Here is a 109,362-nt window from a genome sequence, read left to right on the forward strand (position 1 = left end):
CTGTCGGCCTCGATGCTTTATGCGCTGGTGTTCGCGCCGACGCTGGGCGCGCTCTTCGCCAAGGCGCCGGAGCATCACGAGGAACACAATCGCGACGGCTGGTACATGGCGCTGGTCAAGCAGGCGGTGCGCTTCCCCATCACCGTGCTGGTGCTTACCGCCGTGCTTTTGACCGGCGTTGGCTTCGCCTATTCCAAATACGGCGCCGGCGTCGAGTTCTTCCCCAGCGTCGAGCCCGACTACGGCCTGCTCTATGTGCATGCCCGCGGCAATCTCTCGCTGGCCGAAATGGATACGGCAACCAGGATCGCCGAAAACCGGCTGCTCGGCTGGCCCGGCGTGAAATCGGTCTACACCCGCGTCGGCAAGACGCAGGGCGGCGGACAGGACGTGCCGGAGGACGTCGTCGGCGTCATCCAGTATGAGTTCATCGACTGGCGCGAGCGCAAATCGGCGAACAATATCCTGGATGAGCTGCGCACCGTCATGGCCGGCATTCCCGGCGTCGATGTCGAAGTGCGCGTGCCGGAGGCCGGTCCTCCCACAGGCAAGGCGGTCCAGCTCCGGCTTTCAGCCATCGATCCAAAAGGGCTTGACGACCAGGCCCGTGCGGTCGCGGCGCGCATCGCCAAGGTGCCCGGCGTCATCGACGTTTCCGACGGCCTGCCGCCGCCCGGCGTCGACTGGGCGCTCGAGGTCGACCGCGCCAAGGCGGCGCAGTACGGCATCAGCCCGACCGCGGTCGGCACCGTGGTGCAGTTGGTGACCAATGGCTTGAAGCTCTCGGAATATAGGCCCGCCGGCGCCGACGACGCCGTCGACATCAGGCTGCGCCTGCCCGAAGACCGGCGCACGCTGTCGACGCTCGACGAGCTCAGGGTGCAGACCGCGCAAGGCTCGGTGCCGATCTCCAACTTCGTCGTGCGCAAGCCGGAGCCGACGGTCGGCATCCTCAACCGCATCGACGGCGCCCGCACCGTGGTCGTCCAGGCCAACGTCGCCGCCGGTAACCAGGTCGCGGCGGTGCAGGCGGAGGTGACCAAGGCGGTCACCGACATGAAGCTCGACAGCGGCATACGCTGGAAGCTGGCCGGTTCCAACGAGGACAGCGCTGAAGCCAGCGCCTTCCTCGGCAAGGCCTTCGGTGCGGCGATCTTCCTGATCTTCCTGGTGCTGCTGATGCAGTTCAACAAGTTCACCAGCGTGCTTCTGGTGCTGTCCTGCGTGGTCATGGCGACGATCGGCGTGTTCCTGGGGCTGCTGCTGACCGGCGAGGCCTTCGGCATCGTCATGTCGGGCATCGGCGTCATCGCGCTGGCCGGCGTGGTGGTGAACAACAACATCGTCTTGATCGACACCTATGACCGGCTGCGCGAAGAGGGCTGGGACAAGATGGAGGCGGTGCTGCAGACCTGCCGCGAACGCGCCCGCCCGGTCGTGCTGACGGCGGTCTCGGCCATCCTTGGCGTGCTGCCGATCGCCTTCGGTCTCGGCCTCGAAATCTTCCATCACGAGACGACGATCAACGCGCCGTCGACGCAATGGTGGATTTCGCTGTCCTCGGCGATCGTCTTCGGCCTGTCCTTCGCCACGCTGCTGACGCTGGTGGTGACGCCGTCCATGCTGATGATCTTCACGCGCAGCAAGAACAGCCGCTTCTATGCGTTCTTCCGCCGGCTGTTCGGCCGCGACAAGAAAAGGGATGCGTCCACGGGGCCGAAGCCGGGTCCGCTCGATGAGCCGGCAATCGCCTTCCCGAAAGCCGCGGAATAGCTGCATTCGACCAGTCAGACGAAAGGCCGTCCGGAACAACCGGGCGGCCTTTTGCATTGTCCCCCCGTATCCGACCAGCAAGGCGAGGGACTCTTAATGACCGTCAGCACCATCCTCATCATCGTTCTAGTCCTGATCCTGATCGGCGCCGTACCGGCCTGGCCACACTCGCGCTCCTGGGGTTATGGGCCGTCCGGAATAGTCGGCGCTGTGCTGGTGGTGCTGCTGATCCTGGTGCTGATGGGCAGGGTTTGATTGGGGCAAGAGACCTCTGCGATCAGCGTTTCCTCGCCCGATGAAGTGCTGGCAATAGGCATACGGCGGCGCCCGCCCCCACTCCGGCCGCTGGGCGGCCACCTCTCCCCCATGTCCATGGGGGAGAGGAAATGCCAAGCTTTTCAAGGCCACGACCTCGGCGGTTAGCATTTCCTCTCCCCCACGAATGTGGGGGTAGAGGTGGCTCGGCGAAGCCGAGACGGAGTGGGGGAACGCCTATGCGATTGGCCTGAAATTGAGATGACGAGCACACGCTGTTCCCCCTTGGCCACCCCGCTCCCTTGCGTATACGCTGCCCGCACGACAATCACCGAGGGAGCCATCAAGGTGAACATCGCCAGCCCGCCAAGGCCGCTCGCCGAGATCGCCAGCTATCACGCCCACATCTACTATGACGGGCAAGCCGAACGGCAGCACGCCGAATGGCTGCGCCTGCGCATCGGCGAACGCTTCCGCGTGCGACTGGGCAACTGGCGCGACGAGCCGGTCGGCCCGCACGAACAGGCCATGTACCAGGTCTCCTTCGCCACCGAGATCTTCGCGACGCTCGTTCCCTGGCTGATGCTGAACCATGGCGGCCTGAGCATCCTCATCCACCCCAACACCACCAACCCCAAGCGCGACCATCTGGTCGATCCGATCTGGATCGGGCGAGTGCTGGGGGTGCATGGGGATGTGCTGGGTGAGGATGACGAAGCGGAAGAGGCGCTGGAGGTGAATACGGAGCCGACGTTGGTGGCCTAGGCGTCGACGCGACGCTTGACCGTCTCGGCTACTTAACGACAAGCCCAAGGAAGAGGCGTTGAAATCTGGGTTATGTGCTCAAAAATCAAAGTCGTTGTCATCGTCGAGGGAAAGATCATCCCATAGCGGCCGCCAGCCGGAGTTGTCGTTGCCATAATCCTCGCCGAGCTTTTCATAACGACGCTTGTGGCGCGGTGTGCGAGATTCGGCGTAGATGTTGCCGGATAACACTGCTGAACGGCGCCCGGCTAAGCTCGTGTCGAGCAACTGGTTGATGGTTGGAAGCTCCAGAGCGACATTAGTTGCAACTGTATTGAAAAAGGAAACACGCTGATCACGCAGCACTCGAAAATGCGGATCGGCATCTACGGCAGCCTCTGCGCCGGGCAACTTCCATCCCTTTCGAATTCCGGCTTCATAGACGAGCATCCAATGCTCTCCCATTAGATCGTCAGCATCGACAGTGCCAATCCAGTCGGAGATCGCGCCTCGGCCAGTTAGTAGCGAGCGGCTTCGCAGCATAAAAACTAGGCAAGCGCACAAGCTGTTCTCGACCTTCGCGCTCAGTTGAGTTGCGCGTTCTCCTAAACGAATGGACAGCGAACGGCAAAGCCACAAGGTCCATACAACCTCGTAGTGATGATTGTAGGGTGCATGCTCCTCAATCATTCCTTCGGCGAAATCCTTGATGCGCTCTCCTATGGGATAGCCGGCAGCCGCGTAGGTACAGAGAATCTTGATAACCGAATCTAGGCAGTTGGAATTCTCGCGAGCAATTCGCAGTAGGAAAGGCTCATAAACATCCCAATTGGCGGAGTGAATGAGGCTGTGTGACGTCTTACGCACCGCGAAGGATGCGATGCTCTCATCAGGCCAGGATTTGGAGAGGCGAATAACCTCACTAAAGAAGCGGATGAGATCGCGACGCTGGTCGTTAGCTGAACGACTCAACTTCAGCTGAGCGATATCGCCTGGCCAACTTTCCTCGTTAAAGCCAAGTGCATCTATTATCTGGGTCTTCGAGGCGTTGAGCTGAAGATCGAAGCCAAGCACAGCTTCACGAAGTGCTGCAAGGAACGCTTCTGCATCGACATGCGAAGCAAAGCAAAGGAAGAAGTCGTCCATATAGCGATAGCCGGCTGTCAGCCGCGCAAAGTGATCCGTTCCGATCTGCTGTTCAATCGCACACAGAATGAGCTCGGATATGATCCGCGAACTGTCGGGACCCACCGGAATGCCGATAGTTTGCCCGTCCTGGCAGGCACGCAGCAGGGCGTCGATGCGATTTCCATAGACTGCGGGGTCCGTTGTACTGCGGTTGCGCTTAGTAACCCGCTTCCCGTGGAGCGCCCAAGGGATGGAATGGGTATAAATTGCATGGTAAAAGCTAAGAACGTCTGTTTGTAGTATGGCGCGCGCAGTTGCATAAGCTTTGATTCGTTCTTCACTCAGCAAGGACAGTTTAGGTAAGGTGACTGCCCGATTGCCGGTCTGGCTGATTTGTGTAGAAGTTAGGCTGATGGGTGACCTGGCTGAAATCGCTTCAAACTCGTCCTGATGATCAGCGATAGCACTTGTCAAATAATATTGGTTCACCGGATTTGGCACGCCGAGCATGCGGCGTGAGTGGCCTTTGCGGGCCATGTCGAACCGTGCATATCGACTGGTAGGCGGATAAAGGCGACGCTGCTGCCCAGTCAGACCTGCCTCATGTGTCGCCCAGTGCGGGACAATATTGGCAAGACTGCGGGCAAAGTCAAAGCTCGTGAATGGTGGCGGTAGCTCTTTTGGGAAGTAGCCACGAGCTAGAAGGGCCTCGATGCGTTCGTCGCGCGTCATCATGATATGCGTCTCTTTGGCTTAGTCAAAAGCAGCCCATATTTGCACGAGCGATTCAAAATATCTTCCGCCAAAGACAGTCAGAACAGTAATCAAAGACTCGCTTGTAAGATTTAAAGCATATCGACGAATTGTCAGCTTGTGGATGTCGAAGTCGCCTCCCCACTCACCCCCAGCCAACCTCGGCAGCAGAAAAATCTCCGCCCCTTTCGGCAATTCCTTCGACCACGTATCGCGATAGATCGTCCCGTCAATCGCCACAGCAATGCCCTTCTCGATCCAGGGCTCAATCCCGGGATACTGTTCAGCCAGTTTCCTGAACAGCTCCCTTATGTCCTTGGCCTCGACCTCGACCTTGCTCTGGCCTCCGGCGAGCTGGCCCAGCGCGCCCCAGAGCGTGACTTCGACCATTAGGGCAAGAACCTCATTTCGGCCTCAGCCTCCCCGTTCCGCCTCGATCGCGGCGAGGACCCTTGGCGGCGACATCGGGATGTGGGTCATGCGTACGCCGGCGGCGTTGGAGACCGCGTTGGCGATCGCCGCCAGCGGCGGCACGATCGAGGTCTCGCCGACGCCGCGCACGCCATAGGGGTGGTTGGGGTTGGGGATCTCGAGGATCTGCGTGTCGATCATCGGCAGGTCCGAGCAGACCGGGATGCGATAGTCGAGGAAGCCGGCATTCTGGAGGCGCCCGTCCTTGCCGTAGATATACTCCTCGTTGAGCGCCCAGCCGATGCCTTGCGCCGCGCCGCCCTGGTACTGGCCCTCGACATAGGTCGGGTGCACCGCCTTGCCGGCATCCTGGATCACCGTGTAGCGGATCACCCTGGTCGAGCCGGTATCGGGGTCGACCTCAATGTCGCATATATGGGTGGCGAAGGAGACGCCGGCGCCGTCGGCGACGAGTTCGCTGTGGCCGGCGATCGGCCCGCCGGTCTTGCCGGAAGCGGCGGCGATCTCCTTCAGCGACAGCGCTGCAAGATTGCCGTACTTCTCGCCCTTGGCGATGGCGTGGCCGTTTTCCCAGACCACGTCGTCGACGGGGATGTCCCACGTCTGGGCGGCGCGCTCACGCAGGATCTTGATGGCGTTGCGGGCGGCCGAGATGGTCGCCATCGAGGACGAGAAGGTGCCGCGGCTGCCGTCGGTCATGTCGTTGTAGCCGAGCGAGGATGTGTCGGCGACCACCGCCTTGAGCTGGGCATAGTCGATGCCGAGCTCCTCCGCCGCCACCAGCGACAGCGACGCGCGCGAACCGCCAACGTCCACCGTGCCGACAGCCAGCGACACCGAGCCGTCCATGCCGATGTTCAGGTCCACGCAGGTCTGGCCACCGAAGTTGAACCAGAAGCCGCAAGCCATGCCGCGGCCCTGGTTCTTGCCCAGCGGCGCCTTCATGTGCGGATGGTGCTTGGCCGCCTCCAGCGTCGGGCCGATGCCGATCGGGCCGTAGACGGGGCCATAGGAAGAGCGGGTGCCTTCCTGCGCGGCGTTCTTGATGCGGAACTCGACCGGGTCCATGCCGAGTTCCTTGGCCAGCTCATCCACAGCGCTTTCCACCGCGAAGGCCGCCATCGGTGCGGAGGGTGCGCGATAGGCCGCGGTCTTCGGCCGGTTGACCAGCACTTCGAAGCCGACCGTCTTGACGTTATCGAGCTTGTAGCAGGCGAAGGCCGTCATGGCGCCGATCTCGGCCCATGTGCCGGCATAGGGGCCGCTGGTGTAGCGCAGCGTCGCTTCGGCGGCGGTGATGGTGCCGTCCTTGCGGGCGCCGATCTTGACGTCGATCGAGGTGGCGCTGGTCGGGCCCGAGGCGCGGAACACCTCGTCGCGAGTCATCACCAGCTTCACCGGCCGTCCTGCCTTGCGCGACAGAGCGAGTGCCACCGGTTCGGCCCAGACATGGGTCTTGCCGCCGAAGCCGCCGCCGATCTCCGAGGAGGTGACGCGCAGCTTCGAGGCTTCCAGCCCGAGCAGTTGCGCACAATGCTGGCGGTAGACGAAATGGCCCTGCGTGCAGACCCAGAGGTCGGCGGTGCCGTCGGACGAGACGCTCGCAACGCAGGCGTGCGGCTCGATATAGCCCTGATGCGTCTGTTCGGTCTTGAAGGAGCGCTCGACGATGACATCGGCGTGCCCAAAGCCCTGATGGACATCGCCATGGCCGAACTGGCTGCGCTTGGTGACGTTGGACGGCTTTACCGGCTTTTCCTCGAGACCCTCGGTGAAGATCGTGTCGTTGATCAAAGGCGCGGTGTGCTTCATCGCCTCGTCGACATCGGTGACATGCGGCAACAGCTCGTACTCGACCTCGATGAGCTTCAGCGCCTGCCTGGCCGTGCGGGCATCGACGGCGGCGACCGCGGCCACGGCGTGGCCGTCATAGAGCGCCTTGCCGCGCGCCATGCAATTGTCGAGGACGTCGTACATGGCGGCATCGCCATCGGTGAGATCGGGCAGGTCGGCGGCGGTGATCACCGCTTTCACGCCGGCCAGCTTTTCCGCTTTCGAAGTGTCGATCTTGAGGATCCTGGCATGCGCATGCGGGCTGCGCAGGACACGCCCGACCAGCTGTCCCGCCATGTTGAAGTCGGCGCCGTAGCGCGCGCGGCCCGTCACCTTGTCGACGCCGTCGGGACGGATAGGCCGCGTGCCGACGGAGGAGAATTTGCGGCCCGAAAAGCGTGGATCGAAGTTCATGCGTGCGCTCCCTTCATCACATTGGCCGCATCCTGGACCGCGCGCACGATCTTGTCGTAGCCGGTGCAGCGGCAGAGGTTGCCGGCGAGGCCGAAGCGGATTTCTTCCTCGGTCGGATCGGGGTTCTTGGCCAAAAGGTCCTTCGCCGCGATCAGGAAGCCCGGCGTGCAGATGCCGCATTGCAGCGCTGCATGCTCAAGGAATTTCTGCTGCAGCGGATGTAACTGATCGCCATGCGCCATGCCCTCGACGGTCTCGATATGCCGGCCTTCGGCTTCAGCGCCGAGCACCAGGCACGAGCAGACCAGCCGGTTGTCGAGGATGATCGAGCAGGCGCCGCAGTCGCCCGTGCCGCAGCCTTCCTTGGCGCCGGTCAGCCCGAGGCGATCGCGCAGGACGTCGAGCAACGTCTCGTCGGGCTGGCAAAGGTATTCGACGTGATCGCCGTTGATTGTCGTTGAAACTGCTACACCGGCCATCATTTGCCTCCTGCGCGTGCGTAGGCGGTCGTCGCGGCCCGTCCGGCCAGCACGCCCGCAACTTTTCGTCTGAACTCGATCGTTCCGCGCTTGTCGTCGATGGGGCGGCAGGCCCCGGCGCAGACCTTGGCGAGCCGCTCAAGTGCCGCCTCATCCAGCTTCCTGCCGATGAGAGCCTCGGCTGCTTCTTCCACCAGAAGCACGGTCGGGGCCGCGGCGCCCAGCGCGACGCGCGCGGCCGTGATGACGCCATGCTCGTCGAGCGACAGCTTCACGCCGGCGCTGACCACGGCGATGTCCATCTCGGTGCGCGGAATGAACCTGAGATAGGCGTCGCCCGAACGCGGCTCCCGCTTGCCGAGCAGGATCGCCTCGACGATCTCACCCTTGGTGAGCGAGGTCTTGCCGGGCCCGATCGGCACGGCCTCGACAGGAATGGTGCGCTTGCCCGAGGGACCGGCAACCACGGCCTTTGCGGCGGCGGCCACCAAGGCCGGGACGCTGTCGGCGGCCGGCGAGGCGTTGCACAGATTGCCAACGATGGTGCAGCGGCCCTGGACCTGTTTCGAGCCGATCAGCTTCGACGCTTCGACGACACCGGGCCAGGCCTTCTTCAGAACCGAGCTCTCGCCCAGGACGGCGCAGGGGACGGTGGCGCCGATGCTGAAGCCGTCGGCCGTCTCCCTGATCTCGCTCAAGCCCTCGATCGCCTTGATGTCGACGATCAGGTCGGGATCGACAAACCCGCCCTTCATCCGAACGAGGAGGTCACTGCCTCCAGCGAGAATGGCTGATGTGCCGGAAGCGTCGGCCAGCAGGCCAACGGCGTCTTCGATTGAAAGCGGACGTATGTAACGCATCGTCTCCCCTTGGTGATGGTGATCTCGCCGACCGTTATAAACAGTCTCCTCATAATGACCATCCGGTTGCTGATTTCCAGCGATTGGGCCAGCACCGCGAGAGAGATTTTTGTCTAAAGTCTTTGTTTTGATGCATGTCGTTGTCCCAGAACCGCGCACACTTCTGGGCGACATGCATTTAAGCGGCGTCTTTTGCACGGTCGAGGCTGATGCCGATGTCCTTCAAGGCCTCGGCCACGGCCTCGTCCAGCGGGGTGTGCGGGACTTCGCCGATGATGCCTTCCAGCCGGTCGGACACGAGCCGGTGCGGTTCGAAGCGCAGATAGGACATCGAGACGATCTCGCGCCACATCGCCACGAACGGGCTGCCGGCGCGCAGCACCCACCAAGGCATGAAGGTCAGTTTCAGCGGACGTCCCAACGCTTTCTCGGCCGCGGCCTTTATGTCCATGTCGGTGACGGCGTGGCCGGGGAAGTTGAGCGCCTCAAAGAAGCCGAGCTTGCCCTGATTACGCGCCAGGCCGACGAAGCCGATGCCGAAGTCCGGCAAATAGGCCCATTCGTGCACGAGGTTGGCAGGGCCAGGCGCGGTGTAGACGCCCTTGCTCATCTTGGCGGCGACGACGAGGTCGAACCATGATCCGCTGCCGGTGCCGCCGAAGAAATCGCCGGCGCGCAGGATGATGGTGCGGACGCGGCCGGCATCGGCCTCGCGGCGAAACAGCGCTTCCATGGCGCAGCGGATGCGGCCCTTCTCGGTGGTCGGACGGAATGGCGTGTCTTCGGTGACCACCTCAGGCATCGGCGAGCCGTAATTGTAGACAGTGCCGGGGAAAAGATGCAGCGCGCCATTGGCATGGCAGGCGGCCATGACGTTCTCCGCCATCGGCAGACACTTGCCCCAGTCGGTGTAGATCGGGTTGAGGCCGTTGAAGATGATGTCGACGCCTTGCGTGGCGCGGATCAGCGCCTCGCGGTCGAGCGCATCGCCGGCGACGGCGGTGGCGCCCTTGAGTTCGGCTGGGACCTTGCCGCTGCGGGTGACGGCGCGGACGTCGAAACCGGCGTCGATGAAGGCCTTGCCAACCACGCGGCCGAGCCGGCCATTGGCGCCTAGAATTGCGATCTTGGTCATTTTCTTCTCCGTGTTTGTGTTTGCACGGCGAATATGATGCCTCCATATGCGAATGAAAATTGACTAGGGATGCAGCTTTGTTATTCATAATTGAATGGAAGATATCGACTGGAACCTGATCAAGAGTTTCGTCACCGTGGCGGAGACCGGCAGCCTGTCGGCCGCGGCGCGCAAACTGTCGGCCAGCCAACCGACGCTCGGGCGTCACATCGGTGAGCTCGAACAGGCGTTGGGCGTCACCTTGTTCCGGCGCGGGCGGCGCGGCTATGCGCTGACGGAAGCAGGCGCCACGCTGTTCGAACGCGGCAGAGCGGTGAGCGAGCAGGCGAGCGCGTTCTCACTATTGGCATTGGGCTCGGTCGAGGCGATCGAAGGCACGGTGCGCATTGCGGCCAGCGAGGTGGTGGCGGCCTATGTGCTGCCGAGGATGACGGCGCGGCTCGGCATCGAGGAGCCCGGCATCGAGGTCGAGATCGTCGCCTCGAACCAGGTCGAGAACCTGCTGCGAAGGGATGCCGACATCGCCATCCGCATGGTCAAGCCGGCGCAGAACGAGCTGACGGCGCGCAAGGTCTGCGATATCAAGCTCTGCTGCTGCGCGGCGAAATCCTATCTCGACAGGCACGGACGCCCGCTCAAGCCCGCCGACCTTCTCGACCATCCGCTGATCGGCTTCGACCGCAGCGACGAGATGATCCGGGGCTTTACCCAGGCCGGCATCCCCGTCACCCGAAGCAGTTTCCGCTTCAGGACCGATAACCAGATCGTTCTGTGGGAAGCGCTGCGGGCGGGAAACGGCGTCGGTCTTGGCCAGGAGCCGCTGACGGACAGCGACCCGTCGCTGGAGAAACTGCTGCCCGGCCTGCCACTGCCCAGCCTGCCGGTGTGGCTGGCCATGCATCGCGACGTGCGCACCAGCGTGCGCATCCGCCGCGTCGCGGATTTCCTCTATGAGGAGCTGAAGCGCTATTCGGCGGGGGCGGCCGCGAATTCGGCGCGGTGAGCGAGCCCGGCCATCAACAGCACGACGATCAGCAGCGCCGACATGGCGACGAAGATCGGGCCGAAGCTGGAATGCTCGGCAACGAAGCCGATCGCCGACGGCGCCACCAATATGCCGGAATAGCCCATGGTGGTGACGACGCTCATGCCGGTGCCCGACGACATGCCTTCCTGGTTGCCGCCGGCCGAGAAGATGATCGGCACCATATTGGCGATGCCGAAGCCGCAGAGAGCAAAAGCCGCGATGGCGATCCAGGGCGAAGGCGACAGGCCGGCGACCAGCATGCCGGCGGCGGCGACCACCGCCGAGCCGCGCAGCGTGGCCACCGCGCCGAAGCGGTTGCGCACGCCGTCACCGAAAAAGCGTATGACAGCCATGACGCCGGAGAAGGCGGCGTAGGCAAGGCCGGCGATGGCGAGGTCGGCGCCGAGCTCCTGCCTGAGATAAAGCGCTGCCCAGTCGAGCACGGCGCCCTCGGAAATCATCGTCAGCAGCGCCATCAGCCCGACAAGATAGACCAGCGGGTTGGCCGGCAGCGTTAATCTGTGATGCTCGGCGGCCTGCGGCTTGTCCTCGGCGATGAGGTAGCCGACCGCCACGGCAATGACGGCAAAAGCTATGACCGTGACCACAGCCGCATGGGCGAGGTGGCCGTAAGTCTGGATGGCGTAACCGCCCAGACCGCCACCGGCGAAACCGCCGAGGCTCCAGAAGCCGTGCGAGGACGACATGATGGCGCGGGACAGCCGGCGCTCGACCACCACCGCATTGGCGTTCATCGCGACATCCATGCCGCCGATCGAGCCGCCGAAGATGATCATGGCGATCGCCGCCAGCGGCACGTTGGGCGCCAGCGCCACGATCAGCAGGCCGAGGCTGCCGCAAAGGCCGAACCAGCGCAACACGGTGCGCGAGCCATGCCTGGAGATCAGATGGCCGCACCAGCTCATGGCCGCGACCGCGCCGACGCCGAACAGCAGGATCAGCAGACCGAGGGTGAATTTCGAGATGTCGAGCCGGGTCAGGAACACCGGAATCTGCGGCGCCCAGCTGCCGGTCAGGAAGCCGTTGGCGAGGAAGATCGCGGCTACGGCCCATCGCCCCTGAAGGGCGCTCTGCATGGTGTCTTGCGCGTTCATGGCCCGAATCCGGTCAAGGAATGGCTTTGCGCGGCAAATTAGATCGATTCAATTTCTCGTCAAGCGCTTGGCTGCGAAAAGCTTGTGGGCCACATCTAAGGGGAAACCGTTAGGCGCTGTCCCGCCGACGTCAATCCTGTGAACCGCGCGCTACTTCAGTGATCCCTCGGCCGTCTTGCCTCGAACTCCGCTTTCTTGGCGTCCGAAGCCTCGGTCTGGTTCAGCGCCTGCCATTGCGCATAGGGCATGCCGTAGACGATTTCGCGCGACTGATCCTTGCCGAGATCGACGCCCTCAGCCTCGGCCGCTTCGCGATACCAGTTCGACAGGCAGTTGCGGCAGAAGCCGGCGAGGTTCATCAGGTCGATGTTTTGCACATCGCTGCGCTCGCGCAGATGCTCGACCAGCCGGCGGAAGGCCGCGGCCTCGAAATCGCGTTTCTGGTCATCGCTGAGTTCGGTCATTGCCTTGGGTCCTCACAGCGGCCCGGTGCGCGAGCCGAACATCTTCACCTGATGTATATCGGGACGGCGGTCGATGGCGTCAACGATCGGCGCCAGCCGTTCCGCCCAGGCCAGCGCCCCCTTGCGGTCTGATATCAGGTCCTGGCGGATCTCGATCAGCGCATGGGCAAAGCCGTTGACGATGGCGTGCTTGAACATGGTGTCGCCGCGCAACGCGCCGTCATAGGGTTCATTGTCGCCGACGACGAGGTTTTATCCTGCGCCAGCATGTCGATCAGCGGCCGCGCCACGCGGTCGTCGAGGTCCCACAATATGCCGACATGCCAAGGGCGGATGAAGCCCTGCATGACAGGGGTGAAGGAGTGTACGGAGAAGATGAGCGGCGCTTTGCCTGAGGCGTGCGCCACCGACGCGATCATGGCGCCGACCGCGTCCTGATAAGGCCGGTAGAAGCCGTCGAGCCGCCTTTCGCGTTCGGCCGGTGCCATAGGGTAGTTTCCCGGCACGACAGTGCCGTCATAGAGCTGGCGGATCAGCGTCGGGTCGTCCTCGCCGCGATTGGGATCGATCAGCAGCCGCGAAAAATTGGCGATCACCGCCGGCACGTCGAGCGCTGCGGCCAGTTCGCGCGTCACCGTCTCGACACCGATGTCGTAGGCGATATGGCGATCGAGTTCCGCCGCCGGCAAGCCGAGACTGCCATACTCCTCCGGCAGGTCGCGGCGGGCATGGTCGGCGACAAGCACGATGCCTCGCTTGCGGTCGCCTTCGACGATATCGAAAGGCGCGAAAACTGTGGATCGGGTCATTGGCTGGAAAGGTCTGTTCGCTGGCTTCCGGGGAGGGTGGTATCGTCATTCCCACGAAGAGGACTGTTGCGCAATGCCGTTGTTTGGCCACGGTTTCTGCGAAAATCCTGTGACGCGCGGCAGATCGCGTGTCGGGGGCCTTTCTAAATCGATTGGAATTGGACAGAACGGCGCGTTGACATGCGCCCGGACTTTTCCGAAAAGGGGCGTTGAGAGATGCAGATGACGTTATTGAGGGGTTTCGGGATGGGTTCCGCCGGCAGGCCGCGTGCGCGCACCGCCTTTGCCGTGCCGCTCCTGACCCTGACGCTAGGGCTCACCGCGCTGGTCGCGGCTTCGCCTGCCCGCGCCGATTTCCGCGTCTGCAACGCCACGCAGAACCTGGTCGGCGTCGGCATCGGCTACCGCGCCAAGGCAGGCTGGATCACCGAGGGTGGTGGCACATCGAAGGATCGAGCTGCAAGACGCTGATCGAAGGTCCGCTGTCATCAAGGTTTTACTATCTTTATGCAGAAGACGCCGAGCGCGGCGGGCGCTGGGATGGCCCGATCAACATGTGCGTGGCTGAAAAAGAGTTCAAGATCGCAGGCGTTACCGATTGCGTCGCCCGGGGCTTCCAGCGCGCCGGATTCCAGGAATATGACACGGGCGAGCAGGCAAGCTGGATGGTCCAGCTGACCGATGAGTCCACAACGGGAGGCGCTCCAGCCGCCCCGGGAACAAACAGTCAATGAGACGTAGCCGCAAGGTCAAGATCCTCGCCACCATCGGTCCTGCCTCCTCGTCCGAGGAGATGCTGCAGAAGCTGTTCGAAGCCGGGGCCGATGTCTTCCGCATCAATATGAGCCACACCGATCACGAGTTGATGCGCACGCTGGTCGGCCGCATCCGTGCGGTCGAGGAAAAGGTCGGCCGTCCAATCGGCATCCTGGCCGATTTGCAGGGACCGAAGCTGCGCGTCGGCAAGTTCGCCAACGGCAAGGAGGTTCTGACGCCGGGCCAGACCTTCACCCTCGACAACAATCCCGAGCCCGGCACGTCGACCCGGGTCTACCTGCCGCATCCCGAAATCCTGAGCTCGGTCGAGGCCGGCCACCGTCTGTTGATCGACGATGGCAAGCTGGAGCTCAGGGCGGTGAAGAGCGACGGCAAGTCTATCACCTGCACCGTCGTCGCCGGCACCACCATTTCCGACAAGAAGGGCGTCAGCCTGCCCGACACCGACCTGCCGGTCGGTGCGCTGACCGAAAAGGACCGCAAGGACCTCGATGCGGTGCTGGCGGAAAGCGTCGACTGGGTGGCGCTGTCCTTCGTGCAGCGGCCGGAGGATTTGGCGGAAGCCCGCAAGATCGCGCGCGGCCGGGCACTGATCATGGCCAAGATCGAAAAGCCGCAGGCCGTCGCCCGGCTGGCCGAAATCATCGAACTCTCCGACGCGCTGATGGTTGCCCGCGGCGATCTCGGTGTGGAAATGCCGCTGGAAGCGGTGCCCGGCATCCAAAAGCAGATCACGCGCGCCGCGCGCCGGGCCGGCAAGCCGGTGGTGGTCGCCACGCAGATGCTGGAATCGATGATCACCGCGCCGGTGCCGACCCGCGCAGAGGTGTCCGACGTGTCGATCGCCGTGTTCGAGGGCGCCGACGCCATCATGCTTTCAGCCGAATCCGCTGCCGGCGCCTATCCGGTCGAGGCGGTGGCGATGATGAACCGCATCGCCACCAAGGTCGAAACCGACCCGACCTATGCCGGCATCATCAACGCGCAGCGCTCGGAACCGGAAGCAACCGGCGCCGACGCCATTTCGCTCGCCGCCCGCGAGATTGCCGAGACGCTGAAACTGTCGGCGATCATCACCTATACGGCTTCGGGCACCACCGGCCTGCGCGCCGCGCGCGAGCGGCCGCAAGTGCCGATCATCGCCCTGTCGCCGATCCTCAACACGGCGCGGCGGCTGTCGCTTTTGTGGGGCACGCATTGCGTCGTCTCGCCCGACGCCAGCGACCTCGACGACATGGTCGACCGCGCCTGCCGCATCGCTTTCGAAGAGGGGTTCGGCCAGCCGGGCGACCGTGTCATCATCACGGCGGGCGTGCCGCTGAGGACGCCGGGTTCGACCAACATGCTGCGCATCGCCTATGTCGGGTCGGACGTGCAGGCCACCCGCAACATAGGTTGACAGAGGCTTCAACTCATCACAGTTCGCAGCGCTCTTGCCGCACCTTCGGCGTGATCGATGCGCCGAAGGAAGCGGTGTGCGCGAGGGATTGGGTCATAGAGATACTGATCTGGGCCGCGCATCTTTCGCCGGTTGAGGTCGGCGGTGTCGAGCAGGTCGAAATCGACCCTTTCCAGCGTGCAGTGCCAGCCTGCGCTATGCGAAGCCCATCCCCTTCCATGCTGCTGCAGAAGCCGCGCTCGGCTGGAATAGCCGTGATAGTCGAAGGCGATCACGCCGTTCGTCATATAGATATGGTTGCCGTAGAAATCCTCGCCCGGAATGATCCGTTCGCCGTAGAATCCGTCCAGGGGAGGATGGCTGAGGAAGGTGCCCGCAAGGATGTGGCAGGCGCCGTAGCCGAAGAAGATGCGATCCGGTAGCGCCCAGAACGCTTCGGGGTTTTTCTTGATTCCGTGCTTCAGGACATACATGCGGCCGTCACGTCGGGGCGAGTTGCGCGTCGGGCACCGTAATGTCGGGGCACTGTGCATCGTTGTAGGCATCGCCGGCGATCCGCGCTTCCACGGTTTTCGCGATTGCCTGCAGGTCGACGTCCTTGCCGGCGACTTTCTCGATCGCGCCGACGACGAGGTCGGAGGCGATCCAATCCGGCTTGTGGCCCAGATTGTGGACCCAGATCAGTTCGGCGCCGGGGATGTCCCTGACCAGGCCGACCGAATGGATCGAGGCATAGACCACCTTGTCGCGATCGCCCGAGATGACGATCGTCGGCGCTGTGATGTCGCGGTAATGCGGCGCGGCCTTCAGCGTATAGTCGTAGAGGCCGGCGACATCGATGGCGTTGGCGCGGAAAGCGCCGGGACGCAGCACCAGCGGAATCGAGGCATTGCCGACATAGGCTTCCGGCACCTTGTTGGGAGAAAACACGCAGGCCGTGGCGCCGTCCATCTGCAGCGTGCCTGCCGGATAGGTCAATGTCTCCGAGAACAGCCAGCCGATGACGGGGGTGGCGGTCAGCTTGTAGTACCAGGCGGTCGCGCCGCCCGGCCAGGGGTGGCTGACCGGCGACAGAAAGACCAGCCCGAGCGTCTTCTCCGGGTGTTCGCGGCCAAAGGCGGCGGTGATCACGCCGCCAAACGAATGGCCGACGATGATCGCCTTGTGGATGCCGAGACGGTCCATCAGCCCGGCGATGGTGTCGGCCTGCCCCGACGGGCTCTCATTGCCGGGGCCGCGCGCCGACCAGCCGAAGCCCGGCCGGTCGAGGAAGACCATCTCGGCGCGGCCTTCGAGCAAAGGCCTGATCGGCAGCATCTGATCCCTGAGATTGGCGCTGGCGCCATGGATGAAGACGATCGCCGGCAGTTCGGCATTTTGTGGCGCCGGCACGTGGACATAGTGGATGCGGGTGGCGTCGATGTCGGCAAATTCGCCGGCCGGCGGGTTCCGCCACTCGATCAGCCACGCGCCGGCGCGGGTGACACCGGCCAGGGCAAAGACGAGCGCGAGGAGCAAAGCACAGGCGGCGTAAATGAGGTTCATGCGCGGAGATACGGGGGTGGAGGGGGATAAGTTCTAGGGAGTAGGGAGTAGGGAGTAGGGAGGTGGCGTCTCGACCAATCTCTCTACTGACTAATCCCTAATTCCTACTGCCTAATCAAATTCCTTCGCCGGCAAGCTCTTCCGAAATTGCCGCGACCTGGTCCTGGGCGCTACGCATCATCGGATAGATGGTAAGCACCTTCTGCCAGGCTTCGAGCGCCGATTGCTTGTGGCCGGTGGCGGACATGATCTGGGCCAGGCCGGAAAGCGCGCCGAAATGGCGTGGTTCCAGCTGCAGCGTCTGGTCGATGTCGGACATCGACTTCCCGAAATTCTTCATCATGTAATGGACGGTGGCGCGCCGGTTCCAGCCTTCGGCATATTTTGGCTGCAGGATGACAACCTGGTCGAGGAAGTCGAGGGCGACGTCGAACTTCTGGTCGTCCATCGCCTTTTGCGACCATTGCATCATCAGGTCGATCGAGGCGCTGCCGGACTGGAACCATTCGCCCCAGATGCGCCCGGCGATGCGCTCGGCCGCCTTTTCGTTGCGCTCGCGCTTCAGCTCGGCAAACAGTTGGTCGAGCCTGGCTTCCCTGGTCAGGGCAACCGGCGGCTTTGCCGGCGGATCGTCCGCCGACGCCGGAGCGACGCCGAAAAGAAACAGGGTCGCCAAAAATGCAAAAAGAATCCGCATCGCCGGAATCTAACCCCGGACGGCGGATCGTCAAACTGAAATTAGCGTGAAAGTGCCTGAAACCAGGCAATTACCATCGTATGGACGGAGGCAACGAGCCTCCGGCCGAACACTCAGCCCTGGCGCGCCTTGTAGCGTGGAGCGGTCTTGTTGATGATGTAGACGCGGCCCTTGCGGCGAACCAGCTGGTTGTCGCGGTGACGCGCCTTCAGCGCCTTGAGCGAATTCTTGATCTTCATGGTCTTGCCCGTCGGTCTGGGCCCTGTCCGGGCCGAATTATTAAGGCGCGCCTGAAAAGCGCGCCTTTGAACTTGCGGTGGCTCATAAACGAGGAGCCTTGCCCGTGTCAACCGCAAGCGTGCTGGATAGAGGCCGAGAATGGCTTTGGCCATCAAATATCCGCCATCTCGGCTCCACGCCATTGCGCGGCCGAAGGCGGGCTGGAATGGTGCGGCACCCGCAAGCCGATTTGGAGACCTCCATGCGCCTGTTGTTTGTGTCCGCGAGCCTTGCCGTTATGGCAGCCGCCTCCATCGCGCAGGCGCAGGAATGCGACCGCAACGACGACAGCCAGCAGATGATGAACATCTGCGCCGGCGAGGACTATCGGGCCGCCGATGCCAAGCTCAACCAGGCCTACAAGGATCTCGTCGGTCGCAACGACGACAAGGGCAGGAAGCTGCTGCAGGTCGCGCAACGCGCCTGGATCGCCTTCCGCGACGCCGAATGCGCCTATACGACGACAGACAGCGAGGGCGGCTCCATCCATCCGATGGAGGTTTCACAATGCCTGACCGAACTGACGGACCAGCGCATCAAACAGCTCACCGCGGGCGCCAATTGTAGGGAAGGCGATGCGAGTTGCGCCAGCCCCGACGAGGACGGAGATCTGAACGACGAGCTGCAATAGGGCTCGAGCCACGCCCTCGCGCAAAGTGCCGGAATGGCTTAGCTACGGCGGCTGATGCGCGTGAAATGGCCCATCTTGCGGCCTGGGCGCGCTTCCGCCTTGCCGTAGAGATGCAGCATCAGATCGGGCTCGGCGAGCAAAGCGGGTACGCGCAGCACATCGTCGCCGATCAGGTTTTCCATGACGCAGTTTGAATGCCGGCCAGGGTTGCCCAGCGGCAGGCCGGCAATGGCGCGGATATGCTGCTCGAATTGCGAAACGATGCAGGCGGCTTCCGTCCAGTGGCCGGAATTGTGCACGCGCGGCGCCATTTCGTTGGCCAGCAGCGTGCCATCGGCAAGAACGAAGAACTCGACGCCGATGACGCCGACATAGTCGAGGGCCGACAGGATTTTCGCTGCCGACCCCTGTGCCGTCGCCGCCGTCTCCAGCCTGATCTGGGCCGGCAGGGTCGAGGTATGCAGGATGCCGTCGCGGTGGACGTTCTCAGCCGGATCGTAGGCGGCGACCGCGCCGTCCAACCCGCGCGCGGCGATGACCGAGATTTCGCGCTCGAAAGCGACGAAGGATTCGAGGATCAGCGGCACATTGCCCATGGTCTCGCATGTGCCGGCAAAGCCGCCCGTCTCCATGTTGCGGAAGACGCGCTGGCCCTTGCCGTCATAGCCCATGCGGCGGGTTTTCAAGATGCCGCTGCCACCGAACTCTCTCAGCGCCGCCGTCAGCTCGTCGTCATTGTCGACGGAGCGGAAATCCGCTGTCCTGATGCCGATGCCGTTCAGGAATAGCTTCTCCGCCACCCGGTCCTGGGCGACTTCCAGCGCCCTGGGTGGCGGATAGACCGGGACCTTGGCGGCGAGCGCGCCGGCAGCCGCTACCGGCACATTCTCGAATTCGTAGGTGACGACGGCGCTGACTGCCGCCAGTTCGGCAAGGGCGTCCGCATCGTCATAGGCGGCGGTGATCTGGCGGCTGGCGACCCGAGCCGCCGGGCAATCGGCCTGCGGTTCGAGGATAATTGTGCGGTAGCCGAGGCGCGCTGCGGCAACAGCCAGCATGCGGCCGAGCTGGCCGCCGCCGATGATGCCGATGCTCGATCCCGCGGGCAGACTCACGGCGCGTCCGTCGGTTCGGTGGCGACCCTGGCGGTTTGGGCGGTGCGCCAGGCATCCAGGCGGGCGGCAAGTTCTTCGTCGTTCAGCGCCAGCACGGCGGCCGCCAGAAGGGCGGCGTTGGCCGCACCCGCCTTGCCGATGGCAAGCGTGCCGACCGGAATGCCGGCCGGCATCTGGACGATGGAGAGCAGCGAATCCTGGCCTGACAGCGCCTTCGATTCGACCGGCACGCCGAACACCGGCAGCGGCGTCAGAGCCGCCGTCATGCCGGGCAGGTGGGCGGCGCCGCCGGCCCCGGCGATGATCACCTTGTAGCCGGCCGCCTTGGCGCCCTTGGCGAAATCATAGAGGCGGTCCGGGGTGCGGTGGGCGGAGACGATCAGCCGCTTGTGCGGAATGCCCAGCGCCTCCAGCGTTTCGGCGGCGTGGCGCATCGTCGCCCAGTCGGACTGGCTGCCCATGATGATGGCGACGTCGGCGCGGTGGTCGGTCAAGCGCATGCTCCCGGCGGTAAAGGCGCGCCTTAGCGGAATTCGGGCTGGCCCGCAAGGATGGCGGCCGCCGCAGCCTAGTCCGGCCAGCGCAGGGCGCCGGATGAATCCTTTCGCGGCTGTCTCATCGCATCCGCCGGCCTGTCGGCCGCGGTGAGCACGGCGCGCAGCTGCTCGGCGACGATCTCGGCCTCGCCGGGGTGCAGATTGCACGGGTCGAGGAAGAAATGGCCGCGCTCGGCCTCGTGGTTGCGCACGATGATGGGCGGCGATCCGGCCGCCAATGCCGAGGCGAGGCCGGCGGCGGTGAAGCGGCTTTTGGGCAAGACAAAGATTTGCAGCCGGTCGAGCGGATTGGCGGTCGGGTCGGGAATGATGTTTGCGACGATGCCGGGTATTCCCTGTAGCGAATCCCTCCACAGATTGAGCGCCGCTTCCTCGCGCCGGCGGATGCCGGCATGGTCGCGCTTTTCCCAGGCTTCGAGCGCAGCCATGGTGCCGGCGATGCTTTCCTTGCCGATCTTCATGGCGCGGGCGACGCCGCGGTTTTGCAGATAGGCGGCGCGGACCAGATCCTTGCGGCCGGCGACGATGCCGCTGGTTGGCCCCGACAGGAATTTGTGGCCGCTGTAGACGACGATGTCGGCGCCGCGGACCAGGAAGCTGCGCAGATCATATTCGGAAGCCGCGTCGACGATCACCGGCACGCCCCTGGCGTGGCAGATATCGCAGAATTCCTCGAGGGAAAGCATGCCGTATTGCACGGTGTGGTGCGCCACGACGTAGAGCGCCGCCGCCGTGCGCTCGTTGATAGCCTCGCGCACATGATAATCCTGCGTGACGCTGACCGTGCCAGCCGGAATGACCTTGGCGCCGGCGACGCGGATCGACTGGTCGATCGGTGCGCCGTAATTGACGATATGGCCGAGCTGGATGACGACTTCGGACTTCAGCCCTTCGGTATCGTCGGGCAGCCGTTCGATCGCCAGCAAATTGGTGCCGGTCATCGCCCCGGCGATCGCCATTGTGATGCCTGAGGCGCAGCAGGCGGTGATGAAGCCGGCCTCGCTGCCGGTGAGGCGGGCGGTGATCACGCTTGCGGCGCGCTGCAGATCGTCCATCTCCACCCATTGCGAGGCGATCTCGGCCATGGCGCTGATCGCCTCGGGAACGATGATCGAGGCGCCGAGCGTCGTCATCGTGCCGGAGACGTTGATGATCGGCCTCAGTCCCAGTCGTTCACGGATCGTGGTGTTGGAGCCGGTGTCGGAATAGGTTTTCATGTTCAGCAATCCCTTGACGGTCAGGCGGCGATCTCGACGACCGCTTCGATTTCGACGGTGATGTTTCCAGGCAGCGAGCCGACCCCGATCGCCGAGCGGGCATGGCCCCCAATCTTGTCGAAGACGCTGGCGAACAGGTCCGAGCAGCCATTGACCACTTTCGGGTGGTCGCTGAAGGTCGGCGTCGCATTGACGAAGCCGAGCAATTTGACGACGCGCACGATGCGGCCGAGATCGCCGGCGGCGGCGTGCATGACGGCGAGCAGGTTGAGGCCGGTGAGGCGGGCATGCTCATAGGCCTGCTCGACGGTGACGTCCTCGCCGACCTTGCCGGTGCACAGCGTGCCGTCGGCGCGCAACGGCCCTTGACCCGAAAGAAAGATCAGCCGGCCGCTTTCCGCATGGGTGACGAAATTGGCGATCGGCGTCGGCGGCTCGGGCAGCGTCAGGCCGAGTTCGGCGAGCCGGATGTAAGGCGTCATGTAAGAATTCTCCTTGGGCCGGCCTGTTGTTTTACGCAATTCCCAAGGCAAAGCGCTTCGCGCTTTTCCCGGGAAAACCGCTTACACTTTTCCTGGAATTGCTTTGGGCCGCCCATGTCAGAAATGCGAGGCGCGGAAGCGCGCCAGGAAAGAGCGCAGGCGCTCATTGGTGGTCTCTTCGGCAAGGATCTCCTTCGGCGGGCCAACAGCGCTGACACCGCCATCGGCCATGAAGACAATGCGGCTCGAAGCGTCGCGGGCAAAGGCCATCTCGTGCGTGACCATCACCATGGTCATGCCGTCTTCGGCCAGGCTGCGCACAACGGCCAGCACCTCGCCGACCAGTTCGGGATCGAGCGCGGAGGTGATCTCGTCGAGCAGCAGGATCTTCGGCTCCATGGCGACTGCCCGCGCTATGCCGACGCGCTGCTGCTGGCCGCCGGAGAGTTCCGCCGGCAGGCTGTCGGCCTTGTGGGCGAGGCCGACGCGGCTCAGCCAATGCTCGGCGATCTGGCGCGCCTCGGCCTTGCTCTTGCCGCGCACCTTGGTGAGGCCGAGCATGATGTTGCCGGCGGCGGTGAGGTGCGGAAACAGGTTGAAGCTCTGGAACACCATGCCGGTTTCGGCGCGCATATTGGCAAGGTCGCGCTCGCTGCGCCGCTTGCGCGCGCCGACCTCACGAAAACCGACCTCCTTGCCGTCGATTCGGATCGAGCCTGAGTCGTAGCTTTCGAGAAAGTTGACGCAGCGCAGCAGGGTGGTTTTGCCGCTGCCGGAAGGGCCGATGACGGTGACCACCTCGCCCCTGTCCACCTTGAGGCTGACCGCGCGAAGCACCTCGACCGAACCAAAGGCTTTCGAGACCCCGGCAATGTCGAGAAGGGCAGCATTGTCGTTCGAGCTTGTGGCCATCGTGCTAGTCCCGGATGAAGGCAAAGCGCCGTTCCAGCCGCCGGCTGGCGTAGGAAAGCGCATAGTTGACGGCGAAATAGATCAAGGCGCCGAGGATGTAGAGCGGCATCGCCTCATAGGTGCGGCCGATGACCTGGTTGATCGCCTGCATCAGGTCGGTGATGCCGAGCAGCGAGACCAGGGCGCTGCCCTTGACCGCATCGGTGACGCCGTTGATCCAGGGCGGCAGGAAGCGCCGGAAGGCCTGCGGAAAGATGACGTAGGTGAGCCGCTGGCGAAAAGTCAGCCCAATCGCCATCGCCGCCTCGGACTGCCCTTTGGGAATGGAGCCGACGGCGCCGCGGAGATACTCAATGACCTGCGCGGTCTTGAACAAGGTGAGCGCCAACACCGCCGCCGAGAAGGATTGCAGATGCACGCCGATGGCCGGCAGGCCGTAATAGACGAAGAACATCAGCACCAGGATCGGGATGCCGCGGATGGTGTCGGAGAAGATGCGCACGGCCCAGCGCACCGGCGCCGGGCCGTAGACCAGGCCGACGCCGAGCGCGACGCCGGCAATCAGCGACAGCACCACGACCAGCAGCGACACCCACAAGGTGATGGCGAAGCCCTGGGCGAGGAACGGTACGGCGTAGAGGATCTGGCTCAGCATGTCAGCGCGCAGCCCTGAACCGGCGTTCGACCAGCCGCAGCCCGAAGAGTAGGGTGTAGCCGGTCACCAGGTACATCGCCGTCGTCACCAGATAGACCTCGACAATGCGGAAGGTGTTGAAGTTGATCCACTGGGCGCCGAAGGTGAGCTCGGGCACCGAGATCACCGAGGCGATCGACGTGTCCTTGAACAGCGAGATGAAGGTGTTGGACAGCGCCGGCAGCGTGATGCGCAGCATGGTCGGCAGGCGCACATGAACCAGCCGCTGCCAGGGCGTCAGGCCGATGGCTTTGCCGGCATCGAGCTGGCCGCGCGGCACGGCTTCCAGGCCGGAGCGGAACACCTCGACCAGATAGGCGCCGCTATAGACCGACAGCGTCAGCACGAACGAGGTCGGCGCGTCGTAGGCGACGTCGATCACCGTCGGCAGGCCGTAGAAGACAAGATAGACGAGCAGGATCAGCGGCACGTTGCGGATGAATTCGACGTAGGCCGCAATGATGGCGCGCACCACGCGTCCGGCCGAGACATACCAGACCGCCAGCATCAGGCCGATGACGACGCCGATGGCAATCGAAATCACGGCAAGCTCGAGGCTGAGCAGAAGGCCGCCCCACAGCTTGTCGAAATGGCGCCAGATCAGGTTGAAGTTGAGCGTATAGCCCATGCGTCTCCCGCAATAACCAAGGGGATGCGAACTAGAAGGCGGAAGGGCTAACCCTTCCGCCAGCACTTGTCAGACAACCGGGAAACCGGGATGGCGGGCCGGCGGCTCCTGGCCGAAATAGTCCTTGAAGGCGGCGTCGTAGAGTGCGGTCTCATGGCCGAACATGGCGATGGTGAAGGTCTGGTTGACGAAGGTCAGCCAGTCCAGGTCGCCCTGCCTGACCGCCGCGCCGTAGAGCATCGAGTACCAGCTCTTGCCGGCATCGAAATATTTGTCGGGGTTGCGCGAGGCCAGCCAGCGCACGGTTGAAAGATCGACAGCGGCGGCATCGGCGCGTTTCGATTCCAGTGCCTGCAGCACATTGGCCTGGGTGTCGATCTGCAGCACCTGCGCCTCCGGCAGGGCGTAATGGACCGAGCTTTCGGCATCGACATTCTGCAGGACCGAGATGCGCGTCGCCGAACCGCCGGCGAGCAGCTTGTCGAAGGTCTTGTTTTCCGCCGTCGGCAGCGTCAGCAGGGCGACGCCCTCGACATAGTATGGCCTGGAGAAGTGGATCAGCTGCGAGCGCTGCGCGGTCATGGTCATGAACTGGATGGTGATGTCGACCTTGTTGGTGGTGACATTGGGGATGCGCTGCGCCGGATCCTGCATGACGAACTCGACCTTGCTCGGATCGTCGAACAGACCCTTGGCCAGGATGCGGCCCATGGTGATGTCCATGCCGACCAGCTCGCCGGCATCGTTTTCGAAATGCCATGGCGCGTTGGTGCTGCCGGTGCCGACGATCAGCTTGCCGCGGTCAAGCGCGGTGCGCAGAACGCTGTCGGATGCGGCTTGTGCCGCCGCCTTTTCGGCGCTGACAACGGTCATCACGCCCGCCGTTGCGAGCCCGGCCATGCCCAGTTTCAGAAAATCTCGTTTGGATGTGTCGTTCACTGCGACCTCCTGTTGTTTGAGTTCCCCTTACAGACACACGTGTCGCCGACCTGATTGTCTCTTACAATAGACACATGTATCCTATACAAGACAGATACTAACATCAGGAATCAGTTATGCAAGACAGCAATGGACTCACGGATCGGGCGGAGCTTGGTCCAGCCGAGAGCCCGACGCCCGACAAGACCTCCGGCTCGCGCGAGAAGGGCCTCAACCGGGTGCTGGAGATCCTGGACTTCCTGCATGTTACGCAGCGCGCCATCGGCATTGGCGATCTCGCCAAGGGGGTGAATGCGCCGCGCTCCACCGCCTATACGCTGGTGCGCTCGCTGGTCGATGCGGGTCTCCTGGAGATGGAGGGCGACGGCAACCGGGTCTATTTCGGCAAGAAGCTCTACCTCTATGGGATGGACTATGTCAGGGGCAACGACCTGCTTAGGCGGGGCCGGCAGGAGGTCGACAATCTGTCGCGCGAGACCGGCGAGACCTCCGAATTGTGCATGCTGCAAAGCGGGCGCTATACCATCGTCCATTCCAGCCCCGGCACCAGGCCGTTCCGCATCAGCTCGGCCACCGGCCTGCAGATCCCGCTGCCATGGACGGCATCGGGGCGGCTGCTTCTGGCCGGATTGGAAAGGGCCGCCATCCAGGACATGGTCTCGGAAGACGACCTTTTGCTGCCCGACGGCCGCAGGCTGCAGTTCGACGACTTCATTGCCGATATCGCGACGGCCAGAACGACCGGCTATTGCATCACTTCGGGGCTGGTCGACGCCTACACCAAATGCCTGGCCGCCCCTGTCTTCGCGGCCGCCGGCAAGGTCGAGGCGACGATGTGCCTGGTGGTGCCGATCGACACTTCAGCGGAGAAGACCGACGAATTGCTGACGTTGTTGCGCCATCGCGCGGCGCGGCTGTCGATAGCGGGGTGAGCAGTTAGGTCCGGAGGCCGTCGGCTAAGCGATGATGTCCGGAATGATCTTGTCTTCCAGCGCCATCAGCCGGTCCTTGAGGAAAAGCTTCTTCTTCTTCATACGCTGGATCTGCAAGGGGTCGCAGCCCATGGCGATCATCGCATTGATGGCCGCGTCGAAATCGGCATGCTCCTGCTTCAGGCGGGAAAATTCGAGGCGGACATCGGCCTTTTCCTGGTCGGACATTCTCTACCGTCTGCATGTCTGCGGCGCCCGGCAATGGGCATGATTGGGCGGGGGCGGCATCAATTGCCGCCGGCGCGCAGCCAATATCACATATCACATTGTCGTGGAATGCTACCACGCAGCATTCGACATCGCAGCCGGATGGTGGCAGACTGTCATGGTGCCGTCACAGATGCGACCTGCGGTGGACGTGCCTTTGACGGCTGCAATCGAGGAAAACCATGAAAGGGAGAACCAATCATGTCTCTTGCATCCCATCTTGATGAGTTGCAGCGGAAACACGGTGATATCGAACGCGAGATCGACGATGCGATGAACCATCCATCGGTCGACGACCTCGAAATCGTGAATCTGAAGCGACGCAAGCTGGCACTCAAGGACGAGATTGAAAAACTGAAGGCGAAACCGACGAGACACTGACGCCCTTCCAGGATTAGACGCGCCGCCTTGGCGCGTGACTATCGCTCCGGTGGCGACATGCCGCCGGAGGCCTGTTTTTGCTACTGATTCCGATACTGTTGGCCGGCGAAACCCGTCTGTGGGGCGCCGCGCTGCTGCGATTTGGCGGCTCTGCTTGTCTGTCGCCATTGACAAGCCATCTTTGCTCCTCCACCTCATGCCCGAACCTCAGCGCTATGCGCTGATAGCTGTTTGAGCGTGCGTCGACGTGGACGTATGTCGCTCGGGTGATCAAGAGGCTGCCGGCATGACCGGGTATTTTTCCTCCCCCTTTGCGCGCCGGACATCGGTCGGCGTCGATGTCGGCGGCGTGGTCGTCGGCGGCGGCGCGCCGGTCGTGGTGCAGTCGATGACCAACACCGACACGGCCGATATCGACCAGACCGTCGCGCAGGTTGCGGCTTTGCATCGCGCCGGCTCCGAGATCGTGCGCATCACCGTCGATCGGGACGAGAGCGCCGCCGCCGTGCCGCGCATCCGCGAACGGCTCGAACGGCTCGGCATCAATGTGCCGCTGGTCGGCGACTTCCACTATATCGGCCACAAGCTGCTGGCCGACCATCCAGCCTGCGCCGAGGCGCTGGCCAAATACCGCATCAATCCTGGCAATGTCGGCTTCAAGGACAAGAAGGACCGCCAGTTCGCCGCGATCGTCGAAATGGCGATCAGGCATGACAAGCCGGTGCGCATCGGCGTCAATTGGGGGTCGCTCGATCAGGAGCTGCTCACCCGGCTGATGGACGAAAACCAGCGCCAAGGCTTTCCGCTGACGGCGCAGGAAGTAACCCGCGAAGCGATCGTGCAGTCGGCCATCCTGTCGGCCGAAATGGCCGAAGAGATAGGCCTCGCCCGCGAAAAGATCATCCTGTCGGCCAAGGTCAGCGGCGTGCAGGATTTGATCGCCGTCTATGCCGAGCTTGCCACGCGCTCCAACCATGCGCTGCATCTTGGCCTCACCGAAGCCGGCATGGGATCCAAGGGCATCGTCGCCTCGTCGGCTGCCATGGGCATCCTCTTGCAGCAAGGCATTGGCGACACCATCCGCATCTCGCTGACGCCGGAGCCGAATGGCGACCGCACGCGCGAGGTGCAGGTCTCGCAGGAACTGCTGCAGACCATGGGCTTCCGTCAGTTCGTGCCGATCGTCGCCGCTTGCCCCGGCTGCGGCCGCACGACCTCCACCGTGTTCCAGGAGCTCGCCCAGAACATCCAGGCCGATTTGCGCAAGAACATGCCGGTCTGGCGGGAGAAATATCCCGGCGTCGAGAACCTCAAGGTCGCGGTGATGGGCTGCATCGTCAACGGCCCCGGCGAATCCAAGCACGCCGATATCGGCATATCGCTGCCCGGCACCGGCGAGACGCCGACCGCACCCGTCTTCGTCGACGGCAAGAAGTCGGCGACGCTGCGCGGTCCGTCGATCGCCGCCGATTTCGAAAAAATGGTTGCCGACTATATCGAGCGGCGGTTTGGCCAGCACGGCAAAGCCGCGGCCGAATGAGCCATGCGGGGGCTGCTCAAAGCCGGGGTGATCCTGCTCTGCGGGCTGAGTGCCGGACAGGCACTTGCCGATCCACCGCAATCGCGCTCGGCGGCGAAACGATTGATCGGCCGTGTCTGTGACCTGATCGAGACGCATGCCGAGCGGAACGGCCTGCCGAAGGATTACTTCGCCCGGCTGATCTGGAAAGAAAGCCGCTTCGATCCCAATGCGGTTAGCCCGGTGGGCGCCGAAGGCATCGCCCAGTTCATGCCGGGCACCGCCAAAATGCGCGGGCTGGCCGATCCTTTCGACATCGAGCAGGCGATCCCGGCTTCGGCGAAATATCTCGGCGAGATGAAGCTCGCCTACGGCAATCTCGGCCTGGCGGCGGCCGCCTACAATGCCGGCGAGAACCGGGTGTCGCGCTGGCTGGGTTCGGGCGGCTTCCTGCCGATGGAGACAGAGAGCTATGTCTTCGACGTCATGGGCGAACCCGTCGACAAGTTTTCCGACAGCGCTTACATCGGGACGGTCGAGCCGCTCGACGCGAAAACCAGCTTTGCCGTCGCCTGCCGCAAGCTGCCGGTGATCATGTCGAGAACCGTGGCGATGGCGTCGATCAATGTGAAGCCATGGGGCGTCCAGGTGGCCGGCAATTTCCGCAGGGGCGCGGCGATCAATCAGTGGCTGAGGGTCAGGAGCCGGTTTCCGGCGCTGCTTTCCGGTCGTGACCCGGTGGTCAGCCGGGTGCGCACGCCGATCGGCCGACGCGGCATCTACGCCGTCAGGATCGGCGTCGACGACCGCGCCGCCGCCAACGTCATCTGCCAGAAACTGCAAAGCGTCGGCGGCGCCTGTATCGTCGTGCGCAACCGATAGGGGGCGACATGACGGCCAAAATCGTCCTGCTCAATGGCGTCGGCAGCGCCGGCAAAAGCTTGATCGCCAGGGCGCTGCAAACAATCGCCACCGAGCCCTTCCTGCATGTCCAGATGGATGCTTTCATCGACATGCTGCCGCCGGCGCTGCAGGATCATGCCGACGGGTTTTCCTTTGAGACCGTGCTGGAAGACGGCAAGCCGTCGGTGGTGATCAGGAGCGGGCCGGTCGGCGCGCGAGCCATGCGCGGCATGCGCCATGCCATCGCCGCCATGGCCGGGCAAGGCAACAATCTCATCGTCGACGACGTGATCTTCAATGAAGAGATAGCGGAGTATGTCGAGTTGCTGTCGAGCTTTGACCTGCATCTGGTCGGCGTCATGGCGCCGCTGGAGGTGCTGGAAGCGCGCGAGGCCGCGTGCGCCGACAGGCTGCCTGGCCTGGCGCGCTGGCAATATGGACGCGTCCACAAGGGCATGGACTACGACCTCGAAGTCGACACCAGCCTGCTGACGCCGCTTGAATGCGCCCGTCGCATCCAGGAAAGATTCCGACTATAGTGGCCGGTGTCTTTGACACGATCGCAGCTTTTACCAATTGCCCAAAACGCAGATAGCCGTCTCTGGCCTGCAAAGTCGTGTCGATTAATATTTATGAGCCTTGCTGTAGTAAGACGGGTCGAAATTTCTGGCGAGACCTTTGGGGCCGTTAACGGGGGAACATCTGCCGGTGACAAATTTCCTTAGACGCGTCGTCGGTGAACTTGAAACGCCGCGCGCCAAACGGCCGTTCGGTTCTGGCTGGCTGTCCGGCTCGATTGGCTTGCTTGCCGGGGTCACCGCCCTGCTGATGGTCATCGTGCTGCGCTACCCGTCGCTTACATCGATGCCGGATCTGGCCCCCATCCACCAGATGCTGTTCTTCAAGCCGGTGCTCTATTTCGTCCTCATCTCCGGCTATATCCTGGCGATCCTCAGCATGACGCTGCGCAGGCAAAAGACGCTCGGCGCGGCAGCCATGTTCACTGTGCTGCTGGCGTCGCTGGTCGGCATGCTTCCGGTGCGCCATCAACTGCACATAGACGGGGTGTTCTTCGGGCTCGATTTCTTCATCCTGAACGCCTTGTTCATGGGTGTGCTGTTCGTCCCGCTCGAACGTCTTTTCGCGCGCAACAAGGATCAGACCGTGTTCCGCGACGAATGGCGCGAGGACCTGTTCTACTATCTGGTCTCATCGCTGCTGGTGCAGATTTTGACCTACCTGACCTTGGCGCCGTCCAACTTCGTCAATGCGCAGGGCGCCCTTGGTTCGGTGCGCGCCTGGGTCCACGACTTGCCGTGGCTGGTGCAACTGCTGGCGGTAATGTTCCTGACCGACTTTGCCCAGTATTGGGTGCATCGGGCCTTTCATCGCATTCCCTGGCTGTGGAAGTTCCATGCCGTGCACCATTCCGCCAAGTCGATGGACTGGATTGCCGGTGCGCGCATGCATTTCCTGGAAATCATCGTGCTGCGCAGCCTGACGGCCACCCCGATGTTCGTGCTGGGGTTCGATGAATCGGCTATCCAGACGTATATATTGATCGTCTACGTCTATTCGTCTTTCATCCATTCCAACATCGGAACCAGTTTCGGTCCAGTCGAAAAGGTGCTGGTGTCGCCGCGTTACCACCACTGGCATCACGGCCTCGAGAAAGAAGCGATCGACGTAAACTTCGCCATCCATTTCCCGCTGCTCGACCGGCTGTTCGGTACCCACCATATGCCTGAAGGACGCTGGCCGAACGGCTACGGCATTCACGGACATCCCGTTCCGAACGGATACTGGCAGCAATTCCTCTATCCCTTCCGGCGCGGCTAGACTGGATCCATTAGCGAACCGCGCGTGTCACCGCGCCTGGCGAGGTAGCCCAATCCATGACAAGCGACAGAGCCCCCAGATGCGTGACGGCTACATAATCTGCGGCACGCCGAGAACCGGAAGCACATTGCTGTGCGGTCTGCTGGCATCGATGAAAACAGCCGGCGATCCGCACTCCTTCTATAGGCGGGAGGACAAGGCGGAATGGGCCGAAGAGTGGAAATTGCCGCATCCCGAGACGATGAGCGCGCATGACTTCGATGTCGCCTACCTCAAGGCGGCAATCAGCGCGGGAAAGGGCGGAACAGCCGTCTTCGGCTTGCGCCTGATGCGGGAGAACCTGGGTGAACTCTCGGCCATCCTCGACCGGATCTACCCAGACCTGCCATCGGACAAAGCACGCTTTGAAAAGGCCTTCGGGCGGGTCCTCTACATCCATCTTTCGCGCGAAAACAAGCTGGCGCAGGCGGTGTCGCTGATCAAGGCCGAGCAGACCGGGCTTTGGCACATCGCGCCCGACGGAACCGAGATCGAACGAGTCGCACCGCCGCAGGAACCCCGCTACGATTTCAAGCGGATCCAGCGCGAGCTTGCCGAACTCGAAGCCTATGACGGGCCTGGAACGTCTGGTTCGCGGAGCAGGGGATCGTCCCGCTGCGAATCGGCTATGAGCGCCTGTCAGCCGATCCGGCAGCGGCATTGGCATCCATCTGCGAGGCCCTGGGTGTTCCGGCGCCGAATGCCGCCGACATAAAGCCTGGCGTCGCCAAGCTCTCGGACGAGACCAGCCTCGACTGGATGCACCGCTATTGTCTGGACGCGGCGATTTGATCAAGCCCTCTTTACCGCCACCGTTTCGCTGAGCCATGTGCCGATCTTGCTGCCGAGACGGTCGGGCGACACCGGCTTGGGCAGATAGTCGTCCATGCCGGACTCGATACATTTGTCGCGGTCGCCCTTCAGTGCGTGCGCGGTGACGCCGATGATTGGTGTGTGATTGCCACTCGCTGCCTCCGCCGCCCGGATGGCGCGGGTCGCCTCGTAGCCGTTCATCTCCGGCATGGAGACGTCCATGAGGATCAGCTTCGGTCCCAGCGCCCGGTACATCTCGACGGCCGTGCGGCCATTGCTGGCGATGCGGTAGCTGAGGCCAAGCCCATTGAGGATCTGGCCGAACACCAGCTGGTTCACGTCATTGTCCTCGGCGATCAGAATATCGATCGGGCCGTTTGGCGTGGCGATCGATTCAGGCACTGTGGCCGCCGGAATTGCCGGGCCGCGAATGACGGTGAAGGCGGGTGGCGCCACAGGTGCCGCCTGCGGAACAACAGGCTCGCGAACAAACTGGGCCTTGCCGATCTGGGCCCGCACTTTCTGGATTGCCGAGATGACGGTGCCGAGCAGGACGGCCGAGCGCGCCGGCTTGGTGAGATGCGCGGCGATGCCGAAATCGATGACCATCTTGCCGAAATCGACCTGATCGACCGAGGTCAGCAGCACCACCGGGATGGCGGAGAGACGGCTGTCGGCGGAAATCGCCTTGGCGACATCGGCGCCGTTCATGCCGGGCATCTGGTAGTCGAGGATGATGCAGTCGACCGCAGCACCGAGTTGGCTGGCCCGGTCTAGAAAGGCGAGGCCGACGGCGCCGCTTTCGGCGGCCGCGCAGTCGAAGCTCCAGCTTCTGAGCTGCTCCAGCAAGATCTCGCGGTTGACCGGGTTGTCGTCGATGACCAGCACGCGAGCGCCGGTGACATCGACCGGCACGACCTCGTTGCGCGTGTCCTGCTGATGCGCCGGCAGCGGCACGGCGAACCAGAACACCGAGCCGCGGCCGATCTCGCTTTCGACGCCGATCTTGCCGCCCATCAGATCGATGAGGCGGGCGGCGATGGCAAGGCCGAGGCCGGTGCCTTCATGGCGGCGCGTCGACGAGCCGTCGACCTGCGCGAATTTCTCGAACACGTTCTCGAGCTTCTCGGCAGGAATGCCGATGCCTGTGTCCTCGACGCGGACCTTGAGCTGGACCATGCCGTCGACCACCTCGCCGCCGACATCGATCAGCACATGGCCCTTCTCGGTGAACTTCACCGCATTGCCGAGCAGATTGGTGACGATCTGACGGAACCGTCCGGCATCGCCGACGCCATGGGCAGGCAGGCGCGGGTCGACACGCACGATCAGCTCGAGGTTCTTTTCGGCGACGCGCGCCGACACCAGTGTGGCCACGTCCTCGACCGCTTCGGCAAGCCGGAAGGGTGCAGGATCGAGCGTCAGCTGACCGGCATTGATCTTGGAGAAATCGAGGATGTCGTTGATGATGGTGAGCAGCGCATTGCCGGACTTGACGATGACTTCGGTGAAGGTTTTCTGGCGCGCGTTAAGCTCGGTCTTGGCGAGCAGTTCGGCCATGCCCAGCACGCCATTCATCGGCGTGCGGATCTCATGGCTCATATTGGCCAGGAATTCCGATTTGGCGCGGTCGGCCGCTTCGGCCTTGAACAAGGATGCGGCGGATTCGGTGAAGGCGCGGCGGATCGCCTTTTCCATCGGCCGGAAGATCCAGAGGGCAACGATGGCAAGAACCGCGAACAGAAGGCCGCTTGCCCACAACAGCAGCCTGTCGCTGGAGGCGTCGGCCAGATGGCGTTCGCCATCCATGGCGGTACGCACACGCACCAGCATCGGCTGGACGAACAGGTCGTTCTGGTTGAGGATTTCGCGCGAACTCCATTCGTCGGTCTGTTGCGCCGCCGACATCTGGTTGAAGTTGCGCACGATGTCGCGCGACGACCAGAACAGGTCGCCGTTGACGGCGGCCGACGAGAGTTCGTCCAGCGTTTTGGCCGACAGGCTCGGCTTGATCGCGGCCAACTCCGCGGACAGTGTTTCGATCTCGCTGGTCAGGCGTTGCGAATGGCCGCGCGCTGCGGCGGCAAGGCCGTCACGGGTTTCGGTGCGCCAGGTCGTGCTGGCGGTTTCGGCAAAGCTGGAGGCGTTGCGCAGGTCGCGGGTGAAGACGACGAGATTGCTGCTCAGCGCGTCGATGTCGTGGCGGAAGGAATTGACGCGATTGAGCGCAAACATCACCGCGGTGGAAGCCAGCGCAAAGATGAGCAATCCCGAGATGTAGCGGATCCGGATCGAGCGGATGAAGAAAGAATATTCCGGCATGCGCAACCCCAACACATACGCATCATTTTAACGGTCGGGATTACGCTTGATTTACATTAAAATTCCGTTCGCGCCTGGCGGGCCGTCAAGATCCTGGCTGCACGTGCCCGGAGTTGGCGCCATAGAGGGTGGCATCGCATTCGCGCATCATGCGCAGTGCTTCTTCCTCGGTCAGGCCGAACTTGCGCATCATGCTCCGGATTTCGGGGCCTACAGCTATCTCCACCGGTCTTGCCGCCTGGCGGGTCTTCCTGGCCTTTTTCTTGGACATCAGTACGTTTCCCGTCTTGACCGACACATGTTTCGCATCAGCCCTGACCCGGCCTCACCGTGCTGCGCCAGACCATGGGCGCATGGCAGATCAGGCGGCTGCCAGCCTCCTCCCGCGCGCCGGTCGCGAGCCGCACGGCGCGCCTGGCGATCTCCTCGATCGGCGGCGAGAACGTCGTCAGCCGGTAAGAGGCCCAGTCGGCCTGTTCAATGTCGTCAAAGCCGATGACGCAGAGATCGCGGGGTACGTTGATGCCGAACTCGTGGCGGGCCGCATCGAGAAAGCCGCACGCAATCAGGTCGGTCACGCAGAACGCCGCATCCGGCCGCTGCCGGCCGGAAAAGAGCCGCCTGGCGCCATCGGCTCCGGTGGCATAGCCGGTGCGGCCCTCGCGCCACACGGTCACCTCCAGCCCTTCCTTCTGCGCGGCGGTAAGGAAGGCGGTTTCGCGGGAGAGCAGGCTGGGCGTGCCGGCAGCCGAGGTCACCAAAGCGGGGCGGGTACAGCCGGCCCGGATGAAGGCATGCAGCGCTGCCTCTGCGGCTGCAGCGTTGTCGACACCGATATTGTGCGGGCCGTCGAAGCGGTCATCGCGATTGATCAGCACCAGCCGCTGGCCGTTCTCAAGACAGGTGCGGATCAGCAACTGCGGCGGCGAGCCGGACAGAACGATGCTCGCATCGGCGCGATAGTTCAGCGTGTTGCGCAGCGCCTGGTCGACATGGTGGCTGGGGCCGGAGGTGTTGAACACCATGGCCATTTTGCCGGCGTCCCGCAGATGTTGGGTCAGCGCCTTCTGCAGGCGGGCATGATAGGGCGTGTCGCCATCGGCAACGATGAGGCAGACAATGCCGGTCGAGGCCCGCATCAGGCCGCGAGCCAGATGGTTGACGTGATAGCCGAGTTGCTCGGCGGCCAGCATCACCCGCTCGCGGGTTTCCCCGGAAACGGAAGCGCCGGGCGTGAAGGTACGTGACACCGCCGAACGTGAAACCCCGGCGAGGTCGGCAACCTGCTGGGCGCTGGAAAAACCGGTGCGGATTCTCGGAACCGTCAAGCGAACGCTCTCGCTGCTGTTTTCGTGATTCTTTGCACGCCAGTGCAATGTAATGCAACTCTCCTGCCATTGCCACCCACCGCACTTGACAGGCATGGCCGAATGCAACAGCTTTGCACAGCCGTGCAATACAAGCCGGCTCAAGAGTGGCATCGGAGGAATACCCTGTCCATTTCGCCGAAGACGGCATTGAGGGCGCGATTGTCCGGACCGGCTGCATGAGCAGGGCGGCGGCGCATCCGAAGGCGGACCGGCTGTCCGAGGCCGAGATGGACAGGCGTGCCGAGGTCTGCCGGAAACTGCTTGTCACGGCCGGGCAACTGGCGATGGAAGGCTATGCCCGGCAGGGCGCCGTCCAGCCGGTGGCGATGAAAGGCCCGCAGGATTTTCTCACTGAAACCGACGGCAAGGTCGAGGAGCACATCCGCGCGACGCTGGCAGAGGCTTTTCCGCAGGACGGGTTTTTGGGCGAGGAAGGCGGTGGCATCGGCTCTGCCCGCATGTGGGTCGTCGACCCCATCGACGGCACCGCCAATTTCATGCGCGGTATTCCGCATTTCTGCATTTCGATAGCTTTCGTCGAGGACGGCCGCAGCGAGATCGGCGGCATTGCCAATCCGGCCATCGGCGAAACGTACTTTGCCCGTCGCGGGCACGGCGCGACGCGCAATGGCGCGCCGATCCATGTGTCGCCGACGCAAGCGTTCGACCGCGCCTTTGTCGAGTTCGGCTGGTCGCCCAGGATTCCCAATCGCGACTATCTGGACAAGGTGAGCCTTGTCTGGGCACTCGGCGCCAATGTGCGGCGCTCCGGCTCCGGAGCGCTTGGGCTGGCCTATGTGGCCGACGGCCGCTCGGATGCCTATGCCGAGCTGCACATCAATTCGTGGGACTGCCTGGCCGGATTGCTGCTGGTGGAGGAGGCCGGCGGCCGTGTGAACCGGTTCCTCGACGGCGACGGCATGGCGAAGGGCAATCCCGTGCTTGCGGCAGCACCCGGTGTCGCGGCGACATTGTCCCAGGTGATCGGAGTGCCGCTCGACGACGGGTAGATCGTTTCCAGTGAGAAGACAGGGAGGAATATCGATGAAGACATTTGACAGTAAGCAAGGCTTGCGCGCCGCCTGGCTTGGCCTTGGCGCGGCGCTGGCCATGTTCGGATTGGCGGGTGCCGCCCAGGCGGCCGACCGCAGCCTCACAATGTATTGCGCCGTCGACGAGGCCTGGTGCCGGGCGATGGCGACCACCTACCAGAAGGAGACGGGCGTCAGCGTCGACATGACCCGCATGAGCGCCGGCGAAATCTACGCCCGCCTCCGGGCCGAGAAGGACAATCCGCAAGCCGATATCTGGTGGGGCGGCACCGGCGACCCGCATCTGCAGGCGGCGGAAGAGGGCCTCACCCAGGAATACAAGTCGCCGCAACTGGCAAACCTGCGCGACTGGGCGCTGAAGCAGGCCGACAGGTCGAAGAACCGCACGGTCGGCATTTATCTCGGTGCGCTCGGCTATGGCTACAATGAGGAAGATCTGAAGCAGCGCGGGCTGACCGCGCCGGCGTGCTGGGCCGATCTGGTCAAGCCGGAATTCCAGGGCGAGATCGAGATGGCCGATCCGAATTCATCGGGCACGGCCTGGACCATGCTTGCCACCACCGTCCAGCTGATGGGCGAGGACAAGGCATTCGACTATCTCAAGCAGCTCAACAAGAACATCGCCGAATACACCAAGGCAGGGGCCGCGCCGGCACTCGCCGTCGGCAAGGGCGAGACGCTGATCGGCATCTCCTTCCAGCACGACGTGATCAATGCCGCGAAACAGAACCCTGCCGTGAAGGTGGTTTCGCCTTGCGAGGGCACCGGCTTCGAGATCGGCTCGATGAGCATCGTGACGGGCGCCAAGCATGTCGAAGAGGCGCAGAAATTCTACGACTGGGCGCTGAGCCCGGAAGCGCAGAAGCTCGCGGCGCCGAACGGCAGCTTCCAGATCCCGTCGAACACCGCCACGCCGGTGCCGCCCGAGGCGCCGGACCTCTCGAAGATCAAGCTGATCGACTACGACTTCGCCAAATACGGCTCGTCGGCCGAACGCAAGCGGCTGTTGAAGAAGTTCACCGATGAGGTCCGCAATGGCGGCTGAGCGCGTTCTTTCGCGCTCACTCTAGCATCTGATCGCCGGCTGCCCCTCGCGGCAGCCGGCGCACCATCCTTTGGCACAGAAAGACATTGAATGGCCGCGGCCGGTTCCATGGTCAGTTCCGCTCCTGGACGCAGCGCGCTCGCCTGGGTAATGGCCGCGTGGGCGAGCTTCGTGCTCTTGCCTTGGTACAAGGTCGAAGGCGGCTTCCTGTCGTTCGACTGGCTGGCACAGCCGGCGGATGCGACGCCGGCCATCATCCTGGCGCTCGGTGGCCGGCCCTGGCTGTTGCCGCTTGTCCTGCCGCTTTTGCTGGCGAGCTGGCTGGTGGCGCGCAACAACCCCAAGAGCCTTGCGGTTGCAGGCGCGGCGGGCCTGCTGTGGCTGGCCATCGAAGGCTTTTCCATCATCCATTCGGGCTGGGGATTTGGCTTGCTTACCCAGATCGCCGGCACGCCGGGACCGATACAGCCGGGGCTCGGCTGGGGTGCGGCGCTCTATGCCGTGGCGATGCTGATGTTCATCGCCGAGGCGCTCGCCGCGCGCGGCTGGTGCAAGGGCGACCGTTTCGTCGTCGGCTCGCTCTCAATCGTGATTGCTTCGCTGATCCTGTTCGTCGCCTATCCGCTGCTGTCGATCCTCACCTCGGCCATCAAGGACAATGACGGCAATGTCGTGCCGGCGCTGTTCTTCGAAAAGATCTTCAGCGCCAACATATGGAGCCTGCGCTGCCTCTATGGCGAGGGCTCCTGCGGCGTGGCGTGGAACACGGTGGCGATCGCAGTCCTCGTCGGCTTTTTCTGCACGGCGCTCGGCCTGGCGCTGGCGCTGATCGCGCTACGCACCAAGCTGCCGGCCAAATGGTTGCTGCGCGGCCTGTCCATCCTGCCGATCATCACGCCGCCCTTCGTCATCGGCCTGGCGTTGATCCTGCTGTTCGGCCGCGCCGGCATCGTCACCAACCTCATGTCGGTGCATCTCGGCATTCCGCGCAGCCGCTGGATCTATGGCATGGCCGGCATCACCATCGCGCAGGTGCTGGCCTTCACGCCGATCGCCTTCCTGGTTTTGGTCGGCGTGCTGCAAGGGGTCAGCCCGAGCATGGAGGAGGCGTCGCAGACCTTGCGCGCCAGCCGCTGGCGGACGTTTCGCACCGTCACCTGGCCGTTGATCCGGCCGGGCCTGGCCAGCGCCTTCCTGATCTCGTTCATCGAGAGCATGGCCGATTTCGCCAATCCGCTGGTGCTGGGAGGCAATTTCAACGTGCTGTCGACCGATATATTCTTCGCGGTGGTTGGCGCGGCGCACGACCAGGGCCGCGCGGCGGTGCTGGCGATCGTGCTGTTGATGTTCACGCTGGCAGCCTTCGTCATCCAGCGCCGCTGGATCGGCAGCCGCAGCTACGTCACCGTCGCAGGCAAGGGCGATGGCGGCGTACCGGCGACGCTGCCCAAGGCCTTGCGGATCGGCTGCTACGCCGCCGTCGTTCCGTGGCTGGTTCTGACCATCGTGGTCTACGGCATCATCCTGGGCGGCGGTTTCGTGCAATCGATCGGGCGCGACAACACGCCGACGCTCGAGTATTTCCTCACCGCCTTTTCGATCGAGAAAGGCGTCAATGGCTGGTTTTTCAGCGGCTCGGCCTGGCCGTCGCTGCTGATGACCATCGGCCTGGCGCTGGTGGCGATGCCGTTCACTGCGGCGCTCGGCATCCTGACGGCCTATCTGCTCGACCGGCAGCGTTTCGCCGGGCGCACCATGTTCGAGTTCCTGGCCATGATGAGTTTCGCCATTCCCGGCACGGTGATCGGCGTCAGTTATATCCTTGCCTTCAACGTGCCGCCGGTGCAGTTGACCGGTACCGGGTTGATCATCGTCATCTCCTTCATCTTCCGTAACATGCCGGTGGCGATCCGTGCCGGGCTCGCCAATCTGGGCCAGATCGACAAGAGCCTGGACGAGGCATCGCTGACGCTTGGGGCGCGGTCTTTTGCTACCTTGCTGCGGGTGATCCTGCCGATCCTGAAGCCGGCGATCGTGACCGCGATGATCTACAGTTTCGTGCGCGCGGTGACGGCGGTCAGCGCCGTCATCTTCCTGGCGAGCGGCCGGTTCAACCTTGCCACGGTCTACATTGTCGGGCGCGCAGATGTCGGCGAATACGGCATCGCGATTGTCTATTCGGCGGTGATGATCGTCGTCATGATGGTCATCCTCATCGGCATCCAGCTGCTGGTCGGCGAACGCCGGCTCGGCCGGCGCCGGCCTGGGGCGGAAGCCGTGGTGGCAGCAATCTGATGGGGAGAAGCGGCGTGGATCAGACGGCGAAGAATGCTGTCCCGGTTGTCACGGACAGGCCGGCCGTGCGGTTCGAGGGCGTCACCAAGAAATACGGCGCGGTGATCGCCGTCGACAATGTCAGCTTCGACATCGCGCCGGCCAGCCTGGTGACGCTGCTCGGGCCCTCGGGTTGCGGCAAGACGACGACGCTCAGGCTGATCGCCGGGCTGGAACAGACCAGCACCGGGCGCATCCTGATCGACGACAAGGACGTCACCTTGCTGTCCGCCGCCGAGCGAGATGTCTCCATGGTGTTCCAGTCCTATGCGCTGTTCCCGCACATGAACGTGATGGAGAATGTCAGCTACGGCTTGCGGGCTATGGGGCTTGGCAAGGCGCAGGCAGCCGAGCGCGCCGCCGAAAAGCTGTCGCTTGTCGGCCTGTCCGGCTACGAGAAGCGCCAGCCGAGCGAATTGTCCGGCGGCCAGCAGCAGCGCGTCGCGGTGGCGCGAGCCATCGTACTGGAGCCGAAGGTGCTGCTGTTCGACGAGCCGCTGTCCAATCTCGACGCCAAGCTGCGCCGGCGCGTGCGCGACGAAATCCGGGGTCTCCAGCAAGATCTGGCGCTGACCATGGTCTATGTCACGCATGACCAGGAAGAGGCGCTCGCCGTCTCCGACCGCATCATCGTCATGAACGCCGCTCGCGTCGCCCAGGACGGCACGCCGCGCGACCTCTACAACGAGCCGACCAACCGCTTCATCGCCGACTTCATGGGCGACGCCAATCTGCTCGACGTCGAGGTGCTTTCCAGCAATGCGACCAGTGCAAGGGTCAAGGTCGGACCCTTGCTGCTCGACATGCCGGGTCGCGGTAACGCTCCGGGGCCGGCGATGCTCGCTGTGCGCCCGAATGCCGTGCGCATCTTGCCCGGCCAGCCAGCGGGCACCATGAAGGGCCGGGTGGTCAAGAGCTCGTATCTCGGCGACCACATGGAATACCGCATCGCGATCAGCGATCCGGCGGTCGAACTGTTCGCGACATCGCCTGATGTCACACCCGCCGTGGCGGAAGGGACGATGGTCGGGATCGATTTCGATCCGGCGAAGATCGTGCTGATCAAAGACGATTGAACGCGCCGGGAAAACCGTTGCACACTTTCCCGGGGTTGCTTGGTGACGTTACAACAGGCGGCGACCAGGGATTAGCGACCCAGTTTTGCCTTGGGTTTAGAATCGTTGTTTTTGCATGCTCGCCTATTTGCGAGCCTGAGGGTCACCAGGGCGCATCGACCGAACTCAAACGAGCTTTTCCAGCGTGATCGGAAGGCTTCGAATGCGTTTGCCGGTCGCGTGGAAGACGGCATTGCCGATCGCAGGTGCGACCCCTACGACACCGATCTCGCCGACGCCTTTGCCGCCAAGAGCGGTTGCCTGCATGTCCGGAATTCCAACCGAAATCACCTGGATGTCGGGCACATCGGCGTTAACCGGGACGGCATAGTCGGCAAAATTCGCGTTGATGGTGCGCCCGTCTCGCTGGTCGACGTAACCTTCTTCCAGGAGAGCCTGCCCGAGACCCATGACCATACCGCCGATCCACTGGCTTTCCGCAAGCTTCGGATTGAAGATCCTGCCGCTATCGAATGCCGAGACCATGCGCTTGACGCGGATCGTGCCAAAATCCTCATCGATCCGAACTTCCACGAAATGCGCACACCAGCTATGGGCCGAGACGCCTCCTTCCACAGCGCCCTTCAACTGGGCGAAACTGCGGTCAGCTCCGTTCTTCATCTCCTCGGTGGCGCCGGGAGCAAAGGTGTTACCCTCGATTTCCAGTTTGTCTTTGCCCACTGCCTTCAACAGTTCCGCGATGCTGAGACCGCCGTTCGGCCGTCGGGTCGGTCGCACCGAGCCGTTTTCGAACGTAAGGTCACTCGCCTTCGAGGCTGCCAGTGGCGACTTCGGATCCGATGCGGCAAGCGCCAGCAAGGCGTCCCGTGCATTCCTGGTCGCCTTGTCCACCGCTCCCGTCAGGTTGTTGGCCTGCTGGGAGCCGCCAGCGAGCGCCGATCTGGGGAGGAGGGTATCACCCAGCCGCACCGCGACTGTCTCAACAGGAACGCCCAGAGCGTCAGCCGCTGTCTGGGCGAGAATGGTATAGGTCCCCGTTCCCATGTCGGTGCCCGCGCTGAGGACTTCGATCTGTCCACTGGCATGGAGTACGATCTTGGCTTCGCTCGCGGTACGGATCATGGGGTATGACCCGGCGGCCATTCCATAACCGATCAACTCGCGGCCTTCGCGCATCGAGCGAGGGGCCGGGTTCCGGTTCCACCAGCCGAAGGCTTCCGCGCCCACGGCATAGGCTTCGCGTAACTGTCGAGTGCTCCACTTCATCCCATTGCTGGGATCCGTCTCCGCCCAGTTGGCAAGGCGCAGCGTGACCGGATCCATGCTGAGCGCGTACGCCAGCTCGTCGATCGCGCTTTCCACAGCATAGGCACTGGGGTTTTCGCCGGGGCCCCGTTTCCAGCCGGGCTGGACCGTATTGACCGGGACGACGTTGAGACGTGAAGAAAAGTTCGGCGTCGCATACATGATCTTCGTCACATTGTTGCAAGCCTCGATATGGACTTCGTCAATCGCCGTCTCGTTCCAGCTCTCATGGACGATCGAGCTTATCTTTCCGTCCTTCGAGGCTCCGATTGAGAGTGTCTGCCGTGTCGCCGGTCGGCCGCCAAGGCCGGTAAAGGTCTGCGGCCGCGTGAGAGAAACCTTGATCGGCCTGCCCAGTTTCCGCGAGGCCGCGCAAGCCAGCCCCACATGCGGATGTGCCCCGATCTTGGACCCGAACCCACCGCCGACATAGGGCGAGATCACCCGCACATTCTCGATGTCGATGCCGAGCCATTCCGACACGACGCTCCGTGCCCCGCCAACCCACTGGCTGGGCTCCCAGACGGTGATTTTCCCGTTGTCCCAGGAAGCGATGCACGCATGCGGCTCCATCGGCACATTGTATTCGCGTGACGTCGTGTAAGTGACGTCTACCTTGACCTCGGCATTGGCCAACGCTGTCGCCGCATCGCCCCACGCGGCACCCATCTCATCGATGGGCTGCACTTTTGCCTTGGGATCGTTGATGTCGAGAATAGGGTCGCCGTCCTCATATTCGATCTTGAGAAGACTTGCCGCTTCCGTTGCCTGCTCAAAGGTTTCTGCGACCACGAGCGCGATATGCATGCCGTTGAAACGGACCACATCGTCTTGAATTGGGGTAAATTCCTCGGTCGCTCCGCCGCCCTTGCTGTAGACGGTCGGCTTGTTGAGCTTCAGGGAATTCTGCGCGGTGTAGACATCCAGGACACCCGGTAGAGCCTTGGCGGCCGACGTATCGATACTGACGATACGCCCTGCCGGCCGCGTCGATTGGACAGTTACGCCATAGGCCAGGTTCTCCAGCTTCTGCTCGATCGCATAGCGAGCCTGCCCGGTTACTTTCAACGGGCCTTCGGCGCGGGAAAGCCTGGCACCGAGAGCTGGCGCCTTGGCGGGGACGGTCTCAGCCGCAACGGCTTTTGACGAGAGATCGACAGCGGCGCCAGCGACAGCGGCTACGCCGGCGCCGAGCTTCAAGACGGTGCGGCGGTTGAGTTCGAACGCGTTACCATGTGTCATGCGATACCTCCTACCGTCATCAGGGCGCGGGCCACGACCTTCGGTGCCAGTTCAACCTTGAATGCGTTATGTCCGCTCGACTTCGCGCCGTCGCCGGCGGCTGACGAGGCGCTACGAATCGTCGCCTCGTCGAGCGTCTTTCCCTTGAGCAAATTTTCGACGGCGCGCAGGCGCCAGGGTTTGGTGGCGAGGCCGCCGACCGCGATGCGTACTTCGCGAATTGTCTTGCCATCGGCTTCCAATTCGATTCCGACAGCAGCGCTGGCCGCGGCGAACTCGTACGACGCGCGATCCCGGACCTTGAGATAATGCGAGCGTTCCAGGGCTGCCGAACGCGGGATCTCGATCCCGACGACCATCTCGCCGGCCGACAGCTCATGCTCAAGGTGCGGGGTATCGCCAGGGAGAAGGAAGAATTCGTCGGCGGGAATTTTGCGTTCGGAAGCTCCCCGGATGATGACCGTGGCGTCGAATGCCACCAGGGAAACCGCAAAATCTCCGGGGTAGATTGCTATGCACGCGTCACTCGTGCCGAGCACCGCGTGGTTGCGGTTGACGCCGCCAAGGGCAGCGCATCCGGAACCTGGATTGCGCTTGTTGCAGTTCGAATAAGCGCCCGGGTCCCGGAAGTAGGTGCAACGGGTTCGCTGCATCAAGTTTCCACCGATGGACGCCATGTTGCGCAGCTGTGCCGAGGCAGCGCGCCACAGGCTTTCGGAAAGCACCGGCGCAGCCTGCTTGATATCGGCGTGGTCGGCGACCTTGCTCATCTTGGCGAGCGCACCGATGCGAATGGCATCCGCCGATACCTCGATCGTGTCCAGGCCGGAAAGGCGCGTGATGTCGACCACCCGCGCAGGACGCTCGACATTCAGCTTCATGAGGTCAAGAAGCGTGGTCCCACCGGCGAGAAATCTTGTCTCTGGCTTGGCAGCCTCGGCAAGCGCCCTCGCGGCATCTTTGGCGCGGAGATACTCGAAAGGTCTCATAGTGCTGCCTCCTTCTTCAGGCGGCTGGCGGCATCGCGCACCGCGGCGACGATATGGGGGTAAGCGCCGCACCGGCAGATGTTGCCGCTCATGTATTCGCGGATGTCCTCGTCCGTATCGGCGTGGCCCTCACGAATGCATGCAACGGCCGACATGATCTGACCGGGGGTGCAATAGCCGCACTGGAATGCATCGTGCTCGATGAACGCGGTCTGGACTGCGTGCATCACGCCGTCGGCAGCCTGGAGGCCCTCGATCGTCGTGACCTGACGGCCTTCGACCTGGGCCGCCAGCGTCAGGCAGCTCAATACCCGCTCGCCGTCGACGTGGACGGTACAGGCGCCGCACTGCCCATGATCACAGCCTTTTTTCGTGCCGGGCAGGTTGGCATGCTCGCGTAGTGCATCCAGCAGAGTCACGCGTACATCAAGATTGAACTGGTGGCGCCGGCTGTTGATGTCCAAGGCTAGCTGTCGGTGCTCTGGCATGTCGTCTCCTCGAGTGGCGGGCGGGATATAGGACGCGAAGCTAATCGGACCGACGACGCCTGGCGGCATCAGTGGGAAAGGGAACGTCCATTCCGAAGTTCGGTCGTTGGCCGGTTGCCCAACGGTCAACCCTCAGGAGAGCACGGGCGCGACATTCGGATTAGCCCCCAGAATTCGCATGAGCCTATCGATGGCGCTCATAAATAGACCTGCGACGACGGCAGTGCTGGATGCGACGTTCAGCTGTCGAAGGCCAGTGAGCCGGATAGCTCCTCATGGGCATCGACCTGCTGCTGCAGCAGAGCGAGTTTCTGCCTGACCATTGCAAGAGCATCGGCACCGGCGATGAACCGACGGGGCAGCTCCGGCTTGTCGACCAGAGTGATCAACGCCTGCGCGAGTTTGGCGGGGTCGCCGATTTGCTGGCCGTTCGCGGCTTTCCAACTCGTTATCTGCTGGGCGCGACGTTCGCTGTAATCGCTGACGAATGACGGAGCATATTGAGTGGATTCGTCCGTCAGCAGCTCCGTGCGGAAAAATCCGGGGTTCACGATCATCGTTTCAATGCCGAACGGCGCCACCTCGGCTTGCAGTGACTCGATCCAGCCATCAACGCCGAACTTTGCCGCGGCGTATGCAGAACAGAACTCAAAGCCGACCAGGCCGGCCGTCGATGAGATGGCAATGACCTTGCCAGAACCCTGCGCGCGCATGACCGGCAGGACTGCGCGGGTGACGTTCATGGCGCCGGTCAGGGTGGACGCGAGCTGAAGTTCGATATGGGCCGGAGTCAGGTCCTCGAAATAGCCGGCATAGAAGCCCGCGGCATTGTTGACGAGCACGTCGAGGCGACCAAAGCGGTCCAGGGTTGCCTTCACCGCGGCGTCGGCGTCGGCCGGCTTGGTCACGTCCAACGTGACGACCAAAAGATTGTCCGACTGCCCGATCGCCTTGGCGACCCGATCTGGGTTACGACCGGTCGCAACGACCTTATCGCCGATGGCCAGGACCGCTTTGGCAAAGTCGAGGCCCATGCCTCGCCCTGCGCCGGTAATCATCCATACTCTGTTCATAGGCATATCCTTCATGGCCGGTATCTTTCAGTTTATGCTGCGTTGGCTTGTGGCACGTCCGTCTCAGCGTTCGTTGTCTGCCTGGTGAAATAGCGAATAGGACTCGATACGATTAGCCTCTATAATCTGCATGAAGTTAGAAATGGGATTGATAAATGAGGCGCGGAGATTTCAGCGAGCTGGCAGTCTTCATCGCCGTAGCAGAGGCGGGCAGCTTCACACGCGCCGCAGCAAAGCTTGGTCTATCGCAGTCGGCGCTCAGTTACGCTGTCAGAACGCTGGAACAGCGCATGGGAGTCCGGCTGATCTCACGCACCACCCGCAGCCTGTCCGTGACGGTAGCTGGAGAGCGCTTGCTGCGAAGCCTGCGACCGGCCTTCGATCACATCGAAAGCGAGATCGCCGCCGTCGCCGCCCTGCGCGACAAGCCCACTGGCCTCATTCGCCTGACGACATTCCGGTATGCTGCCAAATCAGTACTGTGGCCCGTCATCGCCAAACTCCTTCTGCAGTATCCCGATATCGAAGTGGAATTGAGCCTGGACGAAGGTCTGGTTGACATCGTTGCAAGCAAATTCGACGCCGGTATCCGGATCGGCGAGCAGGTCCAGAAGGACATGGTGGCAGTAAGGATCGGCCCGGACCTGCGTATGGCGGTGGTTGGATCACCGTCGTATTTTGCAACCCGAACGGTTCCAAAGACACCGCGCGAACTTGGGGAACACAAAGGCATCAGCTACCGTCAGAAGACCAGCGGCGGGCTCTTTGCCTGGGAGTTCGAAAAAGGCGGTGAGGAACTTGAAGTCAGGATGAATGGCCCCCTCATTATCAATGACGGGGAAATGCTGGAGGCTGCGGCCCTCGACGGCCTCGGGCTAGCATACACGTTTGAGAGCCAGGTCGCTCCGTTCATCGCAGACGGACGCCTGATCCGGGTGCTGGAAGACTGGTGCCAACCCTTCCCGGGCTATCACCTCTATTATCCCAGCCGACGCCAGCACACTGCAGCGTTCGCTCTTCTTGTGGAGGCACTCGGTCTCAAGGCGTGACTGAGGGGCGAAACACGCCGCTCTAACTTGGCAAAGTGAGTTATCCCTCCTCATCAGCACGATTTTCGGGCGTCCAATCGATTTCCTCCGTCGCAAGTTACCCCCCTTACGGACTGCGTCGCGGTGGCCGTCCGATTCCGAGCCATGAAGCTGCCAGTCGCTTCCGGCCCTAATGCGGTCATTCCCTGATGCAGGTTGAGATGGCCTCGTGCTGGCAATGGCCGATGACTTTAGGCAAAGCGACCCTTCTTGTAATGCGGCCCGCCATGATGAGGATGTCAGGCTCTTTGCTGCTGCCGCTCTATCTCTAAATGGATGCCTTCTCGCCGTCACGTGGCTGGATCAGCCTGCGCGCGGCATCTGCTCCTGCCGCAAGGAAGCGATCCGACAATTCGGTCCCTGCCACCGCGCGGGCCAGTTGAAGCGCGCCGATGAGGGTCGCAAAGACGCCCATGGCAACGCCTTCCGGATCCCTGGCCTGCGGAAGCGCTGCAGACAGCTGACGCACCAGAACCAGCAAGCGTTCGGTATAGACTTGTCGCGTTTCGAGCGGCTGACGCGCGAGTTCCGGGAGCAGCGCGGCGTTGGCGCAGCCGGCTCCCGGATTGTCCCGGTGCCCGGCTGACAGATACGCCGCTATGCCCATCTCCGGACCACCGGCTGCCAATACCTCCTGCAGTTGCTGCGACTGGGCCTCCAGTGCCGCTACAAGGCTTTCACGCACAAGCTCCGCCTTGGACTGGAAATGCGGATAGAAGGCTCCGTTCGTCAGTCCGGCGTCGCCCATGATGGCTGCCAGTCCGGACGCGGCGATGCCGTCACCGCGAAAACGCTGGGCTGCGACCTCGACGATGCGATCGCGAGAGGCGTCCTTTCGGCCCTTTTCGTAGCGCATGGCGCTCTTCCTTTCTGCTATTGCATTATAGGTGTAATGTGATATTACGATCATAATTCAATCAACGGCAAAAAGCTAGCCCTCATGTCTGTGGAGTATCAAATGAGTACCCTTTCGGGAAGAACCGCAGTCGTGACCGGAGCCTCTTCGGGCATCGGCCGCGCCAGTGCCGAGGCCTTGGCGCGGGCGGGGTATACCGTCTTCGGGACAAGCCGCAGCAAGGCCGGCAACGGCCCGGCTAAGGTGTCCATGCTGACCTGCGACGTGACCGACGGGGAGTCCGTCAGCGCCCTCGTTGCAACCGTGCTGGCCCAGACCGGTCGTATCGATCTGCTGGTGAACAATGCCGGTGTCGGCCTGCTTGGCGGCGCCGAGGAATCTTCGGTCGCACAGGTGCAGGCTCTGTTCGACGTCAATCTGTTCGGCGTCATGCGCATGACCAATGCGGTGTTGCCGTCGATGCGGCGCCGCGGCCAAGGGCGCATCGTCAACATCGGCTCGATTCTAGGATTGGTGCCCGCGCCATACTCAGCGCACTACTCGGCGGTCAAGCACGCGCTGGAGGGCTATTCGGAATCGCTCGATCATGAGGTTCGCGCCTTCAACATTCGCGTCTCGGTCATCGAGCCGGCATTCGTGCGCACCGTCTTCGACCAGAACGGCATCGAGCCGGATTCCCTGTTGAAGGACTACGATCAGGCGCGCGCCGGTCTCAAGGCGCTGCTTGCCGATGTGATGCCCAAAGCCGACCGGCCGGAAGTGGTGGCGGATGTGGTCGTCAAGGCAGCGACCGACGCCCGTCCGCGACGGCGCTATACCGCAGGGAAGGCAGCGCGCCAGGTCAGCCTGCTGCGCCGCTTCGCCCCCGCGGGGATGTTCGACAAGACCTTGCGCAAGCAGTTCCGCCTGCCTGTCTGAACAACGGTGGGACGGAGAATTTCACACACAAACGGCACACCAACGGACACTCTCAGAAAGTCACTGCCATGAAGGCATTCGTTGTCGATAAATATAGCAAGAAAGGCATTTTGCGGCTGGCCGAGATGCCGGAGCCGGAGCTGCTGGACAATGACGTCCTGGTCGAGGTCCATGCCGCCGGGGTGAACCTGCTGGATTCCAAAATCAGGACCGGCGAATTCAAACTCGTCCTTCCCTATCGCCGGCCCTTCATCCTCGGTCACGACGTTGCCGGGAGGGTTGTCAGGGTGGGCTCGAAAGTCCGCAAATTCAAACCCGGCGACGCCGTCTATGCGCGGCCGCGCGACGGCCGGATCGGGACATTCGCCGAATTCATCGCAATCGATGAAGCCGACGTGGCGCTGAAGCCGGCGAACCTCAGCATGGAAGAGGCGGCCTCGATCCCGCTGGTCGGTCTGACCGCCTGGCAGGCTCTCATCGAGAGGGCGGGTCTGAAGACAGGCCAGAAGATCTTCATCCAGGCTGGCTCCGGCGGCGTGGGGACATTCGCCATCCAATTGGCAAAGCACCTCGGCGCGATCGTTGCGACAACAGCGGGCGCGGCAAGCAACGATCTGGTCAGGGATCTCGGCGCCGATGTCGTCGTCGACTACAGGAAGGACGACTTCGAGAAAATCCTGTCGGGCTACGACGTCGTCCTGAACAGCCAGGACGCCAAGACGCTTGAGAAATCCCTGACTGTGCTGAAACCGGGTGGGAAGCTCATCTCGATTTCCGGTCCTCCGGATCCCGAATTTGCCTGGAAACAGGGACTGAACGTGGTGCTAAGGCTGCTGCTGCGGCTGCTGAGCCGTGGTATCAGGACCAAAGCCAAGCGCCGGGGCGTGGGATTTTCGTTCCTGTTCATGTCGGCGCAAGGTGAGCAGCTGAGCAAAATCACGTCCCTCATCGAAGATGGGGCGATTCGCCCGGTCGTCGACAGGGTCTTTCCTTTTGAAGCGACCAATGAGGCGCTGGCTTACGTCGAAACAGGACGCGCCAAGGGCAAGGTCGTCGTCAAGGTCAGATAGCGCGCCCAGTTGCTTTGGGGCATTTGAGAGACACCAAGCAAGGCAGCGCAAGGCCGACAAATTCCGAAAACGGTTCGGCATCCGATTGCCCAAACCTCAGTTGTTGCGGATTGCCACGAAGCTTGCCGCTGCCTTCAGCAAGGCTGCCTGTTCACCGTAAGGCTCAAGCAATTCATGGGCCTGCTTGACCAGCCCATGGAGCTGGCTGCGCGCCCAGTTCGCGCCATGCAGCGCCACCAGCGTCGCCTTGCCGGCGGCTGCGTCCTTGCCGGTCGCCTTGCCCATCTGGCTGGCATCGGCGGTCAGGTCGAGCAGGTCGTCGGCAAGCTGGAAGGCAAGCCCGACCGCCGAGCCGAATTCGGCCAGCCGGTCGCGGTCCTGCGGTGCGGCGCCGGCAATGATCGCGCCGGCTTCGCAGGCGAAGCGGATCAGCGCGCCGGTTTTCATCGCCTGCAGCCGGATAATGCCGGCTTCGTCCGGCCTGTTGCGCTCGGCTTCGAGGTCGAGCGTCTGCCCGCCAACCATGCCCCCGGTGCCAGCCGCGCGCGCCAGCGCCAGCACCAGCGCCGCCCTGCGCTCCGCCGGCAGCGCCGTCGCCTCATCGGCGAGGACATCGAAGGCAAGCGTCAGAAGCGCATCGCCGGCAAGTATGGCGGTAGCTTCATCGAAGGCCTTGTGCACGGTCGGCTGGCCGCGGCGCAGATCGTCGTCGTCCATGGCAGGCAGATCGTCATGGATCAGCGAATAGCAATGCACGCATTCGAGCGCCGCCGCCACGCGCATCGCCGCCTCGCCATCGGCGCCAAAAAGGGCGGCACTTTCCATGACCAGGAAGGGGCGCAGCCGCTTGCCGCCGTTCAGCACGCCATGGCGCATGGCCGCCATCAGACGCTCCGGTCGGGCGATCTCGCCGGCAAGCGTGCGGCCGTCGAGCAGCAGCCTGAGCCCGGCCTCGATCGCCGCCGCCCGCCCCAGAAGTGCGGCCTCAAAGGCCAATTGCTCGTCTTTCGTCATGGCCGGGAGCGGTAGCCGACACTCAGACGTTGCGCAAGAAGCCTCGCGCCATTATGCCGGAGGCGGGAGAGTGGCGCGGGTGGGGGCGGCTTGACGGAACCGATCGTCGATCATGAAACCGAAGGGTTTGAGATGGCGCGACCAAGGCGCGTGAACCGCGCCGGTCTGAAGCGCCTGGCACGGCGCGGCCTGGTCGTCGCCGTCGTGCTGGCGGCGATACCCATTGTGCTGACCTTCCTCTATCTGCCGTCCTTCGTGCATCCGATATCGACCTTGATGGTCAAAGACCTCGCGACCTTCTCCGGTTACGACCGGCGCTGGGTGTCGATCGACGATGTGTCCCCGGTGCTGGCCAATTCGGTGATCATGTCGGAGGACGGGCAATTCTGCTTCCATCGCGGCATCGATCTCGGCGAATTGCGCGGCGTCGTCGACGATGCGCTGGCCGGCGAGGCGACGCGCGGCGCCTCGACCATCACCATGCAGACGGTGAAGAACCTTTTCCTGTGGTCGCGGCCGCTGGGCTCGGTGCGCAAGGTGGTCGAACTGCCGCTGGCCGTCTATTTCGACGCGGTGATGTCGAAACGGCGGATCATGGAGATCTACCTCAACATCGCCGAATGGGGGCCGGGCATTTACGGCATCGAGGCGGCGGCGCAGCACCATTTCGGCGTTTCGGCCAAACAGCTGTCGCGGCGGCAGGCGGCATTGCTGGCCGTCTCGCTGCCCAATCCGATCGCCCGCAATCCGGCCAAGCCCGGTCCGGGTCTGCGGCGGCTGGCGTCGCTGATCGAACGCCGCGCCGGCCGTTCGGGCGCGTATGTCGGTTGTCTTGATTAGGTAGAACCGCTGCCAGTTCAAAAAAAATCGCCACGGTGCTGGCCAAAACGGCGCAGGGCGTGTATAGGCACCCGACTTTCTCAGATTATGGCCCTGACGCGGCCCTTTCACGAGGGCTATCGGGGCATTTTGACCATGTAGTGGAGCATATCCATGGCCGTTCCGAAACGAAAAACCTCTCCGTCCAAGCGCGGCATGCGCCGCTCGGCCGACGCTCTCAAGGCCCCGACCTATGTCGAGGACAAGAATTCCGGCGAAATGCGCCGCCCGCACCATATCGACCTGAAGACCGGCATGTATCGCGGTCGCCAGGTGCTGACGCCCAAGGAAAGCTGAGACCAGCTTTCGAAGGGTTTGAATGCCAAAAGAACCGGCCATTGGCCGGTTTTTTTTGCGTTTGGTGCGCCGCGCCGCCAACTATGCCAAAGACCGGGCGTCCGTGGCGATACAAGCTGCGGCGGCGGTGCTGTATTGAGTCCGCATGCCTTGTCGCGGCGCTTCCGCGCGATGATCGACCGGCTTCAGAGGGACCGCATGACCAAGCTCACCACAGCACCCCGCGATGTCTTCCAGACCTTCATGAACTTCCCGCTGGTCGAGGACCTCGATGCGCTGAAGGCGGATGTCGCCATCATCGGCATGCCTTACGGCAGTCCCTACACGATCGACGAGCTGGTCAACGACCAGACCAACGCGCCGACCGCGGTGCGGCGCGCCTCGCAGCGCATCAGCCTCGGGCTCGACCGCTATGATTTCGACATTGGCGGAACCCTGTTCGACGGGCAGGACGTCAAGGTGGTCGATGTCGGCGATGTTCCCGGCGATGCCGCCGGCGGCCACTACAGGTTGGCCGAAACGGCGATCCGCAAGATCCGCGTCGCCGGCGCCTTGCCGATCACCATTGGCGGCGATCACGGCATTCCAATCCCGATCCTGCGGGCGCTTGACGACGAAGGGCCGATCACCCTGGTTCAGATCGATGCCCATCTCGACTGGCGCGACAATGTCAACGGGGTCAGGGAAGGCTATTCCAGCCCCATCCGCCGCGCTTCGGAGATGGCGCATATAGCCGGGATTTTCCAGCTCGGCATCCGCGGCCAGGGCAGCGCCCGGCTCGAGGAGGTCGAGGCGGCCCGCGCCTACGGCTCCAACATCGTCACCGCCAATGAATGGCAGGATATCGGTACGGCGGCGCTGCTCAAGCGCATCCCGGACCGTGGCCGCTATTACCTGACCATCGATGCCGACGGTCTCGATCCCGCTGTCATGCCGGCGGTCGAAGGGCCGGCGCCTGGCGGCATCAGCTACCGGCAGACGATCGAACTGATCAAGGGCCTGTTCGCCAAGGGACGTGTCGTCGGCATCGACATCGTCGAGATCGCGCCGGCGCGCGACGTCAACGAGATCACCTCGATGACCGCCGGCCTTTTCATCCTCAACGCTATCGGCGCCGCCGTGCGGACAGGCCAGTTCAAGCGCTGAATCCCGGCGTGTCGGTGGTCAGCCGGGGCAACTGTGGCTGACAGGGTTGTTTCGCGCGGTCTTTTTCCGTGTTTGCGGGCGCTAGCGAAAAATCTTGACGGCGTGCCTGCGGGGCATTCTACAGAAGGTGCCCCCATTGTTTAGGCAATTCCTTGGGAAACCGCTTTCCTGGAATTGCTAGAGGAGACGCCTGATGTTCGGTGCCATCCCGCTGCTGATCGTGCCCTTCGTGGCCTACAATCTCGGACTCCTCGGAATATTCGGCAGCGGCGACGATCCGTGGGCGACCGAGATCTTCTCGTTCAGCATGATGTCGGGCGGAGTGTTTTCGATGACGCTCGGCGACTTGATGGTCGTGATCGGGCTGATCTTCCTGTTCCTCGAAATGGTGAAGTCGGTGCGCACCACGAACGCTTCGATCATGGACCATCTGTTGTCGACGCTGGTCTTCGTGGCGTTCCTGGTCGAGTTCCTGCTGGTGAAGGGCGCGGCGCACTCCGTCTTCTTCACGCTGATGGTGATCGCCCTGTTCGATGTGCTGGCCGGGTTTTCGGTGTCGATGCGGTCGGCGAGTAGAGACATAAATTTGAACTAGCCGCCTTCGTTGGATGGTCGCATCCGTTCGCGATTGGCGTGGCTGCTCTTTCTGGTCGTCATCCCAGGGTCTTCGCGACGGAGTTTCGCTCCTGCTTCGCCCTGGGATGACGAAGCTCCCCCTCAGCCCGGATCGGCGGTGAAGCCCGCCGCTTCGATGCCGGCGATGGCGGCGGCCTCGTCATTGTCCGACGTATCGCCCGAAATTCCGACGGCGCCGATGACGGCGCCTGCCTTGTCGCGGATCAACACGCCGCCGACGACCGGCAATACGCGTCCACCCGAAACGTCCGAAATGCCGGCGACGAGATGCGGCCGCTCCTTGGCGAAAGCCTCGACACGGCGCGAGCCCATGCCGATGGCCAGCGCCCCATAGGCCTTGCCGGCCGACATTTGCGGGCGCAGGAACGAGGCGCCGTCCTGACGCTGGAAGGCGACGAGATGCGCGCCGGCATCCAGCACGGAAACGCCGAGCGGTTTGAGCTTCATCTCGGCGCCCTTGGCGAAGGCGGCGTCGATGATGTGCTTGGCTTTTTCGAGGGTCAGTGCGGTCATGGCTGTCTCCTGATCAAAACGCGTCAATCATCGACCTGACATGCGGGATGCGAAATCCCGGTTGCGGTTGAAATTGCTTCGCGCGGGAAAGCGGAATGGCGGGCTTTTGCGGATCGTGGCACATGGCGGATACGATCCCGCCGGCATCAGATCGGATGTCGATGAAGAAGACCGCGCTATTTTTTCTTGGCTCGGGCCGCTTTCTTGACCGGAGCGGCGGGGGCGTTGGCGAGGTCTTCCGCTTCCTTGGCAAGGCGCAATGCCCGGAGCTTGTTGGTCTTGGCCTGGCGGGCGTCGGCCTCGGCGACATACTCCGCCATCGCCTTTTGCCGCACCGTGGCGGCCTCTTCCTGCTTCTTGAAACGCATATCCGCCCTGGCGCGGGCAGTATCCTTAGAGTTCTCGACCAAGAGCGTTATCCAATCCCATAAATTATGTTTTTCAGCCCCTTGATAGCAGAGCCGGCCTGATAATGGGGAAATAAGTTGGTCAAGCGGCCGGGGCCTCGATGCCGCTCGACGCCTTGCGGGCGACCACCGCCTCATATCCGGCCTGCAATGTAGCGCGGACGGAAGGCCGCGCGGGTGTGGCGACAGGCGTGCCCAGATGGTCGTGGCGCAACTCGTCCATGAACTGCTCCCACATTGGCGGTCCGCCTTTCTCCAGCAGCTCGGCCCGGATCGAAAGCTCCTCGCTCACCGGCAGCCAGACGCGGCCCCAAGCGCCGAGATGCGCCATGATCGGCACCAGCGTGATGGCCATCTCGGTCAGGCTGTAGATCGCCTTCTGCTTGTGCGAGGGGTCGTCGGCCTTGGTCAGCATGCCGAGTTCCATCAGCCGCTTCAGCCGGTCGGCCAGGATATTGGAAGCGATGCCCTCGATCGAGCCGTTGAGCAGTTCGCGAAAGTGGCGTTTGCCGCCAAAAATCATGTCGCGCAGGATGATCAGGCTCCAGCGATCGCCGAACACTTCCAGCGACAGATTGATAGGGCATCCCGAGCGGTGTTCGGTTTTCATCCGACTCTCTCAAAAACCAGTTGCATTATCGTATCAGTTTTATTATCGTGCAACCGATTGCAAAACGCAATCAGTTTGGTTGACCTTTGATTGGCCGATGCGAGGAGAGTCCCATGACACGGGCCGCAGCACCCGAAATCGTCTCCCAGACGTTTGGGGATCCCGGCGATCCAACCGTTCTGCTGATCATGGGCGCCATGGCCTCGATGCTGTGGGGGCCGGAGGCGCTCTGCAAAAAACTCGCCAGCGAGGGCCGTTTCGTGATCCGCTACGACAATCGCGATACCGGCCTGTCGACCAAATATGCGCCGGGCGAGCCGCCGTATACCTTCGACGACATGGCGGACGATGCGGTGCGCGTCCTCGACGGTTGCGGCATCGGCGAGGCGCATGTGGTCGGGATGTCGATGGGCGGCATGATCGCGCAACGACTGGTGTTGAAACATCCCTCGCGTGTCATCACACTGACGGTGATCAGCAGTTCGCCGGTGGGGATCGATACATCGCACCTGCCGGGGACGACCGAGGCCTATATGGAGCACTCGGCCGATGGCGCCAAGGTCGATTGGTCGGACCGCGACCAGGTGATCGGCTTCGTCGTCAAGGATGCGCGTGCGATCGCCAGCACCGCGCATCCCTTCGACGAGAAGGCGATGCGCGCGTTCGTCCAACAGGACTACGACCGATCCGGCGGCTTCCTGAGCGCGACTAACCATTTCATGCTGAAGGGCTGCGAGGATCTGAAAGGACGCCTGCGCGAGATCAAGGTTCCGCTGCTCGTCATTCACGGGACATCGGATCCGATCTTTCCGGTCGAGCATGGCGCAGCCCTTGCCGACGCTGTTGCCGGCGGGCGGCTTGTCCGCGTCGAAGGCGGTGGCCACGAACTGCATCCCGACGACTGGGGCACGATCGTCGCCGCCATCGTGGCGCATACCGAACCCTGAAGGCGGTCTGGAACCTTGACACATTCGCCTCATGGAAATAGTTAAGTAAATGCTTCAGTGTCGGCGCTGGCTGGCACCGCTCCAGCATCGACGAACCGCAAACAGACAAGCAAAAAATGTCCCTGACGTTCCATTTCCATCCGCTGGCATCGTTCTGCTGGAAACCGCTGATTGCGTTTTACGAGAACGATACGCCCTTTACGCCGGTTATCGTCGACCTCGGCGACGAGCAGTCGCGGGCAGCATTCCTGAAGGTGTCGCCGACCGGCAAGATGCCGGCGCTGCGTGACGATGCACGCAATCGCACGGTGCTGGAATCGACCATCGTCATCGAATATCTGGCCGCGCATTATCCCGGGCCGGTCGAGCTCATCCCGGCCGAGGCCGACCTTGCTCTCCAGGTCCGCCAGGCCGACCGTTTCTACGATTTCTACGTGCAGGCTCCGATGCAGAAGATCGTCGGCGACAGGTTGCGCCCGCAGGACAAGACCGATCCGTTCGGGGTCGAGGAAGCGCGCGCGCAACTGCGCAACGCCTATGCGATCATCGAGGAGGAGATGCGTTCGAAAATCTGGGCGGCCGGCCCCACCTTCACCATGGCCGACTGCGCGGCCTCGCCGGCGCTGTTCTACGCCAACAAGGTCGAGCCGTTCGGCGACAGCTATCCGGCCGTGAAACACTACCACGACCGCCTGCTCAAGCGGCCGTCCTTCGCCCGGGTGGTCGAGGAGGCGCAGCCCTACTTCAAGTTCTTTCCCTACAATAACGGCTGATCGCGATGCTGCACGATCCCGCCCAGCTCGACCTGATGTTCCAGGCGCTCGCAGACCCGGCCAGGCGCAGCATGGTCGAACGGCTGTCGCGTGGGCCGGCCTCGGTCAGCCAGTTGGCCGAACCGCTGGCGATGTCGCTGTCGGCCGTCGTCCAGCATCTCAAGGTGCTCGAAGCAAGCGGGCTGGTGCGCTCGGAAAAGCTCGGCCGCGTGCGCACCTGCCAGATCGCGCCGCAGGCGCTGCGCAGCGCAGAACACTGGATCAACGAACGGCGGCTGACATGGGAGCGTCGGCTCGACCGGCTCGGCGATTTTCTCGCCGGGACCGAATGACCTGAAGCAGAGGAGAAATGACCATGCCCGGCAAAAGCAGAGCGGAGTTGATCCGCGGCTATTTTTCCGCCTACCAGGCGAATAACAAGGCTGCCGTCGCGGCGGTGCTCGCCGACGATTTCACCTTCACCAGCCCCTATGACGACGCCATCGACCGTGCGACCTATTTCGAGCGCTGCTGGCCGGACAACCCGGCCTTCAGCTCGATCGTCATCGAGCGGATATGCGAGGACGAGGACGCCGCCTTTGTCCTCTATCGCTGCGAGACGGCGGACGGAAAGACCTTCCGCAACACCGAACTGCATCTGTTCCATGGCGACAGGTTGCGCGCCGTCGAAGTCTATTTCGGCGCGTCCTATCGCGACGGCGTCTTCGTCGCGCAGAAACCATCAAGCTGACCAAGAGGACCCGACCATGGCCGAACGATCCGTCGTCCACTCCACCTTCGTCCTCGAGCGCCTCTATCCGGTTGCGCCGGCGAAAGTCTATTTCGCGCTCAGCGATCCGGCCGCCAAGCGGCGCTGGTTCGCCGACCCCGACAACCCGATGACCCACAGGCACGAAATGGATTTTTGCGTCGGCGGCCAGGAGGTCAATGCCGGCGGGCCGAAGGACGGGCCGATCCACACCTATACCGCCACCTATCAGGACATCGTGCCCAACCAGCGCATCGTCTACAGCTACGACATGCTGTTCGGTGATGTCAGAATCTCGGTTTCGCTGGCGACAATTGAGCTTCGCCCGGAAGGCACGGGCACGCGTCTGGTGCTCACCGAGCAGGGCGCGTTTCTCGATGGGCACGACACACCGTCATCGCGCGAGCATGGTACCGGATTCCTGCTCGATGCGCTGGGCAAGGCGCTGGCAACGGACACTTGAAAGCCAGGGAGGCGAGCTGGAATCGCGGCCTATGCTTCCCAGAACTGATCAAGCCAAATATTGAGCTTGAGGAAGCCGCCACTGCTGACTGTATAGACCCGCCTCGTGCCCTCGGCCTTGGCCTGAACCAGACCGGCGTCCAGCAACACTTTCAAATGCTGGGACACGGCCGGGCGGGAGACTGGCAGGCCCGAAGCCAGTTCGTTGACGGTTTTCGGGCCACGCCGGAGCTCTTCCAGAAGATAGCGCCGGTTGGGGTCCGCAATCGCCATGAAGGCGTCAGAAAAGATCATGCCTATACTTGTGGGGCAAAGCTTTTCAAATCTCAACCGTCGGCTTCCGCTTTTCTGAGCCGCAGTGCTTCAGGGGTGACCGAGCGATCGGCCGGCTGGGTCTTGAAGGCGTCGCGGTCTTCGATCGGCACCGGCGCGCGGCGGCTGATGCGCAGCAACGTGTAGGCGGCGAGGCTGAGATGCGCCAGCGCGGTGGCCAGGAACAGGCCTTCGGGGCGGAGCCAACCCATCAGGGCGGCAGCCAGCAGGGGCCCGATCATGGTTCCGAAGCCATACAGAAGCAGCAGGCCGCCCGAGACCTTGACGAAATCCTCCGATCGGGCGTGGTCGTTGGCATGCGCCACGGCGATCGAATAGAGCGTGTAGGCAAAGGCGCCGTAGGCGGCGGCGAAGACAATGACGAGGACGGCGGAACGCGGTTCGAACAGGAAGATCAGGATGGCGAACAGTGCGGCGCCGAAAGCCGCGCCCGCCAGCACGAAACGGCGGTCGGTCTTGTCGGAGAGGCGTCCGGCCGGAAGCTGCATGGCCGCGCCGGCAATAACGACAAGGCTCATCATCAGTGCGATCTGGGCGGTGGAGATGCCGATACGGGCGCCGTAGACGGCGCCAAGCGTGCCCCAGGCGCCATTGGCGATGCCGACCAACAGGCAGGCGATCGCCGACACCGGCGAGTTGGCGTAGAGACCTTTGACGTCGAGCTTGACGTCCTGCAAAGGCTTGGGAGACGAAGCCGACGACACCGCGGTCGGGATCAGCGACAGGCAGAACAATATGCCGGTGATCATGAACAGCGACGCCGATCTGACGTCGCCGCCGGCAACGATCATCTGGCCGCCCATGATCGAGGCATAGGTGACCATCATGTAGAGGCCGAAGACGGTGCCGCGGTTCTCGTTGGTGGCCTTCTCGTTCAGCCAGCTTTCGATGACCATGAAGGCTCCGGCCATGGTGAAGCCGGTGAAGGCGCGCAGCAGGATCCAGACATATTCGTCGATGATCAGGCCGGTAAGCAACGCCACGATGGCGCCCGAAGCGGCAAAGGCGCCGAACGCCCGGACGTGGCCGGCGCGGCGCACCAGGCGCGGTGCGAAGAAGCAGCCGGTGACGAAGCCACCGGCCCAGGCCGTGCCCATCAGACCGAGCGATGCGGTCGAAAACCCTTCGATCTGGCCGCGCAACGGCAACAACAGGCCGTGCAGCCCCGAAGCCGCGAGCAGGAAAGCGGTGCCGCGAAGCAGCGAGAGGATCGGCCTGTAGCTTGCAAACATTGTTTGATCCGTCTGGAGATTGTTGGCGGGGTCTGAAGACAGGCGCATTCGGGCTTTTCGGCGGCGGATGCTCAACGCCGAAACTAATGCGAAAACTAGCCGCGGCGAAACAGGGCTTCGGCCGCCGATTTGGTGCTGCCCTTGGTCTGGAGTTCGGCTTCGAGCCGGGCAATCTCCTCGCGCAGGATGCTGATCCGTTCGGTCAGGTCACCGACCGAAAGCAGCGCCAGATCCTGTCCGATCTCATGCGGGCGGGCTTTCTTTTTGGGTTCGTCGTCGAAGATCGCCATCGTCGCTCCTCCCTATTCAGTATTGGGCTGGTTTGGCCATTTGCCTGATCCGGCAATCAGCATACATAGGGCAGGGGCGTAGATGCAAACAGCCGGCAAGAAGCTGGCAGCCGGCGACAGACCGCCGGACCGAGACGGGAAATTTCATGGCGAGCGGACATAAAATTCCAGCCACAATGACGGCCATCGCGATCTCGCAACCGGGCGGGCCGCGGGTGCTGAAACCGGAAACGCGCGACGTGCCGGTGCCTGGTCCCGGCGAAATCCTGATCCGGGTGCGTGCGGCCGGCGTCAACCGCCCCGACGTGCAGCAGCGCAAGGGCGCCTATCCGGCGCCGCCCGGCGCTTCCGACCTGCCCGGTCTCGAGGCATCGGGCGAAGTGGCCGCCCTTGGCGACGAGATATCGCGCTGGCGCATCGGCGACCGGGTCTGCGCGCTGACGCCGGGGGGCGGTTATGCCGAATATGTCAAGGTTCATGCCGGCAGCGTGCTGCCGCTGCCCGCCGGCTTCACCCACACGGAGGCGGCCGCGGTTCCGGAAAACTATTTCACCGTCTGGCACAATGTGTTCGAGCGCGGCGGCCTGAAAAAGGGTGAGACGCTGCTGGTCCATGGCGGCTCATCGGGCATCGGCACCACGGCGATCCAGCTGGCGTCGGCCTTCGGCGCCTATGTCGTCACCACCGCCGGCAGCAAGGAAAAATGCGACGCCTGCCTGAAGCTCGGCGCCGACCGGGCGATCAACTACCGCGAGGAGGATTTCGTCGCGGCGGTCAAGGATGCGACCGGCGGCAAGGGGGCCGACGTCATTCTCGACATGGTCGGCGGCGACTATATCGCGCGCAACTACGAGGCCGCCGCGGTCGAGGGCAGGATCGTCCAGATCGCCGTCCAGGCCGGCGCGGTGGCGAGCGCCGATTTCTCGAAAATCATGGTCAAGCGGCTGACCCACACCGGCTCGACGCTGCGGCCTCGCACGGTCGAGTTCAAGGCGGCGCTCGCCGCCGCACTGGAAGCACAGGTGTGGCCGCTGCTCGGCACCCGGAAGGTAGCGCCGGTGATGGACATGATCTTCCCGCTGACCGACGCCTGGCGGGCGCATGAGCGCCTGGAAGAGGGCGAGCATATAGGCAAGATCGTTCTCGACGTCGGCTAGATGGGGCGAGATTCAGGTGAGGCCGGCCTGCGAATGGCGGCTCCCTGCGCTTCCGGCCTTCGCCGGCCGAAGCCCTCATGAGGGTTGCGGCAGTTAAGGCTACGGCCGGCGTAGGCCGGTTCTCGGGAGCCGCCATTCTCGGCTCGGCCTGGCCTGAATCTCGCCCCATGCTCCGCGCTCAGCCTGTCGGCAAGATGAACAGAAGCTTAATGCTGCAATGCAGCATTTGCATTGCGGCTATGCAAAGACGTCTGTTCAATTCGTGGGCAGCACTGCCTATCTAAGCGTCATCGAAACGATTTGATCCAACAACTGGAGGACAACCATGAACCCGATCCGCGCTTTCCGTAACTGGCGTATGTACAACGAAACCGTGCGCGAGCTGAACAAGCTCAACGCCCGTCAGCTCAGCGACCTCGGCATCAGCCGCGGCGACATCGAGAGGATTGCCCGCAAGGCCATCTAATTCGAAGCATGGTCGGCCAGTGAGGCCTGACCACGCGGCAGAAGCAAGAGCCGCCGCAGACGGTATCCCGTCGCCGGTTCCGAGCCCGCTGGACCCTGTCCGGCGGGTTTTGTCGTTTTGGACCCCCTGTACAACTCGGCATCAATGATCGCCGGAGCCGAGGTCCTCCTGGCCTCCCCCGCTGTCCGGTGTCCGGCGGCTGCGCCCTGCGCCAAAAACATTGCGAAACGGCAGCGGAGCGGTTATACAGGCCGCGAATTTCCCATTTTGGTGGCTCTAAACCACCGCCCGCGCGGGAACGCGGGCGAACGAGAAGGATTTTTGAAATGGCCAATACGCTGCTGATGCCCAAGGCGACCGCCGTCTGGCTGGTCGACAACACCGCGCTGTCCTTCGAGCAGATCGCGCAGTTCTGCGGGTTGCATCCGCTCGAGGTCAAGGCGATCGCCGACGGCGAATCGGCGCAAGGCATCAAGGGCATGGACCCGATCATGACCGGACAGCTGACCCGCGACGAGATCGCGCGCGCCGAGAAGGATCCGAACCAGCGCCTGAAACTGTCCGACCCCAAGGTGCGGGTGCCGGAATCCAAGCGCAAGGGTCCCCGCTACACACCGCTGTCGAAGCGCCAGGACCGGCCCAACGCCATCCTGTGGCTGGTCCGCAACCATCCGGAATTGAAGGACGCGCAGATTTCGCGCCTGGTCGGCACGACCAAGTCGACGATCGAACAGATCCGCGAGCGCAAGCACTGGAATTCGGCCAATCTGCAGCCGATGGACCCGGTGACGCTGGGTCTCGCTTCGCAGATCGACCTCGACATGGAAGTCAACCGCGCCTCGCGCGGCCGCGAGCAGGCGCAGCCTGTCGGCGACACGCTGCTGCCGGCTGCCGTGACCGAGCGCCTGGTGCCGGCGCCGGAGAAGCCGAAGGACGAGGATGCCGAGCTCGACGCAAACGCCGTGTTCGCCAAGCTTTCGGCGCTCAAGTCCAAGAAGGAAGATGCGGACGACGAGTGAGATTTGCGACAGTTCAACAAAAAAGCCCGCTTCGAGCGGGCTTTTTAACTGATTGTCGAAATCTCAGCTGCGCGCCGCCCGGTCCGGCGTCATGCCATAATCCTCGCTGCGCTCGACCGCGCGGTAGAAATCGGCGAGCTGCTTGCCGCGCTCCGGCTTGAAGATACGGCCGGCAATGACCACCGAGGCGATGCGGTCGATGCGGAAGGCGCGGAAATCGTCGCGCATCTCGCACCAGGCAACCAGCGTCCATACCTTGCCCCAGAACCACAGACCGAGCGGACGGATGTCACGCCCGGTGCCGCGGCCGGCCTCGTCGCGGTAGTCGATGGTCAGCACCTGTCGCTTCTCGACAGCGCGCTCGATCACGTCGATCGCCTCACGCGCGGCGTCGCTCACCACCCACATGGGCGTGTGGATCTCGGTGCGGGCGATGCGGTCCTTCTCGGCGTCGGGCAGGACGGCGCCGATCTTGACCAGCGCCTCGTCGGCCGCACGCGCCATGGCCGCGCCGCCAAAGGCCCGCACCATGCGGGCGCCGGCGACCAGCGCGACGATTTCGTCACGCGTGAACATCAGCGGCGGAAGGTCGAAACCCTCCCTCATCATGTAGCCGACGCCGGCCTCGCCGTCGATCGGCACTCCGGTCGACTGCAAATCGGCGATATCGCGGTAGATGGTCCGCTCGGAAACCTCGAGCCATGTGCCGAGCTTCTGGGCGGTGACCAGCCGGCCGCCACGCAGGTGCTGCACGATCTGAAAGAGCCTGTCGGCACGTCGCATCGTATGGTCCCTCGGCTGCTTTTCTATGAATGTCACGGTCCCGAAACCGGTTCCGGGTGACATCCATCTCCTGTTTTATGCTTGTCGTTCTCCCAAAAACCGCTGCGCACTTTTGGGCGACACGCATTATGGTTTAAGTCCTTCGCGCTTGCGCTGCACGGCGACGAATTCCGCGCCGAAGGACAATTTCTTCGTTGTCGGCGTGTTCACGTCGAGCACACGCCAGTACGGCGTGATATCGTTCAGCGTCATGCCGCGTTCGAGATCCTCATTGGCGGCTTCGGCGACGGTGCGCAGATGATAGCCGATGGTGACCGGACATGTCACTTGCGCCCCATGCTCGATGGCGAGCGCAGTGCGCAAGGCGCGTACATCCATCTCGACGCCGTTGGGGATCGTGCGGATGAAATCATCGACCTGACGGGGCGTCGGCACCAGCATCGGCTGGCCCTCGACGACGTCGCCCATTGTGCGTGGCGTCGGCTTCACGCCGTTGACGCCCGGCGTGTTCAGCCTGTCGTTCCAGCTTTTCACCATTCATGTCTCCTGACACGTTTATGGCATGGTGCTCCTGACAGCATTCTGTCAGGAGCCTTCAGCATTGTCCGTAGCAGGCGCCAAAGTTTTTGCGCCAGCCCGAGGGGTCGCTGCCCGGGGGTCCATGTCAATGATCCGGGCGTTGCGGGGTCCGCATCCAAGCATTGTCATGTAAAACGCCTCAGATCTCGCGAATGCGGCTGTGACCCTCATACATATCCGGCCAGCCAATGTCCTTGCGGATGTCCGCCGGCAAGGAGTTCAGGAAGCGCTGGGTACGGACTTCATTGCGCATCGTGCGGATCTTGCCGACATAGTGCTGTACGCTGTTCAAAATACCAAAGCTGTTCATGACCATCTCCTCTTCTCTGATGGAGACACTATCGCATACCCCTCCTGACAGCAGTCTGTCAGGAGCATGTCAGCTCGTTGAAGAAAGCTGCGAGGTGCTTGGCGGTCGGTTCGGAAACGAGCCTTTTGTCAGGAATGGCCAAGTCGACCGAGACCATGCAAGAACCGCTTTGACAGCCTGTCGCGATGCTGCTCAAAGGCGGGCATGTCGAAACTCCTCGCGCTCGTCATCATCGGCATGATGGCCATTCAGCTGATCAAGCCGCTCGGCTGGCCGGGCCTGAAGCGGCGCGGCGATTTCTGGAAGCTGGCCCTGATCGCCATGGCGGCCATCGCGCTGGCGGGTGCGCTGGGGCACTGGGCATAGCCTTGAGGGTCAGGTCGGGTCCACCGTTCCCATGGCAATCATCCGGATGGCGTTGAGGCTGGGCACGAAGAAGTAATCGCCACCGCGCGTCGTCATGAATTCCGGCAGGTTCGCCGCAATAAAAGGCGTGCCGTTGGCCGGGCCGGCCGGAATGACATGCTTGCCCGATTCGGCGCGGTTGCCGGTCAGCGTGCAGGTGTCGTTGCCGGTTTCGGAATCCAGGCCGTAGCTCATCCATTGCTGCTGGATTATATTCTGGCTCAGATCCATTGGAAGCAGGCTGCAATCAACAGTATTTGGAAATACTCGCGTCAGTTCTCTGAAGCCCACCAGTCCGAGCTTGTGCCCCCTCAGGTCAATCGGCGAGCACCCATCCGACCAGATGTTCGGCCCAGGCGCGGTAACCGGCTTCCGAGGCATGAAAGCCATCGGAGGCAAAGCCGGCCTCAGGGTTGGTGATCGGCAGCCGTGGCGCCGGCACGGCGCCGCGCTCGAAACAGAGGCGCTCGCCCATGCGGTTCATTGCGGTAGCGCGGATTTCGAGTATCTTGCCGAGCAGCGGCGGCATGGCCGGCGCACGGGTGAATTCCAGCACCGGCGACCAGACGACGCGGGCCTCCGGCCATTTGGCGCGCAGCGCGTAAAGCAGGCCGCCGAACTCTTTCTTGAAGCGCGGCACCGAGTGGAAATTCTTGGTGTCGTTGGTGCCGATGGCCAGCACTATATGCGTCCACCGATCGGCCGACAGATTGGGCAGCACATGGTCGCGGATCTGGCCCGACGTTGCCGAGTTGAACCCGGCGGCGCGCCAGCGCACGGCAAGGCCGGTTCGTTTTGCGACCAGCATTGCAAGCTGCGCGGCAAGCCCGTTCTCGGAATTGCCGATGCCGACGGAAGCGGCCGAGGAATCGCCCAGCACCAGCAGCGAGATGGCCGGCGCCTTGCCCGATATTTCGTGCATGACCGGCCCTTGTGCCGGCAGCATGCGGGTGGTGCGGCGGCGCACGCCGAGGCCCTGCCAGACATAAACGGGGTAGGCGAGCCAGGTAAGAAGGGCCGGGAAGCGCATGGCGATACCGTTTAGAGATCAGCGGCAGCCTTAGCGCAAGTTTCGCCTGAGGTGAACGAGCTTCTAGTCGCAGCAGTTCGGCTTGTCCGCCTGCTTGTCCTGATATTCGTCATGCAGCCGCACCCAGTCCATCAGGCTATGATAAGGGCCATTTTCGCCGCGGCCCTTCGGTGTCATGTCGAGATAGTCGTAAGTGCCGATCTGGGCCTCGCCGCCGCGGGCGCGCGACATAAAGGTAAGGAATATGTCGCCGTTCTCTTCCTTGTAGAAAACACTGGTGCCGGGAAGGTCCTTTGACGTGCGCGGACGCGTCTCGAAATTGTAGGTGGTGTCGCCGGCCGCGATCTGCTTGTCGGTGAAGGAGACCTGCATGTCGAAGTTGAAATCCGAGGCGTAGGACGACACCCAGTCGAATTTCCAGCCCATACGCTGCTTGTAAGGCAGCAGTTCCGCCAGCGGCGCGCGCGCAACCACCACCAGCGACACGTCGTGGTGCCTGAGATGCTGATCGGCGCCGTCTATATGGTCGGCAAGGAAGGAGCATCCTTCGCAGCGGTGGTTCGATCCTGGCGTCATCATGAAGTGGTAGACGATCAGTTGGCTGTTGGCGCCGAACAGTCCGGCCAGGTTCTTCGGACCCTGCTCGGTCTCGAAGACATAGTCCTTGCGGATTTTCATCCAGGGCAGTTCACGCCGCTCGGCGGCGATGCGCTCACGCAACCGTGTCAATTCCTTCTCGCGCGCCAGATGCGCCTTGTGCGCCTCAAACCAGTCTTCACGCGAAACCACCTTGCTGCGAGTCATGAAGTTCTCCCTGTCTGTTCACCCAAGGACGTTTGGGGTGGGCAGAAACCGACATCGCCGTCAGCTTTTGCCGAAAAGGAGATAAGGATGGACGAACTCCGTCCAAGCCGGGCTTTGCATAAACAAACCCGGGCGCATCGGCCCGGGTTGTATGACAACGGGAGGACTGCGCTCAGGCGGCCTGTTCGAGGCTCGCCGTCCATTGTCCCAGCGCCGCCAGATGGTTCATGTGGGCACGATGGGTGAAGGCGGCCTGGCCGGCGGCGACGTTCGATGCCTTGCCGCTCCAGGCCTTTTGCGGGGCGGCCTGCAAGGCGCGGCCATAGGAGAAGGTCAGCTTCCACGGATGCTGGCCGATGGCGTTGATGGCGTTGAGGTTGGCGGTCGCCTCCTCGTCCGACTGCCCGCCCGAAAGGAAGGCGATGCCCGGCACCGCTGCCGGTACGGTTTCGCGGAACAGTTTTATGGTCTTTTCCGCGACCTCTTCGGGGCTGCTCACCTTGCCCGACTTCCTGCCGGCCAGCACCATGTTCGGCTTCAGGATGGTGCCTCCCAGCAAAACGCGCGCCGCATGCAGCTCGTCATAGAGCTTGATCAGCGTTGCCTTCGAGATGTCGTAGCAGGTGTCGATGTCGTGCGCGCCGTCCATCAGCACTTCCGGCTCGACGATCGGCACGATGCCAGCCTCCTGGCACAGTGCGGCATAGCGGGCCAGCGCATGGGCGTTGGAGGCAATCGAATTGACCGAGGGCACGCCCTTGCCGGTGTCGATGTCGATCACCGCGCGCCATTTGGCGAAGCGGGCGCCGAGCTTGTAATAATCTGCGAGCCGCTCGCGCAAGCCGTCGAGGCCTTCGGTAACGGTATCGCCGGGAAAGCCGGCGAGTGGCTTGGCGCCGGCATCGACCTTGATGCCGGGAATGGCGCCCGCCGCCTTGATGATGTCGACCAGAGGCGTGCCGTCGGCAGCCTTCTGACGGATGGTCTCGTCGTAGAGAATGACGCCGGAGATGTACTTCGTCATTGCGTCCTTGGCGCGGAACATCATCTCGCGGTAGTCGCGGCGGCTATCGGCGGTCGATTCGACGCCGATAACGTCGAAGCGCTTCTTGATGGTGCCGGAGCTCTCATCGGCGGCCAGCAGGCCCTTGCCGCCGGCCACCATCGCGGCGGCAATGTCTTCGAGACGTTCGCTCATTTTTCTTCTCCTAAGGGGGTACGTTCCGCGCGTAACGGAAGTCTACCGCCAAAGGAATGGGATCGGAAAGCTCGAATCGATTGAAAGTTCCTGGCGTCCGTTTTTGCGCCCCCGATCCGGTCAGGCTTGTTTCTTCAGCACGTCGACGCCGGGCAGCGGCTTGCCTTCCATCCATTCGAGGAAAGCGCCGCCGGCGGTCGAGACATAGGTGAAGTCGTCGGCGACGCCGGCATGGTTGAGGGCGGCCACCGTATCGCCGCCACCGGCGACCGAGACCAGCTTGCCGGCCCTGGTGCGGGCCGCCGCGTGCCTGGCCGCCGCCACCGTGGCGTGGTCGAAAGGCTCGATCTCGAAGGCGCCGAGCGGGCCGTTCCAGACCAGCGTCGCGGCGCGGTCGATCCATTCACCGATCGTCTTCACGGTCTTTTCGCCGACATCGAGGATCATGCCGTCAGCCGGGACATCCGAAATGGCAACGGTCTCGCTGGCCGCACCCGCCTTGAATTCCTTGGCGACGACACCGTCGACAGGCAGGATGATGGCGCAGCCGGCCTCGGCGGCCTCGATCATGATCTGCTTGGCGGTCGCGGCAAGGTCATGCTCGCACAGCGACTTGCCGACAGCGGTGCCACGCGCGGCGAGAAAAGTGTTGGCCATGCCGCCGCCGATCACCAGCGCGTCGACCTTCTTCACCAGGTTCATCAACAGGTCGATCTTGGTCGACACCTTGGCGCCGCCGACAATGGCGACGACAGGGCGGACCGGATTGCCGAGCCCCTTCTCCAGCGCCTCGAGCTCGGCCTGCATGGTGCGGCCGGCATAGGACGGCAACAGCCGCGCCAGGCCTTCGGTCGAGGAGTGCGCCCGGTGGGCGGCGGAAAAGGCGTCGTTGACGAAGATATCGCCATTGGCGGCGAGCCGCTCTGTAAAGGCCGGGTCGTTCTTCTCCTCGGTCTTGTGGAAGCGGGTGTTTTCCAGCAGCAGCACATCGCCCTTGTTCATGGCGGCGACCGCACTGCCCGCCGTGTCGCCGACGCAGTCGCCGGCAAAGCCGACGGGGCGGCCAAGCACCTCCGCGGCAGCCTTGGCGATCGGCTCCAGCGAGAATTCGGGCGAGGGACCATCCTTCGGGCGGCCGAAATGCGCGAGCAGGATGACCTTGGCGCCCTTGCCGGACAGTTCGGCGATGGTCGGCGCGATGCGTTCGATGCGGGTGGCGTCGGTGACCTTGCCGTCGGCGACGGGCACGTTGAGGTCGACGCGCACCAGCACGCGCTTGCCGCTGATATTGCCGATATCGTCGAGTGTCTTGAAGGCGGCCATGCGGGTTCCTTTCCGTGGAAAATCGCCGGGACCATACCTCGCATCGATGACGATGCAAGGCTTGAGCCGGGGTGCGAGCTAAATTTTGAGATCAAGGCGAAGGCTGTCGTGATGATGCGGGACGTCAGCGTGAACCGATCGCTTGTCAGCCTTCTGTCGTTATCTTTTCCGCCGTCGGCTCAAGGGCCTTCTCATTGGCTGTCGCCTCTGCAGTCTGCGTCTCGGTCGGCTTGCGCCAGTTGCGGATGAAGGCGGAGACACGATCGCCGATCTCGCCGGCGCTCAGGAACACCGGAACCCGCGCCACCGGCGCGGTCGGCTCGAAGGAGAGGCCGAGACCGGTGATCTTGCCCTTGTCGTCGACGTCGCGGACGATCAATTCGATCGGGCCGATCAGCACCCGGTCGGCATATTCGGCATGGCCGCCAAGCCTTGCCGTCACCAGCGCGCCGACGGTGAGCTTCTGCTCGGCTTCGCTCAATCCCGGTGTGTATGCGGCCTCGAGCTCTGCGGCCGAGCGGGCGGGATCGACGGCGAAGGCGCCGAAGAAGTCGGCATCCTCGGGGTCGACTACGGCGCGGCTGGCAAACAGCTTGTCAAGCAGGCGCGGATAGCGGTCGGGCACGAAGATGTAAACCTGGTCGCCGGCCGCGAGCCGGCCCATGTCCTGGAAACGCATCGAGCGGCCGTCGCGCAGCACCAACGAGGGCCGTGCCCAGCGCGGGATACGCTCGCCGCGCGCCACCGGGCTGCCGGGCGCCACGCGGTAGGCGAGCAGTTCGTGGTGGGCGGAGCCCGGCAGTTCGAGTTCGACCTTGTCGAGCGGCCCGAGCCTCGCCGGCACGATCAGGCCGAGCCGGCGCGCCAGCGGACCGACCGACCAGCCCTGCACCACCAGCGATACCAGCACGATGATGAAGGCGACGTTGAAGATGGTGCGGCCGTTCTCCAGTCCGCCGAGCAGCGGGGTGATGGCAAGCAGGATGGACACGGCGCCGCGCAGGCCGACCCAGGAGACGAAGGCGATCTCGGGACGCGGCAGGCGGAACGGGATAAGGCAGAGCCAGACGGCGACCGGGCGCGCTACAAACATCAGGAACAGGCCGAGCAGCACCGCCGGCACCATGATCGCCGGAAACTGCGAGGGTGTCGCGAACAGGCCGAGGATCAGGAACATGATGATCTGTGCCAGCCACGACATGCCGTCCTGGAAGCGCTTCAGGATGGTGACGGCGCGGATGTCGGAGTTGCCGGCAATCAGCCCGGCGAGATAGACCGCCAGGAAGCCCGAGCCGCCAATGGCGCCGGCCGCGGCGAACACCATCAGCGACAGGGTTAGCACGAAGATCGGCAGCAAGCCATGGTCGAGGTTGAGCCGGTCGACGAGGCGCACGATGCCGAGCCCGCCAAGCACGCCGACGACGGCGCCGAGCCCCATATTGAGCAGGAAGCCGAGGATCAGGTCGGTGACCAGCACATGGGTCTCGGGATTGGCGTGGGCGGCGATGATCTCGACCAGCGTGATGGTCAGGAAGATGGCGATGGGGTCGTTGGTGCCGGATTCGACTTCGAGCGTGGCGCGCACGCGCTCGCGCAGATTGATTTCGCCGGCGCGCAGCAGGAAGAACACCGCAGCCGCGTCGGTCGAGGCGACGGCAGCTCCCAGAAGGAAGGATTCCAGCCAGCTGAGGTCGAGCAGATAATAGGCGGCGGCGCCGAACAGGCCAGTGGTCAGGATTACGCCGGAGGTCGCCAGCGACAGCGCCGGTCCGGCCGCCTGGCGCAGCGCGTTGAGCGGCGTGCCGAAACCGGAATCGAACAGGATGACCGCCAGCGCCAGTGAGCCGGCAAAATATGCCACGCGCGCATTGTCGAATTCGATGCCGAGACCATCGACGCCGCTGGCGAGGCCGATGCAGAGGAAGAGCAGCAGCAAAGGGGCGCCGAAGCGAAAGGCGATCAGGCTCGAGAACGCTGCGGCGACGACTAGCGCTGTGCCGACCAGCGTGACGAGATAGATCGCATGCTCCATCCGTGATTTGCCCCTCGAATTCCTCTTTCTACCGATTCACGGGAGAGTGGGGCGAAGGCATGGCCGGTGCAAGGCGCAAGGATGGCTTTTTGCCTTATGCCGCTGATTTTCCGGCGTTTGGCGGCTCGGCGCGCCTTGCCCGGCGCGCTGACGAAAAACGCCCGGGCAAAGCCGGGCGTTCGAAGCTGCGAGACGATGCCTTCAGATCAGGCGATGGTCTTGCCGAAGGCGACCGAGGTGTCGGCCATGCGGTTGGAGAAGCCCCACTCATTGTCGTACCAGGACAGCACCGAAACGAAGTTGCCGTCCATGACCTTGGTCTGGTCGAGCGCCAGGATCGACGAGCGCGGATCGTGGTTGAAGTCGATCGACACATTCGGATGATGGGTGACGCCGAGAATGCCCTTCAGCTTGCCGTTGGAGGCAGCGATCACCGCTTCGTTTATCTCCTGCACGGTGGTGGCGCGCTTGGCGATGAACTTGAAGTCGACGACCGAGACGTTGGGGGTCGGCACGCGGATCGAGATGCCGTCGAGCTTGCCCTTGAGGTCGGGCAGCACCAGGCCGATCGCCTTGGCCGCACCGGTCGAGGTCGGGATCTGCGACAGGGCAGCCGCGCGGCCGCGGTAGAGATCCTTGTGCATGGTGTCCAGCGTCGGCTGGTCGCCGGTGTAGGAGTGGATCGTCGTCATCATGCCCTTTTCGATGCCGACGGTCTCGTGCAGCACGGCGGCCAGCGGCGCCAGGCAGTTGGTGGTGCAGGACGCATTCGAGATGACGATGTGGTCCTTGGTCAGCTTGTCGTGGTTGATGCCGTAGACGACGGTGAGGTCAGCACCTTCGGCAGGCGCGGAGACGACGACGCGCTTGGCGCCAGCGGTCAAGTGCGCGGCAGCCTTGTCGCGGGCGGTGAAGATGCCGGTGCATTCGAGCGCGATGTCGATGCCGAGCTCCTTCCACGGCAGCTGCGCCGGGTCCTTGATCGCGGTGACCTTGAAGGTCTCCTTGCCGACGGTGATCTGGTCGCCCGAGACCGACACTTCGTGCGGGAAGCGGCCGTGCACGCTGTCATAGCGCAGCAGATGCGCGTTGGTCTCGACCGGGCCGAGGTCGTTGACGGCGACGACGTCGATGTCCTTGCGGCCGGATTCATGGATGGCGCGCAGGATGTTGCGGCCGATGCGGCCAAATCCGTTGATGGCAACTCTGACGGTCATTTTACTCTCCCTGGGAGCTGGAGGCGGCAGATGGGTCCGCAGCTTCATAGCGGCGGATGGCACAAGAATCCAGCCGCAGAAGGCCGAATTTAAATCGATTAGGTTGGTCCAGCCCCGCGAATCCGCCTTGGAGGTGCGCGGGACTGACCCTGATCTTACTTGCCGTGCAGGCGGGCTTCCGCGGCCTTGGCCGCGGCTTCGGCGGTGATGCCGAAATGCGGGTAGAGCTGCTCGATGGTGCCGGAAGCGCCGAAGCCGGTCATGCCGATGAAGATGCCGTCGGAGCCGATCAGGTGATCCCAGCCCTGGCGGATGCCGGCCTCGATCGCCATCTTGATCGGCGCGTTGCCGATCGTCTCCTTGCGGTAGGCGTCGCTCTGCCGGTCGAACAGTTCGAAGCAAGGCACCGAGACGACGCGGGTCGGGTGCCCATGCTTTTCAAGCAAATCACGGGCGCCGAGCGCGATCTCGACCTCGGAGCCGGTCGCGAAGATCGTCACCGCCGCTTCGCCGCTCGCCGCGGCCAGTTCATAGGCGCCCTGGCTCGAGAGGTTCCTGGCCGAGTGCTCGGTGCGCACCGTCGGCAGGTTCTGGCGGGTCAGCGCCAGGGTGGACGGGGTCTTTTCCGATTCAATGGCAATCTGCCAGCATTCGGCGGTTTCCACCGCGTCGGCCGGACGGAAGACATTGTGGTTGGGGATGGCGCGGAGCGCCGCCAGGTGCTCGACCGGCTGGTGGGTCGGGCCGTCTTCGCCCAAACCGATCGAATCATGGGTCATGACGAAGATCGAGCGGATGCCCATCAGCGACGCCAGCCGCATCGACGGACGGGCATAGTCAGAGAAGCACATGAAGGTGCCACCGTAGGCGATGAGGCCGCCATGCAGCGTCAGGCCGTTGAGGGCGGCCGCCATGCCATGCTCGCGGATGCCGTAGTGGACATAGCGCTGGCCGTAATCGTCCGGCGTGATGTTCTTGGTCTGGCTGGTCTTGGTGTTGTTGGAGCCCGTCAGGTCGGCAGAGCCGCCGATGGTTTCCGGCACCGCGCCGTTGATGACTTCCAGCGCCATTTCCGACGATTTGCGGGTGGCGACCTTCGGCTTGTCGGCCGACAGCTTCTTCTTGTAGTCGGCAATGACGGCATCGAAATTCGACGGCAGCTTGCCGGCAAGGCGGCGCTCGAACTCGGCCTTCAACTCAGGCTTGGCCTTGGCGAGCCGGCCTTCCCAGTCGGTGCGCGGCTTGACGCCGGCCTTGCCGGCGGTGCGCCAGGCGTCGAGAATGTCGGCCGGAATTTCGAAGGGCGGCGAGTCCCAGTTGAAGAATTTCCGCGCGCCTGCGATCTCGTCGGCGCCGAGCGGCGAACCGTGCGCCTTGTTGGTGCCGGCCTTGGTCGGGGCGCCGAAGCCGATGGTCGTCTTGCAGGCGATCATCGTCGGCTTGTCGGAATGGCGGGCGGCTTCGATGGCGTAGGCGATTGCCTCGGGGTCGGTGCCGTCAATGTGGCTGGCGTTCCAGCCCGAGGCCTGGAAGCGGGCGACCTGGTCGGTGTTGTCTGCAAGCGAAACCGGACCGTCGATCGAGATGTTGTTGTTGTCCCAGAAGACGATCAGCTTGTTGAGCTTGAGGTGCCCGGCCAGCGCGATGGCTTCCTGCGAAACCCCTTCCATCAGGCAGCCGTCGCCGGCCAGCACATAGGTGTAGTGGTCGACGAGGTCGTTGCCGAAGGCGGCGTTCATGATGCGCTCGCCGAGCGCGAAGCCGACCGAATTGGCGAGACCCTGGCCAAGCGGGCCGGTCGTCGTCTCGATGCCGGTGGCATGGCCGTATTCGGGATGGCCGGCAGTCTTGGAACCCAGCTGGCGGAAATGCTTGATCTGGTCGAGGGTCATGTCCTCGTAACCGGTCAGATGCAGCAGCGAGTAGAGCAGCATAGAACCATGGCCGGCCGACAGGATGAAGCGGTCTCGGTCCGGCCAATGGGGGTTCTTCGGATCATATTTCAGAAAGCGGGTGAACAGCACTGTGGCGATGTCGGCGCAGCCCATGGGCAGGCCGGGATGGCCGGACTGGGACTTCTCGACGGCGTCCATGGAGAGAAAACGGATCGCATTGGCCATCCGGTCATGTTGTTCACGCGACGTCATGGTACCTCCGGGGTGGGGATTTGTGGGCTTGGCAGAGCCCAGGAAAGAGTGCGCGACACATAGCAGCCACGGGCTTTTAGTCAACAAATCGGCTGCACATTTGCCGGTCTTGTGATGGCTTTGAGACCTTATGGGGCGACCTACATTAGCGTTAGCGGGGGACAGTCGCGAGAGCTTTGTTGACGTTGCCTTCACCCGGTGCCTAATGTTTCCTTGTTAACGCGTTCTGAACGCGAAGCGATTCGGTGATGGGCAGGGCACAGGACGAAGGCCATGACCGGCGAAACCACACTCAAGGAAGTCATCCACAGGCTGGGCAAGGCCATCGAGGGGCTGGAAAACGCCGTCGCGGCCAAGCTCGAGCACGAGCGCGACTATTCCGAAGCCGAGGCTGAGGTGCAGCGCATGAACGCCGACCGTTCACGGCTGGCGCAGGAACTCGACAATTCCGAAGCCCGCGCCGAACGGCTGGAAGATGCCAACAAGGAAGTGTCGCGCCGCTTGGTGACCGCCATGGAAACCATCCGCGCGGTGCTGGACAGGTAGGAGCTGCAGGCCATGGCACAGGTCACGGTTTCCATCGACGGCAAGCAGTATCGCATGGCTTGCGACGAGGGTCAGGAAGAGCACCTGATCGACCTCGCCGAGCGGTTCGACCGTTATGTCTCGCATCTGAAGGATTCGTTCGGCGAGATCGGCGACCAGCGGCTGACGGTGATGGCCGGCATCATGGTGATGGACGAGCTTTCGGAGCTGCAGAAGCGGGTCAAGGGCATGGAGACCGAAGTGCAGACGCTGCGCAAGACGCGCGACGAAGCGCTGACCAAGGCCGACAAGAACGACACCGTGCTGACCAGCGCGCTCGGCGCGCTCGCTCAGCGCATGGAAGACCTGGCCACGTCGCTGGCGGTCAACAAGGCCTGAGCCTTCCCCGCACAAACGAAAGATTGTCGGCCCAACGTCGGTCCGTAGAACGAAAGTGCTCGTTCCGTCGCCAATAATAGTTTCCTATTGTCCTGCAGCCGCGATTTTTGCGCTAAGATGCGGGAATGCCGGAGCGTTGACGCCGTCCACGGCCGCTCCTGACGAAATCTGTTGCTGGGGAAATAATGCCATGAGCCTTCGTATCAACGACATCGCGCCTGACTTCACCGCCGAGACCACGCAAGGGCCGATCAAGTTTCATGACTGGATCGGCGACGGCTGGGCGATCCTGTTCAGCCATCCGAAGAATTTCACCCCGGTCTGCACCACCGAGCTGGGCACGATGGCGGGGCTCGAAGGCGAGTTCAAGAAGCGCAACGTCAAGGTCATCGGCATTTCCGTCGATCCCGTTGCGAGCCACGACAAGTGGCAGGCCGACATCAAGACGGCGACCGGCCAGACGGTGAACTACCCGCTGATTGGCGACAAGGACCTCAAGGTGGCCAAGCTTTATGACATGCTGCCGGCGGGCGCCGGCGAGACGTCGGAAGGCCGCACGCCGGCCGACAACGCCACGGTGCGCTCGGTCTATGTCATCGGGCCGGACAAGAAGATCAAGCTGGTGCTGACTTACCCAATGACGACGGGCCGCAACTTCGACGAGATCCTGCGCGCGGTCGATTCCATGCAGCTGACGGCCAAGCACCAGGTGGCGACGCCGGCCAACTGGAAGCAGGGCGAGGATGTGATCATCACCGCCGCGGTTTCGAACGAAGATGCGGTCAAGCGTTTTGGCGCTTTCGAGACGATCCTGCCCTATCTCAGGAAGACCAAGCAGCCGTCAGCCTAGGTTTTCTCCGTCGGAGCTATTTGGGGCTTCAGTCCTATTTGTGGCAAGGCGTGCTTGACCGGCGCGCTTTGCCAGATGACCATGCTCTTGTTCAACCCGACGGAGAAAACGGTTCCTGTCGGGCAAGGGGCAGGGGGCCGGACATTGGACATCGCTTCGGCCAAACCTGAGGTCGCCGGCTTCTACGACAAGCCGACCGGCGCCATCCAGTATGTCGTCACCGACCCGGTGACGAGACGCTGCGCCGTCATCGACCCGATCCTCGATTTCGACGAAAAATCCGGCGCGACGGCGACGAAGAATGCCGACGCCTTGCTGGATTTTATCCGCGAAAACGGGCTGGAGCTCGAGTGGATCCTGGACACCCATCCGCATGCCGATCATTTCTCGGCGGCGCACTATCTCCGGGAAAAGACCGGCGCGCCGACGGCGATCGGCGACAGGATCATCGAAGTCCAGGCGCTGTGGAAGGCGATCTACAACTGGCCGGATTTCCCCGCAGACGGCTCGCAGTGGGACCGGCTGTTTGGGGAAGGCGAAACGTTCATGATCGGCAACCTGCCGGTCAAGGTGCTGTTCTCGCCCGGCCACACGCTCGCCTCGATCACCTATGTCATTGGCGACGCAGCCTTCGTCCACGACACGCTGTTCATGCCCGACAGCGGCTCGGCAAGGACGGACTTTCCCGGCGGCAGTGCCGCGCGGCTGTGGCATTCGATTGAGGGCATTCTGGCGCTGCCGGACGATACGCGGGTGTTCGTCGGCCACGACTATCAGGCCGGCGGGCGCGAGCCGTGCTGGGAGAGCACGGTCGCCGAGCAGAGGGCAAAGAATATCCACCTCGTTGCGGCGCGCAGCGAAGCCGAGTTCGTCGACTTGCGCGAAGCGCGCGACAAGACACTGCCGATGCCGCGGCTGATCCTGCATGCGCTGCAGGTCAACATGAATGGTGGACGGCTGCCGGAACCGGAGGCCAATGGGAGGCGGTATCTGAAGTTTCCGCTTGATGGGCTTTGAGAGGGCAGTGGCGAAGCTGCCGATCTCCCCCCTTGCGGGGGAGATGCCCGGCAGGGCAGAGGGGGGTGCTGTCCCGCTGACCTTTGGCTGTGTGCTCGAACAATTCCAGGTTGGGGATAGTTAAAATCGCAAGCTGCGATCCGTCACGCCCCCCCTCTGTCCTGCCGGACATCTCCCCCTCAAGGGGGGAGATCAGCTGTTGTCCGACTTTCGCTAACCGCCGACGGACGACAAAACAAAAAAGGCGGCGCCGGTTTCCCGACGCCGCCTTCTGTTCCTTAACCGAACCCAGCCTTAGGCCGCCGGCTGCGCCTCGATCGTGCGCAGCGCCTGCATCTGGCGCTTGGCGGCGGCCTTGACCGCGTCCTGCACCTTCTCGAAGGCGCGCACCTCGATCTGGCGCACGCGCTCGCGGCTGATGTCGAACTCGGACGACAGTTCTTCCAGCGTCAGCGGCTCCTCGGCGAGGCGGCGGGCCTCGAAGATGCGCCGCTCACGATCGTTGAGCACGGCCAGAGCGCCCGACAGCATGCCGCGGCGGTTTTCCAGCTCGTCCTGCTCGATCAGCATGTCTTCCTGGCTTTCGTGGTCATCGACCAGCCAGTCCTGCCATTCGCCGGATTCACCTTCGCTGGCGCGGATCGGCGCGTTCAGCGACGCGTCGCCGGACAGGCGGCGGTTCATCGACACGACTTCAGCTTCCGACACGTTCAGCCGGGTGGCGATCTCGGTGATCTGGTCGGGCTTGAGGTCGCCATCGTCCAGCGCCTGGATCTTGCCCTTCACCTTGCGCAGGTTGAAGAACAGGCGCTTCTGATTGGCGGTCGTGCCCATCTTGACCAGGCTCCACGAGCGCAAGATGTACTCCTGGATCGAGGCCTTGATCCACCACATGGCGTAGGTCGCGAGGCGGAAGCCACGCTCGGGTTCGAATTTCTTGACGGCCTGCATCAGGCCGACATTGCCTTCCGAGATCACTTCGCCGATCGGCAGCCCGTAGCCGCGATAGCCCATGGCGATCTTGGCGACGAGCCGAAGATGGCTGGTGACGAGCTTGTGCGCAGCGGAAGTGTCTTCATGCTCGGCGTAGCGCTTGGCGAGCATGTACTCTTCCTGCGGCTGAAGCATCGGAAAGCGGCGGATTTCTTCCAGGTAGCGGCTGAGGCCGCCTTCGCCGGAAACAATACTGGGTAGTGACTGGGCCATGATTGCGCCCCCTCTCTATTGGAGTGATGCCCCCGAAACGCGGCGGGCATGTGACGCGAGCACCAAAAGGCTCGCCCGCGGCAACTGATTTATATAGGAACAAAACCAGAAAAGACAGGCATTTGTTCAACACGAAACAGTGTGTCACGCTGAAGTGAACAATGCCGCTCAGGTTTTAGCTGGCTTGTTTAGACGCAATTCCGGACGGAAAACCGTTTCACACTTTTCCTGGAATTGCTCGGGTTCAGAGTTTGCGGAAGCCGCCGACGAGTTCCTCCATGTCCTCCGGTATCGGCGCCTCGAACCTCATCGGTAAATGGGTAGCCGGGTGCCGAAATGCAAGAAGCCAGGCATGCAAAGCTTGCCTGGAAAATGCCTTGACCTGACCCTTCAGCAGTTCGGGCAGCCGGTTGGCCTTGGTGCGGAAGGCCTGGCCGTAATCGGGGTCGCCGATGACGGGATGGCCGATATGGGCCATGTGGACGCGGATCTGGTGGGTGCGGCCGGTTTCCAGCCGGCATTCGACCAGGCTGGCGGTGGCGAACGCCTGCTGGCCCTCGCCGAAACGCTCCTTGACGGTGAAATGGGTCACGGCGTGGCGGGCATCGTCACGGCCTTCCGGCACGACGGCGCGGCGCACGCGGTCGGCGGCACGGCCAAGCGGCGCGTCGACCGTTCCGGTCGGCCGCGACGGGATTCCCCAGACCAGCGCCAAATAGGCACGTTCGAGGTCGCCGGTGCGGCCGTGGTCGGCAAAGGCCTCCGACAGCGCCTTGTGGGCGCGGTCGGTCTTGGCCACCACCATGACGCCGCTGGTTTCCTTGTCCAGCCGATGGACGATGCCCGGCCGCCTGACGCCGCCAATGCCTGAAAGACTGTCGCCGCAGTGGTGGATCAGGGCATTGACCAGCGTGCCGGTCCAGTTGCCGGCGCCGGGATGGACGACGAGGCCGGCCGGCTTGTTGATGACGATCAGCTCTTCGTCCTCATAAAGCACGTCGAGCGCGATGGGCTCGCCTTGCGGTTCGGCCGGTTCGGGCTCGGGCATGACGACCGATACGCGCTCGCCGGCACTCATTTTGCGCTTGGTCTCGTCGACCGGCTTGCCGTCGATCGAAACGGCACCTTGCCGGATCAGCATCTGCACCCGGCTGCGCGACATGTCAGGCCCGAGGGCGCTCGCCAGCCATTGGTCGAGGCGCTGGCCGGCCGCTTCCGCGCCGGCTTCGAGCACGGTCGGCGCCGCCTCTATGAATTGTCCAGCCTCTATCAATTCAGGGGTCTCTTCGTTATGAGCGCTCATCGAAAAAGTTCCGGAAAGTTCTGCCATGGCCCGGCCCGTTGCCGATGAAGAAGAAAAGCCGCTCGATCCCGAGATCGAAAAGGTGCGCGGCAGGCTCATCCGCTTCATGGCCATCAATCTCGGCCTGCTTTTGCTGGCCCTTATGGTGGTGATCGCGGCCATTGTCTACAAATCGCGCAAAGCGCCGCCCGCGAACCCGCCGCTCGCCAACGACATTCCAATTCCGCCCGGCGAGCCGCTCGCGGCCGACATAGTGCTCCCGGTCGGAGCCAAGGTGATCAGCCAGGCTCTGTCGGGCAATCGAATTTCAATCGACGCCGAGCTCAGCGACGGCAGCCGCACCATCTTCGTCTACGACATCGCCGAGCGCCGTATCATCGGCCGCTTCGCCATCCGCAACAAATGAGCGGGCCGAAACAATGACCGGGTTTGCCGACCATCGCCGCATAGCAACCGTTACGCTCGTCGTCGCCGATTATGACGAGGCGATTGCCTGGTATGTCGGCAAGCTTGGCTTTGCGCTCTGCGACAACATCGATCTCGGTGACGGCAAGCACTGGGTGACGGTGACGCCGTCGGCCGGGCAAGGCCCCCGGCTGCTTTTGGCGGAAGCGTTGGACGATGTGCAGAAAAGCCGCGTCGGCGACCAGACCGGCGGCCGCGTGGTTTTGTTTCTCGAAACCGACGATTTTGCCAGGGACCATGCGACGATGCTGGAAAACGGCGTCGATTTCCATGAAACGCCACGCCATGAGCCGTACGGCACCGTGGCGGTTTTCGCCGATCTCTACGGCAATCTGTGGGACCTGATCGAGCCGAAACGCTAAGTCCGCAAACCGAGATTGCACAGAAGCGGTCCGGCCGTTCGAAGCCCAGTTGCTTTTTCCAAACCGTCAGCCTATATCGCCGGTTCTTGAACGCGCCCATCGTCTAGCGGTCAGGACACCGCCCTCTCACGGCGGGAACAGGGGTTCGATTCCCCTTGGGCGTACCAAGCAACGACTTTCCTTCCGCATCATCGAAAATTTCGGGCAGCAGCCGCGCGGATCGCGCGTGACCGCGAGGTCGGCGGCATCAGCGAAATTCGGCAAGTCCGCGTACCCGAATACACCCAATTTAAGTCAGGCCGCGACGCTTGAAAGCGTAGCGATCTCTGTTACTTGCGGTGCGGGGGTAGCATCTGCGGCAACGCGGATTTGGTTGGGCATAGCAGGCATGAATTCGGCAATAATGATATGCCCGTGCTGTCACGGCAGCGGGCAGGTTTTCGATTGCTTGAAATGGCGCGAGTCGAAAGGGCATTGCTGCCCGCAAGGCACGCATCGGGCCGGCTGTCCCGGGCAGACGATGGCATGCGCCGAATGCGCGGGCCTGGGTACGCTGGCGGAAGCCGAGCTCAGAGCTGTTGCATAGCCTCAGGTCATGCAACTCAAGCCCCGTTCACCATCCAGCGCCGGCAGTTTCCGCGAGCTTCTGGCGCGGCGCGGCCAATTGCACTAGCATCATGTACGAAGCCTCGCCAAAGGGCGTTGCGGCGCGCAAGACGCCGGGGAACATAGGCGAGGGTCGGCGAGGAGGAGACCGATGCAGAAACTGCAGTCGCAGGGCGTCCATCACATCACCCTCGTCGGCGCCGGCCGCCAGACCTCGATCGATTTCTGGGAGGGCGTGCTCGGCATGCCGTTCATTTTCGAGCAACCCAATCTCGACAAGCCAAGCGAAAGCCATCTCTATTTCGATCCCGGCGACGGCAGGTTGATCACCGTCTTCACCGACGAGAGCCGCACGCCGGTCAAGCGGCGCACGCCCACCGAACCGGGCTGCGTCCATCATATTGCGTTCTCGGTGTCGCGCGTGACCTTCCTGCAGGCGGTCGCCCGGCTCGACGAGCGCGCCATCAAGCACAGCGGCGTCAAGGATCGCGGCTTCATGGATTCGATCTATTTCGAGGATCCGCTCGGCCTTCTGATCGAGCTGGCGTCCTACCGCTTCGAGCCGCCGGCCGGCTTCACCCATGCCGACGTCTTGATGCAGGCGCACAAGCTGCGCGTTGCGCGCGGCGACTACAACATCGCCGAAGTGCACCTTGCCGACGCGATCCAGACGCTGGTCGAGTGGTCGCGCGCGACCTTGTCGGACGACCGGACGCCGAAGAATCCATACTGACGGCCAGCAAAAGGGGAGGACCACAATGGCAAAGACAGTTAAGAGCGCTGGCAAATCAGCGCCCAAGCCTGCGGCAAAAGCGGCTGCGAAGCCGGCGGCAAAAGCGGCGGTAAAGGCCGCGCCGAAGGCAGCCGCAAAGCCGGCCGCGAAAACCGCGACGAGGCCGGCTGCCAAGAAATCCGCGCCGAAGGCCAAGGCGGCGAAAAAACCGGCGCTGAAGCTCTCGATGCTGAAGCCAAGCGTCAACAACATGACCGTTCGGGTGTTTGCCCGTGCGGCCGGGTTCGACGCCGCCGAGACCGACGCCTGGGGCCATACCCGGTCGCCGGAATATATGGCGCGCAATCCGGCGCATCTGACGCCGATGATCGAGGACAAGGGGCTGCCGCGCGGCGTGCTGTGGGAGAGCTGCGCCATCATGCAGTATCTCGCCAACAAGCACGGGCTGGAGAAATTCTATCCCAAGGCGCCGGCCAAGCGGGCGATGGTCGACAGCGCCATGTTCTACCTGATCGGCACGCTCTACCCGTATGTGGCGCGCGCCACCTATCCGGCGCTGGGTTTCCCGCACTATGCCGGCGAGGTCGGCCATAGCGACGCCCATCCGGAGAAGAAGTCCGAGGCGCAGAAGGCCGCCATGGCGGCGATTGCCGAGCCGCTGGAGGTGTTTCACTCCTTCTTCAGGGACGGCAAGCCGTTCATCGGCGGCAAGCACCCGTCGATCGCCGACATACGCCTGGCATCGACGCTGGAGTTCCTGGCCGTCATCGACTATGCGCTGCCCAAATGGGCCATGGAGTATGTCGCTGCGATGGAGAAGAAACTCGGCCAGGCCTATGCCGAGCCGGCCGGCGACGTGCGCGGCTACATTGCGTATGTGAAGTCGCAGGCCAACGCGCAACGCTAAGGATTCATTAACCAGAACGCTGTCTATTGAAGGCACCGCGCGACCACGGATGTACTGGCGCAAGGGTGAAGGGAAAGGTCGGCGCAATGCCGGCCTTTTGCTTTTCGCCGATGCGCCATCAGGCGCGTCTCATGCTGTAAGACATCAGGCATATTGCCATCGTCTGCTTCGACCCTACCATCATGGTCGGCGGACGACACACGAGGAGCTTTATGAAGGGCGTAGCGAGAGTGTTTGCGATTGCCGGTGTTGTGTTGGCCGGAGGCTACCCCTCCGATGCCGCGCCGCTCGACACGATGGCGGAGGTCGGCGATGCCATCCAGGCGTGCTGGACGCCGCCGCGGGTGTTGGAAATGCCAGCGTCACCTTGAGCTTCAGCTTCAAGCGCGACGGCACGCTGATTGGTCCGCCGCGGCCGACGGCGATCAAGGTCGATGGCCGCGATACCAGGAAATCATTCGTCGACGCCGCAACTACTGCCCTGCAAAAGTGCTTGCCGTTGAGCTTCTCGCCGACGCTGGCGCAAGGCGTCGCGGGCAATGTCTTCACCGTGCAATTCGCTTCGCCCAAGCGGTAGGCGAGCGGGCGAGCGTTTCACCGTTTCACAGAAACGGCGACCCGCTCTCTCGTTGTCTTGACGCAATTCCCAAGGGAAAGCGCTACGCGCTTTTCCCGGAAAAACGACTCACACATTTTTGCTGAAATTGCTCTGATCAGTTGTGCGGGCGTCTGATATCGACATGCCGCTGCAGTTCCGGCGTCTCGAAGACGTAGTCGGCCCAGGCGGATTCCGGAATCTGTCCGGCCAGATAGCATTCCAGCAGCAGGCTCTGTTCGGGATCGAGCGCTCTCGGCGCCCGCTCATGGTCCAGCCCCAGCGAGTGGAACAGGTTCCTGGTCAGGCCAGAGACAGTGAAGTGAATAGACATCTTCGTCTCCTTTGCCCGACACAACGCGAGACACCGGAGAAAGGTTTCATCCGCAAGGGCCGACAACGCGGGATCGATGATTGCGGCGGCCTGGGCTCGCCCAAGCCTGGCTACGTCTCAATCTTGAAACAAAAGTGTAATAGCGAATTTACAGGACCGGCATAATACACTCGGCATAAAATACCTGGCGGTTGTTGGCGTCTCTTCAATTAGACTTGCCTCACGCATTGAGGCTCAATCGGCTGGAGCGGCGATCGGCTCCACAGGGGTACAAGGACCAGGTGTCGCCGATGATGCGTTTGTGGCTTGTCGTGACCTTTGCACTGGTGTCGGCAAGCGTGCTCGGCATTTCGGCTTCCCTTGCCGATCCATGCGCCGCGCTCAGGAGCCAGCTGGCACCGTCCGGCCGCAGCGGCGGGATCAGCTCCGAGCTTGCGCAGCGCCAGCTTGCGGCGATCCAGGGGCTGGAGAGGCAACGCCGGTGCACGGCGCAAAGTGCGGTGGGGGGCTTCTTCAATGCTTGCGCCGACCTCGCCAAAAGCCGCACACAGGTGCAACGCCAGATCGCCGACGCCGCGATTTCCCGCCGGGATGCGTCCGGACTGCAGGCCAGGCTCGTCGCGCTCGGCTGCAGGCCCGCCGCCGGGCAACAAAGACAGCGTCCGGCTGGTGCCATGATCGGCAGCAATTCGATGCTGTTTTGCGTTCGTCTCTCCGACGGCTATTTCTTCCCGGCGCCGAAATCGCAGTTCGTGCAAGGCGGCGATGTCAAGGAGATGGTCGATCAGTGCCGCTACTCTGCGACGATGCCGGCGTCGACCTGTACATGCTCAGTGACCCAAGCCTTGAAACCGAAGAGATGGTCGCGCTCGATACGCGCACATCCTACAAGGACCTGCCGACGGCCTTCAAATATCGCGATGATGCGAACTTCAGGGCCTGCGACCTCAAGCGCTATCACCGACGCGTTGCCGAGCTGAGAGCGCGCACGGTGACGCCAGCCAATATGGCCAACGCGATCATTCCTTTGCCGTCAGCGAAGCCGGATCTTGGCACCGTGGCGCAACTTCCCCAGCCTGGCGCAGACGCTGCAGAGGCCAGGGGCGCCGCCCAGCGACAGTCGGCCGAGCCATTGGCCGGCTCGCGGCCGGTCAGGGTGGTCGGGCCGGCTTTCTTCCCGGCGGAGTAACCTGCGCCTAGTACCAGCTATTCGCAAACCATCCTGTAGCGTTTGCCGGGTTCGCTGACATTCTTGCAGGTGAGCGGATTGGCCGGTTCGGAAGCCATGCTGGGCGGGCTGGACCTGACGTGCCGCCTTGGCGCAGCTATTTGTGTTGTGTGCCTGCGTGCCGCGGGCCGGTAGGGCTCCTGCGGCGGCGGCGTCGGAAACACACCGGCTGCCGCCTGCATCCGGCTGGCCTCAGTCTGCGACGGATCGCGATCCCAGACCCGCCTGATATCGAGCGGCTTCGGGATCACCACCGTGCCGTCATAGCTGCGTGCGCAGCCGCTGCCCGCAAGCAGCGCCAGGCACAGGAAACAAGGCACGATCCAACCCGTCATCAGCAACACCCCCGCCGACTTATAGCCCGGCCGGGGTTCCGCCGACAACCGGCGGAATACCGCAGGGCAATGTGGCTCTGGCCGCAGTCTGGATTGGTTATGGTTAGCGGATCATTAATGCTTCTCGGGCAAATTCCGCCGGCGAACCGCTGAGGGGGTTCGGCCTTGGCTTTCGGGGTGGGAACGGGATGGCTGACGGGACTGTTGGAACACGCGGCGGACGCGGTTCCCGAAAAGGGGTGGTGAACGGCGAGGATACGTCCGTCGGGGGTTCGCCCGAAGCGTTGCGCGAACTGGTCGAGGCCGGCGCCGACTGGGTCTGGGAGACCGACGCCGAGCTGCGCTTTTCCTGGCTTTCGGAGAACTACCAGGCCGCCACCGGCATCGATCCCGCCAGCATTCTTGGCCGTTTCCGCTTCGATTTCCTCAAGCAGATGGTGCACGGCAATCGACACGCCGGCGCGCATCTGGAGGATCTGCAGGCGCATCGGCCGTTTCGCGACTTTGTTTATGAGTTGAAGGGCGGCCGTCCCGGCTGCCGCTGGGTTTCGATCACCGGTTCCCCGCGGTTCGACGGCGAAGGCGAATTCATCGGCTATCGCGGCATCGGCCGCAACGTCACGGCACTGGCCGGTGCGCTGGACGAACTGCGGCAGGACGAGAGCGATCCGCCGGCCGGGGAGGCCACGCAGCACCTCGCCGATCTCGAGCGGACGATGGATGCCATGCATATGGGCGTCGTGCTGCTTGACGAAAAGCTCGGCACACTCATCGTCAACAAGGCCTATCGCGAGCTCTCCAGGATTCCCGATGGCGCCGTCACTGTCGGCGCGCCGTTCAGTCTGTTGATGGAACTCAACCGCCGCAACGGCATCTACGGCGATCTCGATGAACAGCAGTGGCAGCACTACCTAGCCACCCGCATCGAGGAGATCAGCGCCGGCTCGGTTGCGCCACGCGAATTTCTCCATGCCAACGGCAGGACGATGATGTTCTCGGTGACGGCATTGTCCGGCGGCAAGCGGCTGTTGACCTACTACGACGTCTCCGAGCTCAAGCGTCGCGACGCCGAGATCGAGAGTGCCAACGCCAAAATTACGGAGAGCTTCGCCAATCTTCGCACGATGGTCGACCAGATGCCGATCGGCGTGCTCGTCCTCGATGCGGAGATGCGCGCGGAGGTGATCAACCGCGCCTTCTATGATTTCTGGGAAATCGATCCCCGACGCGCCGGCATCGGCTGCGGCTTCCGCGAACTGATGCAGGCCAGCCGCGATATGGACCCTTACGGTGCTGACGATGCCGAATGGCAGGGCCACATCGCCGAGCGCGAAGCAGAAATCTCGGCCGGCCTGGTGGGCTCCAGGCAACTGCCACGCAATGACGGCCGTACGCTGATTGCCTCGCTGGCGCCGCTCGCCGGCGGCAAAAGGCTGATCTCCTATGTCGACGTCACCAACATGAAGGATCGCGAGGCTGAACTCGCCCAAGCGCTGGAGAAATCGCGGCTGGCCGAGGCGGTGATCAACGGCGTCAAGGACCCGATCTTCGTCAAGGACGACAATCTGCGTTTCGTCTTCGTCAATGAGGCGTTTTCGGCACTGTTCGGACAGAGCCCGCAAGCGATGCTGGGCAGGCCCGGCGGCGACTTCCTCAAGCAAAAGGACGCCGCGCAATTCGAAGACAGCGAACGCGCCGTGCTGGCGACCGGCACGCCCTACGAGGTCGAGGAGACTTTCGACGCCGAGGGCGCCAGCCGCTCGCGCATCGTGCGCAAGAACCGCGTCGGCATGCCCAGCGGCCGCAACTATGTCGCCGGTTTCCTGTTCGACATCTCCGACATGAAGCGCCGCGAGACCGAAGCCGAGGACGCCCGCAAGAACCTCACCACGGTGCTGGAGTCGCTGCCGGCGGCCGTCATCATCTATGACCGCGACGACAAGTTCGTCTTTGCAAACCGCAAGCTGCAGGACACGCTGCCGGAGCTGAAACCGGCATGGCAGCCCGGCCGCAGCTTCCGCGAGGCCCTGGAACTCGGACATTCGGTCGGCTATTTCCGATCGAGCGGCGATCGAGAAATCGATAGGCTCTATGAAGGCGACCCCGATGTCTGGCTCAATGCCATCCTCGCCCGCTATCGCCTGCCCAACTCGTCCTATGAGCGCCTCAATGCGGACGGCCGCTGGTATCAGGTCTACGATATGCGCACCGAGGACGGCACCTTCATCGGCGTGCGCGTCGACATCTCGGAGATCAAGAGCCGCGAAAAGGCGCTGCAGGAAAGCATGCGCCAGATCGACCTGTTCCGCCACGTCATGGACGAACTGCCGGTCGCCGCCTTCATCAAGGCGCAGGATCTGAGCATGGAATTCGTCAACAAGGCCTGGTGCGCGCTGACCGGCATCCCCAAGGAGGAAGTCATCGGCCGGACCGATCTCCAGCTTTTCGGCATCGACGACGCCGAAACCTACACCCATGACGACACCGAGGTCGTCGTCACCGGCCGCGGCCGCGAGATCGAGGAGCCCGTTACCCATCGCGACGGCACGGTGCGGCAATTGATGACGCGCAAGAGCCGGCTGGTGGCGCTCGATGGGTCGGTGCACCTTGTCGGCTCCAGCACCGACATCACCGACGTCAAGGCGCGCGAGCAGGCGCTGGAAGAGAGCATGCGCGAGAACGAGGTGTTCCGCAATCTCATCGACAACGTGCCGGTGTCGATCTACGCCAAGCGCTCCGACCTCAGGCAGTTCTACGTCAACAAGGGCTGGTGCGACCTCACCGGCCTCCGCAGGGAAGACGCGATCGGCAAGACGGACATCGAGATTTTCGGCGAAGACGGCGAAGCCTTCGTCAACAGCGATCTCGCCGTGCTGCGCACAGGCGATACACAGGAGATCGAGGAAACGGTGACGCTTGCCGACGGCAGCGTGCGCCACCAGTTCGCCCGCAAGGGCGCGATGATCGCGTCCGACGGTTCGCTCTATCTGATTGGGTCGACCACCGACATCACCGAACTGAAGCTGCGCGAGGCCGAACTGCGCGAGGCGCGCCAGCGCGCCGTGCTGGCCGACCGCGCCAAGTCGGAATTCCTGGCCAATATGAGCCACGAGATCCGCACGCCGATGAACGGCGTACTCGGCATGGCCGAGTTGCTGGCCAAATCCGACCTCGATCCCAAGCAGAAGACGTTCACCGATATCATCGTCAAGTCGGGTAACGCGCTCTTGACCATCATCAACGACATACTGGACTTCTCCAAGATCGATGCCGGACAGCTGGTGCTCGACCCTGCGCCCTTCAACCTGCCCGAAGCGATCGAGGATGTGGCGACGCTGATATCGACGCGCGCCAAGGAGAAGGACCTCGAGCTCATCGTGCGCGTCGAGCCGGGCCTGGAAAGCCTGTTCGTCGGCGATGTCGGTCGCGTCAGGCAGATCGTCACCAATCTGGTCGGCAACGCGGTGAAGTTTACCGACGAAGGCCACGTGCTGGTCGACGTGACCGGACAAAGGGGGCCGACGGGGACAAAGCTTACCGTTTCGGTCACCGACACCGGCATCGGCATTCCGCAGCAGAAATTAAAGCTCGTCTTCGAAAAATTCAGTCAGGCCGACACCTCGTCGACCAGACGCCACGAAGGCACAGGGCTCGGGCTCGCCATCACCTCGCGGCTGGTCGAGTTGATGGGCGGCGAGATCGGTGTCGAGAGCGCCGAAGGCAAGGGCTCGACCTTCTGGTTCACCGTGACATTGCCCAGGGCCGAGGAACAGACCGGACGGCGGATCATGCCGGTCGACGTGACCGGCTCACGGGTGCTGATCGTCGACGACAATGCCGTCAACCGATCGATCCTGAGCGAGCAGATGGCGTCATGGACCTTCGATTCCTGCGCCGCCGAAAGCGGACCCGAAGGGCTCAAGGTGCTGGTCGCCGCGGCTGCCTACGGCGTGCCGGTCGACTGCGTCGTGCTCGATTATCAGATGCCGGGGATGAGCGGCGCCGAAATGGCGCGCGTCGTGCGCAACACCGCAGGGCTGGCCGACACGCCGATCATCATGCTGACCTCGGTCGACCAGTCGCTCGCCAACACCAGCTATCGCGATCTCGGCATCGACGCCCAGCTGATCAAGCCGGCGCGTTCCTCGGTGCTTCTGGAAACGCTGGTCGCCACCATCCAGCGGCACCATCACAATATCACGGACGGCCGTGTGCTGCCGGCGGCAAGCAGCGGTTCCGGCGGCGGCAGGAACGAACCGTCGCCGGCAAAGCCGCCGCTCGCTGCATCGGAACGCGCCTTGCTGCAACCGCCGCCGGTTCGTGCCCGCGCCCGGGCCGCCGGGGATGAACGCCGGCTCGACATTCTCGTTGCCGAGGACAATGAGGTGAACCAGATGGTGTTCACCCAGATAATCGGCGAAACCGGCTACAGTTTCGAAATCGTCGGCAACGGCCGCAAGGCGCTCGACGCCTTCGGCCGGCTTAATCCGCGCATGATCCTGATGGACGTCTCGATGCCGGAGATGAACGGGCTCGAGGCCACCGCCGCAATTCGCCGGCTGGAAGAACATACGGGTATGCATATCCCGATCGTCGGCGTCACCGCGCATGCCTTGAAGGGCGACCGTGAGCGCTGCCTGGAAGCCGGCATGGACGACTATCTGCCCAAGCCGATCAGCCCCAGGGCGCTGCTCGAAAAGGTCGAGCGCTGGGTCGGCATATCAGGCGAAGCCCAACGAGACGCTGGATAGCAACCTGCGGCGCCGCCGGGATTCGGCCGCGCCGCAACAGCCAAGGATATGGTGCGATCGCACCATATCAAAGCTGGCGCCCAGTCAGGACAATGGTCGCAACGAAACCGCTCATTCAGTTACGGGCGGGAGCAAGCGACCGCCGACAAGAAACAGCGTCGAATCTACCCCAACGGACCTGTTTTTGGCGATGGCTCGGCCAAGATTCGCTCTGGTCACGGGCAACGCGCTCCCGTCCGGTTTTTCTTTCTCGGCATCGCGGCCTGCGGTGTGCCGGGACTTGATGCCAGCACGAATTGCGCAAGCGTCTGATTCCAGCGGCAACTTCCATTCCCACAAACCGGCTTAAAGGGTGCGGCCCACAAGACGTCTGTGCGACGTTACCGGGCTGACACGAAACTGTCATGCGACTGTAATAATCGAAGGCTATTGGCCTCAGCGGGCGCCGGTTTGAAGAGGGCGCCAAGAGACCATCTTCCGAACAGGAGCAGGCCACATGAAGAAATTCCTCGTTACGGCATCGGCCGTGGCGGTAGCGTTCGCCGCATCGTCCGGTGTCGCCGCTGCGCGTGACCAGATCCAGGTCGCCGGTTCGTCGACCGTGCTGCCTTACGCCAAGATCGTCGCCGAGCAGTTCGGCGAAACCTTCACCAACTTCAAGACCCCGGTGGTCGAGTCCGGCGGCAGCGGCGCCGGCATCAAGGAGTTCTGCAAGGGCGTCGGCGAAGACACGATCGATATCGCCAACTCCTCGCGCCCGATCAAGAAGGACGAGCTGAAGTCCTGCGCCGACGCCGGCGTCAAGGACGTCCAGGAAGTCCGCATCGGCTATGACGGCATCGTCTTTGCCACCGACATCAAGGGTCCGGACTGGGCGCTGGTTCCCGCCGACATCTACAAGGCGCTCGCCGCCAAGCTGGTGGTCGACGGCAAGCTGGTCGACAACCCGAACACCAAGTGGAACCAGGTCAATCCGAAGCTGCCCGACTGGGATATCGCCGCCTATATCCCGGGTGAGAAGCACGGCACCCGTGAAGTGTTCGAGACCAAGCTGCTCGACGCCGGCTGCGACAAGGCCGCTTTGAAGGCTGCCGGCATCGCCGACGACAAGGAAATCGGCAAGACCTGCATCGCCATCCGCAAGGACGGCAAGGCTGTCGACATCGATGGCGACTACACCGAGACGCTGGCCCGCATCGACTCCAACAAGACCGGCATTGGCGTGTTCGGCCTCGCCTTCTACGAGAACAATGCCGACAAGCTGAAGGTCGCTACCGTGGAAGGCATCGTGCCTTCGACGCAGACCATCGCCGATGGCACGTACCCCGTGTCGCGGCCGTTGTTCTTCTACGTCAAGAAGGCGCATCTGGGCGTCGTTCCCGGCCTCAAGGAATATGTCGAGTTCTTCCTTGATGACCAGATGATCGGCCCGGAAAGCCCGCTCGCCCAGTACGGCCTGGTTTCCGCTCCCGACGCCGAACGTCAGGGCCAGCGCGACGCCTTCGCCGCCGGAAAGACGATGTAATCAACCGACCGGATCAGGGCGCGGACCAAATCCGCGCCCTGATTTCGCCGCTTGCCGCAACGGTGGCGGCGATCTGAATTTTCCCTGGGGTGGGTGATGTCGTCCTTGCTCGTACTCGCCATAGTCATCGCCATAGGCGTGGTCGCTTTTGTGATCGGCCGCCAGCGCGCAGCGGCGCAGGATACCGGCAAGGTCAAGCCGCATTCGCGCGCGCATTATCATGGCTGGTGGGCCTTTCTGCTCGCGGTCCTGCCTGCCGTCCTGCTGCTCGCCGTCTGGGATATCGGCTCTTCCTTCTATCTCGACCGGCACATCCATGCCGCTTTGCCCGAGCGCACCGCCGACACAAAGGTGGCCAGCGAAGCGCTCGACGCCAGCCTGGTGAAGAGCCTGGCCAAGGGCCTGCGCCGGCTCGATGGCGATACCGCACTTCCCGCTACTTTCGCCGAATTGCAGCCGCTGCTCGCCGCCAAGGGCGTGGCACTGGCCAGCGACACACAGGACTATATGATCCCGATCGCGGTCGAGGCGAACCAGGTCCAGGACCGGCTCGGCCTGTTCGGCGCCGTGCTGACCTTCGCGCTGTCGGTCGCCGGCGCCTTCTATGCGCTGAGGCAGATCGCGCCGCGCGCCAGGGCGCGCAACAATGTCGAGAAGCTGATGCTGTGGGGGCTGCTTGCGGCCTCGACCATCGCCATCCTGACCACGGTCGGCATCGTGCTGTCGATGCTGTTCCAGACGATCACCTTCTTCGAGAGCGTATCGCCGATGAGCTTCTTCTTCGGCACGGTGTGGGATCCGCGTTTCGCCGCCGCCGGTTCCGGCGGCAGCCAGGGTCAGTTCGGCCTGATCCCGCTACTCGCCGGCACGCTCTACATCGCCGCCGTCGCGCTTCTGGTCGCAGTGCCGGTCGGGCTGATGTCGGCGGTCTACATGTCCGAATATGCCTCGCGCGGTGTGCGCTCGGTGGTCAAGCCGGCGTTGGAACTGCTGGCCGGCATTCCGACCATCGTCTACGGCATCTTCGCCGTTGTCACGCTCGGACCGTTCTTGCGCGACCTGTCGGCGGCACTCACCGGCGGCTCGCCCTTCATCCAGGGCCAGAGCATCTTCACCGCCGGTCTGGTGATGGGCGTCATGCTGATCCCGGTCGTGTCCTCTTTGTCCGACGACATCATCACCGCGGTGCCGCGCGCAATGCGTGACGGCTCGCTCGGCCTCGGCGCCACCCGCTCCGAGACGATCAAGCGGGTGATCCTGCCGGCGGCACTGCCCGGCATCGTCGGCGCCATCCTGTTGACGGCGTCGCGCGCCATCGGCGAGACGATGATCGTCGTGCTGGCGGCGGGCGTCGCCGCCAATCTGACGGCCAATCCGTTCGAGGCGATGACGACCATCACCGTCAAGATCGTCAACCAGCTGACCGGCGACCTCGAGTTCAACTCGCCGCAGACGCTGGTCGCCTTCGCGCTCGGCCTGACGCTGTTCGCGCTGACGCTGGTGATGAACATCGTCGCCCTCTACATCGTGCGCAAGTACCGGGAGCAGTACGAATGACCGACATCCCCCTGGACACGATGGCGGGCGCCGTCGCGCGACCGCGCCGCGACATCGGGCTGAAGGCGCGCTATGCCGCCGAACGCCGGTTCCGCATCTATGGCGTGATTGCGATCTCGGTGGGCCTGGCGTTCCTGGCCATCATGCTGATCACCATCGTCTCGAAAGGCTACACCGCCTTCTGGCAGACGACGGTGACGCTGCCGGTCACCTTCGACGAGAAGGTGATCGATCCCTCCGGCAAGCGCGCGACCGACCCTACCGTGCTGATCAAGGCGAACTATCCCAAGCTCGCCGAAAACGCACTGGTGGCCAAGCTCGGCATCGATCCGGCCAACAAGCCGATGATGCTGAAGCTCAAGGGCTTCCTGTCGGAAGGCGCCCGCGTGCAGCTGCGCGACATCGTCTCCGCCGATCCGTCGGTGATCGGCACGACGCGTGACGTCGACATCCTGGCCGCCGCCAATCTCGACTCGGCCTTCAAGGGCCAGATCGACCTCGGCGTCGATGAAGCGCGCCGCAAGGTGTCCAACCAGCAGATCGACTGGATGAACAAGCTCAAAGCCGAAGGCGCGATGGCCGAGCATTTCAACACCGGCCTGTTCAGCTATGGCGCCTCCAGCCGGCCCGAGACGTCGGGCATGGGCGTGGCCATCATCGGTTCGTTCTACATGATGGTGATCGTGCTTTTGCTGGCGCTGCCGATCGGCGTCGCCGCCTCGATCTATCTGGAGGAGTTCGCCAAGAAGAACCGCTTTACGGACCTGATCGAAGTCAACATCAACAATCTCGCGGCGGTGCCGTCGATCGTCTTCGGTCTGCTTGGCCTTGCCGTGTTCATCAACTTCCTCGGCATGCCGCGCTCGGCTTCCTTCGTCGGCGGCCTGGTGCTGACCTTGATGACGCTGCCGACCATCATCATCGCCACGCGCGCCGCCCTCGCCGCGGTGCCGCCGTCGATCCGCTCGGCGGCGCTCGGCCTCGGCACCTCCAAGATGCAGATGGTGTTCCACCACATCCTGCCGCTTGCCGCCCCAGGCATCCTTACCGGCACCATCATCGGCCTGGCGCGTGCGCTCGGCGAGACAGCACCGCTGCTCTTGATCGGCATGGTCGCTTTCGTCGCCGATTATCCGACGACGCCTTTCGATCCGGCGACCGCGCTGCCGGTTCAGATCTATATGTGGGCAAACGAGGCTGAGCGCGCTTTTGTCGAGCGCATGTCCGGCGCCATCATCATCCTGCTCGTCTTCCTCATGGCCATGAACATCACCGCGATCGTGCTCCGGCGCCGCTTCGAGCGGCGCTGGTAGAAAAAAGGCAATTTGGTATGAACATCATGACCGAACAGTCCCTTGAGAATGCAGTGGGCGACAAAATGAACGCCAAGTCGAACGAAGTCATCAAGATGCGCGGCGACAAGGTCGGCGTCTTCTACGGCGAGAAGCAGGCGTTGTTCGACGTCAATCTCGACGTCCGCCAGAACCAGGTGACGGCGCTGATCGGCCCGTCCGGCTGCGGCAAGTCGACCTTCCTGCGCTGCCTCAACCGCATGAACGACACCATCGATTCGGCGCGGGTGACCGGCAAGATCACGCTCGATGAAGACGACATCTACGACAAGAACATCGATGTCGTCGAACTGCGCGCCCGCGTCGGCATGGTGTTCCAGAAACCCAACCCGTTCCCGAAGTCGATCTACGAGAACGTCGCCTACGGCCCGCGCATCCATGGGCTGGCCAAGCGCAAGTCCGACATGGACCAGATCGTCGAGCAGAGCCTGAAGAAGGCTGCGATCTGGAACGAGGTCAAGGACCGCCTGCAGGAGCCCGGCACCGGCCTGTCCGGCGGCCAGCAGCAGCGCCTGTGCATCGCGCGCGCCATCGCCGTGTCGCCGGAGGTGATCCTGATGGACGAGCCCTGCTCGGCGCTCGATCCGATCGCCACCGCCCGTGTCGAGGAGCTGATCGACGAACTGCGCCAGAACTACACGATCGTCATCGTCACCCACTCGATGCAGCAGGCGGCGCGCGTCTCGCAGCGCACGGCGATGTTCCATCTCGGCTATCTCGTCGAGGAGGGCGTCACCGACAAGATGTTCACCAACCCCGACGACAAGCGCACCCAGGACTACATTACCGGCCGCTTCGGCTGAGCCGTCCGGCGGGTGAATTTTTAGGCACGAGGACCAAGATCATGGGTGAACATACCGTCGCCTCCTTCGATGAAGAGCTCGGGCAGATCAGCAAGCTGATCCGCGACATGGGCGATCTGGCAGGCTCGATGGTCAGCGGCTCGACCAGGGCGCTGCTCAATTCGGACAATGCGCTGGCACAGCGTGTCGTTTCCGACGACGCCATCATGGATGCGCGCCAGCGCGAACTGGACGACCGCGCCATCACGCTGATCGCCAAGCGCCAGCCGATGGCCAACGATCTGCGCGCCGTGGTCGGCTCGATCCGCATGGCGGGCGACCTCGAGCGCATCGGCGACCTCGCCAAGAACATCGCCAAACGCGTCGGCACCGTGGGCTTGAGCGTCACGCCGCGCGACCTCTCGCACTCCATCGATGCCATGGCGCAACTGGTGCTGATCCAGGTGCAAGGCGTCGTCGAGGAATATGCCGCCACCGATGCGGCAGCGCTTGCAAAACTCAGGAATGACGACGAGCGCATCGACGTCAAATACACGTCCGTGTTTCGTGAGCTCTTGACCTACATGATGGAAGACCCTCGCAACATCACCGCCTGCACGCATCTCTTGTTCTGCGCCAAGAATCTTGAGCGCATCGGCGATCATGTCACCAACATCGCCGAAAATGCGTATTATGTGCTGACCGGCCAGCAATTGCCCGCCAATCGTCCGAAGCAGGACGAGACGGCGATGGCCACGCCGGCCTGATGAGGGTGAACTGCCTATGATCGCGCCACGCATCATGGTCGTGGAGGACGAGGAGCCGCTGGGCGTGCTCCTCCGCTACAACCTCGAATCCGAAGGCTATCAGGTCGAGGTGGTGACACGCGGCGACGAGGCCGAGATCCGCCTGCAGGAAAACGTGCCCGATCTCCTGGTGCTCGACTGGATGGTGCCCGCTGTTTCCGGCATCGAGCTCTGCCGGCGGCTTAGAGTGCGGCCCGAAACCGAGCGGCTGCCGATCATCATGCTGACCGCGCGCGGTGAGGAAAGCGATCGCGTGCGCGGCCTGTCCACCGGTGCCGACGACTATCTGGTCAAGCCATTCTCGACGCCGGAGTTCATGGCGCGCGTGAAGGCGCTGCTGCGCCGGGCCAAGCCGGAAGTGCTGTCCAGCGTGCTCAAGGTCGGCGACATCGTGCTCGACCGCGAGTCGCACCGTGTCTACCGCAAGAAGAGCGAGATCAGGCTCGGACCGACCGAGTTCCGGCTGCTCGAATTCATGATGCGCCATCCCGGCCGCGTGTTCTCGCGCAGCCAACTGCTCGACAATGTCTGGGGCGAGACGATCTATATCGACGAGCGAACCGTCGACGTCCATGTCGGGCGCTTACGCAAAGCGGTCAACAACGGCCGCATGCCGGATGTCATCCGTACCATTCGCGGCGCCGGCTACGCGATCAGGGAAGACTAGGATGCTGCGCGTCGCGCCGTTGCCGGCCATTCAGGCGACATGCTTGCCGGATTTGGCCTGAATGCCCGGCGCGAAAATCTCCTGATCGACGAAGCCGAGCGCGCGCATGGCACAGCCTTCGCGGATCAGCGGCAGCTCGTTGGGCTCGGTGTCGAAGGAGATCGATTTCGAGTGCTGGCCGCCGGCGGTCTGGGCGATCGCTTCGCGCAATGCCGGTTCGATCAAGTCGAAGGCGGCGGCGCTGACGCCGACCATGGCGACGGGTGCCGGATCGATCAGTGCAAACAGGCTGCCGAGGCCGAAGCCGAGCGCCTCACCGGCCTTGCGATAGGCTTCGCGCTCCGGGCCATCGGTTTCGCGGGCGCGCGCGGCGAGTGCGCGCATATCAGCGTCGCCGATATCGACCGGCTCGGCATCTTCGCTCATCATTTTGGCGCTGCGCCAGATGGCGTAGTTTCCGGCATAGGCCTCGACGCAGCCGCGCCGCCCGCAGCGGCAGAGCGCGCCGCCCGGACGGTGGATCATGTGGCCGAACTCGCCGCCCGAGGAATGGGTGCCGGTGAACAGTTCGCCTTTCAGCACCAGCCCCATGCCGATGCCGTGCGACAAGAGGATCGCGATGAAATTGTCGCGGTAGCGCTCGGGCTGGCGCCATTGCAGGGCCACCGCCATCATATTGCAGTCGTTCTCCATGGTGGCAGGAATGCCGAATTCCGCTTCCAACATGTCGGCGAAGGCAATGTCGGTCAGTGGCGTGATTGGCGACCACAGCATGGCCCGCGCCTGCGAATCGGTGATGCCCTGGATGCCCATGGCAATGCGGGCGATGCTCTGGACATCGAGGTCCGGGTCCGCGAGACGCCGCCCGACGATTGCTACGCATTCGCCGATCAGCTCGTCGCGCGGCATGGTCAGCGTGTCGAGCCGGCGCTGTTCTTCCGCGACCACCTGGCCGGCATAGTCGATGACGGTGACGGAGAGGAAGTTCAGCGACAGCACCACGGTCATGACCGCCGCCGCTTCCGGGTTGAGGCCAAGGCCGACCTGCGGCCGGCCGCGTTTCAGCGAGCCGGTCTCGCCAGGCTTGCCTTCAATCAGGATGCCTTCTTGAATTAGATCAGACGAGATTGCCGATATCGTCGAATGGCTGAGGCCGGTGGTCGCCGCAATCTCGGTCCGCGACGGCTGGCCGGCCCGGCGCACGGCCGAAATCACCATCGCACGGTTGCGACGGCGCAGATCGTCGTGGCGGATCCCAACCGACATTTGTTTTCCTCCCGGCCTCCTCGCGCCTCATGATAGTGAAGGCGTTCGACGGCACCAGCCAAATATTGGCAGACGCCGGCAGCCCTGTCATTGTTTATTGCGGAGCTCGAAAAAATTCGGCAACGCCATCAGAATCCATCATAATCGATGTTGACAGTGCCTTATCATTGAACCAGTATTTTTTCGAGGCTCGAAAAAATGGAGCCTCTTTGTGCAGGCCTTCGGGCCGGTTTTGTCGCGCCGTGGGCGGCGCAGGGAGGGTTATAATGAACAGATTTGCAGCCGCCATGCTGGCGGGTGTCGCCATGTCGCTGGCGCTGATGTCGGTCGCGCAGGCGAAGGACAAGGTCATCGGCGTGTCGTGGTCGAACTTCCAGGAAGAGCGCTGGAAGACCGACGAGGCGGCGATGAAAACGGCGATCGAAGCCGCCGGCGACAAGTACATTTCGGCCGACGCGCAGTCCAATCCCGGCAAGCAGCTGACCGACGTCGAAAGCCTGATCTCGCAGGGCGCCAACTCGCTGATCATCCTGGCGCAGGACGCCTCGGCCATCGGCCCGGCGGTGCAGAAGGCGCTGGACGAAGGCATTCCGGTCGTCGGCTATGATCGCCTGATCGAGAACAAGGACGTCTTCTACCTGACCTTCGACAACAAGGAAGTCGGCCGCATGCAGGCCCGCGAAGTGTTCAAGGCGAAGCCCGAAGGCAACTATGTCTTCATCAAGGGCTCGGGCTCGGATCCGAATGCCGATTTCCTGTTCTCGGGCTCGATGGAAGTGCTCAAGGAAGCCATCGACTCGGGCAAGATCAAGAATGTCGGCGAGGCCTATACCGATGGCTGGCTGCCGGCCAACGCCCAGAAGAACATGGAACAGTTCCTGACCGCCAATGACAACAAGGTCGATGCCGTGGTTGCGGCCAATGACGGCACCGCCGGCGGCGTTGTCGCCGCGCTGACGGCGCAGGGCCTTGCCGGAACGGTTCCGGTCTCGGGCCAGGACGGCGACCATGCCGCCCTGAACCGCATCGCGCTCGGCACGCAGACGGTGTCGGTGTGGAAAGACGCGCGCGAACTCGGCAAGAACGCCGCCGAGATCGCCTCGCAGCTTGCCGATGGCAAGAAGACGGGCGACATTGCCGGCGCCAAGGACTTCACCACGCCTGGCGGCAACACCGTCAAGTCGCTGTTCCTGACCCCCGTCGCGATCACCAAGGACAACCTCAACGTCGTCATCGACGCCGGCTGGATCAAGAAGGACGAAGTCTGCACAGGCGTCGCCGCCGGCAGCGTCGCGGCTTGCAACTGATCTCGACGACTTGAAGAAATGAGGCGCCGCGGCTGTCAAGCCGCGGCGTTTTCTCTACGAGAATTGTGTGTTTCCGCCATCGGCGGCAAACTTCTAGGCTGTGGTCCGGCATCCGCGCCAGACGGCAAGCCGCTGGAGGACATCATGACCGACACGACCTCAAATCCGCAGGCCGATACGGCACGAGCGTCTGAACTCGGCGCGGTCGCCCGGTTCCTGAAAGCGACCGAGCTCGACACGCGCATGCTCGGCATGGTCGGCGCGCTGCTGGTCATCTGGGTCGGCATACATATCCTGTCGGGTGGGCTTTTCCTGACGCCGCGCAATCTTTGGAACCTGTCGGTGCAGACGTCCTCGGTCGCGATCATGGCGACCGGCATGGTACTGGTCATCGTCATGCGCAACATCGACCTTTCGGTGGGCTCCGTCGAAGGCGTGATCGGCATGATCATGGGCGTGGCACAGGCCGAATTCCTGATTCGCGTCATCGGCTTCCAGCTTGGAAACCCCTGGCTCTGGGTCGTCGCGCTTGCCGCCGGCGTGGTGCTTGGTCTGCTGATCGGCGCGTTCCAGGGCTTCATCATCGCCTATATGCAGGTTCCGGCCTTCATCGTGACGCTTGGTGGCCTGCTGGTCTGGCGTGGCATGGCATGGCTCATCACCAGCGGGCGCACGGTCGCGCCACTCGACGCCACCTTCCAGCTGATGGGCGGCGGACCACGCGGCTCGATTGGCGCCGCTGCCAGCTGGATCGTCGGCATCGTCGCCTGCGCGGCGGTCGCCTTCGCGCTGCTCAACGGTCGCTCACAGCGCAAGCGCTTCAGCTTTCCACTGCGCCCCGTCTGGGCCGAGACCTTGCTTGGCGTGGTCACTTGCGCGGCCATGCTCGGCGCCGTGTGGATCGCCAATTCCTATCCATGGCCGATCGGCATCGTGCGCCAGTACGCACAGCAGAACGGCATCACCGTTCCCGAAGGCGGGCTGTTCATCGCGCATGGCATCGCCATACCGGTGCTAATGGCGGTGATTGTCGGCATCATCATGACGTTCATCACCAAGCGCACGCGTTTCGGCCGCTATGTCTTCGCCATCGGGGGCAATCCGGAGGCAGCGGAACTCGCCGGCATCAACACGCGCTGGGTGACCATGAAGGTGTTCATGATCATGGGTGTGCTGGCTGCAATCAGCGCGGCGATCTCGTCGGCCCGTCTCAATGCGTCAACCAATGCGCTGGGCACACTGGACGAGCTTTTGGTGATCGCGGCCGCTGTCATCGGCGGCACGTCGCTCGCGGGCGGCGCCGGAACGGTGATGGGCGCCATGCTCGGCGCGCTACTGATGCAGTCGCTGCAATCCGGCATGGTGCTGCTCGGCATCGACTCGCCGCTGCAGAGCATTGTCGTTGGCGCTGTCCTGGTCATCGCCGTCTGGCTCGACACCGTCTACCGCAAGCGCGTCTAGGGAGGAACGATTATGGAAAAAACTGCTCCCACCGGTACGCCACTGATCGACATGCGCAACATCTCGATCGCGTTCGGTGGCATTCGCGCCGTCGACGATGCGTCCATCGATCTTTTCCCGGGCGAAGTGGTGGCGCTGCTTGGCCACAACGGCGCCGGTAAGTCGACGCTGATCAAGATCCTGTCGGGCGCCTACAAGCGCGATGCCGGCCAGATCTTGGTCAACGGCCAGGAGGCCTCGATCTCCAATCCGCGCGACGCCAAGAAATACGGCATCGAAACGATCTACCAGACGCTTGCGCTGGCCGACAATGTCGACGCTGCCGCCAACCTCTTCCTCGGCCGCGAACTGATGACCGCGTGGGGGACACTCGACGATGTCGCCATGGAGGCCGAGGCGCGCAAGGTGATGGGCCGGCTCAATCCGCGCTTCCAGCGCTTCAAGGAGCCCGTGATCAAGCTATCGGGCGGCCAGCGCCAGTCGGTGGCGATCGCACGCGCCATCCTGTTCAACGCCCGCATCCTGATCATGGACGAACCGACGGCCGCGCTTGGGCCGCAGGAGACGGCGCAGGTCGGCGAACTGGTAAAGCAGCTCAAGGCCGACGGCATCGGCATTTTCCTGATCAGCCACGACATTCACGACGTGTTCGAGCTTGCCGACCGGGTCTGCGTAATGAAGAACGGCCAGGTCGTCGGCACCGCGCTCACCACCGATGTGACGCAGGACGAAGTGCTCGGCATGATCATCCTGGGAAAGTGCCCGCCCGGCGCCATTCCCGGTCCGGGTGCGCTGAAGATCGCGGCCTGAGACCACGCTATCGTCAGCTGTCATGTTCACTGATGCTCGAGATCGATAAGCCGGCTAAATATGCATGATATGCCAGCTGTCATTATGGCTTGGCCGCGCCATTGTCTTGCCGCGGCGACTTGCCCATAAAGGTCCCGAACCGTCCATGGGCCTGCGTTGAAGAAGTTTTTCCCGATCCTTGCCTTCATTGCCGTTGCACTGATCAGCCTGACGATGGCGGGCTTCGCCTATTTCGCGACCCAGGAAGCGGCGCGCATCAAGTTCGAGGCGACGGCCGACGACGCGCTCAACCGCATCGAAAGCCGTATCGATCTGCATCTGTCACTGCTGCGCTCGACGCAGGCGCTGTTCGACGCCCGCAATGGCGAGATTTCAGGTAGCGAATTCAAGGCCTTCTTCAGCGCCCTCGATGTCGATAACAATTTCGCCGGCCTGCGCGGCATCGGCTATCTCAGGCTGGCCAAGACCGGTGACGAAGCGGCGGTCGAGCGCGACATGTTGCGCGACCGCGGCGCCGCCCACACGGTCTATCCGGACACGACACAGCCATGGCGCACGCCCGTCGTGCTGTTCGAGCCGCTCGACCCTGCCAACGAATCCACCATCGGCTACGACATGTTCACCGAGCCGGTGCGGCGCGAGGCGATCGAAAAAGCGATGGCCGATGACGCACAGCACGCAAGCGGTCTGGTCCAGCTCGGCCAGGACACTGGCGCGGCGCAGACCTTTACCGGTTTCCTGGTCTTCGTCAGGCTCAATGTCGAAACCGCGCCGGATGGTATCAATGCGTCCAGATCATCGACATCAGGCCTTCTCTACGCGGCCTTCCGCGCCCGCGACCTGTTCCAGACCGCGCTCAGCCGCACGCCTTTGCTGCCGGTCAACACCGCGGTCTATGACGGCACGGCCGACGCCGACAATCTTCTGTTCCAGTCGGAAACGCCGCCGGTTGCGAGCTTTGGCGACAGGCTGTTGGTGACGCGCAAGATCATCGTCGCCGGTCGGCCGTGGACGGTGCTGTTCCGGCCGACAAGTGCATTTTCGCAACCGTCCTCGCGCGCCATTCCGGTCATGCTCGGGCTGTTCGGCCTGCTTCTGGCCGGGGCCATCGCGTTGGTGGCGCGCTACCAGGAGCGCGCCTACGACGCCAAGTCGCTGCTGCATGAAACGACGGAAAAAAGCCTGCTCGAAAAGGATTTGATGCTGCAGGAGATGAAGCATCGGATCAAGAATTCGATCACGCGGGTGCTGGCGATTGCGCGCCAGACGGCAGCGCAAGCAACCGACGTGAAGGAGTTCTCAACTTCCTTCTCAGCCCGCCTGCAGGCAATGGCGGCTTCCCAGGATATGCTGACGCGTTCGCGCTGGCAGAAGGCCGATCTTGGCGACCTGCTGCGCATCGAGCTCGGCCAGGTGTTCGGCAAGGAGCTTCCGGAAGGGATATTGTCAGGGCCTCAGGTGCTGCTCGACGAGAGGACGACGCAGGCGCTTGGCCTGACCTTTCACGAACTGGCGACGAATGCGCTGAAATATGGCGAGGCCGGCAATTCCGTGGGTGCGCTCAAGGTCGACTGGTCGTTCGAGGGGCGCGGGTCCGAGCGGATGCTGGTTCTGAACTGGCGCGAGGCCGGGCAGAAGGAACTCGAAGCGCCGGCGAAGACCGGCTTCGGCACCAAGCTGATCGACCTCAATGTCACGCGCGAATTGCGCGGCACGATTGCCCGAGATTTTCGCATCGATGGGCTTACGGTGGAAATCAGGATCCCGCAGCCTGATGCAGTCAAACAAACGGAGACCGGCTGACCGGTCTCCGTCGCGATTGTCTGACGCTTTTGAAGCGGATCAGCAGCGAGCGGTGTAGAGCCGGCCGCGATTGTCGCGATACTGGCAATAGCCGTTGCGCAGGTTGCGCACCAGCAGGCCGGAACCGGCGCCAACGGCTGCGCCGATCAGCGCACCCTTGCCGCCGCCGATCAGTCCGCCGGCCAAAGCACCGACACCGGCGCCGACACCGACATCCTGCTCGGTCGTGCTGCAGCCGCTGACGGCGACCACCGCAACCATGGCAATAATCAATTTCCGCATAGAATCTCTCCTCACTTTGTCCTCACTTTAGTAAGCTCCAGCCGCTATTTAGCACGAAACAGCAGCCTTTGCCCGCTCGATCTTATTGTTGGCTAAGAGAGTCTTTTTCGCGGCGCGTGGCGTTCGACGCGACCACGACACTGGAAATCTGCAAAGACGCGTCGAGGGTGCCGTCCGGGCGCACGTTCCAGACGATCTGGTCGTAATCATCCTCCAGCGCGGGGTCGACCGTAAGACATTTGGCAACGACGTGCTCGGCCTGACCCTGCACGTCGCCGGCAGCGAATGGACGTTCTGCCGTGCATGCTTCGGCGGTTTCGAAAACACTGACCGGCACCGGCAGTTCACGACATTCGGTCATGTTGTTCGAACAGCCAATTACCAAAAGCAAAGCGGCGATGTGTTCCACGGCGATACGTCCTCTCGCCATAAGAACGGTCCACAGCCGTCAAAGTTCCTGTGCCGAAAGGGGCGTTAATAATTGGTCGGCTACGAGCTGGACAGCTTCTGAGCCAGGCTGCTTGGGAGCAGCGTGAACCTGAGCATCTGGCTCAGGCCAATTGCGACGCCACGATCAGCACAACAGCGGCGACGAGCGCGACAGCGGCGACGCGAAGCAAGGGATGCCAGGCGTGCTGCAAAGGCGAGGCTGAAGCGTCAGGATCCTGAAAGCCGCTCATGGACACCCGGGCGGCCTGCTCCAGCCTGTTCATATCGGCAACCGTCATGATCATTCCTCCCATACTCGCGTTGCAGGCTGCGGCCGAAACATCGGTTGAATCGGTCAAGATCCAGCAATCTCTGGGAACCACAGCATCGGATTTTATGGTGAACAGCCGGTTAAGGAATCCCGCCGCTCATTCGGTTTCGAAATTGCCGTGCGGAACGACGAGGCGATATTCGAGGCGGTCACTGGTGATCTCCAGCGTCGCCGTGCCGTTCAGCGATGCCGGCACGACACGTTCGAGGGCAACGCTGCCGAAGCGTTTCTCGGTGCGCCTGTTATCATTGGCGACAATGGCCTCGACCCAGGTCAGCGACAAAGCCGGCTTGTCTGCGGCCTCTGCGACGTTCGACAGATCGGCGGTTACCTCGACAAAGCCGTCCGGCCGCGCCAGGGCGCCGTAGCTGAATGAATTGACGGCGAGTTCGTGCATTGCCAGTCCAATATGAATGGCCGCGTTGGGATTGAGGTAGGGGTTGACGCCATTGAAGCGCAGGCTCTGCGCGGGATCGGCGCCGTAGCGAACGACCTGGCCGCGGATAAGCTCGCGAAGTGCTGCACCCCGCCAGTTCGACGACGTTACCAGATCCTGGGAGGAAGCCAGTGACTGCAGGCGGCCGCGAAAGCGCTTCAGGAAATCGTCGGGTGTCTCGGAATAGCGGCCGGTCTGGGTGGCAATACTCTGGATGATGGCCAACAGGTTCTTGGAGCGGTGGCTGACTTCGCGCAACAGCGTCTTCAGCGTCTGTTCGCGGCGTTTCTGCTCGGTGGTTTCCACCATCGTGGTGACGACGCCCTGCACGTCGCCGCGATGGCCCCGATCGGCATCGACCCATACCTGGAACCAGCGCATGCCATCACCGGTGGGAACACTCAGTTCAAGGCGTTCCGGATTGCCGGAAGCGATCACATTGCTTTTGGCGGCGGCGATTTGCTCAGCTTGCGCCGGTGGCAACGCGCCGTTGCTGTCGGCTGTGTCGGAAACCCACGGCGCACGCATGTTGCGGGCCCATACAGTCTTTAATTCACGATCCTGATAGAGGACGGAAATGCCGGCATTGTGCAGAGCGTGAAGCAAGGCCCGGCCAAGCTGCATTCCGCTTTCAGCCGGGTGCAGTGCGATCACCTCGTCGCCCTGTCCGCTCTCGCCTCCGCCAATGGAACGCATCAATCACCTGTCCACCTGATCAGGACCGAACGATCACTCAGTTCCTGAGTAGGTCCCCAGAAAAGGTCCGCCGGACGATGTCCCGTTGGAGGACATCGCCCGGCGGTGGCTGGAAACCGTTTGAGGGGTGCGGCTTCCAGTGTTCTTCGCCCGCTCCTACGATGCCCGTCTGAACAGGCCGGCCAGAAGCGAGATGACGAGGAAGGCGAGAAAGATGAAGAACAATATTTGCGCGATACCGGCCGAGGTACCGGCGATGCCGCCGAAACCAAGCGCGCCGGCGATGATCGCCACGACGAGAAATACGAGCGCCCAGTAGAGCATGATCTGTCTCCTTCCGATACTGGATCAAGAACGTGAGTGATTGCTGTTTGTTCCACCATTTGCCGAAAAAGAAGGTCTTTGGAAGAGGCCCGGACGCGAATTGATTCGCGCGCGTGAGCGCCATACGGCGCGACGGGCAGCCGCCGATCGCCGGGTTAGGCGATCGCCAGTGCCGCCAACGCTGCGAGGCGGCGAAAAGTTGGAGATTGAAGGCCCTACTTCACGCGGCGGCCTTGGCCTGCCGGTCGAAGAACAGCGCTTGGCTGATCAGCGCCTTGACCATGTCGGGATTGAACGGCTTGGTGACGAGGAAGGCCGGTTCAGGCCGCTCGCCGGTCAGCAGACGTTCGGGGAAGGCGGTGATGAAGATTACCGGCACCGAAGTCGACGACAGGATTTCGTTGACCGCATCGATACCCGAGCTGCCATCGGCAAGCTGAATGTCGGCCAGCACCATCTTCGGCCTTGTCTTGCCGAACATCGCCACCGCCTCGGTATGGGTGCGCGCGGTTCCGACCACGTGGTGGCCGAGGCTCTCGACCATTTCCTCGATGTCCATGGCGATCAGCGGCTCGTCCTCGATGATCAGCACATCGGTCGCCACCTGGCGAGAGATCTCGTTGCTCGCCTGGGCAAGCAGTTCGGAGAATTCCTTGGCGTCGACATCGAGAATTTCAGCTGCCTCGTCTTCACCGAAGCCTTCGACCGCGACCAGCAGGAAAGCCTGGCGTGGCCGTGGCGCAATGGCGTTCAGATTGGCGGCGGCGCGCTGCTCCCATGCCGATTGCTCCTGCGGAACGCGGATGGCAATGGAGGTGAACAGTTTGGCGAATACCTTGTAGAGCGCGATGCGGTCGCTTGACGCTTGCGGGAAGATGTCGACGTCGGCGATGATGGCTTCGAGCATCGCGGCGACCAGCGCATCGCCACTCTCCTGCGATCCGGATACGGCGCGTGAAAAGCGGCGCAGGAACGGCAGGTGCGGAGCGATGGTTGCGGAAAGGCTCATGGTAGACGTCTCCCTCAGATGACGTGATTGCATAGATTGCAGGTCAAGCTGATTGCAAGCCCCAACACCCAAACGCGGGTTTTGCGAAAAAGTTCCGACACTTGTGGAACGAAACTGCACGGGCGACGTTTGTGGTGCGATGGGCAACCAGACGAGGGGGCCGCTTTGCGTTGTGTAATGGGGCGGCTCGGGGCGCTGGATTTAAGGGCGAAATGAAGGACATGAATAAAGAAACGCTGGCTGGCGCCGCTGACAGGCGCCGGGCCAATTCCGGCGACCCGCTCGGGGCGAATTCGGAAATTGGCCGTAAACTCAAACAGTATTATGACGAGCTGGTCTCGGACAATGTGCCGGATCGCTTTGCCCAGTTGCTCAGCCAACTGGAAAAGGCCGAACCCGCACAGAAGAAGGACTGAGGCATGGCAGCTGTCTCACAAGGGTTCAAGACCGACCTGCTCGGCTCGATCCCGAGCCTGCGGGCTTTTGCCGTGTCGCTGACGCAGAATGCCGACAAGGCCGACGATCTGGTGCAGGAGACGCTGGTCAAGGCTTGGGACAAGCATGAGAGCTTTCAGCCCGGCACCAATCTCAAGGCATGGCTGTTCACCATCCTGCGCAACGAGTTCTATTCCCAGATGCGCAAGCGCGGCCGCGAGGTGCAGGACAGCGACGGCATCATGACGGCCAGGCTTGCCGTTCATCCGGCTCAGCACGGCCAGCTTGACCTCAAGGATTTCCGCGGCGCGCTCGAGCAACTCCCCGAGGACCAGCGCGAAGCCATCATCCTCATCGGCGCTTCAGGCTTTTCCTATGAAGAGGCCGCCGAAATCTGCGGCTGTGCGGTCGGAACGATCAAGAGCCGGGTCAGCCGGGCCCGCACGCGGTTGCAGGAGATCCTCAAAATCTCCGGCGAAGACGAATACGGGCCGGACGCGATCTCGTCCCAGGTGACGGGTTCAAACGCTGCCTGACGGCGGAGGCCCCGTTTGCGGGCCTGGGCTCTCTACACATACGCATCGAAGATATCTCAGACTGGCGCGCGGCCGCAGGCCGCCGCCAGAGCCTCGACGAGATCGGTCCCCGAATAGGGCTTGGTGACCAGGCGGATGCCGGGAAAAGACCCTTTGATCTCATCGGGGTCCGAATAGCCGGAGGCAAAGACAAACGGCAGGCCCGATTGGCGCAGCCGCGCGGCGAAATCGAGTGTGGACGTTCCGCCCAGCATGAGGTCCACGATAGCGGCGTCGAACTCGCCAACGACCTTCTGCTCATCGATCTCGGCCAGAGCGCGGGCAATCACTACGTCGTTCGCGCCATGGTCGCGGCAAAGCTGCTCGACATCCATGGCGATCAGGAATTCATCCTCCAAGACAAGAATTCGCAATCCCTCAAGCAATGGCGGCACTTGGCAATCTCTCCTCAATTCTTGCAGCATCGGGTACCGTGACTCCAGTCAACCGCATCGTGGACCTTGGGGGATCGGTCAGGCCTTAATCCGAAAAGTTCGCCCACCGGCTCTACTCCACAAGCGAGCTTCGAATTCGCCTCAGTGGAGTGTAGCGAGTCATGATCGCTATTTGCCATCCTGTCATTTAAAAAAGACATGCCATCGGCAGCGGAACCGCGGCCTTGCAAAGGCGTAGCACTCAGTCTCTGGCAAGAGACTTTCGAAAGAGGGATCGAAATGTCTGGCCAGAATGGTCGTTCGTTTTCCAGCCGTCAGTACCCATGCGAGATCTGCCCGCTTCGGCCATTGCCGGTGTTCCGGGAATTCGAGAAGCAGGAGCTTGCCTATGTCAGCATGTTCAAGAAGGGCGAACTGGCCGTCGACAAGGGCGCCACAGTGCTGGTCGAAGGCAGCCAAAGTGCTCATCTCTACACCGTGCTTTCGGGCTGGGCCTTCCGCTACAAACTATTGTCGGACGGCAGGCGCCAGATCCTGAACTACTCCATGCCCGGCGATCTTATCGGGCTGCAGGGCAGCCTGATGGGCGAAATGCAGCACTCGGTCGAGGCGCTGTCGCCCATGCTGTTGTGCGTCTTCGAGCGTGAAAACCTGCACGAGCTCTACCGCAACCATCCGGGCCTTGCTTACGACATTACCTGGCTGGCGTCGCGCGAGGAGCGCATGC

Annotated in this window: 113 protein-coding genes, 1 tRNA gene and 6 pseudogenes (2 of these 120 running past the window's edge); 60 read left to right on the forward strand and 60 right to left on the reverse strand. The window is 63.1% G+C overall.

The annotated features are described in order from the left end of the window. From NL532_RS06085 to NL532_RS06095, 3 genes are all read left to right on the forward strand, one after another. Positions 1 to 1,773 carry the 3' portion of an efflux RND transporter permease subunit gene (locus NL532_RS06085; RefSeq protein ID WP_023828280.1) on the forward strand. Its footprint begins 1,398 nt before the window's first position, so only the last 1,773 of its 3,171 coding nucleotides appear in the window; its start codon lies beyond the left edge, outside the window; it ends in the stop codon at positions 1,771 to 1,773. Positions 1,774 to 1,869: 96 nt separating this feature from the next. Then, the gene (locus tag NL532_RS06090) at positions 1,870 to 2,028 is read left to right on the forward strand and encodes a DUF3309 family protein (protein WP_023828279.1); all 159 of its coding nucleotides are present in this window, start codon (positions 1,870 to 1,872) and stop codon (positions 2,026 to 2,028) included. A 348-nt stretch (positions 2,029 to 2,376) separates the two neighbouring features. Continuing rightward, entirely contained in the window at positions 2,377 to 2,793 is a 417-nt protein-coding gene (locus tag NL532_RS06095; protein WP_286487955.1) for a DOPA 4,5-dioxygenase family protein, read from the forward strand. Between the two features lie 78 nt (positions 2,794 to 2,871). On the opposite strand, the gene NL532_RS06100 is transcribed toward NL532_RS06095, so the two are convergent. From NL532_RS06100 to NL532_RS06125, 6 genes and pseudogenes are all read right to left on the reverse strand, one after another. Continuing rightward, on the reverse strand, positions 2,872 to 4,635 hold the full coding sequence (locus NL532_RS06100) for an RNA-directed DNA polymerase (protein WP_023828362.1): 1,764 nt from the start codon (positions 4,633 to 4,635) through the stop codon (positions 2,872 to 2,874). A 165-nt stretch (positions 4,636 to 4,800) separates the two neighbouring features. After that, positions 4,801 to 5,043 (reverse strand): annotated as a pseudogene (locus NL532_RS32150) (MoaD/ThiS family protein); the annotation flags it as partial. 24 nt (positions 5,044 to 5,067) lie between these two features. Beyond that, entirely contained in the window at positions 5,068 to 7,332 is a 2,265-nt protein-coding gene (locus tag NL532_RS06110; RefSeq protein WP_023706258.1) for a xanthine dehydrogenase family protein molybdopterin-binding subunit, read from the reverse strand. After that, the gene (locus tag NL532_RS06115; RefSeq protein WP_023684040.1) at positions 7,329 to 7,811 is read right to left on the reverse strand and encodes a (2Fe-2S)-binding protein; all 483 of its coding nucleotides are present in this window, start codon (positions 7,809 to 7,811) and stop codon (positions 7,329 to 7,331) included. Before NL532_RS06115 ends, NL532_RS06110 begins: the two co-directional genes overlap by 4 nt. Next, entirely contained in the window at positions 7,811 to 8,671 is an 861-nt protein-coding gene (locus tag NL532_RS06120; RefSeq protein ID WP_023752873.1) for an FAD binding domain-containing protein, read from the reverse strand. Before NL532_RS06120 ends, NL532_RS06115 begins: the two co-directional genes overlap by 1 nt. 178 nt (positions 8,672 to 8,849) lie before the next feature. Next, positions 8,850 to 9,806 (reverse strand): SDR family oxidoreductase, encoded by a 957-nt coding sequence (locus tag NL532_RS06125; RefSeq protein ID WP_023715050.1) that lies wholly within the window; start codon positions 9,804 to 9,806, stop codon positions 8,850 to 8,852. Positions 9,807 to 9,900: 94 nt separating this feature from the next. Between NL532_RS06125 and NL532_RS06130 the strand changes: the two genes are divergently transcribed. Then, the gene (locus tag NL532_RS06130) at positions 9,901 to 10,809 is read left to right on the forward strand and encodes a LysR family transcriptional regulator (protein ID WP_023752874.1); all 909 of its coding nucleotides are present in this window, start codon (positions 9,901 to 9,903) and stop codon (positions 10,807 to 10,809) included. On the opposite strand, the gene NL532_RS06135 is transcribed toward NL532_RS06130, so the two are convergent. From NL532_RS06135 to NL532_RS06145, 3 genes and pseudogenes are all read right to left on the reverse strand, one after another. After that, complete coding sequence (locus NL532_RS06135) at positions 10,773 to 11,948, reverse strand: MFS transporter (RefSeq protein WP_023828364.1); 1,176 nt, start codon at positions 11,946 to 11,948, stop codon at positions 10,773 to 10,775. The two genes, NL532_RS06130 and NL532_RS06135, sit on opposite strands and share 37 nt — an antisense overlap. Before the next feature lie 155 nt (positions 11,949 to 12,103). Further along, on the reverse strand, positions 12,104 to 12,412 hold the full coding sequence (locus NL532_RS06140; RefSeq protein ID WP_023690051.1) for a DUF1244 domain-containing protein: 309 nt from the start codon (positions 12,410 to 12,412) through the stop codon (positions 12,104 to 12,106). Positions 12,413 to 12,424: 12 nt separating this feature from the next. After that, positions 12,425 to 13,221 (reverse strand): annotated as a pseudogene (locus NL532_RS06145) (N-formylglutamate amidohydrolase). A gap of 246 nt (positions 13,222 to 13,467) precedes the next feature. On the opposite strand from NL532_RS06145, the pseudogene NL532_RS06150 reads away from it, so the two are divergent. Further along, positions 13,468 to 13,955, forward strand: a pseudogene (locus NL532_RS06150) (DUF1036 domain-containing protein). Then, positions 13,952 to 15,397 carry a pyruvate kinase gene (gene pyk, locus NL532_RS06155; protein ID WP_023673117.1) on the forward strand — a complete coding sequence of 482 codons (1,446 nt, stop codon included), beginning with the start codon at positions 13,952 to 13,954 and terminating at the stop codon, positions 15,395 to 15,397. The pseudogene NL532_RS06150 and the gene pyk overlap by 4 nt, the downstream one beginning before the upstream one ends. Before the next feature lie 8 nt (positions 15,398 to 15,405). Here pyk and NL532_RS06160 read toward each other — a convergent pair whose 3' ends face one another. The 4 genes from NL532_RS06160 to ykgO form a co-directional block, all read right to left on the reverse strand. Further along, positions 15,406 to 15,870, reverse strand: a complete 465-nt coding sequence (locus NL532_RS06160; RefSeq protein ID WP_023754117.1) for a hypothetical protein — start codon at positions 15,868 to 15,870, stop codon at positions 15,406 to 15,408. 7 nt (positions 15,871 to 15,877) lie between these two features. Continuing rightward, the gene (locus NL532_RS06165) at positions 15,878 to 16,942 is read right to left on the reverse strand and encodes an alpha/beta fold hydrolase (RefSeq protein WP_023754118.1); all 1,065 of its coding nucleotides are present in this window, start codon (positions 16,940 to 16,942) and stop codon (positions 15,878 to 15,880) included. 115 nt (positions 16,943 to 17,057) lie between these two features. Beyond that, positions 17,058 to 17,639, reverse strand: coding sequence for a tetratricopeptide repeat protein (locus NL532_RS06170; protein WP_023754119.1), 582 nt, complete (start codon positions 17,637 to 17,639; stop codon positions 17,058 to 17,060). Positions 17,640 to 17,752: 113 nt separating this feature from the next. Continuing rightward, entirely contained in the window at positions 17,753 to 17,878 is a 126-nt protein-coding gene (gene ykgO / locus NL532_RS06175; protein WP_006327841.1) for a type B 50S ribosomal protein L36, read from the reverse strand. Between the two features lie 242 nt (positions 17,879 to 18,120). On the opposite strand from ykgO, the gene NL532_RS06180 reads away from it, so the two are divergent. Further along, positions 18,121 to 18,549 carry a lysozyme inhibitor LprI family protein gene (locus NL532_RS06180; protein WP_023684031.1) on the forward strand — a complete coding sequence of 143 codons (429 nt, stop codon included), beginning with the start codon at positions 18,121 to 18,123 and terminating at the stop codon, positions 18,547 to 18,549. Positions 18,550 to 18,587: 38 nt separating this feature from the next. On the opposite strand, the gene NL532_RS06185 is transcribed toward NL532_RS06180, so the two are convergent. The 8 genes from NL532_RS06185 to NL532_RS06220 form a co-directional block, all read right to left on the reverse strand. Then, positions 18,588 to 19,664 carry a 5-(carboxyamino)imidazole ribonucleotide synthase gene (locus tag NL532_RS06185; RefSeq protein ID WP_023754120.1) on the reverse strand — a complete coding sequence of 359 codons (1,077 nt, stop codon included), beginning with the start codon at positions 19,662 to 19,664 and terminating at the stop codon, positions 18,588 to 18,590. After that, a complete protein-coding gene (gene purE, locus NL532_RS06190; protein WP_023754121.1) occupies positions 19,661 to 20,158 on the reverse strand; it encodes a 5-(carboxyamino)imidazole ribonucleotide mutase in 498 nt (165 codons plus the stop codon). The genes NL532_RS06185 and purE overlap by 4 nt, the downstream gene beginning before the upstream one ends. A gap of 74 nt (positions 20,159 to 20,232) precedes the next feature. After that, positions 20,233 to 21,438, reverse strand: a complete 1,206-nt coding sequence (locus NL532_RS06195) for an aminotransferase class V-fold PLP-dependent enzyme (RefSeq protein WP_031202732.1) — start codon at positions 21,436 to 21,438, stop codon at positions 20,233 to 20,235. A gap of 20 nt (positions 21,439 to 21,458) precedes the next feature. Further along, positions 21,459 to 21,920, reverse strand: coding sequence for a RidA family protein (locus NL532_RS06200; RefSeq protein ID WP_023673109.1), 462 nt, complete (start codon positions 21,918 to 21,920; stop codon positions 21,459 to 21,461). A gap of 117 nt (positions 21,921 to 22,037) precedes the next feature. After that, the gene (locus tag NL532_RS06205; RefSeq protein WP_023754123.1) at positions 22,038 to 22,832 is read right to left on the reverse strand and encodes an amino acid ABC transporter ATP-binding protein; all 795 of its coding nucleotides are present in this window, start codon (positions 22,830 to 22,832) and stop codon (positions 22,038 to 22,040) included. Positions 22,833 to 22,836: 4 nt separating this feature from the next. Then, positions 22,837 to 23,487: an amino acid ABC transporter permease gene (locus tag NL532_RS06210; protein ID WP_023828366.1), complete on the reverse strand. Its 651-nt coding sequence runs from the start codon at positions 23,485 to 23,487 to the stop codon at positions 22,837 to 22,839. 1 nt (position 23,488) lies between these two features. Continuing rightward, on the reverse strand, positions 23,489 to 24,154 hold the full coding sequence (locus tag NL532_RS06215) for an amino acid ABC transporter permease (protein WP_023673106.1): 666 nt from the start codon (positions 24,152 to 24,154) through the stop codon (positions 23,489 to 23,491). Positions 24,155 to 24,223: 69 nt separating this feature from the next. Further along, the gene (locus tag NL532_RS06220) at positions 24,224 to 25,054 is read right to left on the reverse strand and encodes a transporter substrate-binding protein (RefSeq protein ID WP_023828367.1); all 831 of its coding nucleotides are present in this window, start codon (positions 25,052 to 25,054) and stop codon (positions 24,224 to 24,226) included. Between the two features lie 155 nt (positions 25,055 to 25,209). Between NL532_RS06220 and NL532_RS06225 the strand changes: the two genes are divergently transcribed. Next, entirely contained in the window at positions 25,210 to 26,025 is an 816-nt protein-coding gene (locus tag NL532_RS06225) for an IclR family transcriptional regulator (RefSeq protein WP_023702771.1), read from the forward strand. Between the two features lie 24 nt (positions 26,026 to 26,049). On the opposite strand, the gene NL532_RS06230 is transcribed toward NL532_RS06225, so the two are convergent. After that, entirely contained in the window at positions 26,050 to 26,253 is a 204-nt protein-coding gene (locus NL532_RS06230) for a YdcH family protein (RefSeq protein ID WP_023673103.1), read from the reverse strand. A gap of 240 nt (positions 26,254 to 26,493) precedes the next feature. Here NL532_RS06230 and NL532_RS06235 point away from each other — a divergent pair, with 240 nt between their 5' ends. The 7 genes and pseudogenes from NL532_RS06235 to NL532_RS06265 all read left to right on the forward strand — a co-directional run bounded on the left by NL532_RS06235 (position 26,494) and on the right by NL532_RS06265 (position 31,765). Further along, a complete protein-coding gene (locus tag NL532_RS06235; RefSeq protein ID WP_023684024.1) occupies positions 26,494 to 26,673 on the forward strand; it encodes a YdcH family protein in 180 nt (59 codons plus the stop codon). A 286-nt stretch (positions 26,674 to 26,959) separates the two neighbouring features. Next, positions 26,960 to 28,213 (forward strand): flavodoxin-dependent (E)-4-hydroxy-3-methylbut-2-enyl-diphosphate synthase, encoded by a 1,254-nt coding sequence (gene ispG / locus NL532_RS06240; protein ID WP_023690059.1) that lies wholly within the window; start codon positions 26,960 to 26,962, stop codon positions 28,211 to 28,213. A 3-nt stretch (positions 28,214 to 28,216) separates the two neighbouring features. Then, positions 28,217 to 29,074, forward strand: a complete 858-nt coding sequence (locus NL532_RS06245; RefSeq protein WP_023828368.1) for a lytic transglycosylase domain-containing protein — start codon at positions 28,217 to 28,219, stop codon at positions 29,072 to 29,074. 8 nt (positions 29,075 to 29,082) lie between these two features. Then, positions 29,083 to 29,634 carry a chloramphenicol phosphotransferase CPT family protein gene (locus NL532_RS06250; protein ID WP_023828369.1) on the forward strand — a complete coding sequence of 184 codons (552 nt, stop codon included), beginning with the start codon at positions 29,083 to 29,085 and terminating at the stop codon, positions 29,632 to 29,634. A 169-nt stretch (positions 29,635 to 29,803) separates the two neighbouring features. After that, positions 29,804 to 30,934: a sterol desaturase family protein gene (locus NL532_RS06255; protein ID WP_023825018.1), complete on the forward strand. Its 1,131-nt coding sequence runs from the start codon at positions 29,804 to 29,806 to the stop codon at positions 30,932 to 30,934. A 151-nt stretch (positions 30,935 to 31,085) separates the two neighbouring features. Continuing rightward, positions 31,086 to 31,487, forward strand: a pseudogene (locus NL532_RS06260) (Stf0 family sulfotransferase); the annotation flags it as partial. Positions 31,488 to 31,609: 122 nt separating this feature from the next. Then, positions 31,610 to 31,765, forward strand: coding sequence for a Stf0 family sulfotransferase (locus NL532_RS06265; protein WP_286488147.1), 156 nt, complete (start codon positions 31,610 to 31,612; stop codon positions 31,763 to 31,765). Here the strand turns inward: NL532_RS06265 and NL532_RS06270 are convergent, their stop codons facing one another. From NL532_RS06270 to NL532_RS06280, 3 genes are all read right to left on the reverse strand, one after another. Beyond that, positions 31,766 to 34,108, reverse strand: a complete 2,343-nt coding sequence (locus tag NL532_RS06270; RefSeq protein ID WP_286487960.1) for a response regulator — start codon at positions 34,106 to 34,108, stop codon at positions 31,766 to 31,768. It lies immediately after the preceding gene. An 85-nt stretch (positions 34,109 to 34,193) separates the two neighbouring features. After that, on the reverse strand, positions 34,194 to 34,379 hold the full coding sequence (locus NL532_RS06275; RefSeq protein WP_023684018.1) for a hypothetical protein: 186 nt from the start codon (positions 34,377 to 34,379) through the stop codon (positions 34,194 to 34,196). Positions 34,380 to 34,416: 37 nt separating this feature from the next. After that, on the reverse strand, positions 34,417 to 35,436 hold the full coding sequence (locus NL532_RS06280) for a LacI family DNA-binding transcriptional regulator (RefSeq protein WP_031195645.1): 1,020 nt from the start codon (positions 35,434 to 35,436) through the stop codon (positions 34,417 to 34,419). 218 nt (positions 35,437 to 35,654) lie between these two features. Here NL532_RS06280 and NL532_RS06285 point away from each other — a divergent pair, with 218 nt between their 5' ends. The 4 genes from NL532_RS06285 (at position 35,655) to NL532_RS06300 (ending at position 40,985) form a co-directional block, all read left to right on the forward strand. Then, positions 35,655 to 36,488 carry an inositol monophosphatase family protein gene (locus NL532_RS06285; RefSeq protein WP_050587494.1) on the forward strand — a complete coding sequence of 278 codons (834 nt, stop codon included), beginning with the start codon at positions 35,655 to 35,657 and terminating at the stop codon, positions 36,486 to 36,488. Between the two features lie 61 nt (positions 36,489 to 36,549). After that, positions 36,550 to 37,575: an ABC transporter substrate-binding protein gene (locus NL532_RS06290; protein WP_023828370.1), complete on the forward strand. Its 1,026-nt coding sequence runs from the start codon at positions 36,550 to 36,552 to the stop codon at positions 37,573 to 37,575. Positions 37,576 to 37,665: 90 nt separating this feature from the next. Continuing rightward, positions 37,666 to 39,870: an ABC transporter permease gene (locus NL532_RS06295; RefSeq protein WP_023733036.1), complete on the forward strand. Its 2,205-nt coding sequence runs from the start codon at positions 37,666 to 37,668 to the stop codon at positions 39,868 to 39,870. A 14-nt stretch (positions 39,871 to 39,884) separates the two neighbouring features. Further along, positions 39,885 to 40,985: an ABC transporter ATP-binding protein gene (locus NL532_RS06300; RefSeq protein ID WP_050590378.1), complete on the forward strand. Its 1,101-nt coding sequence runs from the start codon at positions 39,885 to 39,887 to the stop codon at positions 40,983 to 40,985. Positions 40,986 to 41,150: 165 nt separating this feature from the next. On the opposite strand, the gene NL532_RS06305 is transcribed toward NL532_RS06300, so the two are convergent. From NL532_RS06305 to NL532_RS06320, 4 genes are all read right to left on the reverse strand, one after another. Beyond that, positions 41,151 to 43,532, reverse strand: a complete 2,382-nt coding sequence (locus NL532_RS06305) for a xanthine dehydrogenase family protein molybdopterin-binding subunit (protein ID WP_023828371.1) — start codon at positions 43,530 to 43,532, stop codon at positions 41,151 to 41,153. Beyond that, positions 43,529 to 44,521 (reverse strand): FAD binding domain-containing protein, encoded by a 993-nt coding sequence (locus tag NL532_RS06310; RefSeq protein ID WP_023711641.1) that lies wholly within the window; start codon positions 44,519 to 44,521, stop codon positions 43,529 to 43,531. Before NL532_RS06310 ends, NL532_RS06305 begins: the two co-directional genes overlap by 4 nt. Beyond that, a complete protein-coding gene (locus NL532_RS06315) occupies positions 44,518 to 45,009 on the reverse strand; it encodes a (2Fe-2S)-binding protein (protein ID WP_023711642.1) in 492 nt (163 codons plus the stop codon). The genes NL532_RS06310 and NL532_RS06315 overlap by 4 nt, the downstream gene beginning before the upstream one ends. A 239-nt stretch (positions 45,010 to 45,248) precedes the next feature. Further along, a complete protein-coding gene (locus NL532_RS06320) occupies positions 45,249 to 46,082 on the reverse strand; it encodes an SDR family oxidoreductase (protein WP_031202736.1) in 834 nt (277 codons plus the stop codon). Positions 46,083 to 46,237: 155 nt separating this feature from the next. On the opposite strand from NL532_RS06320, the gene NL532_RS06325 reads away from it, so the two are divergent. After that, positions 46,238 to 47,131: a LysR family transcriptional regulator gene (locus tag NL532_RS06325; protein WP_023828373.1), complete on the forward strand. Its 894-nt coding sequence runs from the start codon at positions 46,238 to 46,240 to the stop codon at positions 47,129 to 47,131. A 307-nt stretch (positions 47,132 to 47,438) separates the two neighbouring features. On the opposite strand, the gene NL532_RS06330 is transcribed toward NL532_RS06325, so the two are convergent. After that, entirely contained in the window at positions 47,439 to 48,026 is a 588-nt protein-coding gene (locus NL532_RS06330) for a TetR/AcrR family transcriptional regulator (RefSeq protein ID WP_023828374.1), read from the reverse strand. 102 nt (positions 48,027 to 48,128) lie between these two features. Between NL532_RS06330 and NL532_RS06335 the strand changes: the two genes are divergently transcribed. Next, entirely contained in the window at positions 48,129 to 48,944 is an 816-nt protein-coding gene (locus NL532_RS06335) for an oxidoreductase (RefSeq protein ID WP_023748328.1), read from the forward strand. 68 nt (positions 48,945 to 49,012) lie between these two features. Continuing rightward, on the forward strand, positions 49,013 to 50,014 hold the full coding sequence (locus NL532_RS06340) for an NADP-dependent oxidoreductase (protein WP_023748329.1): 1,002 nt from the start codon (positions 49,013 to 49,015) through the stop codon (positions 50,012 to 50,014). Positions 50,015 to 50,110: 96 nt separating this feature from the next. Here the strand turns inward: NL532_RS06340 and NL532_RS06345 are convergent, their stop codons facing one another. After that, the gene (locus NL532_RS06345) at positions 50,111 to 51,028 is read right to left on the reverse strand and encodes a polyprenyl synthetase family protein (RefSeq protein ID WP_023733044.1); all 918 of its coding nucleotides are present in this window, start codon (positions 51,026 to 51,028) and stop codon (positions 50,111 to 50,113) included. A 132-nt stretch (positions 51,029 to 51,160) separates the two neighbouring features. Between NL532_RS06345 and NL532_RS06350 the strand changes: the two genes are divergently transcribed. The 4 genes from NL532_RS06350 (at position 51,161) to NL532_RS06365 (ending at position 53,945) form a co-directional block, all read left to right on the forward strand. Beyond that, positions 51,161 to 51,868 carry a biosynthetic peptidoglycan transglycosylase gene (locus NL532_RS06350; RefSeq protein WP_050587122.1) on the forward strand — a complete coding sequence of 236 codons (708 nt, stop codon included), beginning with the start codon at positions 51,161 to 51,163 and terminating at the stop codon, positions 51,866 to 51,868. A 153-nt stretch (positions 51,869 to 52,021) separates the two neighbouring features. Next, on the forward strand, positions 52,022 to 52,204 hold the full coding sequence (rpmF, locus tag NL532_RS06355; protein ID WP_008834724.1) for a 50S ribosomal protein L32: 183 nt from the start codon (positions 52,022 to 52,024) through the stop codon (positions 52,202 to 52,204). 198 nt (positions 52,205 to 52,402) lie between these two features. After that, entirely contained in the window at positions 52,403 to 53,350 is a 948-nt protein-coding gene (locus tag NL532_RS06360; protein ID WP_023693659.1) for an agmatinase, read from the forward strand. A gap of 193 nt (positions 53,351 to 53,543) precedes the next feature. Continuing rightward, a complete protein-coding gene (locus NL532_RS06365) occupies positions 53,544 to 53,945 on the forward strand; it encodes a hypothetical protein (protein WP_023670154.1) in 402 nt (133 codons plus the stop codon). Positions 53,946 to 54,067: 122 nt separating this feature from the next. Here the strand turns inward: NL532_RS06365 and NL532_RS06370 are convergent, their stop codons facing one another. The 3 genes from NL532_RS06370 to NL532_RS06380 form a co-directional block, all read right to left on the reverse strand. Further along, positions 54,068 to 54,499 (reverse strand): GlcG/HbpS family heme-binding protein, encoded by a 432-nt coding sequence (locus NL532_RS06370; RefSeq protein ID WP_023733046.1) that lies wholly within the window; start codon positions 54,497 to 54,499, stop codon positions 54,068 to 54,070. 176 nt (positions 54,500 to 54,675) lie between these two features. Continuing rightward, positions 54,676 to 54,909 (reverse strand): hypothetical protein, encoded by a 234-nt coding sequence (locus NL532_RS06375; protein ID WP_023670152.1) that lies wholly within the window; start codon positions 54,907 to 54,909, stop codon positions 54,676 to 54,678. Positions 54,910 to 54,988: 79 nt separating this feature from the next. Then, complete coding sequence (locus NL532_RS06380) at positions 54,989 to 55,516, reverse strand: winged helix-turn-helix transcriptional regulator (RefSeq protein ID WP_023754138.1); 528 nt, start codon at positions 55,514 to 55,516, stop codon at positions 54,989 to 54,991. Between the two features lie 113 nt (positions 55,517 to 55,629). Here NL532_RS06380 and NL532_RS06385 point away from each other — a divergent pair, with 113 nt between their 5' ends. The 5 genes from NL532_RS06385 (at position 55,630) to NL532_RS06405 (ending at position 58,447) form a co-directional block, all read left to right on the forward strand. Beyond that, positions 55,630 to 56,463: an alpha/beta fold hydrolase gene (locus tag NL532_RS06385; RefSeq protein WP_023754139.1), complete on the forward strand. Its 834-nt coding sequence runs from the start codon at positions 55,630 to 55,632 to the stop codon at positions 56,461 to 56,463. 116 nt (positions 56,464 to 56,579) lie between these two features. Then, positions 56,580 to 57,236, forward strand: a complete 657-nt coding sequence (locus NL532_RS06390; protein ID WP_023683999.1) for a glutathione S-transferase family protein — start codon at positions 56,580 to 56,582, stop codon at positions 57,234 to 57,236. A gap of 5 nt (positions 57,237 to 57,241) precedes the next feature. Continuing rightward, positions 57,242 to 57,568, forward strand: a complete 327-nt coding sequence (locus tag NL532_RS06395; protein WP_031202741.1) for an ArsR/SmtB family transcription factor — start codon at positions 57,242 to 57,244, stop codon at positions 57,566 to 57,568. Positions 57,569 to 57,591: 23 nt separating this feature from the next. Further along, entirely contained in the window at positions 57,592 to 57,966 is a 375-nt protein-coding gene (locus NL532_RS06400) for a nuclear transport factor 2 family protein (protein ID WP_032900010.1), read from the forward strand. A gap of 16 nt (positions 57,967 to 57,982) precedes the next feature. Continuing rightward, the gene (locus tag NL532_RS06405; protein WP_023670148.1) at positions 57,983 to 58,447 is read left to right on the forward strand and encodes an SRPBCC family protein; all 465 of its coding nucleotides are present in this window, start codon (positions 57,983 to 57,985) and stop codon (positions 58,445 to 58,447) included. Positions 58,448 to 58,476: 29 nt separating this feature from the next. On the opposite strand, the gene NL532_RS06410 is transcribed toward NL532_RS06405, so the two are convergent. Genes NL532_RS06410 through NL532_RS06420 form a run of 3 tightly spaced genes read right to left on the reverse strand, consistent with a single transcriptional unit; the run spans position 58,477 to position 60,301 of the window. Then, positions 58,477 to 58,740: an ArsR/SmtB family transcription factor gene (locus tag NL532_RS06410; protein ID WP_023670147.1), complete on the reverse strand. Its 264-nt coding sequence runs from the start codon at positions 58,738 to 58,740 to the stop codon at positions 58,477 to 58,479. Positions 58,741 to 58,772: 32 nt separating this feature from the next. Continuing rightward, a complete protein-coding gene (locus NL532_RS06415) occupies positions 58,773 to 60,080 on the reverse strand; it encodes an MFS transporter (RefSeq protein WP_348524263.1) in 1,308 nt (435 codons plus the stop codon). Between the two features lie 26 nt (positions 60,081 to 60,106). Continuing rightward, positions 60,107 to 60,301, reverse strand: a complete 195-nt coding sequence (locus NL532_RS06420; RefSeq protein ID WP_023701314.1) for a DUF1192 domain-containing protein — start codon at positions 60,299 to 60,301, stop codon at positions 60,107 to 60,109. Between the two features lie 146 nt (positions 60,302 to 60,447). On the opposite strand from NL532_RS06420, the gene NL532_RS06425 reads away from it, so the two are divergent. The 3 genes from NL532_RS06425 to NL532_RS06435 all read left to right on the forward strand — a co-directional run bounded on the left by NL532_RS06425 (position 60,448) and on the right by NL532_RS06435 (position 62,943). Further along, positions 60,448 to 61,458, forward strand: a complete 1,011-nt coding sequence (locus tag NL532_RS06425; RefSeq protein WP_032893124.1) for an NAD(P)H-quinone oxidoreductase — start codon at positions 60,448 to 60,450, stop codon at positions 61,456 to 61,458. A gap of 325 nt (positions 61,459 to 61,783) precedes the next feature. Further along, positions 61,784 to 61,924, forward strand: a complete 141-nt coding sequence (locus NL532_RS06430) for a DUF1127 domain-containing protein (RefSeq protein ID WP_023670143.1) — start codon at positions 61,784 to 61,786, stop codon at positions 61,922 to 61,924. A gap of 326 nt (positions 61,925 to 62,250) precedes the next feature. Further along, entirely contained in the window at positions 62,251 to 62,943 is a 693-nt protein-coding gene (locus tag NL532_RS06435; protein ID WP_023670142.1) for a DUF1013 domain-containing protein, read from the forward strand. A 63-nt stretch (positions 62,944 to 63,006) separates the two neighbouring features. Here the strand turns inward: NL532_RS06435 and NL532_RS06440 are convergent, their stop codons facing one another. The 3 genes from NL532_RS06440 to NL532_RS06450 form a co-directional block, all read right to left on the reverse strand. Further along, positions 63,007 to 63,726: a helix-turn-helix transcriptional regulator gene (locus NL532_RS06440; RefSeq protein ID WP_023683994.1), complete on the reverse strand. Its 720-nt coding sequence runs from the start codon at positions 63,724 to 63,726 to the stop codon at positions 63,007 to 63,009. A 126-nt stretch (positions 63,727 to 63,852) separates the two neighbouring features. Further along, positions 63,853 to 64,263, reverse strand: coding sequence for a hypothetical protein (locus tag NL532_RS06445; protein WP_031196067.1), 411 nt, complete (start codon positions 64,261 to 64,263; stop codon positions 63,853 to 63,855). A 181-nt stretch (positions 64,264 to 64,444) separates the two neighbouring features. Next, positions 64,445 to 64,615 (reverse strand): hypothetical protein, encoded by a 171-nt coding sequence (locus NL532_RS06450; protein WP_023670139.1) that lies wholly within the window; start codon positions 64,613 to 64,615, stop codon positions 64,445 to 64,447. Positions 64,616 to 64,819: 204 nt separating this feature from the next. Here NL532_RS06450 and NL532_RS06455 point away from each other — a divergent pair, with 204 nt between their 5' ends. Next, the gene (locus NL532_RS06455) at positions 64,820 to 64,981 is read left to right on the forward strand and encodes a hypothetical protein (protein ID WP_023683991.1); all 162 of its coding nucleotides are present in this window, start codon (positions 64,820 to 64,822) and stop codon (positions 64,979 to 64,981) included. A gap of 9 nt (positions 64,982 to 64,990) precedes the next feature. On the opposite strand, the gene NL532_RS06460 is transcribed toward NL532_RS06455, so the two are convergent. The 8 genes from NL532_RS06460 to tkt form a co-directional block, all read right to left on the reverse strand. Further along, entirely contained in the window at positions 64,991 to 65,215 is a 225-nt protein-coding gene (locus NL532_RS06460) for a hypothetical protein (RefSeq protein ID WP_155923746.1), read from the reverse strand. A 121-nt stretch (positions 65,216 to 65,336) separates the two neighbouring features. Next, a complete protein-coding gene (locus NL532_RS06465) occupies positions 65,337 to 66,050 on the reverse strand; it encodes an SGNH/GDSL hydrolase family protein (protein ID WP_023706280.1) in 714 nt (237 codons plus the stop codon). 63 nt (positions 66,051 to 66,113) lie between these two features. Continuing rightward, complete coding sequence (locus NL532_RS06470) at positions 66,114 to 66,854, reverse strand: DUF899 domain-containing protein (protein WP_023693666.1); 741 nt, start codon at positions 66,852 to 66,854, stop codon at positions 66,114 to 66,116. 172 nt (positions 66,855 to 67,026) lie between these two features. Beyond that, positions 67,027 to 68,052: a class I fructose-bisphosphate aldolase gene (locus tag NL532_RS06475; RefSeq protein WP_023701319.1), complete on the reverse strand. Its 1,026-nt coding sequence runs from the start codon at positions 68,050 to 68,052 to the stop codon at positions 67,027 to 67,029. 120 nt (positions 68,053 to 68,172) lie between these two features. Beyond that, positions 68,173 to 69,375 (reverse strand): phosphoglycerate kinase, encoded by a 1,203-nt coding sequence (locus NL532_RS06480; RefSeq protein WP_023670132.1) that lies wholly within the window; start codon positions 69,373 to 69,375, stop codon positions 68,173 to 68,175. Positions 69,376 to 69,520: 145 nt separating this feature from the next. After that, positions 69,521 to 71,407, reverse strand: a complete 1,887-nt coding sequence (locus NL532_RS06485; RefSeq protein ID WP_286487971.1) for a potassium/proton antiporter — start codon at positions 71,405 to 71,407, stop codon at positions 69,521 to 69,523. A 206-nt stretch (positions 71,408 to 71,613) separates the two neighbouring features. Continuing rightward, positions 71,614 to 72,624: a type I glyceraldehyde-3-phosphate dehydrogenase gene (gene gap, locus NL532_RS06490; RefSeq protein ID WP_023683984.1), complete on the reverse strand. Its 1,011-nt coding sequence runs from the start codon at positions 72,622 to 72,624 to the stop codon at positions 71,614 to 71,616. 155 nt (positions 72,625 to 72,779) lie between these two features. Continuing rightward, positions 72,780 to 74,771: a transketolase gene (gene tkt / locus NL532_RS06495; RefSeq protein ID WP_023737393.1), complete on the reverse strand. Its 1,992-nt coding sequence runs from the start codon at positions 74,769 to 74,771 to the stop codon at positions 72,780 to 72,782. A 273-nt stretch (positions 74,772 to 75,044) separates the two neighbouring features. On the opposite strand from tkt, the gene NL532_RS06500 reads away from it, so the two are divergent. From NL532_RS06500 to NL532_RS06515, 4 genes are all read left to right on the forward strand, one after another. Then, a complete protein-coding gene (locus NL532_RS06500) occupies positions 75,045 to 75,317 on the forward strand; it encodes a DUF4164 domain-containing protein (protein ID WP_023670128.1) in 273 nt (90 codons plus the stop codon). Positions 75,318 to 75,329: 12 nt separating this feature from the next. Then, entirely contained in the window at positions 75,330 to 75,695 is a 366-nt protein-coding gene (locus NL532_RS06505; RefSeq protein ID WP_023670127.1) for a cell division protein ZapA, read from the forward strand. A gap of 190 nt (positions 75,696 to 75,885) precedes the next feature. Further along, entirely contained in the window at positions 75,886 to 76,545 is a 660-nt protein-coding gene (locus tag NL532_RS06510; RefSeq protein WP_023670126.1) for a peroxiredoxin, read from the forward strand. A 144-nt stretch (positions 76,546 to 76,689) separates the two neighbouring features. Further along, the gene (locus NL532_RS06515) at positions 76,690 to 77,562 is read left to right on the forward strand and encodes an MBL fold metallo-hydrolase (RefSeq protein ID WP_023818423.1); all 873 of its coding nucleotides are present in this window, start codon (positions 76,690 to 76,692) and stop codon (positions 77,560 to 77,562) included. Positions 77,563 to 77,856: 294 nt separating this feature from the next. Here the strand turns inward: NL532_RS06515 and rpoH are convergent, their stop codons facing one another. Continuing rightward, complete coding sequence (gene rpoH, locus NL532_RS06520; protein WP_023670124.1) at positions 77,857 to 78,768, reverse strand: RNA polymerase sigma factor RpoH; 912 nt, start codon at positions 78,766 to 78,768, stop codon at positions 77,857 to 77,859. A 244-nt stretch (positions 78,769 to 79,012) separates the two neighbouring features. Then, positions 79,013 to 80,071: an RluA family pseudouridine synthase gene (locus NL532_RS06525; RefSeq protein ID WP_023828377.1), complete on the reverse strand. Its 1,059-nt coding sequence runs from the start codon at positions 80,069 to 80,071 to the stop codon at positions 79,013 to 79,015. A 25-nt stretch (positions 80,072 to 80,096) separates the two neighbouring features. On the opposite strand from NL532_RS06525, the gene NL532_RS06530 reads away from it, so the two are divergent. The 6 genes and pseudogenes from NL532_RS06530 to NL532_RS06555 all read left to right on the forward strand — a co-directional run bounded on the left by NL532_RS06530 (position 80,097) and on the right by NL532_RS06555 (position 83,721). Further along, positions 80,097 to 80,477 carry a hypothetical protein gene (locus NL532_RS06530; protein WP_023748342.1) on the forward strand — a complete coding sequence of 127 codons (381 nt, stop codon included), beginning with the start codon at positions 80,097 to 80,099 and terminating at the stop codon, positions 80,475 to 80,477. Positions 80,478 to 80,490: 13 nt separating this feature from the next. Continuing rightward, complete coding sequence (locus NL532_RS06535; RefSeq protein WP_023818426.1) at positions 80,491 to 80,898, forward strand: VOC family protein; 408 nt, start codon at positions 80,491 to 80,493, stop codon at positions 80,896 to 80,898. 92 nt (positions 80,899 to 80,990) lie between these two features. Continuing rightward, positions 80,991 to 81,065: transfer RNA gene (locus tag NL532_RS06540), tRNA-Glu, on the forward strand. Positions 81,066 to 81,655: 590 nt separating this feature from the next. Next, entirely contained in the window at positions 81,656 to 82,237 is a 582-nt protein-coding gene (locus NL532_RS06545) for a VOC family protein (protein ID WP_023818427.1), read from the forward strand. 25 nt (positions 82,238 to 82,262) lie between these two features. Further along, on the forward strand, positions 82,263 to 83,144 hold the full coding sequence (locus tag NL532_RS06550) for a glutathione S-transferase family protein (protein WP_023828378.1): 882 nt from the start codon (positions 82,263 to 82,265) through the stop codon (positions 83,142 to 83,144). Positions 83,145 to 83,356: 212 nt separating this feature from the next. Next, a pseudogene (locus NL532_RS06555) lies at positions 83,357 to 83,721 on the forward strand (UCP034077 family protein). A 136-nt stretch (positions 83,722 to 83,857) separates the two neighbouring features. Here NL532_RS06555 and NL532_RS06560 read toward each other — a convergent pair. Beyond that, complete coding sequence (locus tag NL532_RS06560; protein WP_023690098.1) at positions 83,858 to 84,073, reverse strand: hypothetical protein; 216 nt, start codon at positions 84,071 to 84,073, stop codon at positions 83,858 to 83,860. A 692-nt stretch (positions 84,074 to 84,765) separates the two neighbouring features. On the opposite strand from NL532_RS06560, the pseudogene NL532_RS06570 reads away from it, so the two are divergent. After that, a pseudogene (locus NL532_RS06570) lies at positions 84,766 to 85,262 on the forward strand (DUF2865 domain-containing protein). Positions 85,263 to 85,279: 17 nt separating this feature from the next. On the opposite strand, the gene NL532_RS06575 reads toward NL532_RS06570, so the two are convergent. Next, complete coding sequence (locus tag NL532_RS06575; protein ID WP_023693676.1) at positions 85,280 to 85,636, reverse strand: hypothetical protein; 357 nt, start codon at positions 85,634 to 85,636, stop codon at positions 85,280 to 85,282. 188 nt (positions 85,637 to 85,824) lie between these two features. On the opposite strand from NL532_RS06575, the gene NL532_RS06580 reads away from it, so the two are divergent. The 7 genes from NL532_RS06580 (at position 85,825) to phoB (ending at position 97,076) form a co-directional block, all read left to right on the forward strand. After that, positions 85,825 to 90,387 carry a PAS domain-containing protein gene (locus NL532_RS06580; RefSeq protein ID WP_196813824.1) on the forward strand — a complete coding sequence of 1,521 codons (4,563 nt, stop codon included), beginning with the start codon at positions 85,825 to 85,827 and terminating at the stop codon, positions 90,385 to 90,387. A gap of 496 nt (positions 90,388 to 90,883) precedes the next feature. Further along, positions 90,884 to 91,912: a substrate-binding domain-containing protein gene (locus tag NL532_RS06585; protein WP_023828380.1), complete on the forward strand. Its 1,029-nt coding sequence runs from the start codon at positions 90,884 to 90,886 to the stop codon at positions 91,910 to 91,912. 96 nt (positions 91,913 to 92,008) lie between these two features. Next, a complete protein-coding gene (gene pstC / locus NL532_RS06590; protein ID WP_023706293.1) occupies positions 92,009 to 93,469 on the forward strand; it encodes a phosphate ABC transporter permease subunit PstC in 1,461 nt (486 codons plus the stop codon). Beyond that, positions 93,466 to 94,782 (forward strand): phosphate ABC transporter permease PstA, encoded by a 1,317-nt coding sequence (gene pstA / locus NL532_RS06595; RefSeq protein ID WP_023828381.1) that lies wholly within the window; start codon positions 93,466 to 93,468, stop codon positions 94,780 to 94,782. Before pstC ends, pstA begins: the two co-directional genes overlap by 4 nt. A gap of 17 nt (positions 94,783 to 94,799) precedes the next feature. Next, positions 94,800 to 95,624, forward strand: coding sequence for a phosphate ABC transporter ATP-binding protein PstB (gene pstB / locus NL532_RS06600; protein ID WP_023754147.1), 825 nt, complete (start codon positions 94,800 to 94,802; stop codon positions 95,622 to 95,624). A 41-nt stretch (positions 95,625 to 95,665) separates the two neighbouring features. Then, positions 95,666 to 96,370: a phosphate signaling complex protein PhoU gene (phoU, locus tag NL532_RS06605; RefSeq protein WP_023670109.1), complete on the forward strand. Its 705-nt coding sequence runs from the start codon at positions 95,666 to 95,668 to the stop codon at positions 96,368 to 96,370. A gap of 16 nt (positions 96,371 to 96,386) precedes the next feature. Next, positions 96,387 to 97,076: a phosphate regulon transcriptional regulator PhoB gene (gene phoB, locus NL532_RS06610; RefSeq protein WP_023822590.1), complete on the forward strand. Its 690-nt coding sequence runs from the start codon at positions 96,387 to 96,389 to the stop codon at positions 97,074 to 97,076. A 30-nt stretch (positions 97,077 to 97,106) separates the two neighbouring features. Here phoB and NL532_RS06615 read toward each other — a convergent pair whose 3' ends face one another. After that, positions 97,107 to 98,342, reverse strand: coding sequence for an ROK family protein (locus NL532_RS06615; RefSeq protein WP_023683969.1), 1,236 nt, complete (start codon positions 98,340 to 98,342; stop codon positions 97,107 to 97,109). Between the two features lie 266 nt (positions 98,343 to 98,608). On the opposite strand from NL532_RS06615, the gene xylF reads away from it, so the two are divergent. From xylF to NL532_RS06635, 4 genes are all read left to right on the forward strand, one after another. Further along, positions 98,609 to 99,649, forward strand: a complete 1,041-nt coding sequence (gene xylF / locus NL532_RS06620) for a D-xylose ABC transporter substrate-binding protein (RefSeq protein ID WP_023683968.1) — start codon at positions 98,609 to 98,611, stop codon at positions 99,647 to 99,649. A 144-nt stretch (positions 99,650 to 99,793) separates the two neighbouring features. Beyond that, positions 99,794 to 101,110 carry a sugar ABC transporter permease gene (locus NL532_RS06625; RefSeq protein ID WP_023828382.1) on the forward strand — a complete coding sequence of 439 codons (1,317 nt, stop codon included), beginning with the start codon at positions 99,794 to 99,796 and terminating at the stop codon, positions 101,108 to 101,110. A 12-nt stretch (positions 101,111 to 101,122) separates the two neighbouring features. Then, positions 101,123 to 101,920: an ATP-binding cassette domain-containing protein gene (locus NL532_RS06630; RefSeq protein WP_023683966.1), complete on the forward strand. Its 798-nt coding sequence runs from the start codon at positions 101,123 to 101,125 to the stop codon at positions 101,918 to 101,920. Positions 101,921 to 102,076: 156 nt separating this feature from the next. Then, positions 102,077 to 103,723: a CHASE domain-containing protein gene (locus NL532_RS06635; protein WP_023670103.1), complete on the forward strand. Its 1,647-nt coding sequence runs from the start codon at positions 102,077 to 102,079 to the stop codon at positions 103,721 to 103,723. Positions 103,724 to 103,762: 39 nt separating this feature from the next. Here NL532_RS06635 and NL532_RS06640 read toward each other — a convergent pair whose 3' ends face one another. The 6 genes from NL532_RS06640 to NL532_RS06665 all read right to left on the reverse strand — a co-directional run bounded on the left by NL532_RS06640 (position 103,763) and on the right by NL532_RS06665 (position 107,230). Continuing rightward, positions 103,763 to 104,005, reverse strand: coding sequence for a YMGG-like glycine zipper-containing protein (locus NL532_RS06640; RefSeq protein WP_023670102.1), 243 nt, complete (start codon positions 104,003 to 104,005; stop codon positions 103,763 to 103,765). An 82-nt stretch (positions 104,006 to 104,087) separates the two neighbouring features. Next, entirely contained in the window at positions 104,088 to 104,414 is a 327-nt protein-coding gene (locus NL532_RS06645; RefSeq protein WP_023670101.1) for a hypothetical protein, read from the reverse strand. 142 nt (positions 104,415 to 104,556) lie between these two features. After that, entirely contained in the window at positions 104,557 to 104,733 is a 177-nt protein-coding gene (locus tag NL532_RS06650) for a hypothetical protein (protein ID WP_023670100.1), read from the reverse strand. 129 nt (positions 104,734 to 104,862) lie between these two features. Then, positions 104,863 to 105,897: a sensor histidine kinase gene (locus NL532_RS06655; RefSeq protein ID WP_023670099.1), complete on the reverse strand. Its 1,035-nt coding sequence runs from the start codon at positions 105,895 to 105,897 to the stop codon at positions 104,863 to 104,865. Positions 105,898 to 106,053: 156 nt separating this feature from the next. Further along, complete coding sequence (locus NL532_RS06660; protein WP_023670098.1) at positions 106,054 to 106,221, reverse strand: DUF1328 domain-containing protein; 168 nt, start codon at positions 106,219 to 106,221, stop codon at positions 106,054 to 106,056. 220 nt (positions 106,222 to 106,441) lie between these two features. Continuing rightward, positions 106,442 to 107,230: a response regulator gene (locus NL532_RS06665; RefSeq protein ID WP_023828383.1), complete on the reverse strand. Its 789-nt coding sequence runs from the start codon at positions 107,228 to 107,230 to the stop codon at positions 106,442 to 106,444. A gap of 212 nt (positions 107,231 to 107,442) precedes the next feature. Between NL532_RS06665 and NL532_RS06670 the strand changes: the two genes are divergently transcribed. Together NL532_RS06670 and NL532_RS06675 are read left to right on the forward strand one after the other, a co-directional pair. Next, positions 107,443 to 107,646: a NepR family anti-sigma factor gene (locus NL532_RS06670; protein ID WP_023670096.1), complete on the forward strand. Its 204-nt coding sequence runs from the start codon at positions 107,443 to 107,445 to the stop codon at positions 107,644 to 107,646. A 3-nt stretch (positions 107,647 to 107,649) separates the two neighbouring features. Beyond that, entirely contained in the window at positions 107,650 to 108,201 is a 552-nt protein-coding gene (locus NL532_RS06675; protein ID WP_023670095.1) for a sigma-70 family RNA polymerase sigma factor, read from the forward strand. 56 nt (positions 108,202 to 108,257) lie between these two features. Here NL532_RS06675 and NL532_RS06680 read toward each other — a convergent pair whose 3' ends face one another. Beyond that, positions 108,258 to 108,575: a response regulator gene (locus NL532_RS06680; RefSeq protein ID WP_050485906.1), complete on the reverse strand. Its 318-nt coding sequence runs from the start codon at positions 108,573 to 108,575 to the stop codon at positions 108,258 to 108,260. A 339-nt stretch (positions 108,576 to 108,914) separates the two neighbouring features. On the opposite strand from NL532_RS06680, the gene NL532_RS06685 reads away from it, so the two are divergent. Next, positions 108,915 to 109,362 carry the 5' portion of a Crp/Fnr family transcriptional regulator gene (locus NL532_RS06685; protein ID WP_023670093.1) on the forward strand. 314 nt of this gene lie beyond the right edge of the window, so the window shows 448 of its 762 coding nt (coding positions 1-448); it begins with the start codon at positions 108,915 to 108,917; its stop codon lies off the right edge, out of view.

It is taken from the genome of Mesorhizobium sp. C120A (assembly GCF_030323105.1).
Classification (GTDB): domain Bacteria; phylum Pseudomonadota; class Alphaproteobacteria; order Rhizobiales; family Rhizobiaceae; genus Mesorhizobium.

What these genes read in the sequence shown, in the direction of transcription:
- NL532_RS06450 (WP_023670139.1), bottom strand. Translation starts at nt 64,615, where the DNA reads ATGAACAGCTTTGGTATTTTGAACAGCGTACAGCACTATGTCGGCAAG.
- NL532_RS06405 (WP_023670148.1), top strand. Translation starts at nt 57,983, where the DNA reads ATGGCCGAACGATCCGTCGTCCACTCCACCTTCGTCCTCGAGCGCCTC.
- NL532_RS06505 (WP_023670127.1), top strand. Translation starts at nt 75,330, where the DNA reads ATGGCACAGGTCACGGTTTCCATCGACGGCAAGCAGTATCGCATGGCT.
- NL532_RS06360 (WP_023693659.1), top strand. Translation starts at nt 52,403, where the DNA reads ATGACCAAGCTCACCACAGCACCCCGCGATGTCTTCCAGACCTTCATG.
- NL532_RS06140 (WP_023690051.1), bottom strand. Translation starts at nt 12,412, where the DNA reads ATGACCGAACTCAGCGATGACCAGAAACGCGATTTCGAGGCCGCGGCC.
- NL532_RS06335 (WP_023748328.1), top strand. Translation starts at nt 48,129, where the DNA reads ATGAGTACCCTTTCGGGAAGAACCGCAGTCGTGACCGGAGCCTCTTCG.
- NL532_RS06135 (WP_023828364.1), bottom strand. Translation starts at nt 11,948, where the DNA reads ATGAACGCGCAAGACACCATGCAGAGCGCCCTTCAGGGGCGATGGGCC.
- NL532_RS06305 (WP_023828371.1), bottom strand. Translation starts at nt 43,532, where the DNA reads ATGACACATGGTAACGCGTTCGAACTCAACCGCCGCACCGTCTTGAAG.
- NL532_RS06365 (WP_023670154.1), top strand. Translation starts at nt 53,544, where the DNA reads ATGTTCGGTGCCATCCCGCTGCTGATCGTGCCCTTCGTGGCCTACAAT.
- NL532_RS06550 (WP_023828378.1), top strand. Translation starts at nt 82,263, where the DNA reads ATGGCAAAGACAGTTAAGAGCGCTGGCAAATCAGCGCCCAAGCCTGCG.
- NL532_RS06400 (WP_032900010.1), top strand. Translation starts at nt 57,592, where the DNA reads ATGCCCGGCAAAAGCAGAGCGGAGTTGATCCGCGGCTATTTTTCCGCC.
- NL532_RS06090 (WP_023828279.1), top strand. Translation starts at nt 1,870, where the DNA reads ATGACCGTCAGCACCATCCTCATCATCGTTCTAGTCCTGATCCTGATC.
- NL532_RS06460 (WP_155923746.1), bottom strand. Translation starts at nt 65,215, where the DNA reads ATGAGCTACGGCCTGGATTCCGAAACCGGCAACGACACCTGCACGCTG.
- NL532_RS06395 (WP_031202741.1), top strand. Translation starts at nt 57,242, where the DNA reads ATGCTGCACGATCCCGCCCAGCTCGACCTGATGTTCCAGGCGCTCGCA.
- NL532_RS06420 (WP_023701314.1), bottom strand. Translation starts at nt 60,301, where the DNA reads ATGGCGATCTTCGACGACGAACCCAAAAAGAAAGCCCGCCCGCATGAG.
- NL532_RS06430 (WP_023670143.1), top strand. Translation starts at nt 61,784, where the DNA reads ATGAACCCGATCCGCGCTTTCCGTAACTGGCGTATGTACAACGAAACC.
- pyk (WP_023673117.1), top strand. Translation starts at nt 13,952, where the DNA reads ATGAGACGTAGCCGCAAGGTCAAGATCCTCGCCACCATCGGTCCTGCC.
- NL532_RS06295 (WP_023733036.1), top strand. Translation starts at nt 37,666, where the DNA reads ATGGCCGCGGCCGGTTCCATGGTCAGTTCCGCTCCTGGACGCAGCGCG.
- NL532_RS06245 (WP_023828368.1), top strand. Translation starts at nt 28,217, where the DNA reads ATGCGGGGGCTGCTCAAAGCCGGGGTGATCCTGCTCTGCGGGCTGAGT.
- NL532_RS06320 (WP_031202736.1), bottom strand. Translation starts at nt 46,082, where the DNA reads ATGAACAGAGTATGGATGATTACCGGCGCAGGGCGAGGCATGGGCCTC.
- NL532_RS06110 (WP_023706258.1), bottom strand. Translation starts at nt 7,332, where the DNA reads ATGAACTTCGATCCACGCTTTTCGGGCCGCAAATTCTCCTCCGTCGGC.
- phoU (WP_023670109.1), top strand. Translation starts at nt 95,666, where the DNA reads ATGGGTGAACATACCGTCGCCTCCTTCGATGAAGAGCTCGGGCAGATC.
- gap (WP_023683984.1), bottom strand. Translation starts at nt 72,624, where the DNA reads ATGACCGTCAGAGTTGCCATCAACGGATTTGGCCGCATCGGCCGCAAC.
- NL532_RS06220 (WP_023828367.1), bottom strand. Translation starts at nt 25,054, where the DNA reads ATGGCCGGGCTCGCAACGGCGGGCGTGATGACCGTTGTCAGCGCCGAA.
- NL532_RS06390 (WP_023683999.1), top strand. Translation starts at nt 56,580, where the DNA reads ATGTCCCTGACGTTCCATTTCCATCCGCTGGCATCGTTCTGCTGGAAA.
- NL532_RS06275 (WP_023684018.1), bottom strand. Translation starts at nt 34,379, where the DNA reads ATGTCCAAGAAAAAGGCCAGGAAGACCCGCCAGGCGGCAAGACCGGTG.
- NL532_RS06425 (WP_032893124.1), top strand. Translation starts at nt 60,448, where the DNA reads ATGGCGAGCGGACATAAAATTCCAGCCACAATGACGGCCATCGCGATC.
- NL532_RS06660 (WP_023670098.1), bottom strand. Translation starts at nt 106,221, where the DNA reads ATGCTCTACTGGGCGCTCGTATTTCTCGTCGTGGCGATCATCGCCGGC.
- NL532_RS06475 (WP_023701319.1), bottom strand. Translation starts at nt 68,052, where the DNA reads ATGAGCGAACGTCTCGAAGACATTGCCGCCGCGATGGTGGCCGGCGGC.
- NL532_RS06580 (WP_196813824.1), top strand. Translation starts at nt 85,825, where the DNA reads ATGGCTGACGGGACTGTTGGAACACGCGGCGGACGCGGTTCCCGAAAA.
- NL532_RS06480 (WP_023670132.1), bottom strand. Translation starts at nt 69,375, where the DNA reads ATGGCCGCCTTCAAGACACTCGACGATATCGGCAATATCAGCGGCAAG.
- NL532_RS06230 (WP_023673103.1), bottom strand. Translation starts at nt 26,253, where the DNA reads ATGTCCGACCAGGAAAAGGCCGATGTCCGCCTCGAATTTTCCCGCCTG.
- ispG (WP_023690059.1), top strand. Translation starts at nt 26,960, where the DNA reads ATGACCGGGTATTTTTCCTCCCCCTTTGCGCGCCGGACATCGGTCGGC.
- NL532_RS06310 (WP_023711641.1), bottom strand. Translation starts at nt 44,521, where the DNA reads ATGAGACCTTTCGAGTATCTCCGCGCCAAAGATGCCGCGAGGGCGCTT.
- NL532_RS06530 (WP_023748342.1), top strand. Translation starts at nt 80,097, where the DNA reads ATGGCCCGGCCCGTTGCCGATGAAGAAGAAAAGCCGCTCGATCCCGAG.
- NL532_RS06470 (WP_023693666.1), bottom strand. Translation starts at nt 66,854, where the DNA reads ATGACTCGCAGCAAGGTGGTTTCGCGTGAAGACTGGTTTGAGGCGCAC.
- NL532_RS06545 (WP_023818427.1), top strand. Translation starts at nt 81,656, where the DNA reads ATGCAGAAACTGCAGTCGCAGGGCGTCCATCACATCACCCTCGTCGGC.
- tkt (WP_023737393.1), bottom strand. Translation starts at nt 74,771, where the DNA reads ATGACGTCGCGTGAACAACATGACCGGATGGCCAATGCGATCCGTTTT.
- NL532_RS06165 (WP_023754118.1), bottom strand. Translation starts at nt 16,942, where the DNA reads ATGAACCTCATTTACGCCGCCTGTGCTTTGCTCCTCGCGCTCGTCTTT.
- NL532_RS06195 (WP_031202732.1), bottom strand. Translation starts at nt 21,438, where the DNA reads ATGAAAACCTATTCCGACACCGGCTCCAACACCACGATCCGTGAACGA.
- NL532_RS06435 (WP_023670142.1), top strand. Translation starts at nt 62,251, where the DNA reads ATGGCCAATACGCTGCTGATGCCCAAGGCGACCGCCGTCTGGCTGGTC.
- NL532_RS06650 (WP_023670100.1), bottom strand. Translation starts at nt 104,733, where the DNA reads ATGACGGTTGCCGATATGAACAGGCTGGAGCAGGCCGCCCGGGTGTCC.
- NL532_RS06410 (WP_023670147.1), bottom strand. Translation starts at nt 58,740, where the DNA reads ATGATCTTTTCTGACGCCTTCATGGCGATTGCGGACCCCAACCGGCGC.
- NL532_RS06170 (WP_023754119.1), bottom strand. Translation starts at nt 17,639, where the DNA reads ATGCGGATTCTTTTTGCATTTTTGGCGACCCTGTTTCTTTTCGGCGTC.
- pstC (WP_023706293.1), top strand. Translation starts at nt 92,009, where the DNA reads ATGTCGTCCTTGCTCGTACTCGCCATAGTCATCGCCATAGGCGTGGTC.
- NL532_RS06465 (WP_023706280.1), bottom strand. Translation starts at nt 66,050, where the DNA reads ATGCGCTTCCCGGCCCTTCTTACCTGGCTCGCCTACCCCGTTTATGTC.
- NL532_RS06585 (WP_023828380.1), top strand. Translation starts at nt 90,884, where the DNA reads ATGAAGAAATTCCTCGTTACGGCATCGGCCGTGGCGGTAGCGTTCGCC.
- NL532_RS06665 (WP_023828383.1), bottom strand. Translation starts at nt 107,230, where the DNA reads ATGAGCCTTTCCGCAACCATCGCTCCGCACCTGCCGTTCCTGCGCCGC.
- NL532_RS06270 (WP_286487960.1), bottom strand. Translation starts at nt 34,108, where the DNA reads ATGCCGGAATATTCTTTCTTCATCCGCTCGATCCGGATCCGCTACATC.
- NL532_RS06385 (WP_023754139.1), top strand. Translation starts at nt 55,630, where the DNA reads ATGACACGGGCCGCAGCACCCGAAATCGTCTCCCAGACGTTTGGGGAT.
- NL532_RS06100 (WP_023828362.1), bottom strand. Translation starts at nt 4,635, where the DNA reads ATGATGACGCGCGACGAACGCATCGAGGCCCTTCTAGCTCGTGGCTAC.
- NL532_RS06380 (WP_023754138.1), bottom strand. Translation starts at nt 55,516, where the DNA reads ATGAAAACCGAACACCGCTCGGGATGCCCTATCAATCTGTCGCTGGAA.
- NL532_RS06675 (WP_023670095.1), top strand. Translation starts at nt 107,650, where the DNA reads ATGGCAGCTGTCTCACAAGGGTTCAAGACCGACCTGCTCGGCTCGATC.
- NL532_RS06525 (WP_023828377.1), bottom strand. Translation starts at nt 80,071, where the DNA reads ATGAGCGCTCATAACGAAGAGACCCCTGAATTGATAGAGGCTGGACAA.
- NL532_RS06455 (WP_023683991.1), top strand. Translation starts at nt 64,820, where the DNA reads ATGTCGAAACTCCTCGCGCTCGTCATCATCGGCATGATGGCCATTCAG.
- NL532_RS06680 (WP_050485906.1), bottom strand. Translation starts at nt 108,575, where the DNA reads ATGGATGTCGAGCAGCTTTGCCGCGACCATGGCGCGAACGACGTAGTG.
- NL532_RS06510 (WP_023670126.1), top strand. Translation starts at nt 75,886, where the DNA reads ATGAGCCTTCGTATCAACGACATCGCGCCTGACTTCACCGCCGAGACC.
- NL532_RS06350 (WP_050587122.1), top strand. Translation starts at nt 51,161, where the DNA reads ATGGCGCGACCAAGGCGCGTGAACCGCGCCGGTCTGAAGCGCCTGGCA.
- NL532_RS06205 (WP_023754123.1), bottom strand. Translation starts at nt 22,832, where the DNA reads ATGGCCACAAGCTCGAACGACAATGCTGCCCTTCTCGACATTGCCGGG.
- NL532_RS06615 (WP_023683969.1), bottom strand. Translation starts at nt 98,342, where the DNA reads ATGTCGGTTGGGATCCGCCACGACGATCTGCGCCGTCGCAACCGTGCG.
- NL532_RS06225 (WP_023702771.1), top strand. Translation starts at nt 25,210, where the DNA reads ATGCAAGACAGCAATGGACTCACGGATCGGGCGGAGCTTGGTCCAGCC.
- NL532_RS06640 (WP_023670102.1), bottom strand. Translation starts at nt 104,005, where the DNA reads ATGCGGAAATTGATTATTGCCATGGTTGCGGTGGTCGCCGTCAGCGGC.
- phoB (WP_023822590.1), top strand. Translation starts at nt 96,387, where the DNA reads ATGATCGCGCCACGCATCATGGTCGTGGAGGACGAGGAGCCGCTGGGC.
- NL532_RS06630 (WP_023683966.1), top strand. Translation starts at nt 101,123, where the DNA reads ATGGAAAAAACTGCTCCCACCGGTACGCCACTGATCGACATGCGCAAC.
- NL532_RS06655 (WP_023670099.1), bottom strand. Translation starts at nt 105,897, where the DNA reads ATGCGTTCCATTGGCGGAGGCGAGAGCGGACAGGGCGACGAGGTGATC.
- NL532_RS06315 (WP_023711642.1), bottom strand. Translation starts at nt 45,009, where the DNA reads ATGCCAGAGCACCGACAGCTAGCCTTGGACATCAACAGCCGGCGCCAC.
- xylF (WP_023683968.1), top strand. Translation starts at nt 98,609, where the DNA reads ATGAACAGATTTGCAGCCGCCATGCTGGCGGGTGTCGCCATGTCGCTG.
- NL532_RS06535 (WP_023818426.1), top strand. Translation starts at nt 80,491, where the DNA reads ATGACCGGGTTTGCCGACCATCGCCGCATAGCAACCGTTACGCTCGTC.
- NL532_RS06340 (WP_023748329.1), top strand. Translation starts at nt 49,013, where the DNA reads ATGAAGGCATTCGTTGTCGATAAATATAGCAAGAAAGGCATTTTGCGG.
- NL532_RS06370 (WP_023733046.1), bottom strand. Translation starts at nt 54,499, where the DNA reads ATGACCGCACTGACCCTCGAAAAAGCCAAGCACATCATCGACGCCGCC.
- NL532_RS06130 (WP_023752874.1), top strand. Translation starts at nt 9,901, where the DNA reads ATGGAAGATATCGACTGGAACCTGATCAAGAGTTTCGTCACCGTGGCG.
- NL532_RS06325 (WP_023828373.1), top strand. Translation starts at nt 46,238, where the DNA reads ATGAGGCGCGGAGATTTCAGCGAGCTGGCAGTCTTCATCGCCGTAGCA.
- NL532_RS06200 (WP_023673109.1), bottom strand. Translation starts at nt 21,920, where the DNA reads ATGACGCCTTACATCCGGCTCGCCGAACTCGGCCTGACGCTGCCCGAG.
- NL532_RS06120 (WP_023752873.1), bottom strand. Translation starts at nt 8,671, where the DNA reads ATGCGTTACATACGTCCGCTTTCAATCGAAGACGCCGTTGGCCTGCTG.
- NL532_RS06330 (WP_023828374.1), bottom strand. Translation starts at nt 48,026, where the DNA reads ATGCGCTACGAAAAGGGCCGAAAGGACGCCTCTCGCGATCGCATCGTC.
- NL532_RS06215 (WP_023673106.1), bottom strand. Translation starts at nt 24,154, where the DNA reads ATGGGCTATACGCTCAACTTCAACCTGATCTGGCGCCATTTCGACAAG.
- NL532_RS06285 (WP_050587494.1), top strand. Translation starts at nt 35,655, where the DNA reads ATGAGCAGGGCGGCGGCGCATCCGAAGGCGGACCGGCTGTCCGAGGCC.
- NL532_RS06625 (WP_023828382.1), top strand. Translation starts at nt 99,794, where the DNA reads ATGACCGACACGACCTCAAATCCGCAGGCCGATACGGCACGAGCGTCT.
- NL532_RS06250 (WP_023828369.1), top strand. Translation starts at nt 29,083, where the DNA reads ATGACGGCCAAAATCGTCCTGCTCAATGGCGTCGGCAGCGCCGGCAAA.
- NL532_RS06180 (WP_023684031.1), top strand. Translation starts at nt 18,121, where the DNA reads ATGCGCCTGTTGTTTGTGTCCGCGAGCCTTGCCGTTATGGCAGCCGCC.
- NL532_RS06670 (WP_023670096.1), top strand. Translation starts at nt 107,443, where the DNA reads ATGAAGGACATGAATAAAGAAACGCTGGCTGGCGCCGCTGACAGGCGC.
- pstB (WP_023754147.1), top strand. Translation starts at nt 94,800, where the DNA reads ATGAACATCATGACCGAACAGTCCCTTGAGAATGCAGTGGGCGACAAA.
- NL532_RS06440 (WP_023683994.1), bottom strand. Translation starts at nt 63,726, where the DNA reads ATGCGACGTGCCGACAGGCTCTTTCAGATCGTGCAGCACCTGCGTGGC.
- rpoH (WP_023670124.1), bottom strand. Translation starts at nt 78,768, where the DNA reads ATGGCCCAGTCACTACCCAGTATTGTTTCCGGCGAAGGCGGCCTCAGC.
- NL532_RS06210 (WP_023828366.1), bottom strand. Translation starts at nt 23,487, where the DNA reads ATGCTGAGCCAGATCCTCTACGCCGTACCGTTCCTCGCCCAGGGCTTC.
- NL532_RS06125 (WP_023715050.1), bottom strand. Translation starts at nt 9,806, where the DNA reads ATGACCAAGATCGCAATTCTAGGCGCCAATGGCCGGCTCGGCCGCGTG.
- NL532_RS06445 (WP_031196067.1), bottom strand. Translation starts at nt 64,263, where the DNA reads ATGGTGAAAAGCTGGAACGACAGGCTGAACACGCCGGGCGTCAACGGC.
- ykgO (WP_006327841.1), bottom strand. Translation starts at nt 17,878, where the DNA reads ATGAAGATCAAGAATTCGCTCAAGGCGCTGAAGGCGCGTCACCGCGAC.
- NL532_RS06235 (WP_023684024.1), top strand. Translation starts at nt 26,494, where the DNA reads ATGTCTCTTGCATCCCATCTTGATGAGTTGCAGCGGAAACACGGTGAT.
- NL532_RS06115 (WP_023684040.1), bottom strand. Translation starts at nt 7,811, where the DNA reads ATGGCCGGTGTAGCAGTTTCAACGACAATCAACGGCGATCACGTCGAA.
- NL532_RS06485 (WP_286487971.1), bottom strand. Translation starts at nt 71,407, where the DNA reads ATGGAGCATGCGATCTATCTCGTCACGCTGGTCGGCACAGCGCTAGTC.
- NL532_RS06345 (WP_023733044.1), bottom strand. Translation starts at nt 51,028, where the DNA reads ATGACGAAAGACGAGCAATTGGCCTTTGAGGCCGCACTTCTGGGGCGG.
- NL532_RS06575 (WP_023693676.1), bottom strand. Translation starts at nt 85,636, where the DNA reads ATGACGGGTTGGATCGTGCCTTGTTTCCTGTGCCTGGCGCTGCTTGCG.
- pstA (WP_023828381.1), top strand. Translation starts at nt 93,466, where the DNA reads ATGACCGACATCCCCCTGGACACGATGGCGGGCGCCGTCGCGCGACCG.
- NL532_RS06500 (WP_023670128.1), top strand. Translation starts at nt 75,045, where the DNA reads ATGACCGGCGAAACCACACTCAAGGAAGTCATCCACAGGCTGGGCAAG.
- NL532_RS06560 (WP_023690098.1), bottom strand. Translation starts at nt 84,073, where the DNA reads ATGTCTATTCACTTCACTGTCTCTGGCCTGACCAGGAACCTGTTCCAC.
- rpmF (WP_008834724.1), top strand. Translation starts at nt 52,022, where the DNA reads ATGGCCGTTCCGAAACGAAAAACCTCTCCGTCCAAGCGCGGCATGCGC.
- NL532_RS06160 (WP_023754117.1), bottom strand. Translation starts at nt 15,870, where the DNA reads ATGTATGTCCTGAAGCACGGAATCAAGAAAAACCCCGAAGCGTTCTGG.